Raw genomic sequence first — 115,343 nt, forward strand, 5'->3', positions numbered from 1 at the left:
TGGCCATGTGTTATTAGGTGCTTATGCACTTATTAATATCGTTGATCATCATAACGCTCGCATTTACTTAAACCATACTAAGTTAGCCATTTTTAATAACCTTACAGCTGAAATCGAACCACTTGCAAAGCACATCAATGAAACTGATTTAGCTGATATTGATTTTTCTCAATTCAGTAAAACAGCCACTGATCCGCAACCATTTACAGTAGACAACCTCGTCAAAGCCCTCAATAAATAACACTGTAAAGGGGATTTACAGCCCTTTACAGTTACAGCGCCGTTTTCACTAAAGTAGCTAGCTATTGTCGATTCGATAACCATAGCGGCTGATAAGGTGCAAGTTCAATACTTTGTTGCCCTTGATCTATTGCCTGTGCCGAGATAAGTTCAAACCACTGCTCAGTATCGATTAAGTTCAAGTCAGCTAACAGCAAAGTCTGCGGCTCATCGCTAATGTTATAAACACAAAAAATACTTTGCCTACGGTCTATGCTTTGACGCCAAAAACCAAATAAAGCGCCTGTTAAGTGTAAGGTAAATTGTGTGGCATTTGGGTGAAAGGCGTCTTGCTGTTTACGAATAGCCAGTAAATGATTAATTTGAGTAAATACGTGATAATGATGACTTGATTGATCTGCAAGCTTTTCTAGCAATGCCGACTCTTGCCAACGATGACGATTAATACAACGGTTATGCTGGCTATTTTCAAAGCGTTCATAATCATTAGTGGTGCCCAATAAGCTGTGAATATAAAGCCCTGGAATGCCTTCGAGGGCAAACATAATAGCGTGAGCACAGGCAAAACGCTGTAACCCCCACTTATCCACGCCTTTATGTGTGCCTTGTAGAGCATCAAATAGCGCAATATTAAGTTCATAGGGTGAGCTGGTGCCATTATTGGCAGTGCGCATTGACACTTTTCCGCCAAAACGACTAACCGTATTAACCATTTGCCCTAGTTCATCCTCGTCAAGCAGGCCCTCAGCAGGACGCAAACCAATTCCATCGTGAGAAGCAATAAAATTAAAGTAGGCAGTACCATTTTGCGCTGGCGGCATACTCATCATCCAATGCTTGAGTGCTTTACTGTCTCCACTGAGTAAGGTATGTAATAACAAAGGAGGCAATGAAAAGTTATAAATACAATGGGCTTCATTGGCATTGCCAAAGTAAGATAAATTTTCACGATTTGGAATGTTTGTTTCAGTAATTATTATTGCACTTGGCTCTATATGCTCTATTAACGTTCGTAGCAATCTGATCACTTCATGTGTTTGCGCTAAGTTAATGCATGAGGTATTCAGCTCTTTCCACAAAAATGCCACTGCGTCGAGGCGGAATATCTTTACGCCATTATCAAGATAATGACGAATAATACCGACAAACTCATTAAGTACTAATGGATTGGCAAAGTCTAAATCGACTTGATCTGGGCTAAATGTGCACCAAACATGGCGTTCCCCTAGCGCCGTTTGCACTGTATTAAGTAACGGCGATGTTCTTGGTCTAACTACCTGGGATAGATCGTCATTTAGACTCGCTGTTTTAAAGTAGCTGAGTCCAGGCTCTTTGCCTTGAATAAAGTTTTCAAACCAACGGCTGCGACTAGAGCAATGATTGATCACTAAATCAGCCATTAGCTTAACATCTTGAGCAATGCCTTGAATATCATCCCAACTGCCTAAAGATTCATTCACCTGCACGTAGTTCATTACCGAAAACCCCTCATCGGAGCTATAGGGGTAAAATGGTAAAATATGCAGCGCGTTAATCGTTCCTGCGCATTGGTTTTTCATAAATCGATGCAGAGTATGTAACGGCGGTTCACTCGGCACGGCAACCGCCTGATCAGCATCACGATAACGCATTATAGAATCGCCATAAGCAATCAAAATAACATCTTGCTGATCCCAACGATTTTTATGAGGCGTTGGGTCGCGCACTGGGTCATCCCTTAACATAGTAGTGATCAACATACTTGCGAGCGCATCGATACTCATACATAAGTCAACACCCTCATATATACTGGTTAGGTGTTGTTCAACCCGCTGTTCAAATAACGCCTTACTCATTACCCTACCCCGTTGTTTATAAAAGTTTTTATTATTTATCCGTATTTTTTGCTCTAGTACCGTTATGAAAACTCTTTATTATCCAGCTCTACCGCTTCTTCTAAGCGCGCAAACACATCTGGCATTGCTGATGCTACGCGATTCCAACTTGGCACAAACGGCGCTTCCATTGGGTGCTGTAAAAAGTGCTGCCCAGCATTCATGATGTTTTGCGCAAACATTTCGACTGCTTTTTCTTCTTGGTGAATATCAAGTTTTAAGCCATTCATCATCGCATCGTTATGATAGGTTTCGATAAAATCCAGCGCGATACGATAATAGGTTGCTTTAAGTGAGCGAATAGTTTCCGTGGTAAACGTTACCCCTTGCGTGGCTAATTTACGAAACAGCGCTTTAGTGATATCAATCGACATTTTTGATAAGCCAGCCGCTTGATTATCCAGTGACAGTGCTTGGTGTTTATGATCGTAGTTATCCGCTATATCAACTTGGCAGAGGCGGTTATGTGAGTAGTTGCGATACATTTCAGACAATACGCCAATTTCTAAGCCCCAATCACTGGGAATGCGAATATCGTTTAATACGTCGCGACGAAACGAAAACTCACCTGCCAATGGGTATCTAAACGAATCCATGTATTCTAAGTAATCAGTGCTGCCTAAAATGGTTTTAAAGGAGCGTAAAAGCGGTGTTACTAATAAGCGTGAAACACGACCATTAATTTTCCCATCTGCAGTGCGCGGGTAAAAACCTTTACAAAACTCATAGTTAAAACGTGGATGGGCTACGGGATAAATTAACCGTGCTAATAAACTGCGGTCGTACGTTAAAATATCACAATCATGCAAGGCGATAGATTCAACTTTCGCGGTTGCTAATTTATACCCCATGCAATACCAAACATTACGCCCTTTGCCGAGCTCTCGTGGCGCAACACCGAGCGTTTGTAATTCCTTATCAAGCGCTTGCAAACGCGGCCCTTCATTCCATAAAACCCGGTGATGTTGGCCAAGTTCAGCAAAAAATTGCAACGCATGGCGATACTGGCTTTCATCGGCTCTATCTAGACCAATGGTAATTTGTGATAAATAAGGCACATGTTTTAGTTCTTTAACGATATTTTGTAGCGCTGAGCCTTCAAGCTCACTGTAAAGTGAGGGTAAGATCAAACCCATTGGCCGCTGCTTTGAAAAACTAAGCAGTTCAGCTTCTAGATCTTCAAGCGGTCGATCAGCAATATTATGTAATGTTGTTATGATGCCATTTTGGTAAAAATCAGCCATGTGATTGCTCCTGTTTGCACGCTAGTTGCGCTTTGATAACACTTAAATCGGACACTTCGTCGATCCATCCCTGTGGTGCGGGATGTTCACTGAGTAACCAAGGTTTTTGCGCTAACTTGGCTTTTGCTTTACTTGCTGGGTTATTGATTAAAATTGCAATGTCGGCTTCATCAAGCATCGCCATATCGTTTTGACTATCTCCCAATGCAATGGTGGTAAACGAATAACGATAATGCTGCTTAAATTGATTAAGTAGCCAATTTTGAGCTATGCCTTTATTAGTTCCACGGTTAAGGTGGATAAAACGCCCGCCAATCAATACTTCATACCCAAGTGGCTTTATTGCTTCTAGAAAATCAAGTAATTGCTGCTCTGTCCCTTGCCAGAACAATGGATCAGAATATTCACGAATACGCGCAAGCTCACTTTGTTCAACACTCAAGCCGGTGATTTGACTCACTTCTTGCACAGATAACTGACTAAATAAACGATAATAAGCACTAAACTCGTGAGCGTGCGTTTGTAGCTCGTGCTGTAATTGTTTGCTGCTAGGTGATAATGCATAACGCCAATGCTCATCAAGTTCGTCACACCCTATTGGTTTAAGGTCAAAGTAAAACTTAGGAATGTAAACTGCGGCGCCGTTTTCAATTATAAAAGGTTGGTTATGCCCTAATGATTTTTGTAATGCGTTTACCTCAGCAAAGGTTTTACTGGTATTAAACACCACGGTAATACCCGCACTGGTTAGTTCAGTTAAAAACGGTTTAATTTCATCACAGTGGTAATCATTATGATCAAGTAATGTACCATCTAAATCAGTAAAAATAAGCGGCATCGATGTGTCATCGGCGCGTAATTTCATTGACGCAATATCACGTGATTTATCTAACGTCAGTAATGCATCCGCATGCGCTGGTAACTGAATGAGATTTTCTCGGGTAATACGTTCAAAGTGAGAGATAAAGCGTACTAATTGCTGCTCATCAAAGGTGCCTTTACCCGCTCCTTTTTTATTTAATAACTTTTGTTCTTGCTCTAACCGCCAGCCATACACATCTGCAAACGATGGCGCTTTTAGCATCACTGTGTAATCAATCATGGCGAATACTTCTTGGTATTCGTTAGCTAAACAGCTATTCACGCAACGGCGCCAAATCCCGTCACTGTCCTCTTTTTCTTCTAATTCATTCACGGGTTGATGTAATTGATACGGCTGCTGCGCTTCGCTGCCTACACACCAGCCTTCAAAAATGATGATGTCTATAGGCTGATCGGTGACCGGCCATAATGATTTTTCAATCGGATCATCTGTTTGCTTATCAAATTGAGGCAGCGAAACACCGGCTTTACCTTGTAATAATTCACTAAAAGTGTGTTTCATTAAGGCTGTATCGTGTGTACCTGGCACACCACGCGTTGCAAACAAGGGATGAACATCTTTCGCTAGTTGTAAGCGATGGTCGCGGCTGTGATAAAAATCATCTATCGATACTGCAACACTGTTAAACGTAGTATTACAATTAAACCAGGTAACTAAAAAGTCAGCTAAGGTAGATTTTCCTGAACCTTGACAACCATTTATGGCCACCAGCATGGGCCGCTCTGTTGGTTTCAAACGAAGAATATCTTCAGCTAACGGAGCAAAATACTGCTCACTTAAATATTGATATTTAAGGGGTAGCTGATGCTTTGCTAAAAACGGGGTAATATCCACAATATTGGCCTCTTGCATAATCGCTCCTATTCAGTATGACACTGTTAATAGGATAAATGCAGTTAGTAGACCACTATTTAAATACCTTTACTTTTAATGGGTTAAAAAAATAGCGCATTTAAAATGCGCTATTATGGTGCAATACAATGACTGTTTGGGCAGTTATTAAGCAGGCTTTTCAGCCTTTGGTAACACTAAATTAAGTACAATACCTAAAATTGCGCACAAACTAACACCTTGCAGGCTAAATTCACTACCACCGATGTGCATACCGCCAATACCACACACTAAAATTAGTGCCACAATAGTTAAATTGCGCGGTGCAGTGAGATCTTCGCCCGATTTCATTAATGAATTTAAACCCACCACCGCAATTGAGCCAAACAGCAAGATCATAATACCGCCCATCACAGGCACTGGGATGGTTTGTAAGCCAGCGCCCATTTTAGCCACAAACGCTAAAATGATGGCGATAATAGCCGTCCACATCATCACCTTTGGATTAAAGTTGCGAGTTAACATTACCGCACCGGTCACTTCTGAATAAGTGGTGTTAGGCGGGCCTCCAAAAAGTGATGCTGCAGTAGTCGCTAAGCCATCACCAAACAAGGTGCGATGTAGGCCTGGCTTTTTCAAATAGTCTTTATTGGTTACTTGGCTAATCGCCATCATATCGCCAATATGCTCAATAGCAGGTGCAATAGCAACAGGCACCATAAACAGTATCGCCTGCCATTTAAACTCTGGCCAAGTAAACGCGGGCATGGCCACCCACTGTGCATTTGTGACCGCATCAAATTGAACAATCCCCATCACTAAAGACACGCTATACCCTGCTACAACACCTGCTAGAATAGGAATTAATTTAAAGACGCCCTTGCCCCACACTGCAAAGATTAAAGTAACTAGAAGCGAAAATGCCGCCACCCAAATGGCTTGCTCATAGGGGATAAGCTGTATTGCACCATCGCCACTTTTACCCATTGCCATGTTCACGGCAACGGGCGCTAGCGCTAAGCCAATAACCATGATCACCGGGCCAACAACTACCGGCGGTAAAATTTTATGCAGTGCCACAACGCCTTTTAGTTTAACTAAAATACTTAACAGCATATATGCACCACCCGCCGCCATTAAGCCACCCATGGTTGCAGGTACTCCCCACATTTGTACACAAGCAATAATAGGTGCGATAAATGCAAAAGATGATGCTAAAAATATTGGCACTTGGCCTTTAGTAACAATATGAAATAGTAATGTGCCAATACCTGCGGTAAATAACGCAACATTGGGATCTAAACCAGTAAGCAGTGGCACCAACACCAAAGCGCCAAATGCAACAAACAGCATTTGCGCCCCAGTTAGAATTGTTTTAATTGAGAAGGTCGAGTTATCCACGTTTACACTGTACCAAAAATTTTATCGCCCGCATCACCAAGACCAGGAATGATATAGCCTTTTTCATTTAGGTGGCTGTCTAGTGAGGCGGTGAAAATTTCCACATCAGGGTGAGCAGCAAGGGTTTTTTCAACCCCTTCAGGCGCCGCAACTAAAACAATCACTTTAATTTCTTTACAGCCAGCTTTTTTGAGCATGTCGATAGTAGCTATCATTGAACCGCCGGTGGCGAGCATCGGGTCGATCACTAAGCTTAAGCGCTCGTCAATCTTGCCAACTAGTTTTTCAAAATACGGGATTGGCTCTAAGGTTTCTTCATTGCGTTGCAAACCAACTACGCTGACTTTAGCGGCAGGTAATAACTGCATCACGCCATCCATCATACCAAGGCCTGCGCGTAAAATTGGCACTACAGTGATTTTTTTACCTTTGATGTGTTCAACATCTAATTGCTTGCCATCCCAGCTAGTGATTGCTACTTTTTCCAGTGGTAAGTTCTTAGTCGCTTCGTAGGTTAGTAATGTACCCACTTCAGATGAAAGCTCACGAAAGCTCTTAGTACTAATGCCATATTCTCGCATAAGGCCAAGTTTATGTTGTACAAGTGGGTGATTAATTACATGAATAGTCATAATAGCGCCTAAAAGAAAAATAAATTGCGCTTATTTTAGCTTAAAAAATTCCATCAGACTTCAAAAAAGCATGATCCGTGCAATAAAAAGGTTTATTTAATTGCCCTGACGCAGCGATTTATCTCATTTAGCGCAATAATTGTTATATTTTAAAGTAACTAAACTATAATAATGACTATGAAAATTTACTCACGAAGATCTTATGACCAAATTTGCTGTTGGGATCATAGTCAGTTTTTTATTAGCTGGTATGCCTTTATTTGCCACGGCTAAAAAGCCATTAAAAGTGCAGATCATGACCGACTTTGCATCACAGATAAATAACGATCCCCTGAATATTGCCAACACCTTCATGCTAGATATTGAAAAACAACTCAATGGTGCTATTGCATTAAACTTTATTTCAGCAAGTAGATTAAGAGAGTGGCAACAATTACACACCATGAAAGACGTATGTTTATTCAATAAAACCAAAACCCCCGAACGCCTACAAAACGCCTTTTTTAATACCTACCCTATTATGGCGTTTCCGGCTAATCGCTTAGTCGTTTATAATCATCCCGAACTACCTGACAGTATTAGTTTAAATGACGCTATAAACACATATAAGCTTACCATCGGCATTACTTCTGGGCGTTCTTACGGTCATGAAATAGACGACTATATTGCTAAGCATCCGAACTCGTTTATAACATTGGGAGGTACAACTAGCGCGTACCGTCTTAGCCAAATGTTATTTCAAAATAAGTTCGATGCAATAATTGAATACAGTGCCGTTTTTATGTCCCGTCACGGCAACGATCCAAAAGCCGCAAATGTGCGTTACCTAAGTGTAGACAAAACCACACAAGCAGTGTTTGGCTTTATTGCTTGCTCGCAATCAGAGCAAGGAAAACAAGCGATTTCGCTATTTGATCAAGCATTACAAACGCCAGAAATCCAGCAAATAATCATTAATAGTCATAAACAAATATTTGCACCACCAGAACAGTCATTGATGGTAGGCGCGTTACAAGATGCGTTTGAAACATCCGCAAGTCACTAGTTTAAAATTTGCTCCATCACCCAGCTGGTATGCGTTGCAGTTTTACCCGTTGATGGGTGTTCAATATCATTTAAAAGTGCTGCAGCTAAATTTTCAACATGATGTTGCTGAACATGCACAGGGTTATCAATACTGAACTGAACGTGTCCTTGTTCATTAAGCAGCGAAATAACTTGCTCATCAAAGACACTAAAGCTGATCTCCCCCTTTTCACCATACACAGTTACAACATCGAAACGTGAAAAACCGCCAAAATTCCAGCTGCCTGAGCCAGTAATGCCATTTTTATGCTGCCAACAAGCCGTGATTGCATCAAACGCGTTATATAAATTTTGTTGATTGCCAGCTAAGCCTTTAACCTGTTCATAATCACCAAATAGATAACCGAATAAATCCAGCCCATGACTTGCTAAATCATCAAAGTATCCACCTAGGGCTATGGCTTTATCAGTACGCCAATTGTAGTTTCCTGATTTATCTTGCTCGCTGGCGGCTTTACTTAAGTGCCAATTAACATGGCGTACTTGACCAATTTCGCCTGCATCAATAAGGCTTTTCACTTTATTGAAACGCGGCAAAGAGCGACGATAGTACGCTACATATAAAGGAATATTTTTACAACTAAACGCCTCTAAAATAGCTTCACTTTGCGCTAAAGTGGGTGCTAGTGGTTTTTCAATACAACACGGTTTACCTGCTGCGGCTACTTTTAGCGCCAGCTCTAAGTGACTATCTGGCGGAGTGGCTATATATACTGCATCAATGTCGCTGCTGGCTATTAATTCATCCGCGCTGTTAAAAACCAGCGGCACGTTATGACGTTTTGCATAATCAGCAGCAAGTGCAACATCTCTGCGAGTGACCCCTTGTAGTATAAAGCCCTCAGTGTGTTGATAGGCCGGGCCGCTTTTTACTTCTGTCACAGCACCACAGCCAATCATCCCCCAGCGAATTTGTTTCGTCATTCTAGCTTGCTCCCAAAATTTATTTTTGTAATTTGATATTGTTTGCGCATATAGGTATTAACCTTTGCATGTTCTGGGCTCCACCCCATTAAAAATCGGTAAAAGTCAGCCCATGCAAGCGGCCATAATTTTTGCCATTCGTTAATCACAGTGGCCGTATAGTCACTGTTGCCAAACGTCTGCATCGCATTGCTAAAGTGCTGAAAGTAATCGGCTAAATAATCATCCGCAGTATCATCTAATTGTTGTTCAGTTAAACAACTACCCAAAAAATACATTACATCAACAACACCAATACCTGCCCCAACATATTGAAAGTCATAACCTAGAACTTCCATAGTAGAACTATTAACAGTGAAGTTAGCCAGTTTTGCATCACCATGAATAAGCGTTTGATAATGACAAGCGCGCAGTGTTTTATCTATATCATCAGCGTGGTGTTTAATGGCGGTGTCGGCCATTTTTTCATATTCATCTGGACGAGTAGCTAAATGCCAATAACTCCCCTGCTGCCAAAGGCCATCAGGTTTAACTTGAAAATGAAAAGCATGAAAATAGCCAAGCCACTTTAAAATAGCTGCAATATGTTGATGATTTACTTGCGCATTAGTAAATCCAGCAGCGACAAAGTCAGCAAATACCATCACCTTCTGTTGTTGGTGCTCTAGAGTATCATAACAATTTAACGCACGCGCTTGCGCTGGTAAGTGCGGCGCATACTGTTGATACCAATGAAATTCTACTTCATAAGAGTGACGTTTACGGTTAATCGCAAACTCAGTTTGTGAAATTCGTGGATGATTAATGTGATCGGGCACACTAATCGCTTTGATCACACACGCTTTATCATCCAAACGACAACGCACTATTTCACCACAACCACTCCACAAAGCAGTAATTTTTTCTGTAATTTCAATACTTTTATAATGAAGACTAATTAAAGGCAGATAAAAAGACATACACACCAACGTTTACGCAACTAGTGCGTAGTATGGCATAGACAGTAGTACATTAAAGGACCTATGTTTTAAATATCTGATAGTTTAGCTATAACACTGCTCAACTTTCCGAAGGTTTCTGACAAAGACAAGTTTTACTTTACCCTAATAACCACTAAATCAGTAAACTGGGCCACCTTACAACAGCACTAGCATTCGAATAAAAAACTGTAGAAGGGTTCAAAATAACCAGCGCCACTACATAGTGGCACTGACACATATTGCACAGCCTGCTGCTAGCAAGTGCGCAGTTCTACTGGGGTTAGCTGCGCACTTGATGAATAATTTTAATGAAGCGATTGATAGGAAAAGGCAAGGTGATCTATCTCATTATTTTCCTTTAGCACTTGAAACCTATTACAAATGGTAATGTACCGTTAATTGCATTTAAAATATCAACACTTGGGTAGTTCCCCTTTATCGATGTTACCTTGCCATTTTCATTAACAAAGCATGCTTTCGAAAAAGTAAATACTAAAATTTCAGTTCGAAATGAGTTCACGCACTTTTCAGGTATTGCTATAAACCTATCAAAAACGTGACTGATATCTTGACTTCCATCGAGATTAGAACGAAACCAAGCGATATCAGCGGAAATTATTATCCATTCATTCACCCTTTTTATTTGTACCTCATTAGCACCTAAGGTAAGGGCATCATTTAATATACCCGATGCAATTTCATTTCCCGGATAATCTATATTTGACAGATATTTTTCCGGTTGTTTCTTAATCAAATCTGTAGGTTTAGAGACTGGTTTTAAGTCTTTTAATGTATATTTTTTCATGGTGTAGCTACTATTTCTTGTGCTTTTCTATAAGAATTAAAGGTTCCAAACGCTTCAGGTGGAACTAAGAACTCGTAACCGTCGGCTTTAAATCCTCCGATTGGAATTTTATTAAAACTAGCTCCATTTGCATTTAAGCCTCCAAGAGCTTTATTTGATATCATGAATTTAATTACAGCGCCTTCCCCACGGCGTAATGCAAAAAATTCAGCATCATTATAGTCAGTCGCCAAATAAAACCCCGGTAAACCATCTATTTTATTTCCTGATGCAATTACTGCATTTAGGGGTTCACCATTTAAAATTCGAAGAGCTGACTGAACATCTGTACCATGATACAAGACGATTCCGCCATCAGCACTCCTTACTCTAGCGATAGCAGCCGACTGCTCTTGTTCGTAAGATGATATATTTGCAGCTATTACTGGAGCTGCTAGATCTTCCATTTCCTCATCTGTTGCTGTTGGCATTGGTGCTAAGCCTAAACCTGCAACCCCTCCTCTTTTTAGGCTACCAACTGCGGCTTTTCCGACACCTTCAGCTGTTTCAAGCACTTTATCTAATGTACCTGCTGTAGGATTTGTAGCCCCTTTTGCATTACCAGCTGATGGAGCAGCAGTATTAGTTGCCATTTGTTTTTGACTACCAATATCCATGGCTTTCATTGCGGTGCCAATCGCACCTGCACCTTGCGCCATCGCAGAGTTTACTTCTGCCCCATTCTTAAAGTTCACGTCTTTTACAACTGTACTTCCGACAGTCTTACCATCCATCTTGACGTCAACTTTCATATCACCGCAGTCTTTTATTCGTGTGCCAGTCGCAGCGGCACAGTAGCCTGTAGGATCTGTCCCACTTAACGGGTTATTCATAATATACGAATAAGGATTAATACTCTGGCTATTCGTGGGGCTTTGAATAACGGGGTCAACCGACATAAACCGCCCAAGGTTATAATCGTACACCCGCCCGTTCATATGAATAAGCTCTACATTATCCAAATGTTCGTGGTCAGTAAAGCCTCTTCGTGTTTTAGCTTTATCTAAGTCATCAAGTTTTGAATTACCATACGCCTTTAAGTCGCCACTTGCCAGCCTAGGTTTGCCAAATGGGTCAAAGTTGCGCTCGGCTTCTACTTGGCCGTTGTGGTCGGTGAATACCCGTGCACTGCCGAGGCGGTCACGGTGGGTGTAGCGGATGGTTGTGCCTTCATCGGTGGTTTGGCTTATTACTGCAATGTCGTCTATGTAAGCTCGCCACGTGGTTTTGGTGCCGTTTATTTCTTCTTCATAGAGCTTATCGCTGTAATAGGTGGTCACACTGCCGTTCACTTGCTTAAAGCGCATATGCTGCGGGCCATAGGTAAAATTGAGGGTTTTGCCGCTTTTTATAATTTGTGTGGGTTTGTCCATCGCGTTATAGGTGGCGCTTGTTAGCCCGTCGCCTTTAGTCATGTTGCCTCGGGCGTCATAAGCAAAGGTTTTCCAGCTACCGCTGCGATAAATTCGTTTTACTGCATTGGGCCCGCCAGTTGTGCCGTTTTCATAATCATACTGCGATGCGTAGTCTGATTTTGATAAGAGGTTACCCACGGCATCATAGCTGTAGTCAATCGTAGTAATGCCATTGATAGCATTACTTTCTAAACGGTGTAATGCGTCATAGTCATAACTTTCGCTAAAGCTGTGTTGGTTACCAATGCTTCCCGTGGTGATATCAACGGCTTTTAAATTACCAAAGCCATCATAGGCTGAGTAATCGATACTCATGATATTGCTGTTATTTTTAGCAATGGTTTTTAAGGTCATCTGGCCATTTTTAGTGCTGTATGCGGTGTTTTCTATTAACCCGTTACCTAGGGTTCCTTGTGTTATATTACCAAACGCATCGTGCTCCGTGATGGCTTTATACACATAACCGTTCGCTGCATTTTTTACCTGTGTTTGATAACCTGCATCATTATAGATGTATTCTAAGGTAAGGTTATTGGGGTAACGCAGCCCTTTTACACGGCCATAATTACTGTCGTAAAAGGTGGTTGTGGTGTAGCTTTTACCACTGCCTGCAATGGTTTGACTGCTTGGCCGACCGCGATTGTCGTAGGTATACGTTTTTGTTACATCATTGCCTGTGGCTTGGTTTAATTGCCCTAAACCATACGTTGCACCATCGTATGTGTAGGTGAGTGTATTTTCACCTGTGGCGGTGCGGCGTGTAACGCGGCCAAGCACATCCGTTACATAACTTACCGCTTTATTCCCTGCGCGGGATTCATATTGCAATTCGCCAAAGCCGTTGTATTGGAAATTAGTGATGCCTTGGTTTGGGTCATTCACTTGTGTTTTTTGCCCCAGTGCATTGTACTTAGCGACAATGTTATTCCCGTTGGCATCTTGAATGATAATGGGTAGCCCTTGATTATTATAGCTGTAACGGGTTACGCCATTATTAGCATCAACCGTTTGCATTAGTTGTTTAAGGCTATTGTACGTGCGCGATATAGCTAACGTTATGCCGTAACAATCTTCGTTCACGGTAATATTGGTTGTAAGGCCTGCATAGTCATAGTCTGTGGTCATATCACCACAGTGTTGCGCCGTTACTTTTTCAATTGCTCGCCCTAATGTATCGTATGCGTAGGTGCTGCCGTATCGGGTGGCATATTCTTTGTAAGGCACTGACTCGAATGTTTTGTCACCGACACTATTATAAATAACATCGGAGAATACCCAATCACCATGAAACCCTTCTACCGCAGTGCGTAATGTTCGCCCTAGTTTATCCTGATAAATTTTTTGTGTAGGTTGCCCTGCTGCTGTCTGTAATACTTGTAATACCGCATGCGCTGGCGCTTGCTCATCAGCCTCTTGCACGGCGGTGTATTGAATTGGCATACCCGCCGTTTGTACACTATAAGGGCGATTATAAGCATCATAACGATAGTTGGTTACTTGATAATGGCTGCCGCTAAGTTGTTGCTGTGTTTGTGTTACCTGCCCTGTTGCTGGGTTTACTTTGGTATAGCTAATATGCCCTTTCGCATTAGTTTGCTTATAAGGGAAATAACCGTCGCTTGCCTCACTGGTGCCATTTTTACTGTACGTGGTTGATGTAGTGCGCGTTTGGTCTACCCAACTGCCACTACTGTTGCGCACTTTCGTTGTTTGGCTAACAGAAAGTGGCAAGCCATAGGCGTTGTAACTGGTCGTTACTGTACTGCCATAACCAGAGTTTGAACCTGCGAGCTGGCTACTGATGAGTACCGTTTGCGGTTGCCTACTTGTGTGGTAATTGCTGTAAGCTGTGGTTAAGCTCGTTGTTTTATCAAACTCAGCATTGGTGAATGGGTCGCTTGAGTGGCGGTTTGCAATACTGGCTTTCGTCGTCGTTTTGCTGGTGAGCTTATTTAACCACCAATTATTTTCATTACTGTCATACACTTGCACTTCGCTTGTTGAATATGTCCCCCAATCATCCGCCACCTGCGTTGATGCAGCAGTTACATTGCCGTACTCATCTATCCCGGTGATGTTTTTGTTGGTGCGTGTGAGCTCCGCTTTAGTGCTTAAATCACGCGTTACTTGGGTGGTCGTGCGAGGGTAGACACTGTACACACCCGCTATACTGTGATTGACGTTATCACGCCACTCGGTATTTGAGTAACTTAAGGCCATGCTTTCGCTTGCAGCAGAGCCCAGTAGCCCATCCCCTCGTGTTACATAATCATCATGCGTAAAGGTGGCTTGGCGTGTTAATTTACCTTGATACGGAAAGACTTGTTTAAAGTCAGACTGGGTAATCAAACCTCGGCTTACGTCTCCTTCTATTATACTCTTAAAGCCCATAAAACCACGGCCTTGAGCGTTGTATACTGCCCCTGAATAATTATATTTACGCTCACTATCACCCGCTAAACCATTACTTTGTTTAAAACTAGATACAACGTACATTGACGAAGCAAAGTTAAAGTATCCATTACCGTTGACTATATCGTTCGAGAGTAAGTTGTAATCGAGTTCGTTACTTGAAAGCGGTCTTAAGCGCCATTGAGACTTAACACCCAATCCATTTTCAACACTGTTAATTATATCACTTGCAGCATAGTCACTACCTGTAATACCACTACCAGAGCCATAATTGCGGTTAATATAGACTCCATATTGAGATTCATAACCGGCAAAGTCCCCTGAAGCATTGCCTTTGAAGGAATACCCCTCCGCGATAGAGTGATTAAATATAAAACTTTTTAAACCTGTACCATAAGCATCAACAAAAGCAGAATCATATGCACTTCCAATGTAACTCGTTGACTCTTTTCTGGCTTCAATATTTCCATTACTTTGTTGATCAAAATAAATTGCATCAAATTGGTAAATACTTTTATCTGCCAATGTACTATTAATAGAAGATCTCGCATTAAAATTTTGACTCGCATAATAAAAACCATAAAGCGCATTGCCACATCTTTGTTCAAGCCTACTCGTTGGTCTTTGGGTACCAATTAATGCACACCCTTCAAGTATTCGCTCTCCGGGCATCAAAAGTTCAGCTTGCCCATCTCCATTTATATCCTCAACAATAAAGGCATCTAGATATTTAGGCACTCGCCTGATATCTTGCTCATTCTCATTGTGATAAATGTATTCTATTTTTACATCTATTAAGTCAGAAGAAAGCATTATTTCAGGTGAAAATTCAAGTTTCCCCATATTAATACGGTATGTTAAAAAAGTACTTCCACTACGATACTCCCAACCTAACCAATCAAGTAACCCATCACCGTTTATATCCATAAAGTAGCTAAGGCCTGGCTCAAGAGGATCCGTGCTCACTTGAAAAGGGCTACTATGACTAGTTTGATAATTCTCTTCACCCAAGTAAAATGCTGATGGTATTGGCTGTAAATATGAAATTCTAAGACCAGCTCCTGTACTTACCTTCATCAAATCAATGGTTCCATCACCTGTCAAATCCCCCAAAACAGAATAATCAGTTGCTAAAGAAAATCTTGTGCCACTTCGATGAGTACTTAGCGGAAATTGAGCATGAGCTAAAGAGAAAGGTGTTGTTATATTTTTGCTATTTAGATACAACACTAACCGTGGTGATGACCCTGCTTGGTAAATTAAGATATCCGGCCAGCCATCGTTATTAAAATCTGCAATTGAACGAATATAACTATCTCTTAATCCAAAGTGTGATGAATCAGGCATCGGAATACCAGCGTTAACGGTTCCACCTGTGCTAAGTTGAATTTGGATTGATTTATTTACTATTGTCCAGCTATCACTTTTACCATCCAAATCAAAGTCTCCCGTATGACACTCATATTTACGGGTGTACTTGTTATAAGTACATGAGTCAAACTCACGTTGATTTGGTGTAAATTCCCCTTCTGCGTTTACATAATACCCCTGCCAATCCCTAACACCATCACCATTTAGATCTCCCCTTGGAATGACTGAACTTAAACTACTCACGTTTTGATATAGCATATTTCCTTCACCGCCAAGAGGCTCAATTGGTAGTGTAGGTGCTTGTTCTGCCCATTGAATATTAGTCGCTAGAAAACACTTATTATTTTTTTCACATTGCGTTAGTTCATTTAACAATGGCCGACCAGAAAACTCACTTGTAGCGTAATTTAAACTGTAGCTTCGCACTAAATCATCACTATTTTTTACAGTAACTATTTGAAGCCGCTGTGTTGACGAGTACTTGCCACCTGCTATATAGCCACTATTTGGGACATTTTTTCCCTCATAAGTAAAACTAACTGCTTGAATACCTTTTGAACTAATGCTATTGCCCGTATAAGTTATTTCTGTCAGTAATTTCTCACCCACGCCAAAGTTTTCATACTCATAATGAATATAATTTTTCGCAGTCGCATCATGTTGATATTCAATCAACCACGAATACGCAGCACTTTTGCCACCATGTACTAGCCTCGATTCAGCCGTTTTACCAAAATACGCGACTCTGCCATTTTTATATTCAGCTTTAAACCAGGTTGATGTGCCATTGAGATAGCCGCTTTGCGTAACACGTACAAAAGAGTCAATTTCTGTACGATATTCTGCTCCAGAACTACCATACGTACCTGACTCTACAACCAAGCGTTGACCATCTAAACATAAACGATCATTACTATTATATTGCGGGTGTTGGGTAAAGCCGTCTTGCGCATAAGTAGCTGCACAACGTGTAATATTGGAGCCCGCTGACAATGACCAGCCAACACCCGCAATTCCATTGCCGCTTCGTGATGAATAATTCAATGACACTACTGGCTGCATTCCAGCTCGCTCTGGCGGTAACTCAATAGGAATGTGGTAGGTTGCAGCTCCACCACTTACACCTGCCTGACCTTTAATCGTTCCTATATTGCTAGTAGTTGGTTCTAATGCTTCAATAAATGCTCCATCTGAGGGTTGATTACTAGTTATCCCTGAAAAAGCAGATGATTCGTAAAAGTTATAATCTCGATGAACTATATTACTATCAACCCATCCGGCTTTTGAAGCTTTTGCACAGACACGTATGTCACTCGAAATTGAAAACCCTGAAGAGTAATTTTCCCAGTCGGAATTTGTACAGCTTTGAGTTTGTGGAATCAACTTGTATTTTAATGTCGTACTTTGAGGAGAAACTAAGGTAATTAATGACTCAGAACCTAATGATGCTGTTTCAGGGTAAAGGGTCGGTGAGTTTAGTTTAACTTGAAAATCAGAAAAGCTGATTTGACTATCAATTTGGCCCGGTTTTGTTGCTTTGGCACACACTCTCTTAGGAGACGATAATAATAGTGAACTATTATAAGTAGCCCAATTTCCATCAGTGCAAGCTTCATTTAAAGAAACTAACTTATACTTAACAGTCCCACCAATGCTAGATAGAGAAATCCTATTCAATGGTTCTATAACTCCACCATTTGGAGAAATAGTAACTTGATTGAGTCTTGAGAGGCTTGGGGTTTCAACATAACGACTATAAACATTCTTTCCAGTTGAAAAGTCAACTTCGACAGCTCTTATTCTAAATTTGAAAGGGCCATCGCCCTGATAAGGGTACTTGTATGTATAACTAGACCATTGAGCTTCAAGCGTTGTAAAGAATGAAGAATTGGGAATAGATTTTTGAATTTCAAACTTCACATTCGAATTTGAACTTCCGGATATTGGTGTAAGAGTGATAGAGGTTGCACCACATAAAAGCCCGCAATCAGCAAGTGTTGATACTGAGTTTTGTGACGACTTTGCCGCACTTAAGCTAAAAGGTAAAGGGCTAGGATCTACAGGAGGGTAAATACTGTCACCTGGATCGAAATCATATTTCCAAGTTATGTAAATTATTCCCTGATTTTCAGTTACACTGACATTATTTGGTACAGGCAGAATAGATATAGCCGAAAATGACGCATTAGAAAAGAGAAAGATTAATGAAATAATCAACCTTGATAGTACTTTATTATTGCTTTTCAAGAGGTTTTCCCTACCTAAATAAAAACAATAAATTAACAAAAACACTCAAAAAAAATCAACCACTCGCACAACCAAACAGAAAATAACAACTTAAAATAACAGTTTAGCAACCTAAATATACATTTTGTTCGATATTTGCACTTATAAAGTAGGGAAAATAATGAATCAGGTCTTCCGCACCCATTTTAAGAATAAATTCTCCGGTACACATCACTGAATCAATTTGTCTAATCGATAAACTTTTCATAAAAGCTTAAAAAAGCCCACACAAAATTGCATGGGCTTTAAATATAAAAGCGCCCGAACTGCTGGGCGCTTACATTGTTGAATTAATTTTTTAAACCAAATTGTTACTGATTTACTACGCTTTTCAGTGGATTAATTGGCTGTGCGTTTTCGTCGAGTAAGTTCATATCAAAATCAAACTCATCAACGCGAATAGCACGCTCACGTTTGATGTTGTAATCAATTAGTTTCGCGTACTCTTCTTCAGTGATTACGTTAGCAACAAGTGCATTATCTAACGTTAGTGCAAAACGAATGCCTGGTTTAATTGTTTTTGCACGCAGTGCTTTTTTCACTTTTGCGAGTAACTCTAAACAGCCCATTTTAGCTAAGTAAGCTTGCTCGTTGATGTAATGACCATCACCTTTTACAGGCTTAACTAAATGCGTAATTTGCTTTTTAAAGGCAGTATCAAGCTGTGCTTGCTCTGCTAATTCGCGAATTAAATCATCGCTAATTTTTGGCATTTTAGTTGAGTAGTTCATGGTAATAAAACGCATAAACTTACGTGTGCCACTTGCTGGGAAGTTATCTAAAAACTTATGCAATGCTTCTTCAGCGCTTTGTAATGCAAAACGTGTAGCATAATGGAAGTAAGGCGCTGCTTGCTCGCGTTCACTGCTTGCTACTTTTTGCTCATAATATTTAATTGATGCCATCGCCGCATATAGGAAGCTCATTACATCACCTAAACGGGCTGATAACATTTCTGCTTGCTTAAGTTTACCGCCCAGTACTAATAACGAGAAGTCAGCATATACAGCTAGTTTTGCTGATAATTTTTGTGCTGCTTTCTCATATTCACGCACTTCAGGAAGTGGTGAATTAGCACCAGCTGTGAATGGTAAAACACCTAAGCGGAATGCACGTAAGCTGTTAGCAACACTGTAACCCACTGTTTTACGTAAGATGCTATTAAATTCTTTATCAGCGTTTTTATCATCACTGTGAATTGATTCAACCATAGATTGTAAATACGGGTGACAACGCATTACACCTTGACCAAAGATCATTAGGTTACGGGTCAGAATATTTGCACCTTCAACCGTGATGGCAATTGGCTGTGCAACATAGCCACTTGCTAACGTATTTTGCGGGCCATTTTGAATCGCTTTACCTGCTTGAATATCCATTGCTGAGTCAAGCACATCGCGGCCAATTTCAGTCATGTGATATTTTGCAATTGCAGTGACGACTGACGGTTTTAAGCCCATGCCTAAACCTTCGGTGGTTAGTACACGCATCGCTTCTTGAAGATAGGTTTTACCTGCAATATCTGCGAGCTTTTCTTGAATACCTTCAAACTGACCAATCGCTAAACCAAATTGCTCACGAACTGCTGCGTATTCAGACGCACCTTTAAATGCTACTTGTGAAGAACTCACACCTAATGCCGGTAATGAAATACCACGGCCAGCCCCTAAGCAGCTAACTAGCATTTGCCAACCGCGGCCGATATTCTTTTGACCACCAATGATAAAGTCCATTGGTACAAATACTTTATTACCGCGCGTAGTCCCGTTATAAAAACGGATACCCATAGGATCGTGACGATTACCAAGTTCAACACCTGGATGCTCTTTTGGAATAAGCGCACAGGTAATACCGAGGTTTTCTTTGCCGCCTAGCAGGCCATCAGGGTCAACTACTTTAAAGGCCAAACCGAGTACTGTGGCAATCGGTGCAAGCGTGATATAACGCTTGTCCCATGTGATCTCAAGGCCAAGTACTTCTTCGCCGTTATACATGCCCTTCGTCACTGTACCTAAGTCTGGAATGCCACCAGCATCTGAACCCGCTTCAGGGCTCGTTAGTGCAAAACATGGGATATCACGACCATTCGCAAGGCGCGGTAAATAATGTGCTTGTTGCTCTTGTGTACCAAAATGCAGTAATAATTCACCCGGACCTAATGAGTTAGGTACCATAACCGTTACCGCAACCGCAGAACTTTTAGTGGCGATTGTGCCAACAATCGTTGAATTTGCGTATGGGCTAAACTCTAAACCACCAAATGATTTAGGAATGATCAATGAAAAGAAACGTTCTTTTTTCAAAAAATCTAATATGTATTCAGGTAAGTGGATACCATTTTGGATCTCAGTATCGTCGATCATGCCCAGTAACTCTTGCAATGGGCCGTCGATAAATGCTTGCTCATCTGCACTTAAAACCGCAGCAGGTACTGCGCGTAAAGCGTCAAAATCTGGCTTACCTTGGTAGATAGAGCCTTCTAACCATACATCACCCGCATCGAGTGCTTCTTGTTCTGTAATTGAAATACTTGGTAATACTTTTTTTAATTTTGTACGTAAGCTCATAATAGACTCATCCGACCAGATAGTAATAGCTACATTACGTCATAAAATGAGTAATAGATCAATTGGTCCAACCAGTTTTTTTAACATTTTTTTTAATTTATTTTACTCGAGATAGTTAAGCCATTGAATAAAAACAGCTTACAGCTGTACGCTGAAATAAAAAAATAATCACAAAAATACCAATAAATGCTTAAACGTTGACTTAAAAGTCATAGAGGGCAGCCAAAACAATACCATGAAGTTAACATATGAAACCAAAAGTTAATTTACGCAACGAATTCTTGATATAAAAATATCAAAACATGATAGAAAATCACAACTTTTAATGTAATTTTCGTGACAATCTAACATTGGGAATGAAGCAACATAACTTCTCTACCGAAATATAATATTAATAATTAAAGGGTTTCTTTATGTCTGGTAGGTATTTTAAACGAAGTCTAATCGCAACAAGTATTGCGAGCGTGTTGTTAAGTGGTATAGCACCGCTTTCAATCAATGCAGCAGAGGCTAATGATGACGTAGAAGTCATTGAAGTAAGGGGTATTCGCGGTAGTACCGTTGCCGCAATTAACACAAAGCGCTTTGCAGCATCGCAAGTAGATGGCATTGCAGCAGAAGATATTGGTAAATTACCCGATGTGACTATTGCAGATTCACTGCAACGTATTACGGGTGTGCAAATAGAGCGGGTGGCTGGTGAAGGTGGTCCGATCGCTATACGTGGTTTACCGCAAGTCGATACCACATTAAATGGCGAAGTATTCTTAAGTGCGACGACAATTGATAGTTCAGGGGCTGACTTTGGTGATTTACCATCACAACTTTTCTCTGGCGTAGATGTCTATAAATCTGCAACATCGAGTAACAGTGCGGCTGGTATTGCAGGCTCAGTTAACTTAAAAACCCGTCGTCCGTTTGATATGGATGAAGGTTGGGTTGTCTCTGGTGGTGCTGAGATCACTCGAGGCTCTATCAGTGACGAAACCGATCCTAACATTAATGGTTTACTTAGTTATAACAACGGGAAAGTTGGTTTCTTATTCTCTGCGGTTACGTCTGAAGCAAACTTAGCCAGTGACTATAATGGTTATAATGATACCTCAGAAAACGGTGGTTTAGGCTGGACTGAAAACAACCATACATGGGGTGAACAACCTGCTGAAGGTGGCGAAGTTTACAATATTATTCCGCATGGTTTTACTGCCTTCAATAAAACTGAAGAACGTAAACGTGATGCTGTGCAGTTTTCATTTCAAGCTGACTTAGGCGAAGGCTTTGAATTAACCGCTGATTACTTTTACACAAAACAAGATCGTTTTAATGCACGTAGAGGCTTTAACCATAATAGCCGTTGGCAAACTTACGCTAACTACGCCTATGCAACTAACTCGACTGGTGACACATTCACAGATGCTGATGGCAACCCGTGGCAAGGCGTAGATGCGTTTAAAATGCGCCCTTATCGCATGCAGTCATTCACACAAGCCAATGGTAACGAAGAAAAATCGCAAAACTTTAACCTAGAGCTTAATTATGACAATGGTGGCGCATTAACGGGGCAAGTTAGAGCCACCTTTGCTCGTGCTACTGCTAAAATGCGCCACGGATATGGTGAAGGCGACATTTTAAGTATTGACCAAGGAAGCCTAGTGACAGGCCCTGGAGGTTTAAATCCTGCTGAATTTTGCAACAGTGGTGAGACGATCATAGGCGACCAAGGCGGCTGTAATGCACTGTATTCACAAGGTATAGAATCAAATGATTTCTTTATTACCTACGATGCGGCAGGAACACACCCTGCATTTGGCGGATTTGATCAAATGGTCAATGGTGGCAAAGGCATGCGCAGTGTTGCTGACTACATGGCCGATTTAGACTCATATCACGTGGGTGCGTTCTCTTCTGAAGGGAATACCGACGATGAAGGTGAAATCAATACCTTTAGCACCAAATGGAATTATGCACTTGAAGATAATCCATTTATAACCAGTGTCGATTTTGGCCTGCGCTACTCTGAACGTAAAGTGGATCACGACCAATTTACGTATACTTCTGAGTTTGGTGATGGCTGTGACATCGCCCAGTGGAAAGCAGTTGATCAACAATACAGTGGTGTTGCTGAGGGCGATCCTTGCTATCAAGTCCAAGGCACGGGTGAAATGGTTAATGGTACATGGACACCTTATACATTATTACCACCTACACGCCTTGATCAACATGCGTCTGTTTCATGGCAAACAAACTTTGGTGGAGTCACAGGTATTCCTGGCGTTTGGTCAATTGACCCGGAAAACTTTCGTGACCCACGTCAATTTCACGAAAAAGTATTTGGCAATGTCGCACGTACAGAAAATGGTGGATCAACTTACGATGCCGCCTTGGATGAACTAAGCTACTTCTTACAAGCCAACTTTGAGTACAAAGCGCTAAGCGGTAATGTGGGTATGAAAGTGGTCGAAACCAATTTATACGTAAAACAAAACCTAGTCGGTCCTAACCTTCCGCATTCTGGTTTAGGCCCTGATATTGGGGATACTGTTACCGATCGCAGCTATACCGACTACCTACCTTCAGTAAACTTAGCCTACTCTGCAACGGACGATATCATCCTACGTGCTTCATGGTCTAAAAATATGCAACCGCTTAATTTAGATCAATGGGGTGCAGGTAAAACTGTCGGTTCAGTATTTGATGACAGTTGTGGCTGTATGCGTGTCGTTAACGGGACATTGAACGGTAACCCAGCACTCGATCCTTGGCGCTCGGAAAACTATTCACTTTCTGCTGAATGGTATATGGGTGAAGCGTCAATGATGTATGTGGCTACTTATGATATTGAAATTGAGAGCTTCACCGAAAGTTCAACCGTGATGATTGATGAGCCCGATTCAGACGGCGTAACTCGCGGCCCATGGCCATTTACAGCGAATGTACAAGGTAATGGTGGTAGTGTAACCGGTTATGAAATTGGCACAAAGCTAGCGTTTGGGGATGTGTTTGAGACAAATAGCTTTATCGATAACTTTGGTATTGATGCAAACTATACCTACAGCGATAGTTCACAAGACAGCAAAGATGTACATGGTAATGACTTACCTTTCGTTGGTATGTCAAAAGATACCTATAACTTTGTATTGTGGTATGAGCAAGATGCGTTCTCAACACGCCTAGCTTATAACTTTAGAAGCCCTCGTTTGATCACCCAAGGCAGTGCTTCAACAGGTGGGCAATCACTTTATCAAGATGATTATGCACAACTTGATTTGAACGTAAGTTACCACTTTGATGAAAATATTACCGTGTATATTAACGGTTCGAATATCACTGAAGAAATTCAACAAACTTACGTAGAGTTTTCTGGACAAAAAGCATTCCAGAATGTCTATGAAGCACGTTGGACATTGGGTACTCGCATTACCTTCTAGCCGCCTTTTAGCTCGTAAAGTTGCACAATAAAACCGCTAACAAGCTTGTTAGCGGTTTTTATATTTATAATAAGAGTACGGTAATGAATAGCTCGCACCTAAAAAAAATACATAATCTGGTCATTGTTGGTGGTGGCACTACGGGCTGGATGACCGCAGCAGCTTTAAGTCAGCACTTTAAAGATCAGTCAATCACGATTACCTTAGTTGAATCTTCCGTGCTTGGCACGGTGGGAGTTGGTGAAGCAACCATTCCAACGCTACGACGCTTTTGTAATACCCTAGGTTACAGCGATGAGGATATTATTAAAGCAACCAATGCAACATGTAAATTAGGGATTGAGTTTCAAGATTGGTATCAACTTGGTAGCCGCTTTATACATCCATTTGGTTTGTTCGGACAAGGCACCAAAGACGTGCCCTTTCATCATTATTGGTTACGTGCTAAACAACACGGTCATGAAGTGCCCCTAAGTGCGTATTCGTTAGGCGCCAGTTTAGCCAAGCAAAATAAGTTTTCCCCACAACATAAAAAACCTGCTAACCAGCTCGAAGTATTCGATTGGGCCTATCATTTTGATGCCAGTTTATTCGCTGATTTGATGAAAAAACATGCCCTATCGCTAGGCGTTAAGTTAATTGATAACCAAGTAGCACAAGTAACCGTTGAGCAAGATTCGCAGCACATAAGTCAGCTTGTTTTCTCAGATAGCACTTTGTTAAAAGGTGATTTTTTTATCGATTGTTCGGGCTTTAAAGGGGTGTTACTACAACAAGCTTTAAACGTACCCTACATAAACTGGAGTCAGTGGTTAGTATGCGATCGCGCATTGGCAGTACAAACGCAAAGCAATAAACAACCAGCCGCTCGTACCATTGCCAAAGCCCATAGCGCTGGCTGGCAATGGAAAATCCCGTTACAAAACCGCACGGGCAACGGCATTGTTTACTCGAGCAAATTTTGTAGTGACCAACAAGCACTAAGCGCCCTCACTGACTCGTTAACTGAGCCCATGCTCAACGCACCAAAAGCACTATCTTTCACACCAGGACGTTGCAAACAAGCATGGCAAAGCAATTGCATAGCCATTGGTTTAGCCGCGGGGTTTTTAGAGCCGTTAGAATCCACCAGTATCGCGTTAGTTGAAACAGCCATTGCGCGTATTCAACAACTGCTGCCAACTGGGCAATACACTGAGCAGACGCAACAGCAATTTAACGACATCACAGCACTTGAATACGAACATGTGCGTGACTTTATTATTCTGCACTATAAGTTAAATCAACGAACAGACTCTGCAATGTGGCAATATTGCCGCGATATGGATATTCCACCTACGCTCGCAGAAAAAATGCAGGCATTTAAAGATACCGCCGACGTGCTACCACGTGCGTGGGAAATGTTTGGTAAAGACAGTTGGTTGGCGATTTTTGATGGCTTTAATTACTTACCTGAACAGTATCATCCCCGTGCCGATAACATGCCTGCGCAGTACCTTATAGAACAATTAAACTTTATGCAAAACACCGTGGCAACACTTACTCAGCAAACACCAGCACACAGTGAGTTTTTAAGTAAATTTACTAAAAGCGCTTGCTCTTAAACAAGGTAAATAATCACAATGCAATTAACCCAACAACCAATAACAAAAATAGTCATTGCAGGTGGTGGTACAGCTGGGTGGCTTGCCGCTGCCACACTGAGCTACGCGCTTAAAAAGCAATCTGTTGATATTACATTAATTGAATCGGATGAGATTGGCACCATTGGCGTTGGGGAGGCGACTATTCCACCACTCATCGCAATTTTAGAAAGTATCGGCATTGATTTAGCCGATTTTATCAAACATACCCAAGCTACATTTAAGCTCGGTATTCAATTTGCAGATTGGTACAGCAAAGGACAGGCTTATTTCCATCCATTTGGTACTTTGGGACGCAATATCGACGGTCACGATTTTTATCAATGTTGGTTAAAAACCAGAGCACAGGGTGATACTACCCCTTTAATGGCGCACTCTCCTGAAGCTATGTTGGCAGAGCATAATAAGTTTTTCATCCCCCACGAAGCGCACAATACCCCACTGGCAAGTACTCGCTTTGCCTTGCATTTAGATGCTGGTTTAATGGCGCGCTATTTAAGAAATTTTGCACAAAACAATGGAGTAAAACGTATTGAAGGGATCATTAGCGATGTGCAACAAGATAGTAGCGGTAATATCTGTGAGCTGCGCGTCAATCAACAGTCAGTAACTGGAGAGTTTTTTATTGACTGCTCCGGCTTTAAAGGACTGCTAATTGAGCAAACGTTGCAAGCAGGGTTTGATGATTGGAGTGAGTACCTGCCCTGTAATCGTGCGGTGACGGTACAAACCGCTCACAGTAAGACAATCAGCCCTTATACTATAGCAAAAGCACAAAACGCAGGATGGAGCTGGCATATCCCATTGCAACATCGCATGGGTAATGGCTACGTATTTTGCGATAAATACTGTGATGATCAACAAGCAATAGCCACGCTACTTGCCAGTGTAACTGGTGAGTTACTCACTGAGCCAAAAGTGATCGCTTTTAAAACTGGGGTTCGTAAGCAAGCATGGCTAAAAAATTGCTTAAGTCTTGGGCTTGCACAGGGGTTTATTGAGCCTCTAGAATCAACAGCTATTCATTTAGTATCAAAGAGTTTAGCGTTGTTCATTAAAATGTTTCCTGATAATAGTGATACTAATCAAGTCATTATTGATGAGTTTAATCGCCGTATCCATCAAGACTACCTTGAGATCCGTGACTTTTTAGTGCTGCACTATGCAACTACAGCACGTAACGACACTACTTTTTGGCAAGATTGTGCTTCGATGGCAATACCTCAAAGCTTAAAACAAAGGCTAGCAATATTTAACATCGCTGGCACTTTAACAACTACGGCCGAACAATTATTTCAACCGACAAGCTGGTATGCTGTGCTAGATGGTATGCATGTGATGCCGTCACGATATAATCCGGTACTTGATTCACTCGATAGCGATAAACTGCAGCAAAGCTTGCAGCAAGGCAGCAAAGCAATTGCAAATGCGGTATCAACGCAGCCTAGTCATGCTGAATTTATCGCTCGTTTTTGTAATGCTAACGATATTTATCAAAAATCGGCATAATGCGCCGCAGTGAGTTTAATTAATAACGCAGGCGCAAGTGCTATCTCAAGACCGCGCTTGCCTGCACTAACATACATAGTTGCAAACTGCTGCGCACTGTTGTGCACATAGGTGGCTAAACGCTTTTTTTGTCCCAGCGGACTGACACCGCCGAGAATATAACCGGTGCTGTTTTCAACCTTCTGTGCAGCTGCCATCTGCACTTTCTTAGCACCGCAGGCTTTTGCTAACAGCTTTAAATTAACTTGCTGCGTTACCGGCGTGATAGCCACAACTAACTGCTGTTCGTTTGTTTCAAGCACTAAGGTTTTAAATACTTGCTCTGCCGGTAAGGCTAATTTTTCAACCGCCTCTAAACCAAAGCTTTGCGCGTTGGCGTCATGCTCATAGCTTAGGATTTCAAAGCTGGCTCGGTGTTTTTTTAAAAGCTGTGTTGCCGGTGTCATCGCGATCCCCAGTTAATTGTTAGCCGTTTTAAACTAGCAAAAAAAAGAGCACCAAGGTACTCTTTTTTAACAATTAAATGTCTTCGCTAAATTATATTCACTACGGGGATCAAACGACTCTTAGCAGCCATTTTATTGCCATAGATACGCATTGAGCTGACGGCTAAGGCAACAACCACAGCACAGCCAAGCAACCAAAATGCCGAAAACATCGGAGCTTGCTTAAAGTTACCCACTTGGTACACCACTGAAGCCGTTATATAAGCAAGGCCGGTTGACCATGTCGCAACAAACAGCATCCATTTCATCCCAGCTTCACGGTACATTGCACCCATTACGGCCACACATGGCGTGTATAAAAGTACAAATACCAGATAACTAAATGCTGCAAGTTGGCTACTGAATAGGTTTTCCATGGTAGTAAAAGTAGAAACATTCACTTGTTGAGCAACTGCAGCACTGCTTTTATCGCTCACATTAGTGACATTTAAGCCAAGTGGATCAAGTAAGTTGGCAAACACATCAGCTAAATTAGCTGGAATACTGGCAAACGCTTCTGCCACTTTATCAATAACATTTACATCCTCACTAATACCTTGCGCTGCGCCATCTAAATTAGAATATAAGCTATCTAATGTACCGACTACGGCCTCTTTAGCGAATACACCTGTGAATATTCCCACCGTTGCAGGCCAATTATCTTGCTCAACGCCAATTGGTGAAAAAATTGGCGTTGCCACTTTAGATATTTCACTGAGCATTGATTTATCGGTATTGTCGTTACCAAAGGTAAAATCGGTGCCAATTGAGCTTAATATTTTTAAAATTACAAACACCACGATAATCGTTTTACCTGCACGCAAACAAAAGCTTTTTAACCGCTCCCACGCTTTGTAAAGCACGCCTTTTGCGGTTGGCATGTGATATGCCGGCAACTCTAAAATAAATGGCGTTAACGTGGGGGTAAACAAGGTATTCTTCAGCACTAAGCCTGTTAATACCGCCATCACAATTCCGAGGATATACAGAGCGAACACTAAATTTTGACCATTAGTGGTAAAAAACGCTGCTACAAATAACGCATACACACTTAAACGTGCGCCACATGACATAAATGGCGACATAGCAATTGTGAGTAAACGGTCTTTATGCGTCTCTAAAGTGCGTGTAGCCATTACTGAGGGCACGTTACAGCCAAAGCCTACAATTAATGGCACAAACGCTTTACCAGGTAGACCAATGGCACGCATTAACCTATCCATAATAAACGCAGCTCGCGCCATGTAGCCAGAGTCTTCAATAAAAGCCAAGCAAAAGTATAAAAAGCCAATCACAGGAATAAAGGTAGCGACAAGTTGAATACCACCGCCTACCCCATCGGCAAGTAAAGCGCGAAGCCAATCAGGTGAGCCTAATGAGCTAAGCAACTGACCAAATCCATCAACTAAAATAGCGCCTACGGCAAGATCAAAAAAGTCTATAAATGCACCACCCACATTCACCGCAATGGTAAACATTAAGTACATGATCGCTAAAAAAATCGGAATACCTAAAAAGCGATTTATTACTACCGCATCAATTTTATCGCTGATCGTTTCGCTGGCGATGCCTTTGCTGTTTTGCGTCAGTTCAGCCAGTTGGTTAGCAAACTCATAACGGCCATTGGCAAACAAAACATCGAGTTCGTGATGATCGGCAAATTGTGAAAATTCAGCTTCAGCAACAGATAAAGTGTGTTGATCAGCATAACCAAAACAACTTTCATCTTGCTCAAGTAATCGCAGAGCAAGCCACTGGCTATCTACCTTTAAAGGCTTACTATGTTTGACTAAGCTTGACGTGATATTGTTAACTGCCTGCGTTACCTTTTCATCATAACTAGGCTGCTGTGATGATATTTTTTGTCGTAGTAGGCCCTGTGCTATACAGTCTTTTAAGGCAACGATATCTTTTTTATTATTTGCACTTATCGCAATAACAGGGCAACCAAGGCGTTTTTCAAGGGCTTTAGCATCGGAGGTTAAACCATTACGCTTTGCTACATCCACCATGTTTAATACCACGACCAGTGGTATTTTCATCTCTAGTAACTGGGCTGTCAGGTATAAGTTACGTTCAAGGTTTGATGCATCAATAATATTAATGATCAATTGTGACTCACCACTGAGGGCATAATCACGGGCAATTTTTTCATCCAGTGGGGTTTGCGCATTCACATCTAAAGAGTAAGTGCCCGGTAAATCCACTAAATCAACATGTTGATCGGCCACTTTAAATTGACCAATTTTTTTGTCGATAGTTACACCTGACCAATTACCTACTTTTTGTTTGCTGCCGGTTAACGCATTGAAGAGTGTGGTTTTACCACAGTTAGGGTTGCCGATAACGGCAATGTTTGGATTCATACTGCCAGCTCCAAATTAATTGATTTTGCTTCGGCTTTACGAAGGCTCAGCACAGTGCCACGAACTTTGACAATCATAGGGTCGCCAAACGGAGAAAAGCGTAAAACATGCACTGGCGCGCCCGGTGTTAAACCCATAGCAAGTAACTTTTGACGTAACAAATTCGCATTAGGATCAATGCTTACTACAGAGCCATGTTGGCCGATTACTAATTTGTCGAGCGTTACCATGCTATCTCATTTCACTAAATACATTAATGGCGCAGATTTTACGCCTATTATTCAATCATGCAAGTGAGACTAATTATCATATCGATAAGTATGCTAAATAAAGCGACAAAACGGCTTAGTTCCCTTTTACAGCAACATAAACAGGTGCACTTGGTGTTAACTTTTGGCATTATACTCCTCTAACTTCACCCATTCGGGTAATAAAAGGGATAATAATGTTTTTAGATTACTTTGCTTTAGGGATACTGATCTTTGTTGGTATCTTCATATTTTACGGCATCATTGCGCTGCACGATATACCTTACGAAATTGCTAAAAAACGCAATCATCCACAACTAGATGCCATTCATTACGCTGGTTGGGTTAGTTTATTTACCTTGCACGTACTGTGGCCATTTTTATGGATTTGGGCAACGATGTGGCGAGAAGATAGAGGGTGGGGATTTAACCATTTACAACACGAGCATGATGAACTGGCTATAAAAGTTGAGCAATTAACAGCCCAAGTAGAGTCATTACAGTCGCAACTTAGCAGCAATAATAACAACAACGAGAAGAGCTAATACTACTATGGATTTATTATTAATACTTACCTACGCAGCTATTTGTATTGTTGTTTTTAAAGTGTTTAAAATACCATTAAATAAATGGACAGTACCTACTGCCATTCTGGGCGGTATCTTTTTAATTGGCACTTTAATTTTGGTTATGAATTACAACCATCCGCATGCTAATTTGGCAAGAAATATCTATGTCACAACGCCAATTGTTCCTAATGTCCGCGGGACCGTGACAGAAATCACTGTAAAGCCTAATCAAAAAGTTACACAAGGTGATTTATTATTCTCAATTGACGACACCCTTTATCAAGCACGTGTCAATGAAGCTACGGCACTTTTTCAAGATGCAAAGCAATCGGTTCTTGGATTAGAAGCAGCGTATAAATCAGCCCAAGCAAGTACGCTAAGAGCGAAAGCTGAGTTTTTGCGCAGTGAAGTCGAATATAAACGCTACGAAGAAGGTTCAAAAAAAGGCGCATTCTCTCGTGGTGATGTTGATAATAAAAAAGGGACCTATTATGCAGCTAAAGCAAGCTATGAAGCTGCACAAGCTGAGGAAGAACGTCAACGTATTGCCTATGAGTCACAGATCAACGGTGAGCAAACACAAATAGCCAAAGCACGTTCAGTCCTTGAGCAAGCGCAATTTGATTTGGATAGCACCCGCGTGTACGCACCAACTGATGGCTATGTCACGCAGTTAACATTACGTCCGGGGATGATGGCTGTACCTATGCCACTGAGACCTGTAATGTCATTTGTACATGAGGAAGGCACAGCGTATGCAGCTTCATTTAGACAAAACTCAAGCCAACGTTTAAAAGCAGGTTATAAAGCGGAGTTTATCTTCAAAGCAATTCCTGGCAGAACCTTTTCAGGTGAAGTTACTGCTGTACTTCCTGCTATGGGCGAAGGTCAACTACAAGCTCAAGGTGCATTAATTGGTTCGGACTTCTTTAATAAAGAAGGCAATATCATAGTAATGTTAAAAATTACTGACGATATGAGTGAATTTAATTTACCAAAAGGAACCAGTGCAGAAGTCGCTGTTTATTCAGATCATTTCGAGCATATTTCAGTAATGCGTAAAGTGTTGATCCGCATGAAAAGCTGGCAAAACTTTTTATTCTTAGACCATTAATAAGAATAACAAGCATAAAAAATGGCGCCATTCGGCGCCATTTTTTTATAACTAAAGTGTTACTTAGTTAGGTCATCAAAGAACTTTTTTACACCATCAAAAAAGCCTTTTTCTTTTGGACGGTTTTTAGACCCATCCTTACCCATACTTACTTCAAGTTCTTCTAACAACTCACGCTGGCGCTCATTTAAGTTAACCGGTGTTTCAATTACCACTTTACAAATCAAGTCACCAACAGCACCACTGCGCACAGACTTAACGCCTTTACCACGCATACGGAACATTTTGCCCGTTTGACTTTCTGTTGGGATCTTTAACTTAGCACGGCCGTCAAGAGTTGGTACTTCAATTTCCCCACCCAGCGCTGCGGTAGTAAAGCCAATTGGCACTTCACAGTATAAATTATTACCATCTCGCTCAAAGATACGATGCTCGCGCACAGATACTTGCACGTACAAATCTCCAGCAGGGGCACCATGCATGCCGGCTTCACCTTCACCCGACAAACGAATACGGTCGCCAGTATCAACGCCAGCTGGAATTTTAACTGATAGAGTTTTTGTTTTCTCTACGCGGCCTTGACCGTGACAGCTATTACATGGATCAGAAATAATCTGCCCTGTCCCCTGACAGGTTGGACACGTTTGCTGTACTGCAAAGAAACCTTGACGCATTTGTACCTGACCAGCACCATGACAGGTTGTACATGTTTTCGGTTTAGAACCCGCTTTTGCGCCACTGCCATCACAAGGTGAACAGCTCACCCATGTTGGCACTTTAATTTCAACTTCTTTACCACGAACCGCTTCTTCTAAGCTTAAGTCCATGTTGTAACGTAAATCGGCACCACGTTGTTGACGTGATTGACGACGGCCACCGCCGCCACCAAAAATATCACCAAACACATCACCAAAAATATCACCAAAATCACCTTGACCGTGGCCACCATGATGACCGCCACCACCGCCTTGTTCAAAGGCGGCATGACCATATTGATCGTACATCTGGCGCTTTTGGCTATCGGTGAGGATCTCGTAAGCTTCTTTTACTTCTTTAAACTTCGTTTCAAGTTCTTTATCGCCTGCGGTACGGTCTGGATGATATTTCATCGCTAAGCGTTTATACGCTTTTTTAATGTCTCTTTCGCCGGCATCTTTTGCCACACCAAGGACTTCATAATAATCGCGTTTTGACATATCTATCACACTACTCTTTTTATGCTATTGCAGCATTGCTGCGGATAAACCGATAAATCTAATCGATTTACCATTGAATTTTTAAAGCTATTGTATGCACGTCTTACATGCAAAAGGCGCGTCAAGCTTGTGCCTGCGCGCCTAAGTTGTTCATCCTAACTTACATTACGATATCAGTCATCGTGTTTTCAGTTAGGCGAAGCGCTTGCAACAATTACTTGTCGTCTTTCACTTCTTCGAACTCTGCATCTACAACATCATCATCTTGCTTAGTAGACTGTTGCTGTTGTGCATCTCCTTCGCCACCAGCTTGTTGAGCTTTAGCTTGTGCAATTTCCATCAATTTTTGTGATTTTTCAGCAAGAGCTTGAGTTTTAGCTTCAATCTCTTCTTTGTTGTCACTCTTAATGGCTGCTTCTAAATCTACAACAGCAGCTTCAATCGCTTCTTTATCTTCGCTTGGTAGTGCATCGCCAGCTTCTTCAACTTGCTTGCGCGTACCGTGAACTAATGCATCTGCTTGGTTACGAGCAGCAACTAGCTCTTCGAACTTTTTATCATCCTCTGCGTGCGCTTCAGCATCACGAACCATTTTTTCAACTTCTTCATCGCTTAAGCCTGAAGATGCTTGAATCGTGATTTTTTGCTCTTTACCTGTATCTTTATCTTTTGCAGATACATGTAAGATACCATCCGCGTCCACATCAAAAGTAACTTCGATTTGTGGTGTACCACGTTGTGCAGGACGAATACCTTCTAGGTTAAATTGACCCAGAGATTTATTGTCGCTAGCACGTTTACGCTCACCTTGTAATACGTGAATCGTTACTGCAGCTTGGTTATCTTCCGCTGTTGAGAATGTTTGCGATTTCTTAGTAGGGATCGTGGTGTTTTTCTCAATTAACGCTGTCATTACTTGACCCATTGTCTCAATACCTAGAGATAATGGCGAAACGTCTAGTAATAGTACATCTTTAACGTCACCTGCAAGTACACCACCTTGGATCGCCGCACCTACTGCAACAGCTTCATCAGGGTTAACGTCCTTACGTGGCTCTTTACCAAAGAACTCAGATACTGTTTTTTGCACTAGTGGCATACGTGTCTGACCACCAACAAGGATAATGTCGTTGATGTCACTTACTGATAGGTCAGCATCAGCTAGCGCACGTTTAAGTGGCTCAATTGACTTAAGTACTAAGTCTTCAACAAGTGATTCAAGCTTCGCACGTGTTAGTTTCACGTTCATGTGCTTAGGACCTGTTGCATCAGCTGTTACATACGGAAGATTTACTTCTGTAGATTGTGCTGATGAAAGTTCAATTTTTGCTTTTTCTGCAGCTTCTTTTACACGTTGCATTGCAAGTGGATCAGTTTTTAAATCTAAACCTTGATCTTTCTTGAATTCAGCTACTAAGTAGTTGATAACGCGGTTATCGAAATCTTCACCACCTAAGTGAGTGTCACCGTTTGTCGCAAGTACTTCAAATGTGTGCTCGCCTTCAACTTCATCAATCTCAATGATTGATAAATCGAAAGTACCGCCACCTAAGTCATATACTGCAACGATGTTTTCGCCTTTGTTTTTGTCCATGCCGTAAGCAAGAGCAGCAGCTGTCGGCTCATTGATAATACGCTTAACTTCAAGACCCGCGATACGACCAGCATCTTTCGTTGCTTGACGTTGTGAATCATTAAAGTATGCAGGAACAGTGATAACCGCTTCAGTTACTGCTTCACCTAAGAAGTCTTCAGCAGTTTTCTTCATTTTCTTCAATACTTCGGCTGAAATCTGTGGTGCAGCGCGTTTTTCGCCGCCCGCTTCAACCCATGCATCGCCATTATCAGCTTTGATAATTTTAAAAGGCATGATGCCGATATCGCGTTGTACTTCTTCGTCTTCAAAACGACGACCAATTAGGCGCTTAATCGCAAATAATGTATTGGTTGGGTTTGTCACTGCTTGACGCTTTGCAGGTTGACCAACTAATGTTTCACCATCTTGCGTATACGCAATGATTGATGGTGTAGTGCGATCGCCTTCCGCGTTTTCAATTACGCGGGCTTTACCGCCATCTAGTACTGCAACACAAGAGTTAGTAGTACCTAAATCAATTCCAATAATTCTACCCATGAAACTTCTCCAACTTCAAAATTCGTTAATACATTCGATGACTAGTAAATAGGGATGCGCCAAACTTAATTCAACTGTAAAAATGAAAAAAAAGTGATTTTTTGTAATTTATTTTACAAAAAGCCTGAATAAGTGTCTGTAATGGTGTTTTTTACAGCAACCATCCCGCTTTTAACAACTGGTCTGACTAGTTTTTATGTGCTATAAAATTAACAACAAATAAAAAACACCTTAATAAGGATCATCATGCACTTTGATCAATTGCTGCAACAAGCGGCACTTATTGGCAAGTTACCATTGCCTGAGCAAGCAACTGCAACCATGCAATTTCCAGCCAACTGGTGCCAAGGTCGAACAGCTTTTGGCGGTTTATCTGCTTCGCTACTTTATCAAGCAATGCGCCAACAAATAGAACCAAGCCGTCGTTTGCTTTCTATCAGTACCAACTTTGTCGGGCCTTTATTAGCAGATACTGATTTTTCACTGCACATTGAAATATTACGCGAAGGTAAAAGCAGTACTCAGGTATTGGCAAAAGCAGTGCAAAATAATCAGGTGAGTGTGGTTGTGCAAGCATGTTTTGCAAAATCTCGCGATTCAGCAATCAATGTACCCATTACAAAAGCAATGAGCCTGAAACCTGTTAATGAGCGTCACACTTTACCATTTCAAGCTGGGGTAATGCCGGAGTTTTTTCAACATGTTGATTTATGCCCACAACAGGGCAGCATGCCGTTTACTGCCGCGCAAACATCACACTTAGGCGGCTGGATGAAATTAAAACAATCACCAGCGCAACTTAGTGAAGCCCATATCATTGCACTTACAGATGCTTGGCCACCAACGTTATTACAAATGTTTAGCCAACCGGCGCCTGCAAGTAGCATGTCATGGTATTTAGAATTTGTGCAAACACCTCAGTTGAGCGCTGGCGAGTGGCTTGGTTTTGAGGCAATAACTCACCACTGCAAAGATGGCTACGGGTTAGAAGATGGCTGCATTTGGTCGCAATCTGGAGAATTACTGGCGCTTACTCGGCAAACAGTTGCCCTATTCGATTGAGTTTGGGGTAACAAGCTGAGTATATTCACTACCATCAAAGGCCATAATTTTACTGTATTCGCCATTTTCAATGATATGGGCAAGCCCCATATCAAAAATCTCTTGTAGCACTTTACTGGTAAAATAAGCCGGACGAGGTGCTTCAGGAAATATTGGGTGAATTGTGATAGGTTGAATTGGATGGGTTGCTTTGTATTGCTGTAAATAATATAAAAATACCCGCTTTTCCAATACGACCACATCAACCCACTCTTTCATTAACTGATCAACTTGAGCTGCTTGATAAACCACTTCTTCATAAGAGCGTAATTTAGTCGTTAATGCTTTAAATGGCGCAGGCAGAAATTCGGTGGCATTTTGAAAAGCAACCACACTCTTGCCAGAAAGGTCATACACGCTATTAATTTTAAAATTATTCTTCTTTAAACTAATAGCCACGTTTTGATAAGCCAATAAACTCTGACTTGAATAAATCGCAGAATTAGTTGCTCCGGCATAATTCATTGCAATATCAACACTCATTTGTTCCAGCGACTGCCCTGCTCGCTTATTGGACATATAAATGATATCCAAATTAGTGACACCTTGATCTTTAAACGCTGATTTTAAAATCTGCAATTGTAAACCAGTGTCGTCGTCGCTAAATACATAAGGTGGCAAAGATGGGCTAACAGCAACAGTGATTCTATCGCTGGGCTTAGGCGCGGTTAAGCTCATGACAAGCCCACTATATAATATTAAATAAATCGCTATAAAATACTTCATTTAATCTCTCTGAATCTATGCTTTTTGCTAATTATAAATTGCATAACAACATTCTTAATAGACTAGTCTAGTTAATCCAATCTCGCATTTGTATTTAGCCCTTAATTAATGCAAACTTGGATTAAATTACTTCTTTCATGGCGACTAATTTGCAAACTGCTTGCCCTAATTGTGACCTTATAATCGACATTCCACGCATCGTTGCAAAACAAATGGCTGTCTGCCCACATTGCCACAGTAAACTATGCGCAGCAAATGTAAATTATGATAGTCGTATTGTAGCGCTTAGCCTCAGTGCTCTTCTGATGCTGCTAAGTAGTATGTTTTACCCATTTATTTCATTTAGCAGTAATGGCATAACACAGACTATTACCTTACCCGATGCGGCAAGAATTTTATTTAACTACGACAGTGATTTATTAGGCCTATTTATCGATGTCAGCATCATTGGCTTACCCATGATGTTGCTCGCAATTCTTATTCCATTGCATTTAGGGGTATTAAAAGTATTACCTAACGTAATTTCCAGACGCTTACTTAAGTTTACCTTAGCGTTGGAGCCGTGGATCATGTCTGAGATATTTCTTATTGGTGTGTTGGTCAGTATGGTTAAAATAATGTCACTGGCGGAGATTAGCTTTGGCGTTAGCTTTTGGGCGTATGTCGCGTTTGTACTACTTTATATTGGCGCGTTAGCTCATTTAAATAGAGCACGGTTATGGGAGCAAATACAGCCACAAGCTAAAATAGCAGCAGAAAAACTATCACACCGCGCCATAGATAATGATATTCGTGCCTGTCATGTGTGCCATCAACTTAGTGAAGGCGAGTATTGCTCGCGCTGTAATAGTAAAACCCATCTCCGTAATCCTCACAGTGTACAAAAGGCCGCAGCTTGGTTGTTAACATCAATTGCCTGTTATATTCCTGCCAATCTATTCCCAATCATGTACACCACAAGTTTAGGGGATGAATCTCCGTCAACATTAATCGGTGGCGTCATTATCTTATGGCAAGCAGGTTCATATCCAATTGCGGTGATTATTTTTCTAGCCAGTGTGGTGGTTCCTTTAGCAAAAGCGCTCATTTTAAGTTTTTTATGTTTCTTGGTCAGCAAACCGGCCAATAGCCAAACAAAGGGCTATACCAAAGTGTATCAATTAACTGAATTTATTGGTAAATGGTCCATGATTGATGTATTTGTTGTCGCAATTCTAGTAGCCTTAGTACAATTAGGAAACTTAATGTCAGTGACTCCTGGCTTAGGCACTGTATTTTTTACTATCATGGTGATCTGTCAAATGTTGGCAGCCCACGCGTTTGATCCTCGATTATTATGGGATTCGCCAAGCAATGATAAAAAGCATAAATTAGAGAAACAGCATGAGTGAAACCGCTAATATAAAAAAAGAACCAATTATTTCAGCTATTTGGATAATACCCGTAATAGCTTTATTAGTTGGTGCGTGGATGCTTTATCAATATCAAGCAAATAAAGGCGCCACTATTTATATTTCAATGCCTCATGCTGAAGGGATAGTGGCAGGAAAAACAGAGATCAAAGTGCGCAGCGTGAAAATAGGCCAAATCGATCATGTGCGCCTTTCTGATACAAAAAACAGTGTTATTGCCCGCGCCCAAATCGACAAACATTATGATGGATTACTGACCGAAGATGCCAATATCTGGGTTGTGAAACCGCGTATTGATGAAACCGGGATCAGTGGTATGAGTACCTTACTTTCTGGGGTGTATTTAGAGTTTGCTCCGGGTGAAAGTACAAAAACCAAAGAACACTTTGAATTACAAGAAGAGCCTGCATTAATTGGTAAAGATGTAAAAGGCGGCCGTTTTACCTTACTTAGTTACGATGCAGAAGTAATGGATGTAGGCACAGGTATCTTTTTTAAAAATTATAAAATTGGTCAAGTTGAGACGGCGACTTTTGATTGGCAAAACCAAGCGATGAAGTACGGTATTTTCGTCAACGAACCTTATCAAAACCTGATCACTTTAAATTCTATTTTTTGGGTCAATTCAGGTGTTGAGATTGATTTATCGGCCGATGGTATTAATGTCAAAACAGGATCTATAAGTAGACTATTGAAAGGAGGTATATCTGTTGCGTTGCCTGATCAGCAATCACCTGGCGAGTATGCCCAAGAAGGTCATAACTTTTCTCTAAGTAATAGTTACAAAGATGCCTTAGAGGAGCGCTTTTATGACTTTGATTATTATTTAATTGAGTTTGAGCAGTCTATTCGAGGCTTGCGCGCTGGCGCACCGGTCGAATATCGCGGCATGCGAGTAGGCACGGTAGTTGAAGCCCCTGCAAATGTGATCATCGATGGCATGCCAGCCCACTTTAGAACAGATAACACCGCTGTGCCTGCGCTAATAAAAATCGAATATGGTCGTATTTATCATGACAGTGCATCAGCCAAAAAGTTTTGGCAAAGCAGCGTAGATGGTTGGATCAAAAATGGTTTACGTGCTTCTTTAAAACCGGGCAATTTACTCACCGGCGCTGTGTACGTTGATTTTGATATCTACCACGATGCACCTAGTGCTCAATTAACAACGCTCTCGCAATACCAAGTGTTCCCGAGTATTTCCAGTGGCATCACGGTATTAGCTGATCAAGTTTCAGATGTATTAAATAAAGTAAATAATTTAAAAATTGAAGACAGTTTAGCGCAAATTGAATCCGCATTTGCTGATTACCAATCGCTAGCAAATGAAATGCGCACATTATTAAATAAACAAGATACCCAAGATTTACCGGGTGATATTAACCGTAATTTTGCTGAAATGACTAAAAGTATGCAGCAATTTGATGTGACAATGAAACAATTTGAAAAAACCATGGCCAGTTACCAACAAGGTTCTTCATTTCATCAGCAGCTACAACAAACGCTGTCAGAATTTAAGCGCTTGAGTGAAGAGTTGCAACCGCTTACTCGCGGTTTAAATGAACAACCGAATATGTTTATTTTTGATAAATCATTGCCTAGCGATCCAACTCCGAGGAAACAATAATGCGCACGCTATTACGACCACAATTTTTTGCTGTTATCGGGGTGCTATTGTTATCTGGGTGTAGTCAGTCGCTTAATGCACCGGTTGAATATTATCAGTTTGAGCAAACCATAAAGCCAATGCAGCGCAGTTCAACTGACACAATAGCTCAATTACGCGTCACGACTGTCAGCCTGCGTGGTGCCTTGAATAATCGAGGTATCGCCATGAAACTAGACAACAACCAAGTTAACGCTGCAAATTATCATTTATGGAGTGAAGCCCCAGATCAAATGCTCACCGCCAGCGCACATCAAGCGCTCTTTACCGCTCTTGATAACTGGATGGTGGTGAAAGGTTTACCAGTTATTACCGACAAAGATCAGCAAAGTTATTATGAGCTGGAATATGAGCTGCATCATTTTAATGGTGATAATCAAGGAAATGCGGATATTTCTGGGTTGTGGCGGCTGTATTACACGACTTTTGAGAAAGGCCGCTCATTAAAAGAAATTCATTATTTTAGTGAGGTTAGCCCATTAATTGATGATGACTATGAAGGTCTTGTCGCAAGTTTAGAATTAAACTGGCAAACGATTAATAAACAAGTCGCAGCAACTATCAGTGCCCTGAGTCACGAATAAACACCACCAAAGCAGTGCCATCTTTATTTAGCACTGCTTTGCCACAAACAGTAAAGCCCAGTTTATTTAATAACCCATGGGACACGCTATTATCCACATCAGCAATCGCAGCAATCTGTGGAAATTTACCTTCGTAAACACTTAATAATTTTGCAGCTGCTTCATAGGCAAACCCTTTCCCGGTATATTGCTCTAAAAATGCAAAACCAATATCTGGCACTGCTAATGCATCGCGTTGGAACAACCCCACCATACCCAAGGCATCACCGTGTTTATTTGCCACAATATACGGCCCAAAGCCTTGTTGTTGATGACCATCAATAAATGCTTTTTGTATGTACTGCTCAGCTTGTTGCTCAGTGTAAATGCCTTTATCAGCAATATAACGATAAAAACTAGGCTGATTTAATAAGCTTAAAATAAATGGCGCATCACTGAGCAGACCATGGCGAAGAACTAAACGTTGTGTATGCATATTTCATTTTCCAGTGAATGACAGCGAGTGTTCAGGGCAAATTAAAATGCAGCACTATCAACTGTACCGCTAAAGTTTAAACAAGCAGACACTCTATGTTGTTGAACCTTGGAAAGCTCTGACAATTTAAAATAACCCTGTGCTAAGTGCTCATCACTGAGCCTGATCACAGCATTTTCTAACAAACTGACTCTAAAAATAAATGCATGGGAATTAAACGCCTTGTGGTAATAAATACCCGTTAAGTGTTCAATTTTCACCTCACAACCGAGTTCTTCTTGGCATTCGCGTATAAGTGCTTGGTGTACTGTTTCACCCATATCTAACGCGCCACCAGGTAATCCCCAACTTTGCTCACCATAACTTGCCTTTAACTGCAAAATCTCCCCGCTGGCATTGGTGATCACCGCATGGGCGCTGAGTCGATAAAAGTCTGTAAATGTCATATTTACTCCCAAAGTTGATACCTTAAACAATAACAAAAAGCCCCGCAATTGCGAGGCTTAATATTGTTGGACTATAAATCACTAAATATGGCTAACTTTCACTACCTGCTTACCAGTAAAGCCACCTGCAACTTGCTTATTAAGCGCCTGTGAAATACTGCTGGCGTTAAATTCAACGTCAGTGATCTGCGGGATCTTAATAGTGCCACTGGCTAAATTATCGAGTAACAAATTGCCCATAAAGCTCATTCGTTGCTGGGCGCATAAACTATTGGCAAGCCAAGCTCCACCTAATGACACAATACCTATATTAGGTGCACGTCTAAACATGAGTTCTTGCTCAAACATAGGCAATGGGTTTAAGCAGGCAATACGACCACAAAAACGCATTAATTCAACATTGCGCACCGTGGTTTCCCCGCCAATAGAATCAAGTACGGCATCAAAACCTTGCGGTCCAAGTTCTTTACGGATTTTGTCGCTGAGTTTTTTATCGTTGTAATCAAATACCACGTCAGCGCCCAATTGCTTAACTAGCTTGTGGTTACGTTTACTCGCAGTGGTAAATACTGTCGCGCCGCGTTGTTTTGCAAATTGGATGGCAAATTGGCCTACCGCTCCTGCGCCCGCTTCAATTAAAATCGAGTCGCCTTCGGTTAATTGCAGCTTATCAAGTGCTATTAATGCCGACATACCCGCACAGGGTAAAGTAGCAGCATCCTTTAAGCTCACGTCATCAGGCACCTGTGACACTGCAAAATTAGGCACTTTAGCGTATTGTGATAACACACCTTGTTCCCCAATATTGCCATGCCACATAACCCGCGCACCGACATTTGGAAATACACCTTTGCTTGCTTTTACAACCACACCCACAGCATCAAGGCCGAGTATGTGCGGGTATTGCCATTTACAAAAACCATGCTTTGCAAAACACGCATCAACTGGATTTAATGCAACATACTCAACTTTGATCAGCAGCTCGTTGTCTACGACATCGGGCACCGCAAGTTCAAGCTCAGACAGATGTATCTGTTCATTTGGTTCAAGTAACGCAATCGCACGCATTGTGGCGGGGATTGTTGATAAAAGATCAGTATGTGGCATTAAAAACTCAACTTAGCTTAATTAACTAACGCATAACTCCAACGGCCATTAAATACTTGATAAGTGTTTACTTTAGCAAGTAATGATGAAATCGTTGAGTCAATTGCATTTTCCTGCGCTATTAAAACATCCTGTCGCGCATCTAACAACTCTAAGTAGGGTATTTGCCCTTCTTGATACATTGCCTGCGCTTGTAAAAAGGCATTATTTGCATATTTATAACGCTGTTCGGCATAGCTTTGTTGTTGACTTTGTTTGACTAATAGCTGCAATGAAAGTTCACTTTGTGCCATTGCATTCAACACCACTTGTTGGTACTGGCTATAAGCCGCTTCACTCAAATATTGCTGCGCATCACGTTGTGCCAGTAATGCAGGGTAACTTAACAGTGACCATTCAACGCGTGGCGAAACTTGCCACTGCTGTGCAGTATCAGAGAGTTGATTGTTTCCTAAACTCACCACCCCTGCAAATGCCGATAAACTGATATCAGGTAATAACGCTTTACTTGCAGCGACGCTTAATGAATTCGCTTGGCTAAATTCAAATAATGCTTGGCTAATATCAGGTCGCAAGGCGATCGCATCACTGGGCGTTGCTAAACTCACAGTAAATGCATGCGTAAATAAGCCCTGTTCATCTATCACACTTAAATCACTTGGTAACTGGCCAGTTAATGTTGCCAAGGTTGCTAAATCACGAAACTGAGCGTATTCAATCTCTGGCAATAACGCCTGTTGTTGCTTTAATTGTGCCAAGGTTCTATTTAGGTCAAGTTCATTTGCCACGCCTTCTTCAACCCGAGCTCGAAGCACTGCAATACTTTGCTGTAATGCTTCAATTTGCAATGCAATGATCTGCTGCTTTTGCTTATTACCTTGCAAGCTCACAAAGCCTTTGACCACAGACGCGACCACTTCAATCTGTAAAGCACGTAACTGCTCAGCTTGGCTCATCGCGCCTGCATTCGCAGCATTAACAAGCGCAGTGATCTTGCCAAACAAATCCAGTTGCCAATCAAGGTTTACATTGGCTGCCGATTGACGTGTATTTGCATCACCAATACTTGTACGAGTGGCGTCAACGGCCACTCCCCCTTGCGGTAAATACTGAGCTTTTTGGCCACCTAAACGGGCAAGGGCACTTTTCAGCTGTAACTGACTGGTGCGTAAATCATGATTATTAGTACGAGCACTCTTTACTAAATCATTGAGTTGGCTCGAGTTTAATTGCTGCCACCAGTTAAGTTCATCTTGACCTTGTAACTGCTCAGCTATTTGCGTTTTCGTAACAAATTCTTGCAGCTGACTTTGGTACTGCTGCTCATCGATTTTGCTTGCACAGCCAGTTAAAAGACTCGCAACCACAAGAGCGGTTAATTTATACTTACTCATTAATTTGCTCCTGCGTAGTCACTTTACGCGTTTTAGTTACCAAAATATAAAAGACCGGTGTAAATAATAAGCCAAATACCGTGACCCCAATCATCCCCGAAAACACTGCATTGCCCATTGCATGGCGCATTTCAGCCCCAGCACCGGTTGCTAATACCAGTGGTATAACGCCCGCCGTAAACGCAATTGAAGTCATCAGGATAGGACGTAAACGCATCCGACATGCCTCTAAAATGGCATCAAAATGGCTCAGCCCATGGTTATTTTTATCCCGTGCAAATTCCACCATCAATATGGCATTTTTAGATGCCAGCGCCACTAAGACAATTAAGGCGATTTGGGTAAAAATGTTATTATCTGAACCCACCAACCACACGCCCATTAAGGCAGAGAATATAGTCATTGGTACGATTAAAATAATTGCCAGTGGTAAGCGTAAGCTTTCATATTGCGCAGCCAGCACCATAAACACCAATAACACCACTAGTGGGAAAACATACACCATAGTATTACCGGCAAGGATTTGCTGGAAAGTCACTTCTGTCCATTCATATTCAATACCACTTGGTAAGTTATCAGCCAAAATCAGTTCAATTGCTTGTTGCGCTTGATCTGAACTGTAGCCTGGCGCTGGACTGCCATTGAGCTCGGCACTTGGATAGCCATTGTAATGCATCACTCTATCAGGGCCGGTACTTGCTGTAGCGGTTAACACTGATCCCAATGGCACCATATTACCGCGATTGTTACGCACTTTTAGATTCAAAATTTGCTCAGGATCAAGGCGGTAATCCGCATCAGCTTGGGCATTTACCTGGTAAGTACGGCCAAATAAATTAAAATCATTCACGTACATAGAACCAAGATATACTTGCAAGGCATTGAATACTTCATCCAGAGGAATGCCTTGGATCAGCGCTTGTTCACGGTCAATATCAATATCCATTTGTGGCACTTGAATTCTAAAGCTTGAATAAAGTCCCATTAACGCGGGATCTTGTTGCGCTTTAGTTATCACCGTTTGCAAGCTGTTAAAGAGCGTTTCAAAGCCTTTATTACCACGGTCTTCTAATTGCAATTTAAAGCCACCTGTAGTGCCTAAACCTTGAATTGGTGGAGGTGGGAATACCGCAACGAATGCTTCATCAATCGCACTAAAACGTTGGTTTAATTGTGCAGCAATGGCCATTGCTGACATACTTGGATCACTACGTTCACTAAATGCTTCCAGCGGTGTAAACACGATGCCGCTATTAGGACTATTAGTAAAACCATTTACCGATAAGCCAGGAAAAGCAACGGTATTAGCAACACCAGGCACTTGCAATGCAATTTCTTGCATTTGTTTAACCACATCTTGGGTGCGCTCTAAACTCGCAGCATCTGGTAACTGGGCAATAGCAACTAGGTACTGTTTATCTTGCGCCGGAATAAAGCCACCAGGGACCGCATCAAATAATTTAATTGTGCCGCCAAGTAATACCACATAAGCCACCATCACTATGGCAGTCATGCGCATTAATTTTTGCACCAACTTTTGATAGCCTTTTGCACCACGGTCAAATACACGGTTAAAAGGCGCAAATAACCAACGACCAAATAAACGATTTAGTAAACGTGTCAACGCATCCGGTTTAGCATCATGACTTCTTAATAACAGTGCCGATAACGCTGGTGACAAGGTTAATGAGTTAAAGGCTGAAATAACCGTTGAAATAGTAATCGTTAATGCAAACTGCTTATAAAATTGCCCCGAAAGACCGGTGATAAATGCTGTAGGGATAAACACCGCGCAAAGCACTAACGCAATGGCAATGATTGGGCCTGTCACCTCTGTCATCGCAACACGGGTCGCTTCTAGTGGTGATAAACCTTGTTCAATATTTCGCTCAACGTTTTCGACCACCACGATGGCGTCATCAACTACAATACCAATAGCCAGTACTAAACCAAATAACGACAGTGTATTAATCGATACACCTAACCATTGCATCACCGCAAAAGTACCAATGAGTGATACTGGCACTGCAATTAATGGAATAATCGATGCTCGCCATGTTTGTAAAAATAGCACCACCACGATAACAACCAAAACAATCGCTTCGAGTAAAGTAGTAATTACCGCATCAATTGAGCCACGCACAAACACAGTGGGATCATAGACGATGTCGTACTCAACGCCACTTGGAAAATCTTTCGATAAACGCGCCATGGTCTCGCGTACTTGGTCTGAAAGCTCAATCGCATTAGAGCCAGGACGTTGGAATATCGGCATCGCAAGTGCTGGTTGATTATCAAGCTCAGCCCTTAGTGAGTAAGTATTTTGGCCAAGTTCAACGCGCGCAACATCATTTAAACGCGTTAACTGACCTTGTTCACCGACTTTAATAATGACTTGTTGAAACTCTTCAACGCTATTTAAACGCCCTTTTACATTCAGCAATACTTGAAACTGGCTCTCAGTTGCTGCTGGCTGTGCACCTAAACTACCTGCCGCGACTTGCTGATTTTGTGCGCGTAGCGCAGTGACAACATCCATAGCCGTTAACTCTCGCGCCGCTAATGCATCAGGATTAAGCCACACCCGCATTGAATATTGACCACCGCCAAATAACTGCACATCACCCACACCACTCAAGCGCGCAATTTGGTCTTTAATATACAGATCAGCGTAGTTTGATAAGTACGCGGTATCATGGGTTTTTTCAGGTGAAAATAAATGCACAACCATGGTTAAATCGGGTGATGACTTTTCAGCAACTACACCTAAACGCTGTACTTCTTGTGGTAAACGCGGCAGTGCACTATTTACACGATTTTGCACTTGTACTTGGGCACGGTCTAAATCGGTTCCCAGTGCGAATGTTACTGTCAGTGTCATACGTCCATCACTAGTCGCTTGCGAAAACATATACAACATGTTCTCTGCCCCATTGATCTCTTGCTCTAATGGCGTTGCCACTGTTTGCGCGATCACAGTCGGGTTGGCGCCTGGGTAATTTGCCGTTACCACAACGGTCGGTGGTACAACTTCAGGGTACTCACTAACTGGCAATTGGAACAACGAAATAGCACCAGCAATTAAAATCACCAATGACAGCATGGCTGCAAATATCGGTCGTTGAATAAAAAAGTGTGAAAATTTCATTATTCGTCCTACTTCTTAGCCATTAGCGTGTGCTGCGCTGTTGATGATAATGTAAAAGCAACACCTTTGGTGTCTAAAGTCACGGTATTCGGCGCAATTGGCATTCCCGGGCCTACGCGTGCTGGACCATTCACGGCAATCACATCACCCGCTTTTAAACCAGATGTAATAGCGCGAAAACTGCCATATCGCTCGCCAGTTGTCACAAGCTTATATTCAAGTACATTGCCTTCACCGACTGTCAGTACAAAACGATTTTTCAGATCAGTACCAATGGCTTTATCAGGCACAATAACTTGCTCTGTTATATCATTTGCCGCTAACTTGATCCGCGCAAACGAGCCTGCACGTAATCCGCTGTTTTCATCAAATCGTGCACGAACACGTAGCGTGCCGGTTGCAGCATTAATTTGGTTATCAATAAAATCAATATAACCTGTGTGCGCGAATGCACGCTGGCCGACTTTCTGCATTACTACTTGTTGGTGATCCGCCACAGTTACTTCATCAAATGAACTATTCCAAGTACGTTCATCAACATCAAAATAAGCATACATAGTTTGATTTGAAACAATTGAGGTCAACACACTTTGCCCAGCCAACACGTTATTGCCTTTCGTTATATTGGCACGCGAGATCACGCCATCAATCGGTGAGCGGATATCAGTAAATTCTAAATCTAAATTGGCTGCGTTCAGCTGCGCTTTTAAAGCGGCAAGTTGTGCTTCACGTTGGTGTAACATTGAAGTACGCGATTCAGCCTGCTCTGTTGAAATTGCTTTACGCTCAGTTAATCGCACTGCTCTTTTGGCTTCACTTTGCGCTTGTGATAATGCAGCCTCTGCGCTGACAACTTGCGCTTCTAAACTAGCAACCACCGCCGCATAAGGACGGGCATCGAGTTTAAACAGTAAATCGCCTTGCTTTACTATATCGCCTTCATTAAAAGCGATATGTTCAATAACCCCAGCCACACGTGGCATAAGTGAAACTTCTTCTGGCGCTTCTAAACGCGTGGTGTATGTGTGCCAGTTCTGTACAGGCTTGATGATCACTGAAGCAACATCAATTGGTTGAAGATGTTGTTGGTTACTTTGTTGGGCTGGCTCTTCAGCACAACCGGCAAGGGTAAGTGATGCCCCTAAAACTGCAATGGCTATTAAGTGTTTGTTCATGACGACGCTCCTGTTGGTGTATTTTTTCATAGTACGGAACAAACATGCGGACAAAAACCATAGATTTTTAAATTCATTAATGCCAATATGGCATCAATTAAATTTTGGTGAGTAATCAATGGATACCACAAGTCGTTTATTAATGTTGTTAGAAGTGGTTGAGCGAGGCTCATTTGCCAAAGCCGCAGAAACCCGCAATATTGACCGTTCGGTGATCTCAAAACAAATCAGCCGTCTAGAGGATGATTTAGGGGTACGTTTACTTAACCGCACCACCCGATCATTTTCACTGACCGCGGCAGGTGCCGAAATGGTAAAAAAGGCCAGTGAATTACGCCAATTGCTCGGCGAAACAGTTCGTTTAGCAGAGAACTACCACCAAGAGCCGCGAGGGGTATTAAAAATAACCTCATCAACAATCATCGGCAGACGTTACTTGCAGCCCGTTATTAACGATTTTCAAAAACGTTTCCCACAAGTTGAAGTCGAGTTAAGGCTGGATGATAAGTTAGTTGATTTGGTATCTGAAGGATTTGATTTAGCTTTTCGCGTTGGTGAACCCAAAGATTCATCGCTGATCGCCCGCAAAATTGCCCGTAATAGACTGTTGATTTTGGCTGCACCTGAGTTCATTCAAACCTATGGATTGCCAACTAAAATAGAAGATTTAATTGATTTACCTGCGGCCAGTTACTCAAGCACCTCGTTACGCGTTGAGGGAATTCGTTATGTGGATCAATACGGCTTACCGCAAGAGCAAAAAATCAAAAGTGTGTTCAGAGCCAATGATGCAGAAGTGTTGCTAGATAAAACCCTCTCCGGTACCACTTACGTACTCGCGCCAGCATTTATTATTGGCGATGAAATCAAGCAAGGTCGCTTAGTGCCGTTGTTAACCGACATTAAACTACAAGAATACAGCGCCATGTACGCCGTATATCCGCATCGTGATTTACCGGTAAGAACGCGGTTATTCTTTGATGCTATTCGTGAGCACCTAGGTAAAGATACGCCACTTTGGGAAAGTAATATCCCTGCATTTGAACAAATGTATCAAGGCGGTTAAGAAACCTGCTCTAAATTTATTGGGCTATGCATCTGCTCAGTCGAGACGTAATTTCGGCCCGCTTTTTTAGCTTGATAAAGTTGTTTATCTATCGTTTTAAGTGTTTGCTTTAAAGTATTATCATGCTGATAAGACGCTAAGCCAATACTGGCCGTTAAACTAACCTGCCGATCGCCGACATTAATCTTTGTGTCTTGCAAGGTCATTCTTATATCTTCAGCGATTTGATAACTCTGTTGTTGATTGGAGTCAGGAATAAACAACGCAAACTCTTCTCCTCCTATTCGAAACACACGCCCTTTGTTAATTTTTTTCTTGAGTATATTGGCCACTGCTATCAAAACTTGATCACCTACATCATGACCAAACTGATCATTTACTTTTTTAAAGTAATCAAGATCAAGCAGCATAGTAAATAAGTTAGTTTTATCTACCAATTCAACTTCAAAGTAATGATTCATTGCAAGACGATTACCGGTTTTCGTCAACGGATCAAACAGTGCTAAGTTCTCTAATCGCTGGGCAAATTGCGCTCTACTGGCTTCAAAAATATGCGCAATAACCCAAATCCCCACATAATTAAAGCTCATATTTAAGCTCAAGTTAAGAGCTGCAAATGGCGCAAGAGAAGGTTTACTAATAAATATGCACGTTTGCAAACATGCTAATAACAGCGATAAATAAAACCCTCGCTTACACCCTAATAATAGATAATAAAGTACTGGTAGCGAAAAGGTCCATACGAACAAACCGCTATTCATTGCGGCTAAATAAGTACCAAGTGTGATCAATAAGGTAATGCACAAACATAATACTAACGGTTGCCAAGACTGGATTTTGCGCTTACGTGCGTAGTGAAAAGTATAAAAACAATAAGCAGCAAAAACCCCTTCTAAAATACCTAATTGATAGAAGTCATTAATAAAAAGGTTAAAATAGGTGAAAATACTCGCTAAAACTCCAAAACAAAAACAAATCCATTTCAGTAGGTTTTCACGTAGTACTTTAACGCTATCAATCGCTGCGATATCCATCCGAGAAGCTTAAATCCAGATAAAAAATTTAGTCTAACGATTAATTTACACAGTACAAGCGCTATTTATTAAAAAGCGTTTAAAGTGCGTAATATTAGTAATTCATAGCTCTAATCATTTGCAATTAATTGCTCGATATCTTTTAGCATATCAGCAAATTCAGCATTGGCATGCTTAAGCTGTTTGGCTGTTATAGTCGCTCTTAAATTAATCAATAACTGAACATAGTGTTTTGCATTGTTTGCATCTAAACGGATCAGCTCGTCACTCATAAACGCTTCACGTTCAGTGATCACCATTGATAATTGGCTAATGAACTGCTCACGGCTCAGTTGTGGATCAAAAAACACCTGCTTAAGTTTATCGAGCCTCGCTTGCTTATACGCTTGCCATAACAAAAAGGTACTCTGGAATTCACTATTTGCTTGGCTTATCAAAGCGATTTGCTGATCATCAAGTGGACCAAGCCAGTCTTTATAGGTATCTAATTGCCGCTCAAGACGTTCCTGTTTACGCTCTAACTCAGTTTGTTCATTAAACTGTTCAACATCGTCCGCCATATCTTTTGCTATCGCGTCAACAAACTCTTGTCGCTGTTGTGCTGATAAGCTCATAGCCAATGCTACCAGGTCATCTTTAACATACAACACTAACGACTGCCAATGCACTTTAGCACCTTGAAAATGCGAAAGTAAGGCCTGCTCTGAGGGGTTATTGATCAGTAGTTTTTGTAATGATAATAAATCCTGACGATACAATGGCAACTGAGTTTTGCGGTGCCAGTCTCGGCTTTGCTTAATTAATGCTTTAGCTTGCTTACTTTGTTGTTTAGTTAAATCGACATAATCATCAATCCAAAATGCTGATAGCCACCCTATATTATTGTAAGTAAACGAAGCAGAGCAACCTGATAACGCTATTAACAGCGCCCCAATCACCGCGATCCTGCATTTCAAAATCATATTTATTCTAGGCATTTTTATTTTTCTTAAGCAGTTAATAGCTCTACGTTAATCAACTTACTCACCGCTGTAAATGAAGTAATAAAAATAAAACCAAACAAATAAAAATAATTATCATTTAAATATTGACATTAAATTAAATCAAAGTAATAATCGTTCGCATCAACACAGAATAACCCAACTCATTAAGCCTTCGCTTATGATAAAGAATGGGAACGTACCGACCTCAGTGCCCTAGGGAAGATCACCAGTAAGGAAGCTGGACCTTATATTAACGTGTTGATGAAGAGAGTGACGCTTCGGTATTTTTACTTACTCGACCCAAGTAATAAAACTTTAAGATCACATTTACTTGCTACATTGCTCATATCGGTGACGGTTGATATGAATCCAAAAAGCCCCGCTGGGGCTTTTTTTATTTCTTTAAATTTTCTGTAAAATCTGTATCTTGTGTGGATTCTTTGTCATTTATAGTGTGAAGCTGGGCAATTGCGGTTGTAGGAACTAAGATTAAACAGTAACAAACTGATTGGAGGTATTGTCATGTGGCAGCCTAAGTTAAATGTATTGTTGATGGTCGGTGCACTTAGCATCAGTGGTATTGCGCATGCGGGGCTCGAAGAAGGTATCCTCGCTGCTAACGAAGGACAATTTGAAGAGGCACTCAAGGAGTTTCGTTATCTTGCAGATAAGGGCTATGCACCTGGTATGTATGAACTTGGCCAGCTCTATGAAGGAGGCCATGGCGTAACCCGTGACTACCACAAAGCAGCTGAACTGTACCAACAAGGCGTTAAGCAACAACATGTTGACTCAATGTTTGCATTAGCAGTGCTTTATCAAGAAGGCAAAGGTGTAAAGCTTGATAAACAAATGTCAGTCACCCTATTTAAACAAGCAGCTGAGAAAAACATGCCTGCGGCACAGTTTAACTTAGGCGTTATGTATGCCAATGGTGATGGCGTTGCGCAAGATTACAAAGAGGCGATGCGCTGGTATGAAAAAGCCGCTGGCAATAACTATACACTGGCCCAGTTTAATATGGCGCTCATGTATTTTGAAGGCCATGGAGTCGAAAAAAATATCGAAAAGTCATATATATGGAACACCGTGGCGGAATACAATGGCAATTTAGATGCAAGCCACAGTCGCAAGTTAGACGAGCGCAAACTGATGCCTGCGCAAATCACTGAAGCAAAAGAAAAAGCAGATGCCTTATATGAGAAAATTCTAGCTGGTCTTTATGCTGGCGAAGGCAGAATGTTTTAATCGTCAGCTTTACAGCCTGTACTTGGCGCCCTTATGGGCGTAAGTACAGCCATTTTAATATTTTCATTAACAGTGTGTTCTGCGCCAATAGCATGCCAAGTTTAGGATTAAAATTACCTGTTCTTAAGGTGTTACGGGCATGGCTAAAAGTTAAAAACCCTTCTTTACCATGATAATGCCCCATCCCAGATGGACCTATACCACCAAATGGCGCGTCATCGGCTGTAACTTGCATTAAAGTATCATTAATAGCAAATGTACCACTTTGTGTGTGGTATTGAATATACGCATTGGTTTGTTTATTTTGCCCCATAATATACAAAGCAAGTGGCTGAGGCCGCTGATTTATATAATCAATCGCGTCACTGAGTTGCTGGTAAGGAACTATGGCGAGGATTGGCCCAAACAACTCCTCTTGCATCAACTTCATCGTGTCGTTTACGTCTGTGACAATATGTAAGCCTAAGCGATGTTTTGCCGCATCACTTTGATTCTCTTCCAGTGGTTTGATTATTTGCGCGCCGTGCTGCTGCGCATCGGTTAATAGTGTAGTTAAGCGTGCAAAATGATGATCATTGATAACTGACGTTAAGTTTTTACCCTCCACGCCTAATTTATAATGCTTTTTATATAAACCACATAGGCTTTTCACAAATTGATGCTGTAACTTGTCAGGCACTAAAACATAATCAGGCGCGACACAAATTTGCCCCGCGTTAGTCATCTTGCCAAATAAAATTGCTTTTGCAGCCTTTTCTATGTCTACTTGCTCAGTAATAATAACAGGGGATTTTCCACCTAATTCAAGTGTTACCGGTGTGAGGTTTTTACTCGCAGCAGCCATAATATGGCGCCCTACCACTGTCGAGCCCGTAAAAAGCAGATGCGCAAAGGGCAGATTGCTAAACTGCTGGCTCAATAGTGTTTCACCTTCGATCACTGCGCAATGCTCGCTGAGCTCGCCGCTAAATAGTTTTTTAATAACTTGATTAGTATGCGGAGTAAATTCACTAACTTTCAGTAATACTCGATTTCCTGCGGCAATCGCGGTGATCACTGGCACAACCGCTAGCTGAATCGGATAATTCCATGGCGAAATGACCCCTACCACACCTTTAGGCTGATAACTCACAGCGACTTTAGAAGGAGCTAAACTCACTCCCGCTTTACGAGGCGACTCTTTGCTCCACTTAGGTAAGTGTGCAATTGTGTGACTGATCGTTCTGGTTGTAGGCAAAATGTCGCCCAACACGGTATCAAACGAGGTGCGAAAGCCAAAGTCTTTTGAACTTGCAGCAACAAATTCAGCTTCTAAAGCTAAGAGCTCACGTTTTATGGATTTTAATAGCTGGATCCGTTTTGATACTGCTAAATATGGCTGTTGATTAAAATGCTGTAGCATTTCATCAAATTGCGTTTGTAACTGCATGTTGGCGGCTGTAACAGGGTCTGACAAAAGCATACTCATAAACAAAGTAAAGATTTAGTCACTATAACTGTGTTTCTTAAAAGGGGCAATATCCCTAAGCATTAGCTAACTTGGTCATAAAGAGCGCTATTTACAGGCTAATAGCGCTCCGGTTGGGTAATTTATAGCAATTTAATTAAAAACCAAATACTGAGGCAGCCAAGGTCATTGTCACTAAGGTGATTAACACAATGGCTATTAAGTTCAGTACAAAGCCTGCTTTGATCATATCGCGGATTTGTATTTGCCCAGAGCCAAATACAATCGCATTGGGCGGCGTTGCAACAGGCATCATAAATGCACAGCTACACGCAATCGCTGCAGGAATAACCCAGACTAACGGCGTACCCGTAACAGACTCAGCAACGGGACCAAGCAAAGGTAAAAACCCAGCTGCGGTTGCCGTGTTACTGGTGATCTCAGTTAAAAAAGTAATTAATGTGGCAATCGCAAGTACACTCAGTACCAATGGAATAGCGCTGGCGCCTTCAATCATGTGTGCAATGTACTCAGCCAAGCCCGATGACTTAATTTGTGCAGCAAGGGTTAAACCACCACCGAACAGTAACAACACGCCCCACGGCACACCTGCGGCGCTTTGCCAATCCAAAATACGCTCGTCACTGCCTTTATTGGCAGGCAGAACAAATAATAATAAAGCAGCAGCGATGGCAATACCGGTATCTGATATTTTCAGTCCCGTAAGATCAGCAAGCAATGGTCTGAAGATCCAACAAATTGCGGCGAATAAAAACACCCACAGCACGCCTTTTTCTGCGCGCTGCATCATACCTAACTCTTTTAGCTGCGAGCCAAAAAGAGATTTGGTATCCACTTTTGCAGCACTTTTCGCTTGCTTATCTACTTTATAAGCAAACTTAGTTAGCCATACCCAACAGATGATCAACATAGCCAGTGATAATGGCACACCCACCATCATCCATTGTGCAAAGCCAATTTCGATTTGATAACTGTCAGACAAATAAGCAGCCATTAACGCATTAGGAGGTGTACCTATTAAAGTAGCAATACCACCAATGCTGGCACCATAAGCAATAGACAGCAACAATGCTTTACCATAGCCGTTGTTCTCAGGGTTCGATTTTTGTACTAAATGCGTGATAGACATCGCAATCGGCAGCATCATGACTGCCGTGGCAGTGTTTGACATCCACATCGATAAAAATGCAGTAACTAACATCATCGCCAAAATTTGCAAACTGGGTTTAGAGCCTGCATAGAGCATAGTGCGCAGTGCAATACGTTTATGCAATCCCCAACGCTCCATTGCGATGGAAATTAAAAAGCCACCTAAAAACAAAAATATCAGCGGATGAGCATAAGGCGCGGCGACACTTTTTATCGCCGCAATATCAGCCAAGGGCGAAAACACTAAAGGCAATAATGCGGTGGCAGGAATTGGCACAACTTCACTAACCCACCACGATGCCATCCAAAACGCCAGGCCAGCAGTGCGCATTGCAGCAACACTCATACCAGCAGGTGGATCAATTAAGCAAGTTAGCAACATGACAGCGGGGCCCAACAGCAGCATAACAGCTTGTAGCAAAGGGTTTTTGGTGGGGTTGTTATCGGTTATTGAATTACTCATGCATCACCTCTTAAAACTTATACTTTAAGCCAAGCGCAAGGCTGCTATCGGATTTCGTTTCTAAATCAAGATCGGTATAAAATAAATAGGCCGTAGTTTGCTTATCAAAAAGATAATCTACCCCTGTAGTCCATTGCTGGCCTGTCTTAGTGCCTATATGATGAATGCCCGACTCATCTCTTACAAACTGCACTTTTGGCAGCCATTTATCTAGTTTATAGCTGGCACTCAGTACATAGCCATTTCCCGACTTATCACCTAGTTCGGCGGTTTCGCTGCGCTGAATGATGGCACCCAATTGTAAATTATCGAGCAACCATGCTGCGGCGATACGAGTGGCAGTGATATTATTTAATGAATCAACATGGCTTAGTGCAAGGTAATAATTTTCATTTTTTAAATTACGATCCCCGTACATAACTGTGGCAGCAAAGCCATCCTTGCCACTAATGCGGTCATCTTTGGGCGCATAAGTTAATGATAATTGCGCGCCAGCAAAAGATTTTGAAGTATAAGTAATGGTATCGCCAATTCGAGCTTGGCCTGGCAGTAACTGCGCAATATCGGCTTGGGTTTCATTAAAATTATCAATTTTACCTTCCGAGTACTTAAAGCGCGTATCGTTACGGCCAACCACCACTTCACCAAAGCTACCTGATAACCCTAAGTAGGTGTTTCGTGCGCGAAAAGGGTCTCCTAAATCATCGTTTTCAAAGCCTTTAACTTGCACTTCATATTTGAAAACGACGTTAAGCGAATCACTAAGGCCGTGCTTTCCTGTAATGCCGATACGTGAAAAAGGCGCATCGATTTGCGTGCCTTCTTTTGCAAAGCGCATAGTGCCATTATCCGTTTTAGCTATTTGCACTTCAGCTTTGCCATAAATATCGTATTCAACGGCGTGCGCCGTTTGTGTAAAGCCTGTAACACCCAAGGCGCATGCAACAGATGCAGAGATGAGTTTTTTATCTATTCTTATCATTGTGTGTGCTCTTATTATTAGGATTGTTTGTTGTTCCTAACAATAAAGGCAAGTTTACTGCCAACTCATCAATTTAAATATAAACCTAAAAAATTCATGATGTTAAACTAAAACTATATTTTAAATTCAATTGATGTGTGCGGAAATCCACACACTTAAAAACCAGCTTTGTCACTCATTCCACCCATACTAATCAGTAAACATATCGCGGTTTAGGGCATACTTACTCATTTTGTCATACAGGGTTTTACGCGCTATCTGCAAGGTATTCATGGTATCTTTAATACTGCCTTGATGGCGTTCAAGCGCTTCTTCTATTAAAGATTGCTCATAAAAGCTTACTTTTTCCGCCAAGCTCAAATCCTGTGATAAATCATTTCCATTACTTAAACTGGTATTAGGAAACGCTAATTCAACACCGAGTAACACAGCGCGTTCTGCTTGGTTTCTTAACTCTCGAACATTACCTGGCCACTGATAACTTAATAGCCGCTGTAATATTTCACTGCTTAATGGCGCCGGGGGTTTATGAAATCGCGTTGCCGCAATGGAGCTAAAGTGCTTGAATAATAATGGAATATCAGCTTTTCTATCGCGCAGTGCAGGAATACTCACTTTGACCAAATTGAGTCGATAATATAAATCAGCACGAAAATCGCCTTTTTCAACCAACGCCAATAAATCAACTTTCGTTGCTGCAACAATCCGAATATCTAAATCAATGGCGATATTCGCCCCCACAGGCGTGACTTTGCGCTCTTCTAACACCCGCAGTAATTTAACTTGTAATGAGGCTGGCGTACTTTCTATTTCATCTAAAAAAACCGTGCCCCCTTGGGCAAACTCAAACTTGCCTTGACGACTTTGTGTAGCCCCCGTGTACGCCCCACTTGCGGCGCCAAATAGTTCGCTTTCAATCAGTTGCTCTGGCACCGCGCCGCAGTTAATTGCCACAAAATTACTACTTGAACGGTTGCTCTGATCATGTAAATAACGTGCCACTAGCTCTTTACCAGTGCCGGTTTCGCCTTCAATCATCACATCGGCGGGCGTATCGATCACTGCATTAAGCAAGTGCATCATTTGCTGCATTTGCACTGTTTCACCAAGAATACGCACACCCGGTGCCGAGGTTTTCTCAACTGCAAGTTTTAATGCGCGGTTCTCCATGACTAAAGCGCGCTTCTCACATGCCCTTGCGATGCAATCAAGCAACTGCTCATTAAGCGGCTTTTCAAATAAATCGTAAGCGCCTAACTGCATCGCTTTAACAGCAACGGTGACATCAGCAAAGCCGGTTAAAAAAATCACCGGCAGCTCACTATCAAAGGCTTTGACTTGCTCTAGAAAAACCAAACCGTCCATTTTTGGCATATTAATATCACTGAGTACCACGCCATTAAAACGACGATTAATTTTCGACAGCGCGCTAACAGGCTCGTTAAAGCACTGTACTTGATACCCCTCTAAACTCAGCAATTGGTTAAGTGAATCGCGGATCATCGCTTCATCGTCAATGACAATGACCTGTTTACAGTCAACTGCTAAGGTATTCATAATGCCCCTTTGGTATTTGCTAAGGTGATAATAAATTGCGCGCCACCATCAGGGCGATTATGCGCAGTTAAACAGCCATTAAACGAGTTAATAATTTGCTTTGAAATTGATAACCCTAAACCAAGGCCATTGGTTGATTTTGTACTATAAAATGGCTCAAAAATTGTGCCTAGCGCGTGCTGCTCGATGCCTGGACCGGTATCTAAAATTGATAGTTTTACACGTCCATCGAATTGCTCTATTTCAAAGCTTAACTCACGTTTAGAGCTTTGCGCCATGGCATGGCTAGCATTGGTGATCACGTTCACCAATACTTGCTCAAACTTAACACCATCCACCCAGACTTTTATTGTGTCAGCAATCTCTGCATATTTAACTGTTACATCGTCACGCTTGAGTTGGGGTGAGGCGATCACCATGGCGTTTTTTAATAACTGTGCGAGGCTTTGCTCTCTAAGTTGAGTTTGCGCGGGCTTACTAAAGTGTTTTAATTGGCCTACAATTTTATGGACTCGTTCAATGAGAGATTGCACTATTACTATATTTTCAGCCGCTTGTGTTACTTCGCCTTTGATAATTAAGCGTTTTGCACTGACTAAATAGGTGCTCATGGCACTCAATGGTTGATTTATTTCATGATTAATACCGGCGCTCAACTGACCTATGGTTGCCAATTTTGCAGATTGAACTAACGCCGTTTGCGCTTTTTCAAGTGCATGAGTGCGCTCTATCACTTCTTGTTCCAGACTATGGCGCGAATAGAGCAGCTTTTTGTAACCGGCGAAACGCGCCATTAAACTATAAAAAATCAGTAATGCGCCAGCATAAATAACCGCTATCCATACAAGCCGTGGGAGTTGTACAATATTCACTGACGACATATCCACCAGCACCGTCATGTGTGCTTTTAAAAGGTTGATCGCAGCGGTTGCCGGCACATATTTACTTCGTTTATTGTCCTCATTTACATACAGAATCGGAACACCCTGACTGCTCTGTTGCTGCGCATCGATCACCTTCGGCATGTAATCTAAATAACGGCGGCTGTTAGTAAAGTACTGCTGCTTAGCATCATCTATTGGCTGCATTGTATTTAGCCGCCATGATTGAATGTCTGACATTGCAATAACATTATCGGCCAAGCTTAAATAAAAATGGCTTGCCTGTGAGGTATTTAGTAATTGTCGATCGCTCTCAAACTTCGACACATTTACTTTTAACACCACCACACCAATTACCTTATTGCCATGATGAATGGGCTCTGAAAAATAAATCCCGCGCTCGTTTGAGCGCAGCCCCAAAGCAAAATACGCAACTTTTTCACCCGCCAAGGCTTGATAAAAATACGGCCGAAATGCAAAATTATTGCCGATATAAGTGTAATCCAACTGCCAGTTGCTTGAGGCTACAACATCCCCTTTACTATTGAGTACATAAACATCTGACGCGCCGCTGGCTTGCTGTATATCGGCTAGGTAATTATTTATTGGTTGCACAGCTTGATTATTATCACTTACGAACGCGGTGAGTGATTGATTATCAGTCACTAAATGCGGGATCGCAGCAAAGCGAGCGAGTTCTGTATCAAGGTAATGAGTCAACTGATTAACTTGGCGCTGTGCTTGCAGCTTAGCTTGTGTTAAATCATAGTGTCGGCCAAATAAAAAGCTAAGCAATAGCAACACAATTAAAATAGCAACAGCCAATAATATTTTTCGGGGAAAACGCAGCATGTTCAACCAAAAGGCGCATTGCTACGCCTCAATAATTTAAAATTTGATTTGGTAGTGTACCGAGTATTCACTGCCGACACCAGCGACAGCACCGTCAGCCATTCTGGGATCAAACACATCATATTGTTTATCCAAAATGTTATGTGCTTTGAAGCTAAGTTGGCTACGCGCTGAAAATTGCCAGCTGACTACCGTACCAAGTAAAAAATACCCTGGTTGTGTAAAGCTAATAGTACTGCTTTGCACATTTACCTCGTCACGCCATACACCATTAATGCTCAACAACCATTGTTCATATTCATAGTTGGCTATAATGCTGGCAAAGCGCTTAAAAGTGGGCTGCATGGGGGTATCAAAATACTGGGTATAGGTCGCTTCCACTGAAAAATCGTTATCTAGGCGTAACATACTATCGAACTCAAGCCCTCGGTTGGTGTCATCTAGCTGATTTGCAAAAGTAAATTGAGTATTGTCTGCAGACAAGGGCACGATATTGATAAAGTCGTGTAATTGGTTATAAAAAAATACCGAATTAACATGCCAATCTTGCCGTTCATAACGCCACACCAGCTCCGTGGTTTTAACGTATTCCGATTTTAAGTTGGGGTTACCTATTGTCACATCATCATTTGAATACAGTTCATTTGTTACCGGGGTGCGAAATGACTCACCATATTGTAATTTTAACGTATGCGCTTCAGCAGGTCGGTAGATAGCAGCTATACGAGGTGACAAGTTGCTATCTAAGTCTTTAACGTCATCATAACGTGCTCCTAAAAATAGCGTAAATTGCTCGGAGTAAGGCACTTTGATTTGCCCATAAATACTGCGGGTTTCAAAGGTCGCTTGCAAACTCTGAAATGGCGCATAATTACTGATTGTAACAATACCACCTTGATAGAACTGATCTGCTTCGATTCTTGCACCGCTGTTTGCATCAAAATAATTAGTGCGCAGATCTGCTTTTTGTTGCTCTGCATGGCTATATTCCAGCCCAGAATTAAATAACCAACCATTATCAAACTCATGACTGGCATCGAGATTAATCGTCAAGTCACTGGTACGCCACGCAGGACCAATAAAAGAGTCATAATTTGCCAGCGGCAGACTATCCGCGATAGCAATTAACCCCGCACTTTGTATCTGATGCTGGGAGTAGGCAACTTTACTCGAAAATGTACTTGTATCAGTATCAAGCCAATCATAACTTAAGGAGATAAACACATTTTCACTTTGGTGTTGGTTATCCTCAGAGTAACCGCCCAGGTTCAAAAAATCATTCAACTCAACTTGATTGTAGCGTCCTCTCACAGCAAGCTTGTCAATATCAAGCCCGGCTTCTAGGTAAATGGATTGCAAAGGATCTTTCACCCCTTGCGGGTAGCGCTCCCCGCTTTTGCGGTTGTAAGCACCATTAGCAAAAAGATGTGTTTGCTCATTAATTTGCTGACTAAGCGAAAATGCAGCGCTTACTTGACCAACATTGCCCACTGCCAACGAGATTTCATTAGCATGGCTTTTAGTTACAATGTTCATCACCCCTAAAAAGGCATTACTGCCATAAAGCGCAGAGCCCGGGCCACGAATAAATTCAACTTTATCGATAATCTCAACCGGTATAAAAGGCATATAAACGGATGCTTTGCCAAATGAAGATTCATTCAAACGTTCACCATTGATCATCACTAAGATATTGCCGCTATCAAGGTACACACCACGGGCATGATCTTTTGGCACCGCGCCAACCCAATCACCACGAGTAGATTGCATGCCAGGGACAAAATTCATCAGTTCAAAGGCATTATTAACGCCAAGTAGCGCTATTTTTTTACCATTAAATACAGTAATTGTTGAAGGAGCTGAGGCGAGTGTTTCAGAGGTTTTTGAGGCGATATCAACGTGTACTTCGAGTAAATCTTCAACGCTCAGGGCAAATAAATCATCTGCTTGGGTTGCCGCTGCCGCTTCCGTTGCCAATAAAGGGATTGTGTAAATACACAAAAAAAGACACGCAGTTTGCTTTAAAGTCATTACGCCGTTTTACACCTATATTTCTTATTAGAATAGCTACATTTAAAATAACGTAGTATTTACAATATAAATACAAATGTGACACGGCGCGAGCGTTTTTCTCTATTAATTTAATAAATTTAAGCTGTTGCAGTCGTTTGCTTCGCTTTTAAATATTTATATAAGCCAATTAACGAGGCTGCGATCCAAAATATTTCAATCACAAAACTTGCTAAATTAAAGTTATAACAAAGACTTATAAGTAATAAAATAGCACCTGACAAATTCATCATGTTATATAAAAGCCCTGTTGGTGTGGCCTTACCCAGTTGCAGCATAAAAAACGCACCAACCACTAAAAACGTACCAGTCATACCAACAATATCAAATAAAAGTGCAATCACGGGTGTCCCCTATCCTTTTTAATCATACCCAAAACACTGGCCCATTCCATGGGGAGGGTTGTTTTCAATCATTGAAACAGCAAACCGAGTAAGTTTAGCAGGGTAGGAAAATTGCCACAGGATAAATGTCCGCTATTAAAATGAACTGTATCTAAATGGAAGTTAAAATTTGATGAATAAATCGATTAATGTCGCAAGTGGTACTTTCGTTATCAAAACTGATTGTCAGCTCTTTATCTGATGAGCCAGCAACAAGTGCAACCGACAAAAAGTTAGCAATTGCATGCTGAGTAACGCCATTTTTACCTTCCGATACATAATAATATTTTGGGTTACTATTACTTTTACAGGTTGCGTTATCAGCCTTAAAGGTCAAGACAAAACCACCATTAGCCAGAGGGTAAACTCTATCCACTTTTGCTGTATGCCAAGTGGGTGCTGCGGATAGATTATAGGAAAACAAAATGAAACAGCTTAGTAGTAATTTTTTCATCGCAACTTCCTTACTTTGGCTCTAAAACAACCAGTTTTAATTTACAGTTTTTAGAACTCAAACCACTCCAATCTTGGTTTTCATCGGCATAGATTCTTACCTTAGTATTACTGTGATAGGCAGACAAAACAGTACTGTAAACGGTAGCATTTTTGTCATTTTCACCATCAAGCCAAAAACCACCTGCACATAAATCCACAGTAGATTGCCGAGGGTTTTTTAATAACACTAAAAATGTCCCTTCGGTATAGTCACTCCAAGTATAAACTTGGCTAATTTGATAGTAATTACCCGTATTCATTGCCTGCAAAGAACAAGATACAAAAATAAAAAATAAACCCAAAATAAACTTACCCAATTTAAAAATTCCTTTAACTATTTTATTAATCTTTAAAAATCGACTTCAATCAATCTAATTTTTTGATACCCACCTAAGCAATCATCTGCATCAGTAGATAACCATACTTTAATTTGTTTTCCAGAATCTGCTGCTGAATAGAGCAAATGAAATAAATCATAATTATTACTCAGTGCTAATAAATCTGCTTTTTCACATGTCGAATTTAACTTACTAATCGGTGCTGTGGGCTTTATATATACATACCCTGTATTGTCACTAATACGAATTTTGTCTATTGAAAAATAAGGTGTTGGGGAAACCCCTGCAGCTGCTAGGTTAGAAATAAAAACAAATAAAATTATGACTATTTTAATAAAACGCATAATAATCACCCAACCCTATACACACGAATATAACCATTGGCGCAATTACCTTGTGAATCATAACCAATATTTACTTGCTCTTTGGAAGCCAGTGCCAGCATTAATCGAGACAATAACTGATCCCTGCGTTCTTGTGGCACAGAGCCACTAATAACAAAATAAGTTGCTTTACAGCTCAGGTGGGAAGTCGGTTGGTTTTTAAAGCGAAAGTAGATAGCATCATGCTCAGTGTATACATACACACCTTCTAGTGTTCCTCTAATGTTACTGTCATAGCCAGCAAACACTTTTGAACAAAAACAAATTGCCACTAAACACATTGCAAAAATTCTAATTTTCATAATATTACCCCCTTTAAATTAAAGCTTTCTAGTTTTTTACTTTAAAATATTAATCGCGCCAGCCGATGTAAGTGTATTAAAGGTGGTTTCTTTTACTGCATACCAAGTAACCGGTTTACAACTATGAATATAAATTCTTAATTTTTTATTACTAGCAAACGCAGCTAATACCATAGCGTAAACTTTGTCGTATTGCGGATGAGATTTTTCAATAAACACTTTATTGCTGGTACTACATTCTCCAGCGTTACCAAAAGCACCATAAATCATTACGCCATTACCACGCTCAATATCTATACGTGTGGGCTCTGCCGTTTGACTCCAATTACCAGCCTTCACAGAGCTTGTAAAAAAAATCAAAAATAAAAGTAAAACCACTTGGCTTTTCATACGTTACATCCCTATCTAAATTTACATAAACCAAATTATCTTATTATCTATCAACTTCTCTTAAGCCACTAATTACGCATGTAGTGTGCTCGCTATCTACCACATATTTTAGTTTTTTGTCTTTTGCTTTCGCGGATAGCGCATAAGCATATTGTGCTTTATTAAACTCTGTACCATCCATATTAATTTGCCCACGAGAATATGAGCAATGCTCCGCAAACTGAGGGGAAGAAATATAAGCAACGCCATTGTTTAAGTACAAATTCCAATTAATTAATTCACTAGGCCAATAGCGTTTAGCGCTTAGCGCTTAGTGATGGGCTTATAAAAACCAGTAAAATTAATAACAAGCAGGTTTTCATTCATATTCCTTTATTTATGCGGTTAAGATCTAATTATGATATAGCGGGACTTAACATAACTGGGTAAAGTTTTGCATCATTATTGTTATTGATATACACATCCACCGATTTATTCGCAGCCAACGCGGCCAGCACAATAGCATTGCCTTTGTCTGATGCTGGGCATATCCACTTACCATTGGAACCGCTAGTTATGAACGCATAACCTCCATCACATTGTGATGGGTAATCCATCACCGCAGTAACGGTGCCTTTACAGTTGATATCTTTCGCATGTGAGAAAAACGATAGCCCTGTTAAAAATGCTAACGACGTTAATTTCATCGCTGTTATTCTCATAAGTGTCTGCATAATAATGACTCATTAATAAGTGAAATAACGAACATTTGCCCGTTTCCAACTCCCCCAAGAACTACAATCCGTTGGCACATCGTCACCATCAAACCACACTTTACCCATATCAGCTTGGGTTGATTTAGCGTGCATCAACATTGAAAACATCATCTTGCACGTCTCTGCGCTGGTGGTATAACTAGTACCTGCTACAGTCCATTTATATTCAGGACTACAAATAAAAACAGGTTTATTCATTGAACTGAGTTTGAGCATTAGTTTATCAGAGGCATGCAAACCCACTTTTTCAACTGTACCTGTGCAAGTTTTTGTGCCTGCAAAACTAGCGCTAGAGAACACACTAGCGACCATTAATGGCAACAACTGTGTGAAAACCACTTTTCCTTTTATCACGCATTTATCCTTATTATATAGACATTATTTTTATTAAAATTTAATCTGTTATTTTAGTTATGGTTTTAATCAGCAACTAAAAAACGATTTACTACTGCTGCACAACTTTTAGGTTGTTCTAGATCGTAACGGATTAAAATCTTCTTTTTTGCCATAAAAGCGGCTAATAAAGCACTTGCTTTAACTTCGTAATTTTTATCCGTTAACGGAAGGTAAAAACGTTTACCACCATCACATAAAGCTACATTGTCATCTTTATAGGAAGTGTAAAAAGCAAGCCCATCATCAAATGGATATAATTTATTTACTTCAACATAAGGAGAGTCTTTCCAACTCGCAGACTCTAAATAAAAAGAGGAAAGCAAACATAATAAAAGTAAAAATTTCACGTTATTTCCTTATTAAACAAGCTAAAAAACATCTTCTTGCAAGGCAACAAAATCGATTTCACATGAATCAGTCTCACTATGAAGGCGAATTTTTTTATTAGTAACATACGCTGTAGTAATTAAGCTTAACATTCTGTCAATTACTTTTGAGTCGTGTTGATTCGGTGTTATAACGCCATACACCCGCTGTTTTTCAATACAATTCTCATTAATTAAAGTAGCATCAGAATATAAAAACACTTTTATATTTTTAGCGTTACTAAAATCATAATTTTTAATACCAGCAACCTTGCCAAAACCGATACTTTCAGCATAACTAACAGATGAAAATAACAACGATAACGTAATAATAATTTTATTCACTGTAACCAACCTGTACTTTTTTATTAACGTAACAACTCTTTAAATTTAAACAGCAATTCACGATTCATGAGGATCAACTTGAATAACCTTACAATAACCACTGCTATCTGCCGAAGTATAAACCGTCACACCGCGTTTTAATGTCCAAGCGGTCAGTGTTAACGAGGTCATCGCTGTATTTTCTTGCTTGATTAGCATCCAAACTCGGCCGCTAGTGCAGTGCTTCGGCACTTCATTTGCGTTAATACGCACAAGTAACCCTGAACTAATACTGGTAATATTTGTGATCTTCCCGCTAACATGGCCTTTGCCAACAGCTGCAATTGCATTAACAGAAAATAAAACATTAATAAATATAAACACTCTTAAAAACATTTTATTTAAAATCCTTATTAAAAATAACTATCATAATAAAAAGGCAAAAAGAAAGACCTGACCCTATTTATTTTTGGCTTTCTTTACACCTATTTATTTGTTCTTATGAGTGAGCCCATTAACTTTTTGACTTCAACCATGTCTTGATTTTATCTCTCTTCGATTCAAGTTTTATCTTCAAGTTGTCGATTTTTTCTTTCGAGATCCCTACGACCTCGTATATTTCTCTAGCTCTTCCATATTCACTTTTATTTATTAAATTATTAGAACAATTATTTAATATTGTTTCGTAAATTATGAGTCTCCCTTGAGATGCAGACTCTACAAATTTTACATATTGCTCAGCGGTCATTGACTCACAAAACTTTATGTTTAAGTCTAGAATGAAACTTATATCTATTCTGTCTAGGCCTTTCATTTTTCTCAAAAAAAAGTCAAACCCCTCTACATAATATGAATTTAGGATACTATTTTTTATATCCGTTCCTAATGATTTGTAGAGAACATTTTTTTTATTTTTTTCAAAAAAACGTCTTGGAGTAGATCTTTCAACAAATGTTTTAAATTCAGTTATTTCTGTAATTTCATTTTCCAATAACTTTGTTAAATAACTTTTCATTTGCCTATTACTGTAAGGTAATAAAAGCTGAAATAAATGAGTATCTATATAAGCAACAGCCCACTCAAAGCAATCTAGGGAGTCAACTCTATCGAACTCTAATATATAACCTTTACTAAGTAATATTGTAATTTTTTTGTAAGCTTGAAGCTGACATAAACCTTGTGCATATGGTGTAGGCGTATTGTAATTTCCTTTAAGCTCATCATAAAGATCCAAGACCTTGTTATTAAGCTCATTAGTATAAAGAAAATAATGGGCAATCAACGGTAAATTATCTATATAAAGCTCCGTAACTTTCACCTTATCTTCTTTAGCTTGTGTTAATAAATCAATATAAATGATATCTTGAGCAGCCCCAAAAGTAGCATTACAATAAAATAACAAATTAATAAAAAGTACAAACTTTATCCTCCGCATCCAACAACCACCTTTTCACTAATTGAGCATGCTGCTGCCGCTCGGTAATACGTAAATGAAGCACTTACTATGGATGGCGCAAATCCATTTGATAGATACCAACCTGTTCCTTGTAACTTCATAGTTGGAAAATCTATTACAGTCATTTCATTTTTCAGAGTAAATCTAGGTTTGGGGCTAGATATACCAATTGGTGTCCACACTTTCTTAGCTGCTTCATCTAAACAAATTTGCATTGCTGAGCAATTTACTTTTTTCGCAGAATCTTCCCCCCAAAAACTTATATCTGCTTGCCCACCTGAACCAGGATATCTAGTGTTTATAGTACCATCAGGGTTGTATATCAAATTACCATCAGAATCTTTAGCAGCGATTTGACTACCTAAGTCTTCCATGATTTGTTTTTTAGGGTTCCACTCATAATTTTTTAATTCATTCACTACAAATTGAATAGCACTAGTTACGGCTCCGTTAGCAAATTTACCACCTGTTATTTTTGAAACTGTCCCTCCAGCAAGAGCTTGGAGAATGACACGGCTCGGTGAGTTATTAGTATTTACTTTTCCTATTCCTTTCATTATACCAGCGGTAATAAATCCATGACCGAAATTCCCTCCTTGAACATCAGATATGATCCCACCAGCGGCTGCATGAACTGCCATTTGAGTACCTGTATTCTCAATACCATATGCTTTAAAGCTACCGCCTATTGCGCCAAAGGCAGCCCCAGAAAAAGCACCAGACATTGCTCCTTTTAAAGTACCAGATGCCACAGCACCACCAACAGCACCTGCTATCGCACCAGAAACAGCTCCGACGAATATACTTCCTGTTGCCGATAACATTGTCCCTGTCACACCTGCCATAGTAACGGAAGTAGTCATTCCAGCACTAATAGCCCAGCTAGTAGCCCAACCTGAGGCTAATCCAGCGGTAAAATAAGTTGCTACCGCCGCAACTATCACTCGCCAATATTTCTTAACAAATTTCCCTAAAGCTTTAAAGAAATACCCGCTCGGATCGGTATAACTCAATGGATTATTCAACACATAACTATATGCGTTGTAGTTTTGTAAATTACTCGGTGCTTGTACTACGGGATCGGCTTGCATCATTCGGCCGGTGCCGGCGTCGTAGATACGGCCATTCATATGGATCACGCGGTTATCACCATCAAGCATCACTTGTTCGTGGCCAGTGTAGCCACGGGTATTGCTGGCGATAGCGTTAAAGGCACTTAAGTTACTTTGCTGGGCATAGTAAAGCTGTGCTTCAAGTGCAGTCGGAGCAATCTCTGATTGTTGACCAAATACATCGTAAGCAAAGCGTTTTAACAGTTTAAAACTGCCATCAGTAATGGCAGTAATGGAGCCTTGATGGTCGGTAAACAGCCATTTTATGCTGGCATTGCCCGCGGCATAATAGGTTTGCATGGCGTCGTTACCAATATAGCGTTTGATGTATTGGTCATTCACGGTGTGATTAACCGTCAGTTCTAAAGCGCCCACATAATAAATTGTTTGCTCAGCGTCTACGCGTTTATAACGGCGGTTATTGGCATCATAGTTAAAGTAGGCTGATTTACCATTAATACTAATTTCAGTGGCTTTATTACGGCCGCTGTAGGTAACAGTACGCCAATTAGTGCCGTTTTTCTTCGCCCATGTTTGGTTACCGTTTTTATCATAACCAAAGGTTTCGGTCATGCTGCCTTTACTGCGACTGGTTATGCCATGAATCGGTGAGTTTGTCGTTTCGTTATAGCGCTGCTCCCAATCGTCTTTACGCTCTAAATTACCGTTATCAGCGTAGCTATAAACAACTTGACCATCGACCGTAGTAACACGGTTAAGGTTATCGTAAGCAAAGGTTTGTTGTTGCGACGCCGTTAAATGACGTGAGGTTAAATTGCCCATACCATCAAAGCTATACGTATCTGCTTGAATATAGTCAGTGCCAGTACTAATACCCGCTACATGGCCTGCATCGTCGTAGCTTACGGTCATCAACTCTTGACCTTTATTGTAACCTGTTACTTGACCACGGTCGTTGAGGGCATTGACTTGGTAATACACACGACCCAAGCTTGTGCCTTCGCGGGCTTCTTGGCGCTTAAGTACTTGGCCGTTTTGATACGTGGTATGTATGCCGCGTGCCTCGCTATACTTACCGCTAGCATCTCGACGGTAATCATCAAAACTAAGCAGTGGTCTGCCAAACTCATCGTAGTTGGTTTGCTGTATTACACAACGACTAGTGAGTGGGTCGTTAAGGCGCGTATCTGTATAACGTAAATCGTTACTACGGCGATTAAAGTTCACCATACTGGTACAATTTAGGGCACTTTCAACATTAGTTAAACTGGCTACCGCGCGACCAAAGTTATCGTAGTAGTAATTCTTTTGCCATTCATTACCAATACTCTCTTGCATTAACCGATGAACGTTATTACCGGTGCCAAACAGCCATTGACTGGTTTGCTCACCGGTGACTGTTTGCTTTGTTTTACGGCCAAGAATGTCATAGCTATTAGTTGTAACAACACCCCGTGCATCGGTTTGCGTTTTAAGCTCACCAAAGGCTGTGTAAGTATAGCGCCAGTTTCCACGGTCTTTATCAGCCATTGATTTTTTACGACCTAAAACGTCGTAGGTAATTGTTGATAATATTTGCTGATCGGCTGATGAATGAACGGTTTCTAAATTACCCAGTACATCATAGGTATAGGTTAATACATTACCGGCGTTATCGGTCACAGAAGCTGTTTGGCCAAGCGCATTACTAAGCGTGGTTTTAACTTGCGTGCCTTCTGGAATATCGCCCGTTAAGGTGACAGTTTCCTCTAAGCCATTGAGTTCATAAGTGGTGGTAATGTTTGAATTGGGATCGTCAATTTGTGTTGGTCTGTCAAACACATCATAGCTGCTGGTAATTGCCTGCATACCAGGTGATGTTTGGCTCAGTGAGCGGCCGTGTTTGTCATACTGAGTATAGGCTGTTAACCAATCCCCCAATACAGTGATTTTACTTGCTGCCGTTGTGCGCCCTGCTTTATCAATGTATTGCTTTTCAACCAATTCACCATTAACTAGTTTATTAATTTGTGCCACACAATTACTGCTATCACAGGTACTCATATACGTGCTAGTTTGCGCGCCAGTGGCACTATAACTTGATACTTTGCTGCCAAACGCATCATATTGAAAGTACGCTTTGGTGCCATTAACATCGGTTACAGCTGTTGGCTGACCAAATTTATTACGGCTATTGACTGTTTGCTCGGTAAATAAATCGTTAGCAGTAGATACTGCGTAGCGCCCTTCACTATCAAAGATTGAGCTTTTACTGCGCGTTTGATGCGTTTGCCCAGCTACGTTATCACAACTTGGTAAGTTTGCTGTTTGTATTGCAGTTTCATTACCTAGTGCATCATAGCTATGGGTTGTTTTAAGGTAGCTATCACAACCACCTTGCGGCATCACAATTTCATCTTTAAGCATCCCTTTATTTTGGTGGTTACTTGGGTAATAAGTAAATTCAGTATTACGGATGACTGGCGTAAGTTCACCTTGACTGTGAGTAACCGTGGTTTCTTTTAAACGGCCAAAACGTTTATCGTAATCACTTGTGCCATAACTATTTACTGTAGTAACAGATGACAATGACTCGTTAGTATTAATCGAATCCAAGAATCCAGTGCTTTGCTCGTATTTATTTACTGTTAATTCAGAAACATTGGCATGTTCATCTTGCACTGTGGTCGTAACGGTACAGTTATAACCACTCACGGTTAAGTCTGTATCAATACGTGCAGAACATTCTTTAGTATTGGCGTTATACACTTGATAACTGGTTAAACTATTTGCATTAACTGACGCTACATTGGTATAGCTATTAGCCGCAGAGCTTAATAATGTTCGGCTGCTACCTGAGACCATATATTTTTCGGTTTTATCAGGCATACCTATAAATGGAAATGCTTGGCGGTAATAGGTATTGGTTTCAAACGTGTAGCCGTCTTTTTCAGTTTCGGTAGTGAGCTTTCTAAAGCCCAGCCAACCACGTCCACCAAATTGCAATCTAGCACCTGCATAGCGATAGTTTACCGATAAAGTATCGCTGGGTGACAAGGTACTTGGACTGTCAGTTGTTACTGCTTTTACTAACGGTGATGAGCCAATAAGATCTGTGACATTCAAGTTTTGATCGTTATATAGCAGCCTATCCGCAGCTGAAACTATGTTCTCACTCGCAGTCGGGTATTGTTCAGCAAGTTCTAAATCATATTTAGAATACAGCTGCGGATCAGACATTAAGCCATAGTCTATAACTGTTTTACTGCCATAGCCTTGGCTCACTTCGCGTAGCATACCTTGGCTGAATACTTCGTTTAGGTTGTACTTAACCTGAACTCGATTGCCACTTTTAAAGAAAATATCGGGCACGGCATCATGGTTATGATCGGTGAAATACGCATAGTCACCTTTTTCATAATTAATACCATATGTTGTAAAGGCTAGGTTTGCATTGCGATTGAATGACTTTATAACAGGATTCCACTGATAAGCAGTCCATGAGCTTGTATCGTCTTCTTTAAAGAACAGTTCGAGTTTACCATCACGGTCGATATCAATACTAAGCGGTGCAATATGCTCGCTCATATTACTTAAGCTTAATGCTTGGCTAAATTGAAGATCTTGCGTTCCAGTATTGAGCAATACTTTCCACTGCTCACTGCTGGTGTCGTAAAATAATAAGTCAACTAAACCATCACCATTAAAATCATTCGGTTGTAAGTGCTTAGCCTTACCGTTGTGAATAATCACCTGCTCTAACTCAGAGCCACCATCGGTATTTATAAAGGCTAAAATACGGTCTACTTCGGTATTGCCATCACACTTATTGCTGCTACAACCTAGTGTGAGTATATCAGCTAAGCCATCAAAGTTTAGATCTAACATGTACCATGGCGTATCGTCCTCAACAAGATTACGCTGATTAGTTGTGGTTCGATTAATCCGCTCATTATATTGAGAAGTAACACCTAGTCCCTGTTTTTCAGAATAGCTTTGGCTATCTTGTTGCCAGAAGCGAGCATAGAGCATTTCATCATCACTGCCTCTTTTATGAATAATATCGGCAAAACCATCGCCATCGAGGTCTCCGAGCCTAATATCGGTCATATATCTATCTGTACCCGTTAATGCAAGTGAGCTGTAATCTATTGCGTTATTAACTTCATTAAAAGTGTATTGGCTCCAGTAGTAATCGCTATCACGTGAGTGTTTATCGCGTGTGTTTATCCATAAAGACTGCTTGCCATCATTATTTGGATCAACTGCCATCATTTGCACAATATCAGCGCCATCATAACGATGAATTGTTTTACATACGTCTGAATTAGTGCCATCAGTGAAGTTCAAACATAATAAGTATTCTTTACCATCAACACGCTCAAGCGTTGCAAGTTCAGGTTTACCATCGCCTTGTGTATCAATTTGTGTCACTGCAGCTAACTTATTGCCTGAACTAGTATGAAATACAGTTTGATAAGCTTCAAAGTTTAAGCTGTTATTAAATTCGTTGTACTCAAACTCAATGGGCTTTTTACACACATAGCCTGAGCACTGTGCTATAGATTTCAGTAATCGAACTCCGTTCGCAGCATTTTCAAAGGTTAAATTGTAATTAAAAAGCAGATCTCCATTGTGGTTATAGACTTTAATATCATCAAGTTGAGCGCGAGCCGTAAATTCACTACCATTTACGTATGCTTGACTGCGAATATCACCTGCTTGATATTCAAAAACTACGCGGTTACCACTGTAACTAATTTGTGCTAGCGCTTTTTCGCCAGCTCCTAAATCAGCTGTATTGTTGAAATTTGTGTTTGTATAGATAAAGTTAATGGCTGTGCCGTCGTTTTCTAAGTTGTCGTAAATTCTACGAATATTCCATGTCAGTACTTTGTCTTCTGCAATTGCCACTTCTGAGTTTATCGTTCCGCCGTAGTATTTTTTACTGCCGTCTTTACCTTCAACAACAAACATTTTTTTGCTACCCGTTGTACTGTTTGCAATTGTAATTAGTAGCTGGCTGTCTATTTCGGTTTTATACGTAGCGCCGACTTCGCCTTCAGCATAGCTATCATCGAGTAAAATAAGACGTTGACCATCTAAACAATAACGATCTGACTCAGTAAATGTTAACCCCGAAAACTGACCATCTTGCGCAACGGTTTGGCGACAGCGACTAATGGCAGAACCTGCACTTATACCCCAACCAAGTCCGACTGATGTCTCTGGTGTTTGCGAATCATAAGTAAGCGCCACTTCAGGTTGCACACCGGCAATACCACTGGGTAAAGCAATTGGCACCGTATAATTAGCAGAGCCATTTTCGGTGACTCTAAAGCTGCCTAAAGTCGGTGAAAATGATGCTGATGTGTTAAGCACATCTATACTTGGCCAATTTTTTTCAGCAACTGACTCATTTAAGGCCACATTAATGGCTGCTTCTTGCACGCTAGTGGTTACTAAAATTGTTGCAGGATCGGAACGCTCTGAACATTGCTTTTTAAGTTCGCCAGTTTTAAGCGTTACTTCAATACAAGCTTCAGCCCAAAATTGATATTCGCCATTAGCCAAATCTACAGCATAACGATTGTTAGTTACCGAGGCTAATAACCACTCACTTTGTGCGTTATATGACTGGCTTAACTCATAAAATGTAGTTGCTGCTGGGTGGTTAAAGTTTAGTTCATATTGGCCTAAACCAATTTCAGTATAGTTCAAGCTTGGTTTATCACTTAAGCCATCACGCGGATCGAGTGGATTTTGCCCTAATAGAATTTCAACTTCATCTGATAAGTTATCGCCGTCAGAGTCCGTATCGTATTTGCAATTACGTGAGCTCAAACAAAAGTCATAGAAATAATAAACCGTATTATTGGCAATAATATCAAAGCGAGCTGCTGAAAAAATAAGCTCATCGATTAGAGCTGCGCGTGTTAGCCCTTGGTTTAGCTGCGCTAACCACTGCGCTTTTGTTTTGCTTTTTACTACAGGGTTATTGGCCGCAAACAATAAAGTATAAAGTTTATTAATAAATACACTGTTACTATCTGCTAGCGGTAAATTAACTAAGCCTTCATCTGAATTTAAAAATGCATTGATCAGTTCAATATTTTCTATGCCTAATTGCTGTGCGTAAGCAAAAAAAGTTAACTCTGCTTTTGTTGGCGCACGCTGTAACAGCGCATAAAATAGCTTTGTTATTTGAATAATATTTTGGCTTTGTTGTGATGGCTGCCAACCATCAGGCTCATTATTTAATAAGTTTTTAATCAATGAACTGTCAATATCGTCCCATTTTAATGCGTTGAGGCTGACACTCGCTCTATCGATAATATGCAGTTGTTGATCTTCGGTTGTAACATAAATTTTATTATTAGCCGATACTACTGGTTGCTGAGTAATGCCACTGGTTAAAATATATTGCCACTGTACGGCGCCCGTGTTTTGCTCAAGCGAATACAAAGCGTGATCCATAGAGCCAACATAAATATTGTTATGTTGATCGATTTGCGCGGCGGCTTTTATAGGTCCACGGGTTTGCGTTACCCACTGCTCAACACCATCATGATTTAATGAGTACACCTTGTGATCAAAAGAGCCGACAACGATATTGTCGCGGCCGTTTTTAGTGGTTAACAATGGCATAGCAACGACTTGGCCACCTGTTGCAACTTTCCAACGCTCTTGCCCTGATGCATTGAGGCCGTATATATCATTACCACTGCCTAAGTAAATTGACCCAGTAGAACTTACCACTGGTGCATGTAAAATCATGTCAAAACCAGCATTAGCACCCGTATTGTCTATAATAATTGAGCCTTTCTCTGCACCGGATACACCGTTACTTAGCTCTAAATATAAACCACCATTGTTTAGGCCTTCAATTACTCGTGGTGGTGCTTTAAATTGCAAGTTATAGTCATCTATATAACTCAGCTGAGCGCTAGATAGCGAGTAATTAAAAACCTCCGCTGTATTACGTAGTCGTACAGCTAGTTTCATACTTTTAGAGTTAAAACCAAGGCCCTTTATTTTTAAGCAATTACTACCGCAGCTGCTATTAAGTTCAGCTTGCTGTATATAGGCGGGTATATGATTAAAGGTAAGTTGCTGCCCTAACGTACATAGGTCTTGGCTATTACAAGCAGATAATTGATAAGTGTAATTACCTAACTTTAGATCGTAAATATCTTTATATAATACTCCCATAGACTGAATAACAGTTTTAGTCGCAGTTTGAGAATCCGCTGCAGTACCCTGCCACCTTTCCAACTTATAATAACTTGTTAAGCCATCATCATTATTTTGCCAACTAACTCTATAGGGACCACTTTGTTGTAAATTGTGTGCAGCAAAAGTTGGTGAATTAGGGGTTGGTTCTTGATTATTTATTTTTATTGATTCACATTGTTCACCCGTGCCTACAGGGCTGCTTTGCAGATTACCATTATCCTCATTATGAGCACTCGCGCAGTAGGTAAATTTTTTATTGTGTAGATTGTGACCTTTGGTAATCCGTACATCTGGACTTTGGCTTGAATAATGACCAACAATTTTCCCATCTTCATAAAGTGTATAACTTTGTGCATGACTTACTGGTTCGATATGTACTGTATATTGGCCAGCAGTTTGCGCGCCGACAGTTACCTTTGGAACGCCAGGTTTAGGCAATGTAACCTTACCTGTCACTGTTGCACTGGTTTTAGATTTCCCGGCAGTATCAGTAGCAACTAGTTGCACAGATATGTCACCTGCTGTTTTAGGTGTCCAAGTTAGGCTAAACGCTTTATGATCGCTATTTTTAGTAGGCAGAGGTTGCGGGCTACTTAGGCCAGGGGTAATCGTAACAGTTTGAACTGTGCCATTAACTAAGAGTTTCAGCGATTTCAGAGCATTAGCTTGACTTGTGAGCGCACCAACTTTTGCTGTTAAAGTAACTGCGTTATTAAGTGTTAGCGTAGTCGGTAATTGCTCTAACCTCACACCAAATGGCGCTAATACATTTACCGCTACATTTGTGTGTTGTTTTAAGCCGTGTATGTCTTCGGCATAAATATAATAACTATAGGTACTTGCCGTATTTTTACTAATAGCAAAGCGACAAACGGATGAACTTACATCACATGTTTTAAGCAACTTGGAGCCGCTGCATTTTGTTGGCGAGCTAGGTATAGTCCCCGCTGGGTATTCACATATTTGATATGTGTTTAAACCTTGCGCATCGTTTGCTGTTGATTCAATAGTAAATGCTTCATCAATAAAAGGGCTTGCATTACTGGTTTTAACAGAAACTGTTGGTGTATCGTTTAGAACGATATCTTTAAGTTCTTTAAATACAGAGGCGCTGCTATCAGTTGCGACTGCTTTAAAAGTGGTGTTGCTGGAGACTCTTAAATTAAAACTACAACTAAGATTAGTACCAGTAGTAGCACATGTTGATTGATAATAAGAGACCGGATTACAGGTGCTGCCAACGCAAAAGTTAAATGATTTTATTTGATTAATATTTTGTTTATCATTATCTTTTGCAGTTAATGTGAATTTTATACTACTGCCAGAATTAACTAATTTCTTATCTGAAATTAGAGTAACTTCAGGCGGTGTGTTTTTCTCAACTACATTCACTGTTGCCGTAGGACTAGATGTGCTTTTTATACCAAAGCTATCTTCAGCAACTGCGGTGAATGTATGTTCACCAAGTGCAGTTCCTTGGAATGAAAAACTACAGTTACTAAAACCTGAAGTACAGGTTTTGACATCTTTGATCTGACCATTAGCTGTATGTTGCTTTATTATTAAGCTTTTTAAATCATTACCAGCATCAGATGCAGAAAAATTTATTATTGCATTTTTTAAAGGCTCTATCGACACATTTAGATTCGATTTTAAAGTAATCTGAGGACGTGTTAGTCTTTTAACCTCGATATTAAAAACATGATGCGTGGGGTAAACACCACCAACATCTTGATCGTAAGGATCACCAGAGCCATGCTCTCTGACTGCTGTTTTAATTAATATGGAATTAACACCTACAGGCAGATTTTTGAAAATCACATATTCATCTGCAATTACCAAATCAGTTACACTACGCTGATATAAAAAATTATTTATATTTACATAGCCTATTCCAAGATAACTTTCGTTGTGCCACAAACTCGGTTTCGGAACACTAATACGAACGTCATTACCTACTAGAATAATTTTATTTGGCAATGTTCTAACATTTGGTGAAGCAGTGTAAGCGTTAGCATATGTAGAAAGTAGAAATAATAAAGTATAGAAAACAAAAAATAATAATTTAGACATCTTACAACTCCTTCTGCCAAGCAATATCTAACACTTGCGGCTCAGTATTTTGAGTATCATCGCTGCCAGTTGTAAAAAAACGTTGTACGCTTGAAAAGATGCCATCACCGCCACCTGAGCCTGAAGAAGGTATTAAAAAAGCAGTGACTTGATTGGGCGCTGTGCGCAGCAGCAGTTCGTTTTGTTTTGAAAGTTTTGCATCAGATAATATTGGGTTATTGCGATAATCACCCGGGAGTATAAATTGGTTTTTTACCGTTAATGTTTCAAGGCTGTACTCAGCAACTAAACCCGTTGTACTGACACTCAGTAGACTATTATTTGAACTGCCTGAAAAATAATTAGAGATAGAAAATGTTTGATCGTCTGGTGGTAACGTACTATTACTATTCTGCTTAATAACAGGGCTTGCAATAACCTTGCCCCCAGTAGTTTTGCACTGAGACTCTGCTGAATGCATATAGGTTTTGCATATTTTACCACTGCCATTCATTAAACTGACGCTATAGTACAAATAACCATTGCTAATTACAGGCTTATTAGCAATTACACCATTAAGGTTTTTACTCCAAATAATTTTTGATTGGTTATTTACTTTGTGTAAAAATCCATCTTGGGTAGGGACATAAGTAAAACTACCACTTGTTACAATTGCTCTTTCAACAATATCTAGTCCAAGGTTCATAAGTGGTTGTAGGTATCCGCTTAACTCGACTTCTTTAATTACTTGTGGCTTATTCACTACTACAGCCGTTTTTTGTTTTTTAGTGCTGCCAAAACCCACTGCCGATAACTCAAATGAACTATAGTTATAAGCTGTTATCGCTTTACTGCCAGTAAATGGTAACGCCTTATAATGTGTCCCATTTACTTTTAAATTGACTTCACTCGCCCCTTCAACATTCCAAGAAACAACAACTCGCTCACCTTGAGCAACTTTACTTTTATTAGTAGAAAAAGAGGTAATATGTAGTGGTGACGTGTTTACATTATTAATATTCGTCCAGCCTGCGCAACCATACTGATGGCACCCTTTCACTCTGAATTTATTACCTAAAATTTTATCAGCACGGTATTCATTACTTACAATATTGCTCGCAACTAACTGCCAACTACCATTAATGTAATGCTCAATAATATAATAATTACTATCGGAATTTTTTGTCCATTGCAGCCAATATTCAGTTGGTGTCTCTTTAATAGTTAGATAAGTTGTAGTATCTGGGTATAACTCGATGGGCACAAAAATAGTGATACCAGATACATTAACTGGTGCATAAGCTTGTTCAAAGTCTTGTTGAGCGATAACTAAACAAGAATAAATGCTTAATATCGCAGTAAAGCAGTGAATTAATAAAAAGGCGGGCTTCATTTTAGTCCTTTAATTTAACTATAGTTACGTCCTAGTAACAATTATATACACATTAAATATAGGTACAATCAGCCAAAAAGGTGATTAAATGAATAAAACATGAATGAAATATCAAATTAAATAATTACTTAAACGTAACTTTGCCGCCGATCATTTTATACGCGGGGGCGCCGCGGATGATTGTTTCACGTGCGAAGGGGCGTTCACATTGTGGACAAATACAGCGGGCTTTGGTGAAATCTTGGCTGATGCGTTCGATAAAACATTTCACTAAAGCGCCTTTGCCACCTTTACGATACTTAAACAAAGGGGCTTTACATTGGCTGCAAAAAATATCGACCGTTTTGGTGGGGCCTTTTTTATTCGGTTTTGCCATTATATTGTTACTTCTAGTCCAAACACGCTTATATAATCTATAGCGACATAGACTAACAGCTTATGGCCACAGACCCAAAATTAAGCCCATTAGGGTAAACTGCAAGATATGGTAACCGCTATTGATTAAAAACAGTTTTAACGGTCGTTGCTCAAAAATATAACCAATCCCCATTGAACTACTAACCCAACAAACACCAATGGCAAAACCCACAGCAACAGCAACGCCTAAGTTAGGGTTCGGCCCTAAAAACAGCGATAAACTGAATGCAATAAACAACGATAAAACAAAACTCCCGCCAAATACCCATTTAGGATTGGTCGCTTTTAAATCAAGCTCTGTTAAGCCACACCCTTCAAGCCATGCCCGTTGAAATAGCCACGGCGAATACCAAATGCCGCCTAACATAAAAGCAGACATAGCTGCAAAAAATACGGCTGCAAAATCTAGTTGAGATAAATCCATAGCGACTGCTTATGCTGATTGCAAAAAATACAATGATATTTTTAATGTAGTTAATGAACGCCATTGCAGCAACATCGAAACGATGAATAGCTTATTGTGTTATTCACCGTTAGGGCTAATATAGTAAAAGCAATTTATAAGGCAGTACTATTTCACTAGATTCAGGGTTGAGTCTTGCAACACGCTCGGTTATTGCTGCACTGGTTTTTTTTGCAGTTTGCGCTGTAATGTACGCCTGTGCATATTAAGCTGGCGGGCAGTAGCTGAAATATTGCCTTGGTTAGCGTGCAACACTTGTTGAATATGCTCCCATTCCAAGCGCTCGGCAGACATAGTTTGCGTATCTGTCACCACTAATTCAGTATTAGGTTCTGCTGCGCCATTCAATGCACGTAACAATGTCAGCATATCAACCGGTTTTGTTAAATAATCATTTGCGCCCTTGCGCATCGCCTCTACCGCAGTGGCAATACTGGCAAACCCAGTCAGTAACACAATATGGGCATCGGCCAATAATGTTCGCAGTGGTTTAATGAGTGCCAAACCATTGTCATCCGCTAATTTCATATCGAGCAATACATGACTCGGTGCATACTCTGTAGCAATGCTCAGCGCTTGTTCTTTAGTATGGGCAAGCTGACATTGAAATCCTTGCTTGGTTAAGCGCCGCGCTAAGGTATTAGCAAGATTAATATCATCTTCAATAATTAATAATTTCATGCTGTCTCACTGACTTGATCGCTTACCGTTAATTGCACTTTGGCAACCGCACCACCTTGTGGGTGGTTAAATAGTGTTAATGAGCCCTGTAAGCGCTCAAATGTGACATTAGACAGCATAACCGCCAGCCCCATCCCCGTTTCACTGGGCATTAGCTGACCACCTAATTCAGCTAATTGCGCTGCGCTAAAACCTTTTCCAAAGTCACGGATAATTAAACTCACCGATTTAGGACTCTCAGTGCTGTGTTGCCAGTTTAATTCTAAGTTTTGTTGCTGTGCTTGCTGATTAGCAAACGCGGCATTTTGCAACAAATTTAAAATAGCCGGTAGTAACATGACATCATTAGCGATCGAGTAATTTGGCGTATCATTTAACCACTTAAGCTGTTGATCTGGATATTGTAACAGCATGGTATCTGTAATTTGTTGCGCCAACTCAGGTAATGACACCGCTGCAGCAACGGTTTGTGTGCGTAACTCAGATGACAAAACACGAAAGTGGTCTAGTTGCTGGGCACATTGCTGAAGCGGTTGCTGCATGTCTTTGACAATTTCATTATTCGGTTGCTCTTCAATTAGCTCTTCATACAGTAATTGTAAATTAGCAATGGGACTGGCTAATTGGTGGGTAATTTGTGCAGCAGCGCCATCAAGCATCACTAATTGCTCTGCACGTAGTTGTTTTTCACGAACACTGGCAATGGTTCGCTCTCGTGAATGCAAAGCACGGTTCATGGTGCCTATAACCAACGCAATTACGCTGGCGCTGATCACAAAATTTACCCACATACCCACAAAGTGACTGGTCATCTGCATATGATGCATACTGTGCTGCGGCAATTTAAATAATAAAATGCTGTATGCGGCTATCGCCAATATTGCAATATAAGCCAAACCTCTAGCGCTTACGCTGACGGCGGCGATCATAATAGGTAACAAAAGTAATGATACAAAAGCGTTGGTTGCGCCACCGCTGAGCGATAACAATACAGACAAAAACAGCACATCGGCAGTCAACTGCATCAACATACCCAGTTCTTTGGCTTTACTGACATTACGATAAGCAATGACGCTTAATATTTGAAATACCGCTTCAAGGGCAATCACCACAAGCAAAGGCATTAAGGGGATTTGGTGCTCTAATAAAAAATATACGCTAATAACTGCGATGAGTTGAATAGCGATTGCGCCGCTGCGTAACTTCAGTAAGCGACTGATGGCCGGATCTGTGCGCATTAAAAACGCCATACATAAATACCTAAGAAAAACACCTAATAAAAAAGGCTTAAATTAATCATCATCCATGGAAATACTGAATACCGCGCACGGTGTGCCTTGATGAAACACCATTTTCCATTGGCCGTCGCTTAAGCGCCAAAGCGACATACGTAGTGAATAATTAAATTCCGCCCGTGCAGAACGTCGAAATGCCGCTTGATAGCTTAATTGCGCAATGTCATCACTGAGCATCCGGCCTTTAAAATGCTGATTATAAAACTGCGGCACCACTTCTGTGGGTAATCGCGTTAATACTTGGTATTTATTAAACACGGTGCCATTGGCTGCAATCTCAATAAAATCATCATCGAGTAAACTATCCAGTGCTTGCTCAGATTGACGAACCTCTGGATCTAATAATTGGCGCTCAGCATCAATCAAATGATTAAACAATGACGCCTTGATTTTGCTGCCCATAGTCGTTCCTACAATTGTTTATATACTTGCCCTGCTTTCATCACAAACTGTACATTTTTCAATGTAGTTATATCATCGAGCGGGTCACCCTTAACACTGATGATATCTGCTTGTTTACCAACACTCAACTGCCCAAGCTTATCTTGTTGACCAAGCAGCTTGGCGGCATCAATCGTCGCCGACCTAATAGCTTGCTTTTCAGTCATACCGTATTTCACTAACCATAAAAACTCATCGGCATTGTCGCCGTGGCGCGACACGCCTGAGTCTGTGCCAAAAGCTATATTAATATTATTTTTTAACGCCAGTTTAAATGATGCTTCAACTTGTGGCACTACAGCGCGCACTTTGTCGGCAATCGCCACTGGCATATTAGGGTTACTTAGCACTTCTTTGCTGACCGTCTGCCCAGCTAATAATGTAGGTACTAAGTACGCATTATGTTTTTTAAACAGTTTGATACTCTGTTGATCTAAGTAAGATCCATGCTCGATTGAATCAACACCTGCTCGCAACGCGGCTTTTACGCCTGATGTACCATGTGCATGTGCGGTAACACTTCGTCCTAGATTATGTGCAGTATCAACAATTGCCTCAAGCTCTTGATCTGTAAACTGCTGACTAACCCCTGCGGCAGTATTACTTAATACGCCGCCAGTTGCGGTGATCTTAATCACATCCGCACCTGATTTTATAACTTCACGTACAGCACGACGGCAATCATCTGCACCATCGCAAACCCCAAGTCCACCGCTTATCACATCACTAATATCTTTACGGTAACCGTGTAAATCAGCATGTCCGCCAGTCGGCGTAATGGTATCGCCTGCTGCAAATATACGTGGCCCTTGAATATCTCCACGCTCAACCGCTCTTTGCAGCGGAAATATCACTTTATAACTGCTACCTAAATCACGTACCGAGGTAAAACCGGCATCAAGACTACGCTGTAAATATTTAATCGATCGCAGCGCATAGTCCGCTTCATACTCTGTAAGCCATTGATGAGGGTTTGTGTTTGCATCACGCTCAAATGTAACATGCACGTGCATATCAATTAGACCAGGCATAACAAACTGATCTTTTAAATCAATAATTGTCGCATCCGGCAATTTAAGTTCACTAATGCTGATATAGCCTTTTTCAATGCGGGTGATTATGGCATCTTCTATAACAATTGTTTGTTGTTTTTCTAGCGTTTGTTCAGCGCCAGATAACAGTGAACCTGCGTAAATAACCTGTGTTTGTGTTGCAAAACTTGACGCCGAACAAACCAAAGCGCTAAGAGAAGCTAAAGTAGTGATTAATTTTTGTTTCATGTTTACCTCTTTTTTTACTACCATTAGCCTAAATTACGTTTGATTACCACTATTTACGACATAAACGCAGCGATAAACTAGTCTTAGAAGTGGATTTTTGGTATAAATCAAACATAGATCACACATGTCTGACCACTTAAAGAGAGCACACTATGACTTACGCACACATTACCGGTTGGGGTAAATGTATTCCACCTGCGCGTATTAGCAATGACGAAATCAGCCAATTGGTTGATACCAATGATGAATGGATCACCACACGCACTGGCATCAAAGCCCGCCGAGTAAGCCACGTAAGTACCGCAGAACTTGCCACTGTGGCAGCTAAACACGCAATAGCCTGTGCAGGCATTGATGCTAAAGACATCGATCTTGTGTTACTCGCAACCTGTACGCCCTCTACTATGGTGGCAAACACCGCTTCATTAGTACAAAAAAACATTGGTGCAGTTGGTGCAGCCGCTATGGACACCAATGCCGCCTGTTCTGGCTTTTTATACGCGATACAAGCGGCTACAGCACAAATTCAAGCTGGTATGATAAAAAAAGCCGTCGTAATTGCTGCTGAACGCATGACCTGGTATGTAAACTGGGAGCGCCGTGACAGCGCAGTGTTATTTGGCGACGGCGCCGGTGCCGTGGTACTTGAAGCCGCCGACACGCCAGCAGGTTTACTCGCGACAAAAACAGGCTGTGATAGCGAAGACCGTGATATATTGCATATCACCAATTTTGGCAGCGACTTAGATAAATATGTGCCGATTGGGCCATCTGATCTATTGTTTGAAGGTCGTGAAATATTTAAACGCGCAGTAAAAGGTATGAGTGAAGCCTGTGATGATGTACTCGCACAAGCAAGTTTAAGCCTTGATGATATTGATGTACTTGTGCCGCACCAAGCAAATTTACGTATCATTCAAGCCATTCAACATCGCTTAAAAGTGCCGGATGAAAAAGTCATGGTTAATATTGGTGAATACGGTAATACATCGGCAGCCACTATTGCGATCGCATTATGTGAAGCTGTAGAGCAAGGATTAATTAAACCTCATGCGAATATTATGTCAGCAGCATTTGGTGCAGGTTTAACTTGGGCTGCTAGTTACATAAAATGGGGCGAGCGTGTTACGCCAATCAGCGTTAGCGATGCAGCGTTACCACCGTGTGACAAAACTGGTTTAGAATTAGTAGCCCCAGCGGTTGCAGCCTGTAAAGGGACTGATTAATCACATACAGTATCTATTAAAGCGCGACTTTCGCGCTTTATTCAGCTCGCTAGAATGGTTAAATATTTAACTCGATTGGTATTATTGGAACAATATGAAACTACTCGCGATTCATCACGTTGCTATCATTTGCAGCGACTATCAACGTGCTAAACATTTTTATACTCAAATACTTAAGTTACCCATAATTCATGAACAATACCGTGCTGAACGTGACTCTTATAAGTTGGATTTAGCGCTACCAGATGGTAGTCAAATAGAATTGTTCTCATTTGTTGGGGCGCCAAAGAGGCCCAGTTACCCTGAAGCCCAAGGCTTAAGACATCTTGCGTTTGCAGTTGCTGATATTAGCCATGCAAAAGCTTACTTAGAAGAACATGCAGTCGCAGTAGAAGAAATAAGAGTGGATGAAATCACCGGGAAGCGTTTTACATTTTTCGCCGACCCCGATGATTTACCTCTAGAGCTTTATGAAGCTTAGTGAAAACGGCTTTCTAGATAATTAAATACCGCACGAATACCTAATGCTTCACCGCCTACAGGACGCCCTGGTAATGAACGTAAGTTCCATGCCATTACATCAAAATGTACCCATGGCGTTGTTGGTTCAACAAACTCTTTTAAGTATAAAGCCGCTGTAATTGCGCCACCAAACGGGGTGCTCGCACAGTTTGCCATATCGGCCACATCGCTTTTTAACAAGCTTTTATATTGTTCAAAAAGTGGTAATTGCCAAACCGGATCAGCCACTGCAATACCCGCGTCAATAATACCATTGGCAACATCACGATCCGTTGCGAAAAACCCTGGTAATTCAGTTCCTAAAGCAATACGACAAGCGCCTGTTAAAGTAGCAAAGTCTATCAGTAATTGGGGATCATCATTTTGCGCTTCAGTTAGAGCATCGCACAATACTAGGCGCCCTTCAGCATCGGTGTTATCAATTTCAACCATGATGCCTTTACGTGTTTTGATCACGTCTCCTGGGCGAAACGCATTGCGAGATACCGCATTTTCAACCGCAGGTACTAAGACACGCAAACGAACAGGTAATTTAGCAGCCATGATCAACTGCGCTAAACCAATTACATGTGCAGCACCGCCCATGTCTTTTTTCATGTTACGCATACCAGAGCTTGGTTTTAAATCTAAGCCACCAGAGTCAAAACATACGCCTTTACCCACTAAAGTAACAAGCGGAGCATCGTCTGCCCCCCAGCGTAAATCTAATAAACGTGGTTTATTTTCACTGGCACGGCCTACCATATGGATAGTTGGGTAATTTTGCTCTAGTAACTCATCACCCACCCATTCACTAAAGCGCCCATCATAAGTCAGGGCAAGATCAGCCATCACTTGTGATAAGTGCTGTGGCATCATGTCAGCCGCAGGTGTGTTGACTAAATCTCGTACTAAGTTAATGGCATTTGCTTGCTGATTAAGGCGCGCATAAAGTGTTGCATCAGCTATCGCCAATTGTGCTTTAGCAGCACCTTTAGCTTTATATTCACTAAACTCATAACCGCCCAACATAAAGCCCAATGCGATCTGTTCTAATTGTTGTTCGCACGCTTGCACTTGATAAAGGCCAGCAGGTAGTTTATTCGCTAAATCCCCAGCTAACCAAAAATCATCCAGGCTATTAACTAAACAATATACCTGACTGAGTGCGCCGGTTTGTGGATCAACCACCAGTGCCAAACCTTGTTTGGCAAAATCACAGCTATTGAGCCAGTTCTGTAAAAAAGTAGGTTGCTGCTGTTGCCATGCAGCTAAGTCATTTTTAACAACAAAAAACAATGGAATACCAGATGTACTATGACGAATTAATGCACTCATTAAATGACTCGTTTAAAATAATAGGATGCCCAAGCATATCAATAACTCAGCGTAAAAGGTATAGCGTAGCGGCTATCCTTTTTGCTGGATGACATTATTTTTTTACGTTTGGTTTTACACTTTGCTCTGTGGCTTTCTCACTTGCCTGCTTTTGCTGCTCTTGGGCAATGATTTGAGTGGTTTACTGATATTGAATGAACTGGGGAGTACATCCACCCCCACCCATTGACCGAGTTTCACGACTAACGGAATGGTCACTGGAGCAAATGGTAAAACCGCAAAAACCCCTAACCCTAGGCCTTTGAGAATATCCACAAACTGGGCATTGGCTTTTTGTAAATCTTCTTTACTTACTTCACCTTGAGTGTAGCGACGATAAATAATGAGCATTTCTTTGGTTTCTTGTTTTTCTTGCGCCAGTGCAATTTTAAGTGCCACCATAGCTCGCTTAAAACGCAATTGTTGGCGTTTTGTAGTAATTTTTGCCACTCTAATTGGGGCACGATGAATAACTTTATATAGTCGCATAATCGCTATTCTCACATAGCCGTAACACTTCACAAAGCATAATTTGCTGCTATGAGGTATAAATGGATCTGCGGTGTACCTTTACTAGCAAAGTCTCATTATTAAGTATAAAATAGTTCAGCAAATCACTCATTCTTTAGCAACTGTAAATAATGACAAAAACACAACAAAATAAACTTGCTGTTACAACAAAAAGTTGTATAACAAAACCAATCAGGCCCGCTTCAGATGAATGCTGTGGTGGGGGCAGTTGCTGCCCGTGTGTATGGGATGAATACAAGGAAGAATTAAAAGTTTGGCGACTACAAAACCTTGAACACAGCGAAAATTTATAATACACACTTGTTAATTTTACTGAACAATATTTAACCTCAATAAATTGCCTTACCAAAATAATTATTTATTTTTTCATTTATTTTAGCTTAACAATTACACTTTTTACCTTACCCATTATTTTTAAGTTAAAAAAACCATTATTTTTCATATGGGTAGCTAACTTTCAATTTTCCTCTATATAAAATACAAAAAAACTCAATTTATTTAACACCTTGCACATTTATTTAACAAACTGTATAAGTTCAACTAACCATTTGTCTTGATAAAAATCATTTGGTTACATAACCATTACAATTCTAACTGGGGAAATTAGAATGAAATTGAAAAATAAAGCGTTAACTCATGCAGTTAAACTTGCACTAACCGCGACTACCGCGGGTCTATTTATTTCAGGAACTGCACTTGCCGCAGACGAACAAACTGAAACCACTAAAGTTAATAAAAATGTCGAAAAAATTGCTGTAGTGGGTACCCGCTCGGCACCACGCTCTATTGGTGATTCACCCGTACCTATTGATATCATCGGTGGTGAAGAACTGAGTAAATCAGGTAACACTGATATGCTGGAGTTATTAAAAGGTGCCATTCCATCATTAAACGTACACTCTATGCCAATTAGTGATGCGGCATCTTTAGTGCGTCCAGCTAACTTACGTGGCCTACCATCTGACAGTACCTTAATCTTACTCAATGGTAAACGTCGTCATCGTGCTTCTGTTATTGCCTTTTTAGGCGGTGGTATTAACGATGGTGCTCAAGGCGCTGATATTTCAGTGATCCCGAGCATTGCTCTAAAGCAAGTTGAAGTATTACGTGATGGTGCTGCCGCGCAGTATGGCTCTGATGCTATTGCAGGGGTTATCAACTTTGAACTAAAAGACGCCTCTGAAGGCGGGACATTTGAAGTACGCCATGGTCAATATTTTGAAGGCGACGGCGATACAACACAAATTTCAGGTAACGTTGGCCTGCCATTTACTGACAGCGGCTTTGCTAACTTAAGCTTTCAATACAAAACAGCGGATGCAACCAGTCGTTCAGTGCAGCGCGCTGATGCAGCAAACTTAATTGAAGCTGGCGTGCCAGATATTGCACCAATCACTCAAGTATGGGGGGCACCAGAAGTTAATGACGATATTTCAATTTTTGGTAATGTTGGCCTTGAACTGACTAATAGCTCTGAATTTTATATGTTCGGTAACTACTCTGAGCGAGATGTGCGCGGTGGCTTTTACTATCGTAACCCACATACTCGCCCAGGTGCATATTCTAATGATGGTGGTGAAACATTACTAGTCGGCGATCTTACTGGCGATATGAGCGGTAACTGCCCTACTAACATCATGATTGATGACAACGTACTTGATAACCCTGACTACATTAGCCAAGTTGCTAATAACCCAGATTGTTTTGCTTTCAACGAAATTTTACCTGGCGGTTTTACCCCTAACTTTGGTGGTAACATTACCGATACATCATTGACTATGGGTACTAAAGGCGAATTCACTGGCGGTATGCTTGAAGGCGCCTACTACGATTTAAGTGGTACTGTTGGCTTCAATGAATCTCGTTACTTTATTTATGACACAATTAATGCATCGTTAGGCCCAGATAGCCCGCGTGATTTTAGCCCTGGTAAATACTCCCAGTTAGAGAAAAACTTTAACTTTGATTTATCAAAAGGTTTTGATTTTGGTCTAGCGTATGATGTAAATGTAGCCGGTGGTCTTGAGTGGCATGAAGAAACCTTCACAGTTACTTCTGGTGATGAAGCCTCTTTCATTGCAGGCCCGCTAACTGAGCAAGGCTTTGGTATTGGCTCAAATGGTTTCCCTGGCTTTAAACCGTCAGATGCGGGTGAATACACACGCCGTAACTATGCAGCTTATGTGGATATTGAAGCGCCATTTACTGAAGACTTCTTAATGGGCTTAGCGCTGCGTTATGAAGACTACGATACCTTTGGCTCTACCGTAAATTATAAGTTAATGGGTCAATACCATTTAACTGAAGATTTAAATATTCGTGGTTCAATTAGTACTGGTTTCCGTGCGCCAACAGTTGGTCAAGCCAATGTAAGTAACGTACAAACAAACCTAAGCAGTGGCGTACTGGTAGATTCTGCTTTATTACCACCAACAAACCCTATTGCCGTGCAATTAGGTGGTACAGAGCTTGAACCGGAAGAATCGAAAAGTTATACATTCGGTGCCGTTTATACACTGGGTGAAATATTCTTAACGATTGATTACTACAACATTCAAGTTGAAGATCGTATCAGCCAATCTGAAAAAATCGAGCTAAGCCAAGCTGATAAAGACACCCTAGAAGAGGCAGGTGTGCCTAACGTACAAAGCTTAGCGCAAGTTAGCTTCTTTACTAATGACTTTGACACAACCACCCAAGGTGTTGATTTTGTTGCAAACTACGCAACTGATTTATTAGGCGGCAGCTCTACATTTAGTTTAGCGTACAACTGGAATGAAACAGAAGTAACTCGTTCAACTGATATCACTGGTGCATTTAAAGTAAGCCGTTTAGAAAACGATTTACCAAATCACCGTGGCACATTGACTTGGTCACAACAGTGGGAAAGTTTCTCAATGTTTACTCGCGCAAATTATTTTGGTGAATACCAAGGTGTGCACGTAGATTATGACGAAACAGCAAAAATGGCCGATGCAGCGATCACCCTTGATGCTGAAGTCACTTACTTTTTCAATGACTCTATTAGCTTCTCAGTTGGTGCACAAAATCTGCTAGACCAAGAAGCAGAGAAACTTGATTTTACCGTTGCTCCTAATAATAACTGGGGTGGTAAATATTATGAAACATCGCCATACGGTATTAATGGTGGTTTTTATTACGCCAAAGCAACGTATACTTTTTAAGCGTAGCTAAGCAATAAAAGATAGGCGAAATGCTCAAGACATTTCGCCTTTTTCATTCTATAGTAACTAAAAAAACAAACAGCAGTGACGTATGCTACTGAAAAAAGCCAATCAATTACTTGCCGAAAATAAACTTCAAGAAGCAGAGTTTCACTTTAAAACCTTGCTAAACACCGATCCACAAAATGGCGAAGCACTGTTTGGTTTAGGCCGGATAGCCCTTAGATTAGAGCGATATGACGCAGCGGTTTATTTATTACAAAAAGCCTGTGAACGACTGCCTAATTTGTTGGAGCCGCTGCACGCGTTAGCTGATGCATTTAATGGCGTTAATGCACCAAACGATGCATTAACGGTACTTGAGTATGCAAAAAGTATTGCCAGCCATAATCCAGAGCCACACTATTACCTAGCACAACATTATTTAACCCATGGTGAAATAGACAAAGCACATACCACTTTTGCTCAAGCACTTAGCATTGGTTTATACCCTGTCACCGCGTATATTTTATTTGAATTAGTGCAACTTGGTCGCTTTGACAAACAGCATAATTACATCAGTAATTTGCATCATTTACTGACGCAAACAAATAACCTGCGATTAAAAATGGTGTGTTATTACGCCCTAGCAAAAAGTTATGATCAGCTCGATGATATAGAGCAAGCAGCTAATTATTATGAATTGGCGAATAAACTACAGCTACAATTGAGTAATTTCAGCACGGAACAATTAACGCCCTTTTATCAAAATATTATGCGCTACAACCCAAAGAGCTTATTTACTACAATCAAACCTGGCTTTAGCGGCACGGTTACACCGGTATTTATCATTGGTATGCCACGCAGCGGGTCAACATTATTAGAGCAAATATTAGCTTCACATAGTGAGTTTGCAAGCCTAGGTGAAGACCGTTGCATTAGTTCACAGGTGGTGCCATTTATTGAACAACACACGAAGCTTCCTTACCCGGAATGTATGGATGCACTCACCCCGCAATTAATTGAGCAAGCCCGTGCTATTTATACTGCGCGATTAAAACAAGCGAAGCCGATCCGTGCCTTTATGATCAATAAACTTCCGGCTAACTATCAATCACTTGGTCTGATTTATTGTTTATTTCCAAATGCTAAATTCATTAACTTACAACGCGACTTTAATGCCACGGCTTGGTCTGTTTATAGCAATTACTTTGCAGAAAATGAACCGTATTTTTGCTCACTACCTGAATTTACCCGTTACTTTGATTTATACCAAACGTTAATGGCGCATTGGCAACAGGCAATACCGGATGCGATTTTAAACGTTCATTATGAGCAACTCGTTGCTGATCCTATCAGCACTTTAACGCGCGTGTTTACATTTTTAGGGGCTGAATTTGAAGCGCAATGTTTGGATTTTTATAAAGCAAAGAATGCGGTAACAACCCTCAGTAAAGCGTCAGTGCGTCAACCACTCAATAGCAATGCGCTAGAGCGCTGGAAACGCTTTGAAGCGCCTCTTAAGACGCTATTGAATGATGCTCAAACCACGCCAGCAAATCCTTAAATTGATCGAGTTTAGCACTAGGATGAGTCAACATATTAATATGATCATAGTCAAATTGGTGGCCATGCTGTTTGCCGTACATTTGCAGCTTTTGCACGCCGAGTCCCGACTCTTCAATAAACTTTTCAATATCAACTTGTTGCGCAAGCGCCTTATCTTTCACACCACCAATATGTAAGGTCGGTGGTAATGTTAAGCTGGCTACTGTCTGTGCATAATCAAAACCATCGTCAGAATCTATCCAGGGTTTACGTTTAGCCCATTGCATACTTTGATAGTGCGACTTTTTAGTTTCATCATCACTGCCCCATTTCAGTTTTTTAGCCGGTAAATAACCATGCTTTTTTGCCAGTATTGGCGCTAAAAAATACCAGATCAGATTACCTTGCAAATATTTTTGCGGATGATGATTGTACAACGAACGTTTAGTGCCAAAGTAAGCACAGGCTTTTACATCATTAATATACTGAGGGAAACGCGCAAACACACTGTTCATCAATACACCGCCCCATGAATGAGCTACCCAGTAGGCTGGCGGCTTTCCTTCCCGCTCGGTAATTTTCGCAATAAAAGCAGGGATATCTTCAATAATGGCTTCTGTTTGACCATAATCAGCATGCTTTGAAATAGCCGGTTTGCTCTGACCCCGTCCCCTTAGATCAGCTACATAGCACACGTAGCCTTGCTCAGCCAAAAAAGGCGCTAAGCCCTTATTCGAATGGGTATAAAATATTTTGCCATTTTCCACAGCACCATGCATAAAGAATACCGCAGGGCCTGCCTCGTTACTGTTATCTGCAATTCTGCGTAAATGTAATGTTTGTTGTTCGGTAAGTTTAATAAACACCGACTCTTGTACAATCGCCATTTCAGTTCCTTGTTGTCATTGTTTTGAACCGTAACTCATCCTACCAGTATTTTAAACAAGATCACACGCTAATGTATTTCTCTGGTAAAATAACTTTTTTGTTTGCTAAGCTAATTATCTGTTATGAAATCAATGCCATTAAAATCAAAACTCCATCCTCGCAATCGCCATAATCAAGGTTATGACTTAGCGTATCTAACGAGCCAAGTGGCTGCGTTAAAACCCTATATAGTGCTCACCCCAAATGGCACTGAGAGTATTGATTTTAGTGATGAGCAAGCAGTTAAAATACTCAACCAAGCGCTGTTAAAAGCTTATTACAATGTTGAATTTTGGGATCTTCCCGTGGGTTATCTGTGCCCACCTATTCCCGGTCGTGTAGACTATATTCATTACCTTGCTGACTTATTAGCCGCTGACAATAACGCGCAAATTCCCACCGGCAAACATGTAAAAGTATTAGACATTGGCACCGGTGCAAACCTTGTTTACCCGCTCATTGGTAGCCATGAATATAACTGGCATTTTACCGCAAGTGATATTGACCCTGTTGCAATTAAACTTGCTAAGCAATTGGTACAATTTAATCAACGTAAAATCACCATTAAACAGCAAAAAAATCCACAGCAGATTTTTAAAGGTGTTATTAATAGTAAAGATCTATTTCACTTAACCTTGTGTAACCCGCCATTTCACGCAAGTGCAGAAGAGGCCAGTAAAGGCAGTGAACGTAAATGGAAAAATTTAGGTAAAAGTCCACGTAACGCACTTAATTTTGGCGGCCAACATAATGAGTTATGGTGTGAAGGTGGCGAGCAACAATTTATTGTAAATATGATCATCGAAAGTGAGCAATTCGCAGAGCAATGTATGTGGTTTACCTCGCTGGTATCTAAAAAAGACACGTTACCGGCATTACACGCACAGTTGCAAAAACTGCCTGTTGCTGAAGTAAAAGTAGTAGAGATGGCGCAAGGCCAAAAAGTAAGCCGCTTTATTGCATGGAGCTATTTTGATCAAGCTACTCGTGCAGAGATCTGCCAACAATTTACAGCCTAGGAGGCACCATGATTGATTTTCGTTCAGATACCGTAACCCTGCCATGTAAAGCCATGCGTGATGTTATGCACACCGCACCTTTAGGTGACGATGTGTATGGCGATGATCCCAGTGTTAATGCACTTGAAGCATTTGCTGCACAGCGTCACGGTTTTGCCAGCGCCCTATTTTGCAGCTCTGGCACCCAAGCTAATTTATTGGCATTAATGGCGCACTGTGAACGAGGTGACGAGTACCTCTGTGGGCAAGCCGCGCATAATTATAAATTCGAAGGCGGCGGTGCCGCTGTACTTGGCTCTATTCAACCACAGCCAATTGAAAATGAAGCTGATGGCAGCTTGTGCTTTGACAAACTACGCGCGGCAATCAAGCCCGATGACTTTCATTTTGCAAATACCCGCTTGCTTAGCCTAGAAAACACTATAGGCGGAAAAGTACTGCCAATTAGTTACTTAGCTAAAGCCCGCCAATTTACGCAACAGCATCAATTAGCGCTACACTTAGACGGTGCTCGGGTTTATAACGCCGCTGTTGCACTGCAAGTAGATATTACTGAAATTACCCGTCATTTTGACTCTGTCTCTGTTTGTTTATCAAAAGGATTAGGCGCACCGGTTGGTTCATTATTACTTGGCTCTATTGAGCTTATCAATAAAGCAAGACGATGGCGTAAAGTACTTGGCGGCGGTATGCGCCAAGCTGGTATGCTTGCAGCTGCCGGGCACTACGCGCTTGAGCACAATGTTAGCCGACTTACAGATGATCACGCCAATGCCCGCTATTTAGCGCAGCTGCTCAATGAAATTGCAGGATTTCACGTTGATTTAGCAAAAGATACCACTAACATGGTGTACGCACAGGTTGCCCATAATATCGATATTCACTCACTGGCACAGCAGCTAAAAGCCAAGGGCATTTTATTCAGCCCGAATAAAACCTTACGTTTAGTGATCCACTTAGGTGTTACTCGCGCTGATATTGAACTATTTATAGCTGAATTAACTGCTGCGCTGCATGTTTAACGCGGCTTTATAATGTTTGCGGCAAACTGATACATAGCGATCATTGCCGCCAATTTCTACTTGGTTACCATCGGCAATTGCCTCACCATTTTCATCAGTACGTAATACGTGGTTTGCCTTACGTCCACAGTGACAAACTGTTTTTAGCTCAATCAACTTATCTGCCCAAGCGAGTAAGTATTGCGAGCCGCTAAATAACTCGCCCCTAAAATCATTACGTAAACCGTAGCACAATACGGGAATACCTAACTCATCAACCACATCGGTTAATTGCATGACTTGCTCGCGAGATAAAAACTGGCATTCATCCACCAGCACACAGTGGCGCTTTTGCTCACTATTAAGCTGTTGGATCAGTTCAAACACATCTTTTTCTGCATCAAAAATATGTGCATCAGCTTGTAAGCCAATTCGCGATGACACTTTGCCAACACCGGCACGGTCATCCAACGCGGCAGTTAAAATAACCGGCTCCATACCCCGTTCGCGGTAATTAAATGCTGATTGTAATAACGTGGTAGATTTACCTGCGTTCATTGCAGAATAATAAAAATACAGCTGTGCCATGGAAGTGCCTGCCCTGAAAAAAGTGCGCTAATGCTACCTTAATCTTGATTGAACATCACCTTTTAACATTCCTATATTTAACCAGTGAGCTTAGTAAGCTCTAAACAGTTGCCAAAAAGAGCAATCAACACTGCTTAATATCGATCAGTACTGGCCACTTGATTAGTTTGATTAAGATGCTCAACAAACAGCTTAGCGCTATCTTGGTTTGCTAAAACACGCCAAATACGCTCGCTGAGCGGTTGATGTTGTTGATAAAATGTTTTTGAAAACAACAAATATCCTTGCGCTGTGGTAACCGGTGGATAGATGGTTTTTACTGTTGAGTTATCTCGGCGGCTAGTGACTTTATGGCGGCCAATTTGACACAGCTCAATGCTGGCATCAGCGACCCCACGCGCTATTAACTCAATGGCTTTATCGATAGATGCTGTATGCTCGATAAAAAAGGGTTCTTGAGCAAGGGTTTTATTTAATTTATAACCTTGCGGGATTGCAAGCGTAAATGCTTTTGTTTGAAATACTTCGCGGCTTTGCCACTGCTTATGAAACTTACTGCTGCCTATTAAACAACTACTGAATTCGGCTAAAGCCAGTGAAGCGTCTGGTTGCTGCGATTTCGTCAGTGGGTATTGGCCAAATGCAGTGCGATCAGCGCGATACCCCGCTATCACTGCATTGACTTTATTACTGCGTAAATCCGATAAACAAGCTTGCCATGGTTTTTGTACATAACGAATGGACACCTCGGCAAGTTTATTATCAATACGTTGCATCACATCTAGCAAAGCATCAGGAGCATTCAGTGGTACATCACTGCCCTCACTTAAAAAATGCGATGCGGCAGTTTTATCTTCATAGCAAAAAATAAGCTCTGTGCTTTTTGCTTGCAAGGGACTTAGCCACAGTACACAACAACTAAACAATAACACAACGCCCCATCGGTTTTCCTTAACACGCTTATTTGCTTTCATTTTATCTGTAACCCTTAGACATCAATAGCTAAAGTGTAGACCGAAAAAACAAATTGTTTAGTCATAATATAAAAAAGTTTAGATGATCCCTTCGTGTTCTAGTAACCATTGTTTACGCGCTAAACCTCCTGCATAACCTGTAAGTTTACCGTTGGCGCCAATGATCCGATGACATGGCACAATAATGCTGATCGGATTTTTACCATTGGCAGCACCCACCGCCCGCACAGCTTTGGGGTTACTTAATGCATTAGCAATATCAGAGTAACTTTGTGTGTGTCCAAATGGCACTGCGATTAGCGCCTGCCATACTGCTTGCTGGAAAACAGTGCCTTGGGTCGCTAAAGTGACATCAAAGTCTGTACGCTCACCTGCAAAGTACTCATTAAGTTGCGCGGCACAATTTAAAATATGCGGCAACTCAACTTCTGCAAACGGGGTGTCTGGGCACTCTATAACAGGGTAAAAACCGACATAACTTACGCCATCTTGATTACCTTGAATAATAATGTCATCAATTGGGCTGGGTATTCTGGTTTGGATCAGGGTCATATTAATTGCTGCCATAGCTGAAAGGTTAAATACGAGCGAAATGGTGCGCATAGCTCATCATTAAATGGTTTTGCCCCCGCCTGTGCTTTTTTAACGCCTAAATCCCCCGCTAATAAAATATCGGGCTGACTTTGGCCGCGTAATTTTGCATAGTTAACAGTCCAAGGACCAATTCCTTTGAGCGCCAGCCATTGATCTAGCTGCTGGCAATCAGGGTTATCGGCGCAAAATTGCGCTAAATTACACAGTGCATTTTTTCGCGCTTGCGGCATTTTAAAAAATGCCAGCTCACTGTTTGCCACCACCTCTGGGGTTGGAAAATACACCCGCTCACCATCTCGTTCCCCCAATTCAGTCACCAGCAGAGTCACTAAGTTATGCGCGGCAGTGACACTGACCTGTTGACCAAGCACGGCACGAATACCCGCTTCGAAAACAGACCAAATGCCCGGCAACCGCAGTCCCTGAGTTAACGGCAACGCGCCATCTAGTTGGGTCGCTAAATGCTGTTCTATCTGCGCTGTATCAGCATCTAAATCGAGTACTCTGCGAATTTCACTTAAAACAGGCTGTAAAAAACGCGGCTGGTCAATATTAATGCTGACTAGAAAATGATGTTTATCTTCTACAAATTCAGCCGTAAATTGGCCTTGGCAATGCTGATTTTTAAAGCTGCGACCATAGTGTGTTTCGCCAAGCCACTCCAAAGGTGAAATTAACCGCTTGGCTAAAAATTGCTGTAGCGCAGCCCAATTATAGGGAGGCCGAAAAGGTAATTTAAGGGTCAGCACGGCACTTGTTGTGCTGCGCTGACCACGCATTTTGGAGGGGCAAATATGCAACTGCTGTAAAAACGCATCATTAAAACGACGAATACTGTTAAAGCCCGCCGCAAATGCCACTTGGGATACCGGCAGCGTTGTTTCTTGTAATAATTTTTTTGCAAAATGGCACTGATTAAATAATCGATACTGAGTGACTGAAATACCAAAATGTTGCTGAAAAAGCTGCCTTAAATAGCGGCTACTCACGCCTAGTCGCTCAGCTAATTGCTCACAGCTTTGCTGCGTTGTTAAGTCACTGTCTATCAACTGTTTAGCGCGCAGCGCTGTGGTTTTAGTACCTTGCCATGCGCTACTGCCTGGCGCGCTGTCAGGGCGACAGCGAATGCACGGACGAAACCCAGCCTGCGCAGCATTGTGTGCATATTGAAAGTATTCTACGTTTTGCTCTTTTGCTGTAGGGGCAGGACAAATCGGCCGACAATAAATACCGGTGCTTTTAACGGCGATAAAAAAGAGTCCATCAAAACGATGGTCACGGCTTTGTCTGGCAAGTTGCCAATGGCTAGTATCCATAAGGTGCTCTTAACTATACATCTGCTTATAGAGTACGTGAAAAACCACAGTTTACTAGCCATTTTCGGCACTCAACCTTTATTTGCTGATTGCAGCTAAATAACGACGCTCAACCTCAGCCCAATTTATTACATTATAAAAAGCGGCAATATATTCAGGACGACGATTTTGATATTTAAGGTAATAGGCGTGCTCCCACACATCTAAACCTAAAATCGGCGTATGCCCATGCATTAATGGACTGTCTTGATTTAAGCTACTTTCCACCACAAGCTGGTTATTTTTATTGACACTTAACCAGGCCCAGCCACTGCCAAAACGGCTCACCGCCGCCGCAGTAAATGCCTCTTTAAAACTGTCAAAGCCGCCAAGTTGCGCATTTATGGCGGTTAATAACTCGCCTGTTGGTTGGCCACCGCCACTAGGGCTCATTACAGTCCAAAATAATGAATGATTTGCATGACCGCCACCGTGCTCTTGCACCACTTTTTGTAACTCAGTTGGCAAAACCTCAATCTTTGCTAATAACTCATGCACATCCGTATCGCCATACTCGGTACTCTCAAGTGCCGCATTGGCTTTATTAATATACGTTTGATGGTGCAAAGTATGGTGTATTTCCATGGTTTTAGCATCTAAGTGTGGTTCTAATGCATCATATTCATAGGGTAACGCGGGTAATGTAAATGCCATGATTGCTCCTTAAGGGCATAGGGTTGATTGCTCAATGCAATGTAATATGTTGGTCGGGTGTATAACTTAATGTTTGGTTTATTCTGTCAATCAAGTGAGGTTGATGATTATGTACTTTGGCAAACTGCACTAGCTCTAGGTAAGTTTTGTGATGATGGTGCGCCACCACAGTACGTACCGTATTGCATGGATGCATAATTAAATGACTTAAGGTGATGTGTACATCGCACAACCACTGACAGGCTTGCTCTGTTTGGTTCATTGCGCGGTAAGTGTCGGCTAGATTGTGCGCCGCAACAACCAGCGCAGGGCAGCAATGTTCAATCGCAGTGAGCACAGATTGGCATATTGTGGCTTGGCTAAATTGGCTTAAAAGATGTGAGGCCAAAGTGTGTGCGGTTGTGTATTTATCTCTCGCCTCAAGTAAAGCGCCTCGTTCAAAAGCGTAATTACCCGCCATAATATTGGCTTGCCAAGGACTCAGAGCCTGATCAACACATGGAAGTTCTGCGACCGTAGTACGCTGAAACTGTGTCATAAAAATCACCTGCGCAGATTAATTGATGTGTTTAATTTACACATCAAAACAACCAAACGCAAATGATTTTTATTTATATTTCTTTTGCGTTTTATTTCTCTGCAAAATCAATTAACGCTTGCCCTGTTAATCGATAAATAATCCACTCATTTTGGGGCTCAGCGCCCATACTGTTATAAAAGTCGATGGCAGGTTGATTCCAATCAAGTACCACCCATTCAAAACGCCCGCAGTCTTTAGCTATAGCTTGGCGTGCCAAATGTTGCATTATTAACTTGCCAGCACCTTTACCACGGCTATCAGGGCTAACATAAAGATCTTCTAAATACAGGCCATTTTTACCAAGCCAGGTAGAGTAATTATAAAAATAAACGGCAAAGCCGATGGGGGTATCCTCCTCTAAACAGATAACGCTGTGTGCTGTGGCCCCTTCACTGAACAAGGTTTTTAAAATTGCCTGCTCGTCTGTTTTTACTGCATCGGGTTCTTTTTCATACACTGCAAGCTCAGTAATAAAGTGCAAAATTGTTGCAGCATCGCTAGGAACTGCGTCTCTTAAAATAATATCGGTCATAAATTCTCTTTTTTACTGCGTGTTAATACTGCTCGAGTTTATCTTTGAGCGTTTGTAATTGAATTGGCTTAGCAAGGTAATCATCCATACCGCAAGCTAAACACTGCTGTTTATCTTCATCCATTGCATTAGCCGTTAACGCTATAATGGTCAGCTGCTGATGTTTGCTGCCAGCCTGTCCTGCACGAATAGCACGTGTGGCATCAAAACCATCCATAATCGGCATTTGGCAATCCATCAAAATTAAGTGAAAACGCCCCGCTGGTGCTACGGCTAAAATATCGATCGCGTGTTGGCCATTTTCCGCTAAGGTCACTTCATAGTTTAACTTGCCTAACATCAGCTTAGAGACCTGCTGATTAATGGGGTTATCTTCAACCAAAAGTAGGTGTCGATTTTGCTCATAGCCACTGCGCAGCGATGAAATATAGCTTGATGTAACTAAAGGTAAATCGGCGCCCCCTCCGCCATGAGCAATCACCGCCATGGCGCTGATCAAATCTGCCGTAGTGATTGGTTTTGGAAAATACGCTTGGAACCCTGCGTCGCTAAAGCGCTGGACTCCTTCCATACCCGCAATACTGGTCATCATGACTAGAGGCATTGCTTTAAAATTATCATCGGCTTTTAACTTTCTACACAGTGCTAGGCCATCCATTTCAGGCATTTGCATATCCAGCACGGCAATATCATACAAATTAAGGTTATCTGCGAGACGTTTTTCACATAACTGCAAGGCCTGTGCGGCATTACAGGCAAGCTCAACTTTAGCGCCCCAATGAGCAAGCTGTTGGCTTATCACAATACGATTGGTTTCATTATCATCAACCACCAATATCGTGAGCTTAGTCATATCTATGGTGGGTATACTACGCTCAGTTTCACTTCCCGGCTCTAGCATCACGGTTGCGGTAAACTCACAACCTTGCCCTACTTCACTGACTAACGTTACTTCTCCACCCATTAGCTCACACAGCTGTTTACTGATCGCTAAACCTAATCCAGTGCCGCCGTATTCACGGGTAGTCGAGGCATCCACTTGCGAAAATGGGCTAAATAAATCTTTTTGCTTAGCTTTATCAATTCCAATTCCCGAATCCTTTACACAAATACTCAGCTGATACTGGTTAGCAACCGCAGTGATTGTTGCTGTGATAACTACCTCCCCTTGCGGCGTAAATTTAACGGCATTACTTAGCAAGTTAGTTAACACTTGGCGAATTCGTCCTGGATCGCCTCTAAAGTGCGTTGGCACCACCGCCACCAAATCAAGAATGATTTCGATATCTTTATCTTGCGCTGCAAGCGCTTGCGACTCTGCTACCTCGCCAAGTAAGTTACATACATTGAAATTGATATTCTCAAGCTCAATTTTACCCGCTTCAACTTTTGAAAAATCTAAAATGTCATTGATCACCGACAGCAGCGAATGCGCGCTATTTTTAGCGATTGCCACTTTAGTTTGCACCGATTTTGGTAGGGTTTCGAGTCCTATCAGCTCTAACATCCCCAATACACCATTCATTGGGGTGCGTATTTCATGACTCATGGTCGCTAAAAACTGACTCTTTGCGGTTGTGGCCGCATTGGCTTTAACTAAGGCAACTTTTAACTCTTCAGCAGTTTGCCTGCGGCTTTGCGACATCAACACACTGCCAACTAAGGTCGCTAATGAACGCAAATAGGTTTCTTCGTTTTGACTCCAAGTACGATACTCGCCAACGCTTTCAGCGCAAAGCACCCCTAAAATTCCCTCGCCGGTTGAGATCACCGCATCAAGCATAGAGTTGATATTCAAATCTGCAATATAGTTATCAATAAACTCGACTGTCGCAGGATGATTATAAACATCATCTATTGCTACTAAGCCTTGTTCAAAAATCGATTGGTAATAAATTGGAAAATCGCTGGCTTTAAGCACTAACGATTGCTCAACAAATCCTTGCTGCTCTACAAACAAACTCATGCAATGCATTTCATCGTTAAGCCCATCAAACAACCACACCGAGGCCCGTTGCACACCTAAGACTTCGCACATAGACTGCACAACTAAGCTTTTCACGTCATCAAAGTTACCCGCTAACACCTCAGGTGACACCGTTAAGCTTGCCAAGTTTTTATTGTACTGATTGGCTTTTTTACTCTCTAATTCAAGGTGCTTATGAGTATCAATATTTTGGAAGGAACCATACACACGAATACAACGACCATTTTTATATTCAGCTTGGCCAATTGATTTAACCCAGCATTCATTGCCAAGTGCCGTCACTATAATTAATTCAATTTCCCAACTGTTACCTGTTATTATGGCATCTTTGAATAACTGACTGATCCTATCTCGGTGATAACCTTCCTTGTAAAAATCAAGTGCTTGACTAATAACTGGTTGATAATCTTCAGCTACTTCATGGATTGCTTTCACTTCGTCTGACCAATACATAGTATTGGTTTCTAAATCGACTTCCCAAGCACCAATTTGACCTTGCTTACTCATTGCTTCAAGGAGGCTTTGCTGGCGATAAAGTTGCGACTGGGTGTGGTAACGCTCTGTAATATCATGAATAAAGCCATCTAAATACAAGACATTACCGGCGTGGTCGTACACGGCTTGACCTTTTTCATGCACCCAATGGGTACTGCCGTCCAAAGCAAGTATACGGTATTCTACAGACCATGGCTGATGGGCTTCAATATCAATTCTCACCTTCTGCGCTACGTTTGCAACATCATCAGGGTGAATTAACTCAACAAAGCTCAGCTTATAATTATCAACCAAGTCATTTGGTTCATAGCCGGTGATAACTTTTGTTTGCTCACTCAGATACAGCATGCTCCATTGCTCATCATATTTACAGCGATAAACAATACCTGGAATATTTCCAACCAGTGACACAAATCGGTCACGACTTAATTGCAATTGTGTTTCTGTCTCTTTTCGCTCAGTGATATCAAGGTGAGTACCTATCATGCGCTTTGGTGAGCCATCACTATTTCGCTCCACGATACGTCCGGTGCTCAGTACCCATACCCAATGACCAAGACGATGCAACATGCGAACTTCGCAAACATAATAGTCGCTTTCACCGGCAAAATGTTGTTCTAAAAGCTGCCCTGAGCTGACAAGATCATCTGGATGAGTATATTTACTCCAGGTATTAAAGTCAGTCGGTTGCAGCTCTTCCAAGGTATAACCGATAATACTCGCCCAACGGTTATTAAAGTATGCTTTGCCGGTATCTACATACCAATCCCAAATTCCCACGGCAGTACTATCGAGCACCAGTTGTAATTGTGTTTTATGCTGCTCAAGTTCTAATTCTTGAAGTTTTAAAGCTGTTATGTCGGTACGAATTGCAATATAACTTTGCGGCTTACCTTGTTCATCTAAAAAAGGCGCTACTGTGGTATCAACCCAATAAAAAGCGCCATTTTTAGCTCTATTACATATTTGTGCATGCCAAACTTTGCCCTCTTTAAGGGTTTTGTACATGCCTTTAAAAAAGCCTTTCGGATGGATACCTGAATTTAACAAGCGGTGATTTTGACCAATTAACTCGCTTTGACTATAACCACTAATTTCACAAAATTTACTGTTTACAAAGGTGATCTGCCCTTTTATGTCGGTCACTGCTACTATAGCGTGCTCGTCGAGAGCACTTTTTTGTTCCGCTAATTGTTGCAAAGCCAATTGCAGTTCTGCACTTTGCTGTTCAAGCCGTTCTTGTTGCTGGACTTTGCTGCTAACTAAATGTTCTAGATCAATCGAAAGCTGATGTAATTCACTGCTATCATCCAAAATAGGAATATTACTGCGCTCACCTTTCGTGATTTCTGCACTGGCATTGGCAAGAATAATAAACGGGCGAGATAAACGCCGTCCAAACCACCACGATAAGATTAAAATCACTAAAAATGCCAAACCATTGGCAAGTACGGCTGCAAACTTATAGTCACTGGCACTTTGCAACATCACGGCTGCGGGTTTCTCAACCAACAACTGCCAGCCGGTAGCATTGGCAAAATCCAAGTCAGTCAAAATAGCATAATGCAGGGTATTATCTGTTTTATGGTAAGTGAAAACATGCTCAGTATTTGCCGAATTTGTAAAAAAGTCAGCCTTTGGCAATAAATCGGGATGTAATTGAGCCCCCGTTATTTCGCCATTTTTGACGATAAAAAACGTCAGTTCTTCATTGTTATTATGGATATGCTCTAAATTATCGAGCAGACCTTGAAAATTAACATCCACTATAATTATTGCATGTAAACCGCGTTGATTATCTACCATAGGTAACGCGACAAAATGATGTATTTTCGCCCCCACTGTTGATACAAATACACTTTTTTGTCCTTGCTCTATGGCCGCGAGCATGGCAATTAACTGATCGCGGTTTAGGGCTGGTAAAGCACCGTTATTAACAGGGTTTGGCGTATTTAAGGGGTCGAAAATAATATGAATTTCATTAACAAAATCGTATCGAGCAACAAACTCATCAATCAATAGTTGTTTATTAAGTTGACTGTGACTGAGTTGATCATTTAATAAATAAAGATCTTTAATATGATCAGCAAACCAAATATCAGCAAATTGCTTACCAATACTACTTAGTTCGCCAAGTTCGGTATGGGCACTTTTTTCAAGAGAGTTGCTTACATGTTGAAAACTGAACCAAGACATTAGAAATAAAGGCGCGAGCGCAATTACAATAAACGTTACAATCAGCTTAGTCCGTATAGATTGGCCTTTATTCTTTATCAGGCTGTTTAGCATCGTATTTCCATTATCAACATTAATATATTTAATCACTTACATAAGCACCTGGGTATATTTATGCACTAAATAACACAAGACGCAAGTTTATGCGCCTTGTGTTAGGTTATACAATAAACCTATTTACTGTCGTTATTACCCCGATAGAACTGCTGACTAAATTTTGCGTAAAGCACAGGCAATACAAATAAAGTCAAAAATGTTGCAGTAAACAAGCCGCCTACAATAACTGTTGCCAATGGCTTTTGAATTTCAGCACCGATACCGGTTGAAATTAACATCGGGATCAAACCTAGTGCAGAGGTTAATGCCGTCATCAGCACCGGACGTAACCGTGATAATGCACCATTAAATGCAGCGGTATCTAAGCTATCACCGCTTTTCACACGGTTATTAATACTTTCAACCATAACCACACCATTAAGTACCGCTACCCCAAACAAGGTAATAAACCCCACCGAACTGGGAACTGATAAATATTGGCCTGATACATATAGTGCAACCACACCACCAATCACAGCTAATGGCACATTCACTAAGATCAGCAATGCTTGGCCAATCGAGCCAAACGCAAAATAGAGCAGCAGTGCAATTAACGCCAGTGAGATAGGCACAACGATAGATAACCGCTGTTGTGCTCGTTGCTGGTTTTCAAACTGGCCGCCAATACTAATGCCATAGCCTGCAGGTAAATCTACTTGTTCATTAATGGCAGTACGAATATCAGCAACCACAGAGCCCATATCGCGCCCTTGTACATTGGCTTGGATCACCACTCGACGCTGAACATCGTCACGGCGTACTTGCGGCGGCCCAGATTCAATATTAACCGTTGCTACATCTCCTACGCGTACCAAAGCACCTGTCGGTGATGATAAGCGTAAGTCTGCAATAGCTTCCGGGCTGTCACGAAATTCTGCGCCAATGCGAACATAAATATCATAACGCTCATTAGCATTAATTATTTGCCCAGCGGCAGTACCACCAATGCCATGTTGGACAATGGTCATTAAATCACCCACCGATAATCCATAGCGAGAAAGCGCTAATCGATTTGGTTTGATCACCAATTGTGCCTCACCAGCGATTTGCTCCATGGCAACATCTTTTGCGCCAGCTACACCTTTTACAGCTTGTTCAATAGCTTGACCTTTACTGACCAACACATCTAAATCAGCACCAAACAGCTTGATCGCCAGTTGTGCTTTTACCCCAGACAATAACTCATCCACCCGTGTCGCTATCGGCTGTGAAAAGTTAAATAATAAACCAGGGAACTGCTCTAGTTTTGTCTCCATTAACACTTGCAGTTGTGCTCGGTTATCAGCAGATTGCCACTCACTTACAGGCTTTAAGCCTAAGTATATTTCAATGTTATTGACAGGCTCTGGATCGCCGCCCACTTCAGGGCGACCAACACGGCTCAACGCATATTCGACTTCTGGAAACTCAAGCAATATTGCTTCAAGTTTTGGGGCAACCGCCAGTGCTGTTTCTAAACTAGCAGAAGGTGCCAAAGTCACTCGTAAGTTGATCGTGCCCTCTTCAAGCTCTGGCACAAACTCTGTGCCTAACTGCGGCAATAACACACCCGCTACCACCACTAATACAGCAGCTACGGCAATTACTGTTTTACGCGCATTCATTGCCCAGCCCAAACACAGCTTATAAGCTTTATCTAATGGCTCTAGCACCACACTGCGTCTTAGCGTCACGCCATTGGCAAATAAGTACACCGCTAACGCTGGCACAATCACCAACGCCACAATAACAGCCGCAACAATTGCCAACATTATACTAATTGCCATAGGCTGAAACAGCTTAGCTTCAACGCCTTCAAAACTAAACAATGGCATAAATACCACTAAGATGATCAACGCCGCAAAAAACACCGGGCGCGCAACTTCTTGAGCAGCTAGCTTAATACGCTCAACATAACTGTGTGATTGAGTGCTTGGCTGCGTTAGATGACGGAAGATATTTTCTACCATAACCACCGAGCCATCCACTAACATACCAATTGCAACAGCAATCCCGCCCAATGACATTAAATTTGCAGAAAGCCCAAACCACGCCATCACGCAAAGTGCTAAGCCAATTGAAATTGGGATCGATAATAAAACCAATAATGTGGCTCGCAGATTCATTAAGAATAATGCCAACACCACCACAATAAAAACAAATGCCAACAACAACGCATCAACCACAGTATCAACCGCTTTGGTGATCAGATCAGCTTGGTCATACAGGGGTTCAAATGTTACACCATCAGGTAATGCTTGATTAATTAACTCAATTCGCGCACTGATACCGTCGATAGTTTGTTTAGTATTAGCACCAATACGCTTTAACACCACGCCTGTTACTACTTCACCCAGCGATGTAATATTACCATCAGCATCTTTTTTACTCATGGTCGCCGCACCTTGGCGGATTTCGCTGCCTAATGACACATCAGCTACATCAGCAATAGTAACAACCGTTCCATTAATGGTTTTCAGCGGCGTTTGCGCAATTTCTTGTAACCCCTGTTTACCCGCATTAAACCAGCCCGTCCCACGGATCACCAATTGCTCTTGGCCGCGATTCATATACCAGCCACCCACATTGGTGTTATTTTCTTCAAGTGCGCTCACAACTTGTTGCTGATCTAATTGATAAGCAAGTAACTTATTTGGATTAAGGTTAACCTGATATTGACGAACATCACCACCAAACGACAGTACTTCTGTTACGCCATCAACAGGTAAAATGAGTAGTTTTACAATCCAATCGTTTAAGCTACGCAGCGCCATACTATCCAAACCAGACTCAGGAGATGCCGCCAGTAAGTATTGATACACTTGGCCAAGCCCAGACGTATTCGGTCCCATTTCTGGCAAGCCAATTCCTTCTGGGATCAGCTCTTTAGCAGCTTGCAGACGTTCAAACACGAGTTGGCGCGCAAAATAAATATCCACACCTTCTTTAAACACCACAGTTACGCCAGATAAGCCGGTTTTTGAAATCGACCTAACTTGATCGACATCGGGCAACGCATACATTACCGCTTCAATGGGATAGGTTATAAGCTGCTCAACTTCAACGGCAGCTAAACCCGGTGCTTCGGTATTAATGGCCACTTGCACATTAGTCACATCTGGAAACGCATCTAAATTTAATTTAGGGATCACCACAGCGCTCATAGCAACTAATACACACAGCGCTAAAAAGACTAGTAATCGATTGCTAATAGCTGCATTAACTATTTTATTAAACATATTCGTCGCTCCTAGTGGTTATGCGGATCAAAGCCGCCTTTCGCTTGCTCTGACGCAACAAAAAATGCGCCTTCAGTCACCACTTTCGTGCCCTCTGGTAATCCTTTAATTTCACGAAAACCAGCAAAGCGTTGGCCTAATTCAACTTCTGTCGAGATAAGCTCACCATCTTCATCTTGTACAAACACTGCCCAATCTCCATCTGGGTTTCTCAGTAATGCCTGCTCAGGCACTGCAAGTACTTTTTGCTCTGTAGCAAATTCAAAATATACGTCACTAAACATACCCGGATGCAGCGTATGCTGATTGTTTTTAACACTTAAGCGCACCACTCGTGAGCGTGTGGCTTGATCAATCGTATGGGCTTCTTGGATCACCGTTGCAGGATACATTTGCTGATTAACTTTAACTTGAGCCGTGGTCCCTTCATCAATATCAATTGTTTGATTTGCTGATAGTTTTGCCTCAACCCACAGTAAGCTCTCATCGGCAATTAGCATAAGCTCAATCCCAGCATCAACTCGCTGACCTTGAGCGAAATTATCACTTAACACTGCACCAGAGGTGCCTGCGAAAAGTGTGTATTCACCAAGTTTTTCAGCGGGAATATCTGCACTTTGCTCAATCGCTTTGCTTGATAAACCAAATGCTACCAGCTGACTCTGCGCTACTTCATATTCAGCCTTAGCTGTCAGTAAACGCTTTTCACTCACGGTGCCTTTACCCATTTTTTGCACTCGTTGCCACTCAGCTTTCGCTAATCGATAAGTGGTTTGCGCACTGGCAACTTCAGCACTAAATAAGCTGACCAATGGCGCGCCCGCTTTAATGTGCTGCCCTAATGTGGCATGGCGTTTTACCACGATTGAATCAACTCGTGGCGACAGCACATAGCTGCTATAGCCATTTGCCTTAATCTCACCTGGTGCATAAAGCTGTGATTGGTAAACACGTTTTTCTAACTTGCTGATCTGCACATTTGCTAAGCGCATTTGGGTGTCTGTTAAGCGTACCCCACCGGCTTGCTCATCGTGCTCTGGCTGCGGCTGTGAAACAGCTTGTTCATTCTCGTGAGGAACTTCATCAGCTTCGTGCACATGCATAGCTTTTACTTGTGCTTCGCTGTGTTCATGGCCTGATTTGGCGTGTTCAACATCTTGCGGTGTAGATGTGGCTGCCGGTACAAAGTTGGCAAACATTAATACAAGGGCAGAAAAAGTAATATTTAAGCGCTTCATAAGGCAGCTCCATCAATAAGAGGACGTGTAAAGGTGGTAATATAATTGCTAAGTTGGCCACTTTTAGTTAACCAATTAACGCTTGCCAATTGACTTTGCTGAACAATCTCAACGCCAGCAAGTAAACCTGATATACGTTGTTGACGCATCGTAAGGTATTCAGCTGTGCTGATATCGCCGCTTTGCCATTGTTGCTCAATCAATTCGAGGCTACTGTCTGCATTGGCTTGGTTGATTGACTGCCAACGTTTTACCCGCTGAGCATAAGCTTGCATCACTTCTTTACTCGCTTGTGCTTGAAATGTCATTGTGCGCTGTAACGCTTGATATTCGGCTTCCTTCGACATTGCCTGCAATTCAGACGCCTGATATTCATCACTAAAATCATTCAATATATTCAGAGGCATAGAGAAGTTTAACGAGACAATACTATCATCGCCATTTTTCCCCGCCGCAATCCCCACAGTGGGTTTAACAGCGCGTTCAGCTTTGATCACGTGTGCTTGTTGGCGTTGATATTGCCATTGTGACTTAACCAATAATAGCTGTGGATGCTGCAACACATTGTCAGTGTTGGTATTGGTGTTAATACCAGTAAGTAAGCGCTCTGGAGTGAGCGCAGTGTCTTCACGCCATGCCGGTAGTAAGGCTTGAACTGCAAATTTAGCATCGGCATAAGCACTGGCTTGCTGTGCTGTTTGATTCAAAATTTCAGACAGTGAATATAAAGCCAGTTGTTCATCAAGCAGCCCGACTTCCCCAGCCGCTCTACGGCGTTTAATTACGCTTACTAATCGCTCTAGCTGCTGCTCTTGATCTTGTGCGAGTTGAAAAGCCGCTTTGCTGCTGCGCCAATTGATCAGCGCAATCAAAGTTTGTTCAACAAGTTGTAGATAGCTCAGTTGCAGTTCCTGCTGCTGTGCATTTCGCATTAGCTGCGCCGCAGTTAATTGCGCACCTTGTTGATCATTAATATCAAATGTTTGACTCAAGCCGAGGCTAAAGTTATTCGCATCACCCTCTTTTTCAAGGCTCGATTCAAAGTTTGGGTTGTATAACGATTGCCCAGCAGCTCGAACAGAAGCCGCAGCACTTTGTAACTGCTGGTAATCAGCTTGTAAATTGGGGTGTTGTTTTAATTGCGTCAACAACCAATTTAAATCGCCAGTATTAGGCGTTGGCGCAGCCAATGTAGTTGAGGCAGTAAATACAGCCATACATAGGCAAGCAAACCGAAACGGTTTGTTTAAATTCATAACGTATACTCTTACTAAATAAATCGGTGACCAAATAATGGCCAGCTAAAAAATTAACTTAGTAAGGCTGTGATCGGAGGGCGTAGATCAGGAATGAGTAAGCGAGAGTTAAACGCAGGATCGTTTAAACTAATAATATCGTAACTTGGTAAATTAGCGTGCTGCTGCCATGGTTCAGTGAATAAAACGGAGATATGACAGACGTGGCAATGAGCATCATCAGCATTATCCGCAAGTGCTTGGCTTAATTGCTGGTGTTGCAGCTGATGAGTATCATGATCATTGTTAATCATGCAATGTTGATCGAGTTCGCTTTGCTGATGTAATAATTGCGAAGTGGTGTTAATAGCAGTGTTATGATCAGCCACGTCAAAACTGTCCAGCACGGGCTGAAGTAGTAAGATGGCTAAAACTAACAACACTGATTGCTTCAAGCAATAATTCCATAAAAACGATATTGCCGATAACCTTAACAGATATTAATCGCCCTGCAAAGAATTTAACTATTTGTGTTAATTGCTAGCGCTGGCTAATTTAGCAACCGTCATTTAGTATTGTAAAATCAGCACAATAAAAATACACAGAAGCACTAAATATGAGTCATCCACATTCCCACAGTCATGACACTGACAACCAAAGCAACCGCCAGTTAGGCTTTGCGGTGTTTATCAATGTACTGCTAACGATAGCTCAAGTTGTTGGCGGTGTAGTCTCTGGGAGTCTGTCTTTAATTGCTGATGCGCTGCATAACTTAAGTGATGCTGCAGCCATTTTTATCGCCCTCATCGCCCGTAAAATTGGCAGTAAACCCGCTGATGAACGTTACCACTTTGGCTATAAGCGTGCAGAGATTTTAGCCACTCTATTAAACAGCACTACGCTTATTATTATCGGTGGTTTTTTAATTATCGAGGCAATCGAAAGTTACTTTAACCCCACCCCTATCGATGGCTGGATTGTGGTTTGGGTGGCAGCATTTGCACTGGTTATTGATATTGCCACGGCAATACTCACCTTTCACGCGGGCGCTAAAAACAGCATGAATATTCGCGCCGCATTCGTTCATAATATATCAGATGCGATGGCGTCTATTGTGGTAATTGTAGCAGGCTCATTGATCATTCTGTATCAGTGGTACATTGTTGATTTAATAGCGACAATTTTAATTTCGGCTTATGTAATTTATCACGGTGTGTTGTTACTCATTGCAAGCTGTAAAATTTTAATGCAAGCCGCCCCAGACGACTTTGACCGCAACAAGGTAAGCGCTGCGCTGTGCAAACAGTTTGCGATTAAGCAAATACACAGCCTTAAAGTCTGGCAACTCGATGATAATCAAACGTGCTGTGAACTAGTGCTAACCCCATCCACGGAACTAGTGCTTGCTGACGTTAAAAACTATTTGCATGATGAATTTACCATTGAACACTGTATTATTGAGCGCCGTGAATAACAAAAACTTGACTATAATCATTGCGCTTAATCGAATTTTATTGAAAACAGCTCGCGTTCTCATTTATCATCGCATTTTATAATTTAAGTACAGGGTGTGTGAGTTGTTAAAATTGTGGCTACGTCGTACTCATTTAATACTAACATTAGTGAGTGGGCTGTTTTTGATTTGCTTAAGTATTACTGGCGCAATCCTTGTGTATGCCAAAGATATCCAGCGGCTTGTCCAGCCACAGCTCTGGACAGTAGAAAATCCCAATAATAACAATGTGATTGCCTACCCTATTTTATTGAGCACCATTACATTACACACTCAGCAACCCGTCACATTATTAATGCCAGAACAAAATCCAGATTACGCATGGCAGGCGCAGCTGGCCAACAAACAGTACGTAAGTGTGGATCCCTATACTGGTACAATTACTCATCAGTATGATTATTACCGTACGATTTATGGTTTTACCATGGCATTGCATCGCTGGTTGCTATACGAAGATGGTGACGGTAAGCGGCCCTTGCGTAATTGGGTGTCTGTTTGTGCACTTATTTTTATTATTAATATGCTCGTTGGCGTCTACATTTGGCTTAAACCCAAAAACCGCTTAAAACGTTTAGTGATCAAACCAAAAGCCAAACTACGTATTTTGCTTTACCAACTACATACTGTAATTGGCATGTACTTATTTATCCCATTGATATTAATTGCTTTCACAGGCATGGCATTCAATTGGAAAACACAAACCCAAGCAGTACTGGAGTTTGTGACACAAAACACGGTAGAGCCAAGGCCAAAAGCGCCAAGCATCGAAGTCCCCGATACAATTGATCATGATAACTTGGCCATCGCTTTACATAAGGCGTTGCTTATTTATCCTGATGCAGAACTGTTTCGTATTTACATGCCGAAAAAAGCCAGCGAACCGCTCGCATTGAGAGTAAAAAATCCAGGCGAGAGTCACGCGTACAGTTGGGTATGGGCCAATCAATATACTGGCACAGTGTTGCAATCTTACGATGCCTCACGCGCCAACCTCACCACCCAAGCATGGAACTTTAAATATAAGTTTCATATTGGTGACTTTGCAGGACCACTGGTGCAAATAATCTGGTTGTTCATTGCCCTTACGCCTGTACTTTTTACAGTAAGCGGTGGTTACTTTTGGTATAAACGCCATTATCGTTAATATTATTGCTAAAACGGGTAATGCCAATAGTTAAAGCGTAGCTGTAGTTGATGCAGCAAATGGTTCCATCAACTGCTGCGCTTGGTCGGCTTTGTTGCTTGTATCTGTATGAACAATTAGCACCCACTTGCCAGTGCTTGTTGCTTTTCTTACATCATTTATCAGTGGATCATGATCGGGGCGAATTGAAATAAAGCCTGCGACTAACAAGGCAATAAACACACTGATAGTGCAAATCCCAGCGTACGTTTCAAATACAAAATTTTGCATGAATTCTACGTCAACAAAAAGAAAAACACTGCTTATAAGTATGCCTACAACAAGCCCTATCACTGCAAATAATAGGTGCGTTTTTAGTAACGTTTTTCCAATATTTTTATCTTCAGGTTCTACTTTTTCATCAAAGTCTTGGTCATGAGGAGAAATGAAATTTATGTTACTTTGCTCAAACTGAGTATGTTGGCTCAAAGTTTCAAATGCGCTATTTGCTTGCTCTTCACTATCAAAAACAGCGGCTACTTTAGTCGCATGATTTTCATTACTTATCGTGGTTGTCATGTTGCACCTCCAGAGGATTTATAGCGAATATTTAATAGAAGATTACGCCAATAAAATCAATGTAGTGTCTGCTGCAAAATAAGTACCGTTCACTTCACACCTAATGCGATTGCATGTTTCCTAAATAAGATTAATATAAAAAATAATTAAGCTATTGATTGACAATAGTTAAAATAAATATAGTCACAGTTCGAGACTGAAACAGAAAACAAGCTTTCAAGTTTTGTATTATATAAAATTGGGATCAGCACCAAGTAGAACTTACACAATGCGGTAAATATTTCAGCACAATGAATACTTCATACGAAGTAAATTTTTATAAGATATCTCAAACGTACCGATCGCCACAAGTCAAATGCAATTGATAATAACTATCACTACCCTTGCCTTTACACTTCTTTACATTTATTATTGCGCCAATTAAAACAGCTCTTTCATAATTACATTGTCGTAAAGGATCTTTATGTTTAAAACTTCGTTAACCTTA

At 41.2% G+C, this 115,343-nt stretch carries 89 protein-coding genes (2 of these 89 cut by a window edge); 23 read left to right on the forward strand and 66 right to left on the reverse strand.

From position 1 onward, the window contains the following. Positions 1–241, forward strand: partial view of an ABC transporter substrate-binding protein gene (locus A7968_RS02905; RefSeq protein WP_064665061.1) — the final stretch only. The gene continues 833 nt to the left of window position 1, outside the view; the window shows 241 of its 1,074 coding nt (coding positions 834–1,074); its start codon lies beyond the left edge, outside the window; the stop codon is at positions 239–241. A gap of 61 nt (positions 242–302) precedes the next feature. Here the strand turns inward: A7968_RS02905 and A7968_RS02910 are convergent, their stop codons facing one another. The 5 genes from A7968_RS02910 to upp all read right to left on the reverse strand — a co-directional run bounded on the left by A7968_RS02910 (position 303) and on the right by upp (position 7,105). Then, positions 303–2,075 carry a sugar phosphorylase gene (locus A7968_RS02910; RefSeq protein ID WP_064665062.1) on the reverse strand — a complete coding sequence of 591 codons (1,773 nt, stop codon included), beginning with the start codon at positions 2,073–2,075 and terminating at the stop codon, positions 303–305. Between the two features lie 62 nt (positions 2,076–2,137). After that, the gene (locus A7968_RS02915; RefSeq protein WP_064665063.1) at positions 2,138–3,358 is read right to left on the reverse strand and encodes a glycosyltransferase family protein; all 1,221 of its coding nucleotides are present in this window, start codon (positions 3,356–3,358) and stop codon (positions 2,138–2,140) included. Next, positions 3,351–5,093, reverse strand: a complete 1,743-nt coding sequence (locus A7968_RS02920) for an HAD-IIB family hydrolase (RefSeq protein ID WP_064665064.1) — start codon at positions 5,091–5,093, stop codon at positions 3,351–3,353. Before A7968_RS02920 ends, A7968_RS02915 begins: the two co-directional genes overlap by 8 nt. A gap of 147 nt (positions 5,094–5,240) precedes the next feature. Then, a complete protein-coding gene (locus A7968_RS02925; RefSeq protein WP_084447978.1) occupies positions 5,241–6,473 on the reverse strand; it encodes a uracil-xanthine permease family protein in 1,233 nt (410 codons plus the stop codon). Positions 6,474–6,475: 2 nt separating this feature from the next. Continuing rightward, the gene (gene upp / locus A7968_RS02930) at positions 6,476–7,105 is read right to left on the reverse strand and encodes a uracil phosphoribosyltransferase (protein WP_064665066.1); all 630 of its coding nucleotides are present in this window, start codon (positions 7,103–7,105) and stop codon (positions 6,476–6,478) included. A 202-nt stretch (positions 7,106–7,307) separates the two neighbouring features. On the opposite strand from upp, the gene A7968_RS02935 reads away from it, so the two are divergent. Next, on the forward strand, positions 7,308–8,150 hold the full coding sequence (locus tag A7968_RS02935) for a hypothetical protein (RefSeq protein ID WP_084447980.1): 843 nt from the start codon (positions 7,308–7,310) through the stop codon (positions 8,148–8,150). On the opposite strand, the gene A7968_RS02940 is transcribed toward A7968_RS02935, so the two are convergent. The 5 genes from A7968_RS02940 to A7968_RS02960 form a co-directional block, all read right to left on the reverse strand. Beyond that, on the reverse strand, positions 8,147–9,115 hold the full coding sequence (locus A7968_RS02940; protein ID WP_064665067.1) for a Gfo/Idh/MocA family protein: 969 nt from the start codon (positions 9,113–9,115) through the stop codon (positions 8,147–8,149). The two genes, A7968_RS02935 and A7968_RS02940, sit on opposite strands and share 4 nt — an antisense overlap. Continuing rightward, a complete protein-coding gene (locus A7968_RS02945; RefSeq protein ID WP_064665068.1) occupies positions 9,112–10,074 on the reverse strand; it encodes a phosphotransferase in 963 nt (320 codons plus the stop codon). Before A7968_RS02945 ends, A7968_RS02940 begins: the two co-directional genes overlap by 4 nt. A 379-nt stretch (positions 10,075–10,453) precedes the next feature. Further along, on the reverse strand, positions 10,454–10,900 hold the full coding sequence (locus A7968_RS02950; protein ID WP_064665069.1) for a hypothetical protein: 447 nt from the start codon (positions 10,898–10,900) through the stop codon (positions 10,454–10,456). Next, entirely contained in the window at positions 10,897–18,384 is a 7,488-nt protein-coding gene (locus A7968_RS02955) for a SpvB/TcaC N-terminal domain-containing protein (RefSeq protein WP_167542949.1), read from the reverse strand. Before A7968_RS02955 ends, A7968_RS02950 begins: the two co-directional genes overlap by 4 nt. Positions 18,385–18,734: 350 nt before the next feature. After that, positions 18,735–20,990, reverse strand: coding sequence for an acyl-CoA dehydrogenase (locus A7968_RS02960; protein WP_064665071.1), 2,256 nt, complete (start codon positions 20,988–20,990; stop codon positions 18,735–18,737). A gap of 413 nt (positions 20,991–21,403) precedes the next feature. Between A7968_RS02960 and A7968_RS02965 the strand changes: the two genes are divergently transcribed. From A7968_RS02965 to A7968_RS02975, 3 genes are all read left to right on the forward strand, one after another. Beyond that, complete coding sequence (locus A7968_RS02965; RefSeq protein ID WP_064665072.1) at positions 21,404–24,418, forward strand: TonB-dependent receptor; 3,015 nt, start codon at positions 21,404–21,406, stop codon at positions 24,416–24,418. Positions 24,419–24,501: 83 nt separating this feature from the next. Next, positions 24,502–26,022: a tryptophan halogenase family protein gene (locus A7968_RS02970; RefSeq protein WP_064665073.1), complete on the forward strand. Its 1,521-nt coding sequence runs from the start codon at positions 24,502–24,504 to the stop codon at positions 26,020–26,022. Between the two features lie 18 nt (positions 26,023–26,040). Then, positions 26,041–27,570, forward strand: coding sequence for a tryptophan halogenase family protein (locus A7968_RS02975; protein ID WP_064665074.1), 1,530 nt, complete (start codon positions 26,041–26,043; stop codon positions 27,568–27,570). Here the strand turns inward: A7968_RS02975 and ybaK are convergent. From ybaK to A7968_RS02990, 3 genes are all read right to left on the reverse strand, one after another. Further along, positions 27,555–28,016, reverse strand: coding sequence for a Cys-tRNA(Pro) deacylase (gene ybaK, locus A7968_RS02980; RefSeq protein ID WP_064665075.1), 462 nt, complete (start codon positions 28,014–28,016; stop codon positions 27,555–27,557). The two genes, A7968_RS02975 and ybaK, sit on opposite strands and share 16 nt — an antisense overlap. Before the next feature lie 86 nt (positions 28,017–28,102). Beyond that, a complete protein-coding gene (gene feoB, locus A7968_RS02985; RefSeq protein ID WP_064665076.1) occupies positions 28,103–30,421 on the reverse strand; it encodes a Fe(2+) transporter permease subunit FeoB in 2,319 nt (772 codons plus the stop codon). Then, positions 30,418–30,651, reverse strand: coding sequence for a FeoA family protein (locus tag A7968_RS02990; RefSeq protein WP_064665077.1), 234 nt, complete (start codon positions 30,649–30,651; stop codon positions 30,418–30,420). Before A7968_RS02990 ends, feoB begins: the two co-directional genes overlap by 4 nt. A gap of 215 nt (positions 30,652–30,866) precedes the next feature. Between A7968_RS02990 and A7968_RS02995 the strand changes: the two genes are divergently transcribed. Together A7968_RS02995 and A7968_RS03000 are read left to right on the forward strand one after the other, a co-directional pair. Next, positions 30,867–31,214, forward strand: a complete 348-nt coding sequence (locus A7968_RS02995; protein ID WP_064665078.1) for a DUF3302 domain-containing protein — start codon at positions 30,867–30,869, stop codon at positions 31,212–31,214. Positions 31,215–31,221: 7 nt separating this feature from the next. Then, complete coding sequence (locus tag A7968_RS03000; protein ID WP_064665079.1) at positions 31,222–32,352, forward strand: HlyD family secretion protein; 1,131 nt, start codon at positions 31,222–31,224, stop codon at positions 32,350–32,352. Positions 32,353–32,411: 59 nt separating this feature from the next. Here the strand turns inward: A7968_RS03000 and dnaJ are convergent, their stop codons facing one another. Continuing rightward, positions 32,412–33,548: a molecular chaperone DnaJ gene (dnaJ, locus tag A7968_RS03005; protein ID WP_064665080.1), complete on the reverse strand. Its 1,137-nt coding sequence runs from the start codon at positions 33,546–33,548 to the stop codon at positions 32,412–32,414. Positions 33,549–33,762: 214 nt separating this feature from the next. Further along, complete coding sequence (gene dnaK / locus A7968_RS03010) at positions 33,763–35,682, reverse strand: molecular chaperone DnaK (RefSeq protein ID WP_064665081.1); 1,920 nt, start codon at positions 35,680–35,682, stop codon at positions 33,763–33,765. Positions 35,683–35,928: 246 nt separating this feature from the next. Here dnaK and A7968_RS03015 point away from each other — a divergent pair, with 246 nt between their 5' ends. Further along, positions 35,929–36,744 (forward strand): thioesterase family protein, encoded by an 816-nt coding sequence (locus A7968_RS03015; RefSeq protein WP_064665082.1) that lies wholly within the window; start codon positions 35,929–35,931, stop codon positions 36,742–36,744. On the opposite strand, the gene A7968_RS03020 is transcribed toward A7968_RS03015, so the two are convergent. Next, positions 36,733–37,461, reverse strand: coding sequence for a substrate-binding periplasmic protein (locus tag A7968_RS03020; RefSeq protein ID WP_167542950.1), 729 nt, complete (start codon positions 37,459–37,461; stop codon positions 36,733–36,735). The genes A7968_RS03015 and A7968_RS03020 overlap by 12 nt on opposite strands. A 197-nt stretch (positions 37,462–37,658) precedes the next feature. Here A7968_RS03020 and A7968_RS03025 point away from each other — a divergent pair, with 197 nt between their 5' ends. Genes A7968_RS03025 through A7968_RS03035 form a run of 3 tightly spaced genes read left to right on the forward strand, consistent with a single transcriptional unit; the run spans position 37,659 to position 41,171 of the window. Beyond that, positions 37,659–38,900: a paraquat-inducible protein A gene (locus A7968_RS03025; RefSeq protein ID WP_064665368.1), complete on the forward strand. Its 1,242-nt coding sequence runs from the start codon at positions 37,659–37,661 to the stop codon at positions 38,898–38,900. After that, the gene (gene pqiB, locus A7968_RS03030; protein WP_064665083.1) at positions 38,893–40,548 is read left to right on the forward strand and encodes an intermembrane transport protein PqiB; all 1,656 of its coding nucleotides are present in this window, start codon (positions 38,893–38,895) and stop codon (positions 40,546–40,548) included. Before A7968_RS03025 ends, pqiB begins: the two co-directional genes overlap by 8 nt. Beyond that, complete coding sequence (locus tag A7968_RS03035; RefSeq protein WP_064665084.1) at positions 40,548–41,171, forward strand: PqiC family protein; 624 nt, start codon at positions 40,548–40,550, stop codon at positions 41,169–41,171. The genes pqiB and A7968_RS03035 overlap by 1 nt, the downstream gene beginning before the upstream one ends. Here the strand turns inward: A7968_RS03035 and A7968_RS03040 are convergent. The 6 genes from A7968_RS03040 to A7968_RS03065 all read right to left on the reverse strand — a co-directional run bounded on the left by A7968_RS03040 (position 41,149) and on the right by A7968_RS03065 (position 48,916). Beyond that, positions 41,149–41,646 (reverse strand): GNAT family N-acetyltransferase, encoded by a 498-nt coding sequence (locus A7968_RS03040; RefSeq protein WP_064665085.1) that lies wholly within the window; start codon positions 41,644–41,646, stop codon positions 41,149–41,151. The two genes, A7968_RS03035 and A7968_RS03040, sit on opposite strands and share 23 nt — an antisense overlap. Before the next feature lie 41 nt (positions 41,647–41,687). Continuing rightward, positions 41,688–42,092: an NUDIX hydrolase gene (locus tag A7968_RS03045; protein ID WP_064665086.1), complete on the reverse strand. Its 405-nt coding sequence runs from the start codon at positions 42,090–42,092 to the stop codon at positions 41,688–41,690. An 81-nt stretch (positions 42,093–42,173) separates the two neighbouring features. Next, positions 42,174–43,199: a zinc-binding dehydrogenase gene (locus A7968_RS03050; protein WP_064665087.1), complete on the reverse strand. Its 1,026-nt coding sequence runs from the start codon at positions 43,197–43,199 to the stop codon at positions 42,174–42,176. A gap of 17 nt (positions 43,200–43,216) precedes the next feature. Next, positions 43,217–44,593, reverse strand: coding sequence for a TolC family protein (locus A7968_RS03055; protein ID WP_064665088.1), 1,377 nt, complete (start codon positions 44,591–44,593; stop codon positions 43,217–43,219). Beyond that, entirely contained in the window at positions 44,586–47,741 is a 3,156-nt protein-coding gene (locus A7968_RS03060; protein ID WP_064665089.1) for an efflux RND transporter permease subunit, read from the reverse strand. Before A7968_RS03060 ends, A7968_RS03055 begins: the two co-directional genes overlap by 8 nt. Before the next feature lie 8 nt (positions 47,742–47,749). Continuing rightward, complete coding sequence (locus tag A7968_RS03065) at positions 47,750–48,916, reverse strand: efflux RND transporter periplasmic adaptor subunit (RefSeq protein ID WP_064665090.1); 1,167 nt, start codon at positions 48,914–48,916, stop codon at positions 47,750–47,752. A 118-nt stretch (positions 48,917–49,034) separates the two neighbouring features. Here A7968_RS03065 and A7968_RS03070 point away from each other — a divergent pair, with 118 nt between their 5' ends. Further along, complete coding sequence (locus A7968_RS03070) at positions 49,035–49,982, forward strand: LysR family transcriptional regulator (RefSeq protein WP_064665091.1); 948 nt, start codon at positions 49,035–49,037, stop codon at positions 49,980–49,982. Here A7968_RS03070 and A7968_RS03075 read toward each other — a convergent pair. Together A7968_RS03075 and A7968_RS03080 are read right to left on the reverse strand one after the other, a co-directional pair. Then, the gene (locus tag A7968_RS03075; protein ID WP_064665092.1) at positions 49,979–51,016 is read right to left on the reverse strand and encodes a GGDEF domain-containing protein; all 1,038 of its coding nucleotides are present in this window, start codon (positions 51,014–51,016) and stop codon (positions 49,979–49,981) included. The genes A7968_RS03070 and A7968_RS03075 overlap by 4 nt on opposite strands. Positions 51,017–51,126: 110 nt before the next feature. Beyond that, entirely contained in the window at positions 51,127–51,993 is an 867-nt protein-coding gene (locus tag A7968_RS03080) for a DUF6279 family lipoprotein (RefSeq protein ID WP_064665093.1), read from the reverse strand. Positions 51,994–52,521: 528 nt separating this feature from the next. On the opposite strand from A7968_RS03080, the gene A7968_RS03085 reads away from it, so the two are divergent. Next, complete coding sequence (locus tag A7968_RS03085; RefSeq protein WP_064665094.1) at positions 52,522–53,247, forward strand: tetratricopeptide repeat protein; 726 nt, start codon at positions 52,522–52,524, stop codon at positions 53,245–53,247. 31 nt (positions 53,248–53,278) lie between these two features. Here the strand turns inward: A7968_RS03085 and A7968_RS03090 are convergent, their stop codons facing one another. The 26 genes from A7968_RS03090 to A7968_RS03215 form a co-directional block, all read right to left on the reverse strand. Further along, positions 53,279–54,709, reverse strand: a complete 1,431-nt coding sequence (locus tag A7968_RS03090) for a coniferyl aldehyde dehydrogenase (protein ID WP_064665369.1) — start codon at positions 54,707–54,709, stop codon at positions 53,279–53,281. Positions 54,710–54,851: 142 nt separating this feature from the next. Beyond that, positions 54,852–56,327, reverse strand: coding sequence for an SLC13 family permease (locus A7968_RS03095; protein WP_064665095.1), 1,476 nt, complete (start codon positions 56,325–56,327; stop codon positions 54,852–54,854). 10 nt (positions 56,328–56,337) lie between these two features. After that, positions 56,338–57,309 (reverse strand): porin, encoded by a 972-nt coding sequence (locus A7968_RS03100; protein ID WP_064665096.1) that lies wholly within the window; start codon positions 57,307–57,309, stop codon positions 56,338–56,340. A 189-nt stretch (positions 57,310–57,498) separates the two neighbouring features. Further along, entirely contained in the window at positions 57,499–58,866 is a 1,368-nt protein-coding gene (locus A7968_RS03105; RefSeq protein WP_064665097.1) for a sigma-54-dependent transcriptional regulator, read from the reverse strand. Beyond that, on the reverse strand, positions 58,863–60,599 hold the full coding sequence (locus A7968_RS03110; RefSeq protein WP_064665098.1) for a sensor histidine kinase: 1,737 nt from the start codon (positions 60,597–60,599) through the stop codon (positions 58,863–58,865). Before A7968_RS03110 ends, A7968_RS03105 begins: the two co-directional genes overlap by 4 nt. A 36-nt stretch (positions 60,600–60,635) precedes the next feature. Next, the gene (locus tag A7968_RS03115) at positions 60,636–62,630 is read right to left on the reverse strand and encodes a TonB-dependent receptor plug domain-containing protein (protein ID WP_064665099.1); all 1,995 of its coding nucleotides are present in this window, start codon (positions 62,628–62,630) and stop codon (positions 60,636–60,638) included. Between the two features lie 119 nt (positions 62,631–62,749). After that, a complete protein-coding gene (locus tag A7968_RS03120) occupies positions 62,750–63,013 on the reverse strand; it encodes a CBU_0592 family membrane protein (protein ID WP_064665100.1) in 264 nt (87 codons plus the stop codon). 151 nt (positions 63,014–63,164) lie between these two features. Next, positions 63,165–63,506 carry a hypothetical protein gene (locus A7968_RS03125; RefSeq protein ID WP_064665101.1) on the reverse strand — a complete coding sequence of 114 codons (342 nt, stop codon included), beginning with the start codon at positions 63,504–63,506 and terminating at the stop codon, positions 63,165–63,167. 10 nt (positions 63,507–63,516) lie between these two features. Continuing rightward, complete coding sequence (locus tag A7968_RS03130) at positions 63,517–63,864, reverse strand: hypothetical protein (protein WP_227008945.1); 348 nt, start codon at positions 63,862–63,864, stop codon at positions 63,517–63,519. Positions 63,865–63,896: 32 nt separating this feature from the next. Next, on the reverse strand, positions 63,897–64,229 hold the full coding sequence (locus A7968_RS03135; protein WP_157586621.1) for a hypothetical protein: 333 nt from the start codon (positions 64,227–64,229) through the stop codon (positions 63,897–63,899). Positions 64,230–64,234: 5 nt separating this feature from the next. Next, positions 64,235–64,570, reverse strand: a complete 336-nt coding sequence (locus tag A7968_RS03140) for a hypothetical protein (protein ID WP_064665103.1) — start codon at positions 64,568–64,570, stop codon at positions 64,235–64,237. Between the two features lie 36 nt (positions 64,571–64,606). Continuing rightward, complete coding sequence (locus A7968_RS03145) at positions 64,607–64,960, reverse strand: DUF5992 family protein (RefSeq protein ID WP_064665104.1); 354 nt, start codon at positions 64,958–64,960, stop codon at positions 64,607–64,609. A 395-nt stretch (positions 64,961–65,355) separates the two neighbouring features. Then, positions 65,356–65,673 (reverse strand): hypothetical protein, encoded by a 318-nt coding sequence (locus tag A7968_RS03150; RefSeq protein ID WP_208855827.1) that lies wholly within the window; start codon positions 65,671–65,673, stop codon positions 65,356–65,358. Between the two features lie 12 nt (positions 65,674–65,685). Beyond that, positions 65,686–66,069: a hypothetical protein gene (locus A7968_RS03155; RefSeq protein WP_084447988.1), complete on the reverse strand. Its 384-nt coding sequence runs from the start codon at positions 66,067–66,069 to the stop codon at positions 65,686–65,688. A gap of 65 nt (positions 66,070–66,134) precedes the next feature. Next, complete coding sequence (locus A7968_RS03160; RefSeq protein ID WP_064665105.1) at positions 66,135–66,458, reverse strand: hypothetical protein; 324 nt, start codon at positions 66,456–66,458, stop codon at positions 66,135–66,137. Between the two features lie 21 nt (positions 66,459–66,479). Then, positions 66,480–66,821 carry a hypothetical protein gene (locus A7968_RS03165; protein ID WP_064665106.1) on the reverse strand — a complete coding sequence of 114 codons (342 nt, stop codon included), beginning with the start codon at positions 66,819–66,821 and terminating at the stop codon, positions 66,480–66,482. A gap of 57 nt (positions 66,822–66,878) precedes the next feature. After that, positions 66,879–67,196, reverse strand: a complete 318-nt coding sequence (locus A7968_RS03170; protein ID WP_084447989.1) for a hypothetical protein — start codon at positions 67,194–67,196, stop codon at positions 66,879–66,881. Between the two features lie 118 nt (positions 67,197–67,314). Beyond that, a complete protein-coding gene (locus A7968_RS03175; RefSeq protein ID WP_064665107.1) occupies positions 67,315–68,235 on the reverse strand; it encodes a hypothetical protein in 921 nt (306 codons plus the stop codon). Further along, positions 68,223–78,617 carry an FG-GAP-like repeat-containing protein gene (locus tag A7968_RS03180; RefSeq protein ID WP_064665108.1) on the reverse strand — a complete coding sequence of 3,465 codons (10,395 nt, stop codon included), beginning with the start codon at positions 78,615–78,617 and terminating at the stop codon, positions 68,223–68,225. Before A7968_RS03180 ends, A7968_RS03175 begins: the two co-directional genes overlap by 13 nt. Position 78,618: 1 nt before the next feature. Continuing rightward, a complete protein-coding gene (locus tag A7968_RS03185; protein WP_227008944.1) occupies positions 78,619–79,989 on the reverse strand; it encodes a hypothetical protein in 1,371 nt (456 codons plus the stop codon). 124 nt (positions 79,990–80,113) lie between these two features. Beyond that, positions 80,114–80,365 (reverse strand): hypothetical protein, encoded by a 252-nt coding sequence (locus tag A7968_RS03190; protein ID WP_064665109.1) that lies wholly within the window; start codon positions 80,363–80,365, stop codon positions 80,114–80,116. A gap of 60 nt (positions 80,366–80,425) precedes the next feature. Then, positions 80,426–80,830, reverse strand: coding sequence for a DUF1761 domain-containing protein (locus A7968_RS03195; protein WP_064665110.1), 405 nt, complete (start codon positions 80,828–80,830; stop codon positions 80,426–80,428). A 189-nt stretch (positions 80,831–81,019) separates the two neighbouring features. After that, complete coding sequence (locus A7968_RS03200) at positions 81,020–81,550, reverse strand: response regulator transcription factor (RefSeq protein ID WP_064665111.1); 531 nt, start codon at positions 81,548–81,550, stop codon at positions 81,020–81,022. Then, complete coding sequence (locus A7968_RS03205) at positions 81,547–82,788, reverse strand: ATP-binding protein (RefSeq protein WP_064665374.1); 1,242 nt, start codon at positions 82,786–82,788, stop codon at positions 81,547–81,549. The genes A7968_RS03200 and A7968_RS03205 overlap by 4 nt, the downstream gene beginning before the upstream one ends. A gap of 54 nt (positions 82,789–82,842) precedes the next feature. Further along, a complete protein-coding gene (locus tag A7968_RS03210; RefSeq protein ID WP_064665112.1) occupies positions 82,843–83,247 on the reverse strand; it encodes a nuclear transport factor 2 family protein in 405 nt (134 codons plus the stop codon). Between the two features lie 8 nt (positions 83,248–83,255). Further along, positions 83,256–84,566 (reverse strand): metal-dependent hydrolase family protein, encoded by a 1,311-nt coding sequence (locus tag A7968_RS03215; RefSeq protein ID WP_064665113.1) that lies wholly within the window; start codon positions 84,564–84,566, stop codon positions 83,256–83,258. Positions 84,567–84,718: 152 nt separating this feature from the next. Between A7968_RS03215 and A7968_RS03220 the strand changes: the two genes are divergently transcribed. Both A7968_RS03220 and gloA2 read left to right on the forward strand, forming a co-directional pair. Then, complete coding sequence (locus A7968_RS03220; protein ID WP_064665114.1) at positions 84,719–85,792, forward strand: ketoacyl-ACP synthase III; 1,074 nt, start codon at positions 84,719–84,721, stop codon at positions 85,790–85,792. A gap of 94 nt (positions 85,793–85,886) precedes the next feature. After that, the gene (gene gloA2 / locus A7968_RS03225; protein WP_064665115.1) at positions 85,887–86,273 is read left to right on the forward strand and encodes an SMU1112c/YaeR family gloxylase I-like metalloprotein; all 387 of its coding nucleotides are present in this window, start codon (positions 85,887–85,889) and stop codon (positions 86,271–86,273) included. Here the strand turns inward: gloA2 and A7968_RS03230 are convergent. Together A7968_RS03230 and A7968_RS03235 are read right to left on the reverse strand one after the other, a co-directional pair. Next, positions 86,270–87,631 (reverse strand): leucyl aminopeptidase family protein, encoded by a 1,362-nt coding sequence (locus tag A7968_RS03230; RefSeq protein WP_064665116.1) that lies wholly within the window; start codon positions 87,629–87,631, stop codon positions 86,270–86,272. The two genes, gloA2 and A7968_RS03230, sit on opposite strands and share 4 nt — an antisense overlap. Positions 87,632–87,745: 114 nt before the next feature. Beyond that, positions 87,746–88,159 carry a hypothetical protein gene (locus A7968_RS03235; protein WP_064665117.1) on the reverse strand — a complete coding sequence of 138 codons (414 nt, stop codon included), beginning with the start codon at positions 88,157–88,159 and terminating at the stop codon, positions 87,746–87,748. A 152-nt stretch (positions 88,160–88,311) separates the two neighbouring features. Here A7968_RS03235 and A7968_RS22820 point away from each other — a divergent pair, with 152 nt between their 5' ends. From A7968_RS22820 to A7968_RS03245, 3 genes are all read left to right on the forward strand, one after another. Beyond that, positions 88,312–88,494, forward strand: coding sequence for an oxidoreductase-like domain-containing protein (locus A7968_RS22820; RefSeq protein ID WP_084447991.1), 183 nt, complete (start codon positions 88,312–88,314; stop codon positions 88,492–88,494). Between the two features lie 315 nt (positions 88,495–88,809). Continuing rightward, the gene (locus A7968_RS03240) at positions 88,810–91,386 is read left to right on the forward strand and encodes a TonB-dependent receptor plug domain-containing protein (RefSeq protein ID WP_064665118.1); all 2,577 of its coding nucleotides are present in this window, start codon (positions 88,810–88,812) and stop codon (positions 91,384–91,386) included. A 91-nt stretch (positions 91,387–91,477) separates the two neighbouring features. Continuing rightward, positions 91,478–92,932, forward strand: a complete 1,455-nt coding sequence (locus A7968_RS03245) for a tetratricopeptide repeat-containing sulfotransferase family protein (protein WP_064665119.1) — start codon at positions 91,478–91,480, stop codon at positions 92,930–92,932. Here A7968_RS03245 and A7968_RS03250 read toward each other — a convergent pair. Next, positions 92,886–93,800: an alpha/beta fold hydrolase gene (locus A7968_RS03250; protein ID WP_064665120.1), complete on the reverse strand. Its 915-nt coding sequence runs from the start codon at positions 93,798–93,800 to the stop codon at positions 92,886–92,888. The genes A7968_RS03245 and A7968_RS03250 overlap by 47 nt on opposite strands. 123 nt (positions 93,801–93,923) lie before the next feature. Between A7968_RS03250 and rlmF the strand changes: the two genes are divergently transcribed. Both rlmF and ltaE read left to right on the forward strand, forming a co-directional pair. Further along, positions 93,924–94,859 carry a 23S rRNA (adenine(1618)-N(6))-methyltransferase RlmF gene (gene rlmF / locus A7968_RS03255; protein WP_064665121.1) on the forward strand — a complete coding sequence of 312 codons (936 nt, stop codon included), beginning with the start codon at positions 93,924–93,926 and terminating at the stop codon, positions 94,857–94,859. Between the two features lie 8 nt (positions 94,860–94,867). Then, positions 94,868–95,881 carry a low-specificity L-threonine aldolase gene (gene ltaE / locus A7968_RS03260; protein WP_064665122.1) on the forward strand — a complete coding sequence of 338 codons (1,014 nt, stop codon included), beginning with the start codon at positions 94,868–94,870 and terminating at the stop codon, positions 95,879–95,881. On the opposite strand, the gene A7968_RS03265 is transcribed toward ltaE, so the two are convergent. From A7968_RS03265 to A7968_RS03320, 12 genes are all read right to left on the reverse strand, one after another. Further along, positions 95,858–96,448 carry a thymidine kinase gene (locus A7968_RS03265; protein ID WP_064665123.1) on the reverse strand — a complete coding sequence of 197 codons (591 nt, stop codon included), beginning with the start codon at positions 96,446–96,448 and terminating at the stop codon, positions 95,858–95,860. The two genes, ltaE and A7968_RS03265, sit on opposite strands and share 24 nt — an antisense overlap. Positions 96,449–96,582: 134 nt before the next feature. After that, the gene (locus A7968_RS03270; RefSeq protein ID WP_064665124.1) at positions 96,583–97,422 is read right to left on the reverse strand and encodes a hypothetical protein; all 840 of its coding nucleotides are present in this window, start codon (positions 97,420–97,422) and stop codon (positions 96,583–96,585) included. Positions 97,423–97,500: 78 nt separating this feature from the next. Then, a complete protein-coding gene (locus tag A7968_RS03275) occupies positions 97,501–97,974 on the reverse strand; it encodes a methylated-DNA--[protein]-cysteine S-methyltransferase (protein ID WP_064665125.1) in 474 nt (157 codons plus the stop codon). Beyond that, positions 97,971–99,332, reverse strand: coding sequence for a DNA-3-methyladenine glycosylase 2 family protein (locus A7968_RS03280; protein ID WP_064665126.1), 1,362 nt, complete (start codon positions 99,330–99,332; stop codon positions 97,971–97,973). The genes A7968_RS03275 and A7968_RS03280 overlap by 4 nt, the downstream gene beginning before the upstream one ends. A 78-nt stretch (positions 99,333–99,410) precedes the next feature. Further along, the gene (locus tag A7968_RS03285) at positions 99,411–100,025 is read right to left on the reverse strand and encodes a superoxide dismutase (protein WP_064665127.1); all 615 of its coding nucleotides are present in this window, start codon (positions 100,023–100,025) and stop codon (positions 99,411–99,413) included. 31 nt (positions 100,026–100,056) lie between these two features. After that, complete coding sequence (locus tag A7968_RS03290; protein WP_064665128.1) at positions 100,057–100,563, reverse strand: DUF2753 family protein; 507 nt, start codon at positions 100,561–100,563, stop codon at positions 100,057–100,059. A gap of 91 nt (positions 100,564–100,654) precedes the next feature. Continuing rightward, entirely contained in the window at positions 100,655–101,137 is a 483-nt protein-coding gene (locus tag A7968_RS03295) for a GNAT family N-acetyltransferase (protein WP_064665129.1), read from the reverse strand. Between the two features lie 22 nt (positions 101,138–101,159). Further along, positions 101,160–105,908 carry a PAS domain-containing protein gene (locus A7968_RS03300; RefSeq protein ID WP_064665130.1) on the reverse strand — a complete coding sequence of 1,583 codons (4,749 nt, stop codon included), beginning with the start codon at positions 105,906–105,908 and terminating at the stop codon, positions 101,160–101,162. 119 nt (positions 105,909–106,027) lie between these two features. Next, complete coding sequence (locus tag A7968_RS03305) at positions 106,028–109,168, reverse strand: efflux RND transporter permease subunit (RefSeq protein ID WP_064665131.1); 3,141 nt, start codon at positions 109,166–109,168, stop codon at positions 106,028–106,030. Between the two features lie 11 nt (positions 109,169–109,179). Continuing rightward, entirely contained in the window at positions 109,180–110,406 is a 1,227-nt protein-coding gene (locus A7968_RS03310) for an efflux RND transporter periplasmic adaptor subunit (RefSeq protein WP_064665132.1), read from the reverse strand. After that, positions 110,403–111,662: a TolC family protein gene (locus tag A7968_RS03315; RefSeq protein ID WP_084447992.1), complete on the reverse strand. Its 1,260-nt coding sequence runs from the start codon at positions 111,660–111,662 to the stop codon at positions 110,403–110,405. Before A7968_RS03315 ends, A7968_RS03310 begins: the two co-directional genes overlap by 4 nt. A gap of 53 nt (positions 111,663–111,715) precedes the next feature. Next, positions 111,716–112,096, reverse strand: coding sequence for a hypothetical protein (locus tag A7968_RS03320; protein WP_064665134.1), 381 nt, complete (start codon positions 112,094–112,096; stop codon positions 111,716–111,718). Positions 112,097–112,257: 161 nt separating this feature from the next. Between A7968_RS03320 and A7968_RS03325 the strand changes: the two genes are divergently transcribed. Both A7968_RS03325 and A7968_RS03330 read left to right on the forward strand, forming a co-directional pair. Then, complete coding sequence (locus A7968_RS03325; RefSeq protein WP_064665135.1) at positions 112,258–113,115, forward strand: cation diffusion facilitator family transporter; 858 nt, start codon at positions 112,258–112,260, stop codon at positions 113,113–113,115. A gap of 103 nt (positions 113,116–113,218) precedes the next feature. Further along, complete coding sequence (locus A7968_RS03330; protein WP_084447994.1) at positions 113,219–114,298, forward strand: PepSY-associated TM helix domain-containing protein; 1,080 nt, start codon at positions 113,219–113,221, stop codon at positions 114,296–114,298. A gap of 30 nt (positions 114,299–114,328) precedes the next feature. Here the strand turns inward: A7968_RS03330 and A7968_RS03335 are convergent, their stop codons facing one another. After that, a complete protein-coding gene (locus A7968_RS03335) occupies positions 114,329–114,856 on the reverse strand; it encodes a hypothetical protein (protein ID WP_064665137.1) in 528 nt (175 codons plus the stop codon). Positions 114,857–115,319: 463 nt separating this feature from the next. Here A7968_RS03335 and A7968_RS03340 point away from each other — a divergent pair, with 463 nt between their 5' ends. Further along, positions 115,320–115,343, forward strand: partial view of a TonB-dependent receptor gene (locus A7968_RS03340; protein ID WP_064665138.1) — the beginning only. The gene runs 2,115 nt beyond the window's last position; 24 of the gene's 2,139 nt are visible here — the first part of the coding sequence; it begins with the start codon at positions 115,320–115,322; its stop codon lies off the right edge, out of view.

This window comes from Pseudoalteromonas prydzensis (assembly GCF_001661495.1).
Lineage (GTDB): Bacteria > Pseudomonadota > Gammaproteobacteria > Enterobacterales > Alteromonadaceae > Pseudoalteromonas > Pseudoalteromonas prydzensis.

Excerpts from the sequence above, each read along its gene's own strand:
- A7968_RS03315 (WP_084447992.1), bottom strand. The coding sequence starts at position 111,662 with ATGAATTTAAACAAACCGTTTCGGTTTGCTTGCCTATGTATGGCTGTA.
- A7968_RS03285 (WP_064665127.1), bottom strand. The coding sequence starts at position 100,025 with ATGGCATTTACATTACCCGCGTTACCCTATGAATATGATGCATTAGAA.
- A7968_RS03190 (WP_064665109.1), bottom strand. The coding sequence starts at position 80,365 with ATGGCAAAACCGAATAAAAAAGGCCCCACCAAAACGGTCGATATTTTT.
- A7968_RS02910 (WP_064665062.1), bottom strand. The coding sequence starts at position 2,075 with ATGAGTAAGGCGTTATTTGAACAGCGGGTTGAACAACACCTAACCAGT.
- A7968_RS03110 (WP_064665098.1), bottom strand. The coding sequence starts at position 60,599 with ATGCTGCGTTTTCCCCGAAAAATATTATTGGCTGTTGCTATTTTAATT.
- A7968_RS03300 (WP_064665130.1), bottom strand. The coding sequence starts at position 105,908 with ATGCTAAACAGCCTGATAAAGAATAAAGGCCAATCTATACGGACTAAG.
- A7968_RS03095 (WP_064665095.1), bottom strand. The coding sequence starts at position 56,327 with ATGAGTAATTCAATAACCGATAACAACCCCACCAAAAACCCTTTGCTA.
- A7968_RS03105 (WP_064665097.1), bottom strand. The coding sequence starts at position 58,866 with ATGAATACCTTAGCAGTTGACTGTAAACAGGTCATTGTCATTGACGAT.
- A7968_RS03140 (WP_064665103.1), bottom strand. The coding sequence starts at position 64,570 with ATGAAAATTAGAATTTTTGCAATGTGTTTAGTGGCAATTTGTTTTTGT.
- A7968_RS03125 (WP_064665101.1), bottom strand. The coding sequence starts at position 63,506 with ATGAAAAAATTACTACTAAGCTGTTTCATTTTGTTTTCCTATAATCTA.
- A7968_RS03085 (WP_064665094.1), top strand. The coding sequence starts at position 52,522 with ATGTGGCAGCCTAAGTTAAATGTATTGTTGATGGTCGGTGCACTTAGC.
- A7968_RS03115 (WP_064665099.1), bottom strand. The coding sequence starts at position 62,630 with ATGACTTTAAAGCAAACTGCGTGTCTTTTTTTGTGTATTTACACAATC.
- A7968_RS02990 (WP_064665077.1), bottom strand. The coding sequence starts at position 30,651 with ATGGTAACGCTCGACAAATTAGTAATCGGCCAACATGGCTCTGTAGTA.
- A7968_RS03135 (WP_157586621.1), bottom strand. The coding sequence starts at position 64,229 with ATGCGTTTTATTAAAATAGTCATAATTTTATTTGTTTTTATTTCTAAC.
- A7968_RS03070 (WP_064665091.1), top strand. The coding sequence starts at position 49,035 with ATGGATACCACAAGTCGTTTATTAATGTTGTTAGAAGTGGTTGAGCGA.
- A7968_RS03055 (WP_064665088.1), bottom strand. The coding sequence starts at position 44,593 with ATGAGTAAGTATAAATTAACCGCTCTTGTGGTTGCGAGTCTTTTAACT.
- feoB (WP_064665076.1), bottom strand. The coding sequence starts at position 30,421 with ATGAATCCAAACATTGCCGTTATCGGCAACCCTAACTGTGGTAAAACC.
- A7968_RS03295 (WP_064665129.1), bottom strand. The coding sequence starts at position 101,137 with ATGACCGATATTATTTTAAGAGACGCAGTTCCTAGCGATGCTGCAACA.
- A7968_RS03015 (WP_064665082.1), top strand. The coding sequence starts at position 35,929 with ATGCACTTTGATCAATTGCTGCAACAAGCGGCACTTATTGGCAAGTTA.
- gloA2 (WP_064665115.1), top strand. The coding sequence starts at position 85,887 with ATGAAACTACTCGCGATTCATCACGTTGCTATCATTTGCAGCGACTAT.
- dnaJ (WP_064665080.1), bottom strand. The coding sequence starts at position 33,548 with ATGTCAAAACGCGATTATTATGAAGTCCTTGGTGTGGCAAAAGATGCC.
- A7968_RS03035 (WP_064665084.1), top strand. The coding sequence starts at position 40,548 with ATGCGCACGCTATTACGACCACAATTTTTTGCTGTTATCGGGGTGCTA.
- A7968_RS03065 (WP_064665090.1), bottom strand. The coding sequence starts at position 48,916 with ATGAACAAACACTTAATAGCCATTGCAGTTTTAGGGGCATCACTTACC.
- A7968_RS03145 (WP_064665104.1), bottom strand. The coding sequence starts at position 64,960 with ATGAAAAGCCAAGTGGTTTTACTTTTATTTTTGATTTTTTTTACAAGC.
- dnaK (WP_064665081.1), bottom strand. The coding sequence starts at position 35,682 with ATGGGTAGAATTATTGGAATTGATTTAGGTACTACTAACTCTTGTGTT.
- A7968_RS03000 (WP_064665079.1), top strand. The coding sequence starts at position 31,222 with ATGGATTTATTATTAATACTTACCTACGCAGCTATTTGTATTGTTGTT.
- A7968_RS03270 (WP_064665124.1), bottom strand. The coding sequence starts at position 97,422 with ATGAAAGCAAATAAGCGTGTTAAGGAAAACCGATGGGGCGTTGTGTTA.
- A7968_RS03325 (WP_064665135.1), top strand. The coding sequence starts at position 112,258 with ATGAGTCATCCACATTCCCACAGTCATGACACTGACAACCAAAGCAAC.
- A7968_RS03240 (WP_064665118.1), top strand. The coding sequence starts at position 88,810 with ATGAAATTGAAAAATAAAGCGTTAACTCATGCAGTTAAACTTGCACTA.
- A7968_RS03205 (WP_064665374.1), bottom strand. The coding sequence starts at position 82,788 with ATGCGCACAGATCCGGCCATCAGTCGCTTACTGAAGTTACGCAGCGGC.
- A7968_RS03310 (WP_064665132.1), bottom strand. The coding sequence starts at position 110,406 with ATGAAGCGCTTAAATATTACTTTTTCTGCCCTTGTATTAATGTTTGCC.
- A7968_RS03040 (WP_064665085.1), bottom strand. The coding sequence starts at position 41,646 with ATGCATACACAACGTTTAGTTCTTCGCCATGGTCTGCTCAGTGATGCG.
- pqiB (WP_064665083.1), top strand. The coding sequence starts at position 38,893 with ATGAGTGAAACCGCTAATATAAAAAAAGAACCAATTATTTCAGCTATT.
- A7968_RS03050 (WP_064665087.1), bottom strand. The coding sequence starts at position 43,199 with ATGCCACATACTGATCTTTTATCAACAATCCCCGCCACAATGCGTGCG.
- A7968_RS03045 (WP_064665086.1), bottom strand. The coding sequence starts at position 42,092 with ATGACATTTACAGACTTTTATCGACTCAGCGCCCATGCGGTGATCACC.
- A7968_RS03280 (WP_064665126.1), bottom strand. The coding sequence starts at position 99,332 with ATGGATACTAGCCATTGGCAACTTGCCAGACAAAGCCGTGACCATCGT.
- A7968_RS03200 (WP_064665111.1), bottom strand. The coding sequence starts at position 81,550 with ATGAAATTATTAATTATTGAAGATGATATTAATCTTGCTAATACCTTA.
- A7968_RS02950 (WP_064665069.1), bottom strand. The coding sequence starts at position 10,900 with ATGAAAAAATATACATTAAAAGACTTAAAACCAGTCTCTAAACCTACA.
- A7968_RS03250 (WP_064665120.1), bottom strand. The coding sequence starts at position 93,800 with ATGGCGATTGTACAAGAGTCGGTGTTTATTAAACTTACCGAACAACAA.
- A7968_RS03235 (WP_064665117.1), bottom strand. The coding sequence starts at position 88,159 with ATGCGACTATATAAAGTTATTCATCGTGCCCCAATTAGAGTGGCAAAA.
- A7968_RS22820 (WP_084447991.1), top strand. The coding sequence starts at position 88,312 with ATGACAAAAACACAACAAAATAAACTTGCTGTTACAACAAAAAGTTGT.
- A7968_RS03290 (WP_064665128.1), bottom strand. The coding sequence starts at position 100,563 with ATGACACAGTTTCAGCGTACTACGGTCGCAGAACTTCCATGTGTTGAT.
- A7968_RS02960 (WP_064665071.1), bottom strand. The coding sequence starts at position 20,990 with ATGAGCTTACGTACAAAATTAAAAAAAGTATTACCAAGTATTTCAATT.
- A7968_RS02975 (WP_064665074.1), top strand. The coding sequence starts at position 26,041 with ATGCAATTAACCCAACAACCAATAACAAAAATAGTCATTGCAGGTGGT.
- rlmF (WP_064665121.1), top strand. The coding sequence starts at position 93,924 with ATGAAATCAATGCCATTAAAATCAAAACTCCATCCTCGCAATCGCCAT.
- A7968_RS03090 (WP_064665369.1), bottom strand. The coding sequence starts at position 54,709 with ATGCTTTTGTCAGACCCTGTTACAGCCGCCAACATGCAGTTACAAACG.
- A7968_RS03020 (WP_167542950.1), bottom strand. The coding sequence starts at position 37,461 with ATGAGCTTAACCGCGCCTAAGCCCAGCGATAGAATCACTGTTGCTGTT.
- ltaE (WP_064665122.1), top strand. The coding sequence starts at position 94,868 with ATGATTGATTTTCGTTCAGATACCGTAACCCTGCCATGTAAAGCCATG.
- A7968_RS02965 (WP_064665072.1), top strand. The coding sequence starts at position 21,404 with ATGTCTGGTAGGTATTTTAAACGAAGTCTAATCGCAACAAGTATTGCG.
- A7968_RS03075 (WP_064665092.1), bottom strand. The coding sequence starts at position 51,016 with ATGGATATCGCAGCGATTGATAGCGTTAAAGTACTACGTGAAAACCTA.
- A7968_RS03210 (WP_064665112.1), bottom strand. The coding sequence starts at position 83,247 with ATGGGCAGCAAAATCAAGGCGTCATTGTTTAATCATTTGATTGATGCT.
- A7968_RS03150 (WP_208855827.1), bottom strand. The coding sequence starts at position 65,673 with ATGCAGACACTTATGAGAATAACAGCGATGAAATTAACGTCGTTAGCA.
- A7968_RS03175 (WP_064665107.1), bottom strand. The coding sequence starts at position 68,235 with ATGCGGAGGATAAAGTTTGTACTTTTTATTAATTTGTTATTTTATTGT.
- A7968_RS03230 (WP_064665116.1), bottom strand. The coding sequence starts at position 87,631 with ATGAGTGCATTAATTCGTCATAGTACATCTGGTATTCCATTGTTTTTT.
- A7968_RS03100 (WP_064665096.1), bottom strand. The coding sequence starts at position 57,309 with ATGATAAGAATAGATAAAAAACTCATCTCTGCATCTGTTGCATGCGCC.
- A7968_RS02920 (WP_064665064.1), bottom strand. The coding sequence starts at position 5,093 with ATGCAAGAGGCCAATATTGTGGATATTACCCCGTTTTTAGCAAAGCAT.
- A7968_RS03275 (WP_064665125.1), bottom strand. The coding sequence starts at position 97,974 with ATGACCCTGATCCAAACCAGAATACCCAGCCCAATTGATGACATTATT.
- A7968_RS03185 (WP_227008944.1), bottom strand. The coding sequence starts at position 79,989 with ATGAAGCCCGCCTTTTTATTAATTCACTGCTTTACTGCGATATTAAGC.
- A7968_RS03305 (WP_064665131.1), bottom strand. The coding sequence starts at position 109,168 with ATGTTTAATAAAATAGTTAATGCAGCTATTAGCAATCGATTACTAGTC.
- A7968_RS03265 (WP_064665123.1), bottom strand. The coding sequence starts at position 96,448 with ATGGCACAGCTGTATTTTTATTATTCTGCAATGAACGCAGGTAAATCT.
- A7968_RS03215 (WP_064665113.1), bottom strand. The coding sequence starts at position 84,566 with ATGAAACAAAAATTAATCACTACTTTAGCTTCTCTTAGCGCTTTGGTT.
- A7968_RS03245 (WP_064665119.1), top strand. The coding sequence starts at position 91,478 with ATGCTACTGAAAAAAGCCAATCAATTACTTGCCGAAAATAAACTTCAA.
- A7968_RS03060 (WP_064665089.1), bottom strand. The coding sequence starts at position 47,741 with ATGAAATTTTCACACTTTTTTATTCAACGACCGATATTTGCAGCCATG.
- A7968_RS02915 (WP_064665063.1), bottom strand. The coding sequence starts at position 3,358 with ATGGCTGATTTTTACCAAAATGGCATCATAACAACATTACATAATATT.
- A7968_RS03335 (WP_064665137.1), bottom strand. The coding sequence starts at position 114,856 with ATGACAACCACGATAAGTAATGAAAATCATGCGACTAAAGTAGCCGCT.
- upp (WP_064665066.1), bottom strand. The coding sequence starts at position 7,105 with ATGACTATTCATGTAATTAATCACCCACTTGTACAACATAAACTTGGC.
- A7968_RS03080 (WP_064665093.1), bottom strand. The coding sequence starts at position 51,993 with ATGCCTAGAATAAATATGATTTTGAAATGCAGGATCGCGGTGATTGGG.
- A7968_RS02940 (WP_064665067.1), bottom strand. The coding sequence starts at position 9,115 with ATGACGAAACAAATTCGCTGGGGGATGATTGGCTGTGGTGCTGTGACA.
- A7968_RS02995 (WP_064665078.1), top strand. The coding sequence starts at position 30,867 with ATGTTTTTAGATTACTTTGCTTTAGGGATACTGATCTTTGTTGGTATC.
- A7968_RS03180 (WP_064665108.1), bottom strand. The coding sequence starts at position 78,617 with ATGTCTAAATTATTATTTTTTGTTTTCTATACTTTATTATTTCTACTT.
- ybaK (WP_064665075.1), bottom strand. The coding sequence starts at position 28,016 with ATGACACCGGCAACACAGCTTTTAAAAAAACACCGAGCCAGCTTTGAA.
- A7968_RS02945 (WP_064665068.1), bottom strand. The coding sequence starts at position 10,074 with ATGTCTTTTTATCTGCCTTTAATTAGTCTTCATTATAAAAGTATTGAA.
- A7968_RS03170 (WP_084447989.1), bottom strand. The coding sequence starts at position 67,196 with ATGTTTTTAAGAGTGTTTATATTTATTAATGTTTTATTTTCTGTTAAT.
- A7968_RS03220 (WP_064665114.1), top strand. The coding sequence starts at position 84,719 with ATGACTTACGCACACATTACCGGTTGGGGTAAATGTATTCCACCTGCG.
- A7968_RS03195 (WP_064665110.1), bottom strand. The coding sequence starts at position 80,830 with ATGGATTTATCTCAACTAGATTTTGCAGCCGTATTTTTTGCAGCTATG.
- A7968_RS02970 (WP_064665073.1), top strand. The coding sequence starts at position 24,502 with ATGAATAGCTCGCACCTAAAAAAAATACATAATCTGGTCATTGTTGGT.
- A7968_RS02935 (WP_084447980.1), top strand. The coding sequence starts at position 7,308 with ATGACCAAATTTGCTGTTGGGATCATAGTCAGTTTTTTATTAGCTGGT.